The sequence below is a fragment of the Egicoccus sp. AB-alg2 genome, assembly GCF_041821065.1.
Lineage (GTDB): Bacteria > Actinomycetota > Nitriliruptoria > Nitriliruptorales > Nitriliruptoraceae > Egicoccus.
In genome coordinates this window covers 57,672-169,312 of record NZ_JBGUAX010000009.1, presented here as the reverse complement: position 1 = coordinate 169,312, position 111,641 = coordinate 57,672, and the positions used below count along the sequence as shown (strand labels likewise).

The 111,641-nt window shown below is 73.0% G+C and carries 112 protein-coding genes and 2 tRNA genes (2 of these 114 cut by a window edge); 67 read left to right on the top strand and 47 right to left on the bottom strand.

Going from position 1 to position 111,641, the window contains the following annotated elements:
- A protein-coding gene (locus ACERM0_RS18535) for a fused MFS/spermidine synthase (protein ID WP_373680112.1) crosses the window boundary here: on the bottom strand, positions 1–1,203 show its 5' portion. It extends 285 nt beyond the left edge of the window; the window shows 1,203 of its 1,488 coding nt (coding positions 1–1,203); it begins with the start codon at positions 1,201–1,203; the stop codon falls past the left edge of the window.
- Positions 1,204–1,406: 203 nt separating this feature from the next.
- Here ACERM0_RS18535 and ehuB point away from each other — a divergent pair, with 203 nt between their 5' ends.
- The 6 genes from ehuB (at position 1,407) to ettA (ending at position 7,783) form a co-directional block, all read left to right on the top strand.
- Positions 1,407–2,351, top strand: coding sequence for an ectoine/hydroxyectoine ABC transporter substrate-binding protein EhuB (ehuB, locus tag ACERM0_RS18530; protein ID WP_373680111.1), 945 nt, complete (start codon positions 1,407–1,409; stop codon positions 2,349–2,351).
- 86 nt (positions 2,352–2,437) lie between these two features.
- The gene (locus ACERM0_RS18525; RefSeq protein ID WP_373680110.1) at positions 2,438–3,160 is read left to right on the top strand and encodes an amino acid ABC transporter permease; all 723 of its coding nucleotides are present in this window, start codon (positions 2,438–2,440) and stop codon (positions 3,158–3,160) included.
- Complete coding sequence (ehuD, locus tag ACERM0_RS18520; protein ID WP_373680109.1) at positions 3,157–4,035, top strand: ectoine/hydroxyectoine ABC transporter permease subunit EhuD; 879 nt, start codon at positions 3,157–3,159, stop codon at positions 4,033–4,035. The genes ACERM0_RS18525 and ehuD overlap by 4 nt, the downstream gene beginning before the upstream one ends.
- The gene (gene ehuA / locus ACERM0_RS18515) at positions 4,022–4,831 is read left to right on the top strand and encodes an ectoine/hydroxyectoine ABC transporter ATP-binding protein EhuA (RefSeq protein WP_373680108.1); all 810 of its coding nucleotides are present in this window, start codon (positions 4,022–4,024) and stop codon (positions 4,829–4,831) included. The genes ehuD and ehuA overlap by 14 nt, the downstream gene beginning before the upstream one ends.
- Before the next feature lie 98 nt (positions 4,832–4,929).
- Positions 4,930–6,018: an NAD(P)/FAD-dependent oxidoreductase gene (locus tag ACERM0_RS18510; protein ID WP_373680107.1), complete on the top strand. Its 1,089-nt coding sequence runs from the start codon at positions 4,930–4,932 to the stop codon at positions 6,016–6,018.
- 88 nt (positions 6,019–6,106) lie between these two features.
- Positions 6,107–7,783 (top strand): energy-dependent translational throttle protein EttA, encoded by a 1,677-nt coding sequence (gene ettA / locus ACERM0_RS18505; protein WP_373680106.1) that lies wholly within the window; start codon positions 6,107–6,109, stop codon positions 7,781–7,783.
- Positions 7,784–7,891: 108 nt separating this feature from the next.
- On the opposite strand, the gene ACERM0_RS18500 is transcribed toward ettA, so the two are convergent.
- The 4 genes from ACERM0_RS18500 to ACERM0_RS18485 all read right to left on the bottom strand — a co-directional run bounded on the left by ACERM0_RS18500 (position 7,892) and on the right by ACERM0_RS18485 (position 12,495).
- The gene (locus ACERM0_RS18500; RefSeq protein WP_373680105.1) at positions 7,892–8,560 is read right to left on the bottom strand and encodes a hypothetical protein; all 669 of its coding nucleotides are present in this window, start codon (positions 8,558–8,560) and stop codon (positions 7,892–7,894) included.
- A gap of 19 nt (positions 8,561–8,579) precedes the next feature.
- Entirely contained in the window at positions 8,580–9,254 is a 675-nt protein-coding gene (locus ACERM0_RS18495) for a LiaI-LiaF-like domain-containing protein (protein ID WP_373680104.1), read from the bottom strand.
- The gene (locus ACERM0_RS18490) at positions 9,251–9,463 is read right to left on the bottom strand and encodes a transcriptional regulator (RefSeq protein WP_373680103.1); all 213 of its coding nucleotides are present in this window, start codon (positions 9,461–9,463) and stop codon (positions 9,251–9,253) included. Before ACERM0_RS18490 ends, ACERM0_RS18495 begins: the two co-directional genes overlap by 4 nt.
- Positions 9,464–9,756: 293 nt before the next feature.
- Positions 9,757–12,495, bottom strand: coding sequence for a S8 family serine peptidase (locus ACERM0_RS18485; protein WP_373680102.1), 2,739 nt, complete (start codon positions 12,493–12,495; stop codon positions 9,757–9,759).
- 275 nt (positions 12,496–12,770) lie between these two features.
- On the opposite strand from ACERM0_RS18485, the gene ACERM0_RS18480 reads away from it, so the two are divergent.
- A complete protein-coding gene (locus ACERM0_RS18480; protein ID WP_373680101.1) occupies positions 12,771–13,151 on the top strand; it encodes a cupin domain-containing protein in 381 nt (126 codons plus the stop codon).
- A 36-nt stretch (positions 13,152–13,187) separates the two neighbouring features.
- Here ACERM0_RS18480 and fdhD read toward each other — a convergent pair whose 3' ends face one another.
- On the bottom strand, positions 13,188–14,684 hold the full coding sequence (gene fdhD, locus ACERM0_RS18475) for a formate dehydrogenase accessory sulfurtransferase FdhD (RefSeq protein ID WP_373680100.1): 1,497 nt from the start codon (positions 14,682–14,684) through the stop codon (positions 13,188–13,190).
- Positions 14,685–14,751: 67 nt separating this feature from the next.
- Between fdhD and ACERM0_RS18470 the strand changes: the two genes are divergently transcribed.
- Complete coding sequence (locus tag ACERM0_RS18470) at positions 14,752–15,018, top strand: DUF6457 domain-containing protein (protein ID WP_373680099.1); 267 nt, start codon at positions 14,752–14,754, stop codon at positions 15,016–15,018.
- A gap of 18 nt (positions 15,019–15,036) precedes the next feature.
- Here ACERM0_RS18470 and ACERM0_RS18465 read toward each other — a convergent pair whose 3' ends face one another.
- Positions 15,037–15,582 (bottom strand): transglycosylase family protein, encoded by a 546-nt coding sequence (locus ACERM0_RS18465; RefSeq protein ID WP_373680098.1) that lies wholly within the window; start codon positions 15,580–15,582, stop codon positions 15,037–15,039.
- A gap of 188 nt (positions 15,583–15,770) precedes the next feature.
- Here ACERM0_RS18465 and ACERM0_RS18460 point away from each other — a divergent pair, with 188 nt between their 5' ends.
- The gene (locus ACERM0_RS18460) at positions 15,771–17,660 is read left to right on the top strand and encodes an alpha/beta fold hydrolase (RefSeq protein WP_373680097.1); all 1,890 of its coding nucleotides are present in this window, start codon (positions 15,771–15,773) and stop codon (positions 17,658–17,660) included.
- A gap of 42 nt (positions 17,661–17,702) precedes the next feature.
- Here ACERM0_RS18460 and ACERM0_RS18455 read toward each other — a convergent pair whose 3' ends face one another.
- Positions 17,703–18,590: an undecaprenyl-diphosphate phosphatase gene (locus ACERM0_RS18455; RefSeq protein ID WP_373680096.1), complete on the bottom strand. Its 888-nt coding sequence runs from the start codon at positions 18,588–18,590 to the stop codon at positions 17,703–17,705.
- Positions 18,591–18,817: 227 nt separating this feature from the next.
- Here ACERM0_RS18455 and ACERM0_RS18450 point away from each other — a divergent pair, with 227 nt between their 5' ends.
- Positions 18,818–20,356: an SDR family oxidoreductase gene (locus ACERM0_RS18450; protein ID WP_373680095.1), complete on the top strand. Its 1,539-nt coding sequence runs from the start codon at positions 18,818–18,820 to the stop codon at positions 20,354–20,356.
- A 74-nt stretch (positions 20,357–20,430) separates the two neighbouring features.
- Here ACERM0_RS18450 and ACERM0_RS18445 read toward each other — a convergent pair whose 3' ends face one another.
- The 3 genes from ACERM0_RS18445 to ACERM0_RS18435 form a co-directional block, all read right to left on the bottom strand.
- Positions 20,431–21,087: an SAF domain-containing protein gene (locus tag ACERM0_RS18445; RefSeq protein ID WP_373680094.1), complete on the bottom strand. Its 657-nt coding sequence runs from the start codon at positions 21,085–21,087 to the stop codon at positions 20,431–20,433.
- 79 nt (positions 21,088–21,166) lie between these two features.
- On the bottom strand, positions 21,167–21,508 hold the full coding sequence (locus ACERM0_RS18440; RefSeq protein WP_373680093.1) for an FmdB family zinc ribbon protein: 342 nt from the start codon (positions 21,506–21,508) through the stop codon (positions 21,167–21,169).
- Positions 21,509–21,622: 114 nt separating this feature from the next.
- Complete coding sequence (locus ACERM0_RS18435) at positions 21,623–22,195, bottom strand: 5-formyltetrahydrofolate cyclo-ligase (RefSeq protein ID WP_373680092.1); 573 nt, start codon at positions 22,193–22,195, stop codon at positions 21,623–21,625.
- 118 nt (positions 22,196–22,313) lie between these two features.
- Between ACERM0_RS18435 and galU the strand changes: the two genes are divergently transcribed.
- From galU to sigJ, 12 genes are all read left to right on the top strand, one after another.
- On the top strand, positions 22,314–23,192 hold the full coding sequence (gene galU / locus ACERM0_RS18430) for a UTP--glucose-1-phosphate uridylyltransferase GalU (RefSeq protein ID WP_373680091.1): 879 nt from the start codon (positions 22,314–22,316) through the stop codon (positions 23,190–23,192).
- Complete coding sequence (glp, locus tag ACERM0_RS18425; RefSeq protein WP_373680090.1) at positions 23,189–24,451, top strand: gephyrin-like molybdotransferase Glp; 1,263 nt, start codon at positions 23,189–23,191, stop codon at positions 24,449–24,451. Before galU ends, glp begins: the two co-directional genes overlap by 4 nt.
- Positions 24,448–24,954 (top strand): cyclic pyranopterin monophosphate synthase MoaC, encoded by a 507-nt coding sequence (gene moaC / locus ACERM0_RS18420; RefSeq protein ID WP_373680089.1) that lies wholly within the window; start codon positions 24,448–24,450, stop codon positions 24,952–24,954. Before glp ends, moaC begins: the two co-directional genes overlap by 4 nt.
- Positions 24,955–25,110: 156 nt before the next feature.
- Positions 25,111–25,650, top strand: a complete 540-nt coding sequence (locus ACERM0_RS18415; RefSeq protein ID WP_373680088.1) for a hypothetical protein — start codon at positions 25,111–25,113, stop codon at positions 25,648–25,650.
- A complete protein-coding gene (locus tag ACERM0_RS18410) occupies positions 25,647–26,309 on the top strand; it encodes a haloacid dehalogenase (protein ID WP_373680087.1) in 663 nt (220 codons plus the stop codon). Before ACERM0_RS18415 ends, ACERM0_RS18410 begins: the two co-directional genes overlap by 4 nt.
- Positions 26,310–26,403: 94 nt before the next feature.
- Positions 26,404–26,480, top strand: a tRNA-Ala gene (locus ACERM0_RS18405).
- A 530-nt stretch (positions 26,481–27,010) separates the two neighbouring features.
- Complete coding sequence (locus tag ACERM0_RS18400; protein WP_373680086.1) at positions 27,011–27,391, top strand: VOC family protein; 381 nt, start codon at positions 27,011–27,013, stop codon at positions 27,389–27,391.
- 152 nt (positions 27,392–27,543) lie between these two features.
- Complete coding sequence (locus ACERM0_RS18395) at positions 27,544–28,362, top strand: sulfotransferase (RefSeq protein WP_373680085.1); 819 nt, start codon at positions 27,544–27,546, stop codon at positions 28,360–28,362.
- Positions 28,363–28,506: 144 nt separating this feature from the next.
- Positions 28,507–29,676, top strand: a complete 1,170-nt coding sequence (locus ACERM0_RS18390; RefSeq protein WP_373680084.1) for an NAD(P)/FAD-dependent oxidoreductase — start codon at positions 28,507–28,509, stop codon at positions 29,674–29,676.
- 11 nt (positions 29,677–29,687) lie between these two features.
- A complete protein-coding gene (locus tag ACERM0_RS18385) occupies positions 29,688–30,083 on the top strand; it encodes a hypothetical protein (protein ID WP_373680083.1) in 396 nt (131 codons plus the stop codon).
- A 113-nt stretch (positions 30,084–30,196) separates the two neighbouring features.
- Positions 30,197–31,141, top strand: a complete 945-nt coding sequence (locus ACERM0_RS18380) for an NAD-dependent epimerase/dehydratase family protein (RefSeq protein WP_373680082.1) — start codon at positions 30,197–30,199, stop codon at positions 31,139–31,141.
- Positions 31,138–32,007, top strand: a complete 870-nt coding sequence (sigJ, locus tag ACERM0_RS18375) for an RNA polymerase sigma factor SigJ (protein ID WP_373680081.1) — start codon at positions 31,138–31,140, stop codon at positions 32,005–32,007. The genes ACERM0_RS18380 and sigJ overlap by 4 nt, the downstream gene beginning before the upstream one ends.
- 37 nt (positions 32,008–32,044) lie before the next feature.
- On the opposite strand, the gene ACERM0_RS18370 is transcribed toward sigJ, so the two are convergent.
- Genes ACERM0_RS18370 through ACERM0_RS18360 form a run of 3 tightly spaced genes read right to left on the bottom strand, consistent with a single transcriptional unit; the run spans position 32,045 to position 34,424 of the window.
- Positions 32,045–32,833 carry a hypothetical protein gene (locus tag ACERM0_RS18370; RefSeq protein WP_373680080.1) on the bottom strand — a complete coding sequence of 263 codons (789 nt, stop codon included), beginning with the start codon at positions 32,831–32,833 and terminating at the stop codon, positions 32,045–32,047.
- Positions 32,830–33,636 (bottom strand): hypothetical protein, encoded by an 807-nt coding sequence (locus ACERM0_RS18365; RefSeq protein ID WP_373680079.1) that lies wholly within the window; start codon positions 33,634–33,636, stop codon positions 32,830–32,832. Before ACERM0_RS18365 ends, ACERM0_RS18370 begins: the two co-directional genes overlap by 4 nt.
- Positions 33,637–33,644: 8 nt before the next feature.
- Positions 33,645–34,424 (bottom strand): hypothetical protein, encoded by a 780-nt coding sequence (locus tag ACERM0_RS18360; protein ID WP_373680078.1) that lies wholly within the window; start codon positions 34,422–34,424, stop codon positions 33,645–33,647.
- Positions 34,425–34,710: 286 nt separating this feature from the next.
- Here ACERM0_RS18360 and ACERM0_RS18355 point away from each other — a divergent pair, with 286 nt between their 5' ends.
- Both ACERM0_RS18355 and ACERM0_RS18350 read left to right on the top strand, forming a co-directional pair.
- A complete protein-coding gene (locus ACERM0_RS18355) occupies positions 34,711–35,319 on the top strand; it encodes a hypothetical protein (protein ID WP_373680077.1) in 609 nt (202 codons plus the stop codon).
- Positions 35,320–35,387: 68 nt separating this feature from the next.
- Entirely contained in the window at positions 35,388–36,260 is an 873-nt protein-coding gene (locus tag ACERM0_RS18350; RefSeq protein WP_373680076.1) for a L,D-transpeptidase, read from the top strand.
- Between the two features lie 16 nt (positions 36,261–36,276).
- Here ACERM0_RS18350 and ACERM0_RS18345 read toward each other — a convergent pair whose 3' ends face one another.
- From ACERM0_RS18345 to ACERM0_RS18330, 4 genes are all read right to left on the bottom strand, one after another.
- Positions 36,277–37,002, bottom strand: a complete 726-nt coding sequence (locus ACERM0_RS18345) for an esterase family protein (RefSeq protein WP_373680075.1) — start codon at positions 37,000–37,002, stop codon at positions 36,277–36,279.
- 83 nt (positions 37,003–37,085) lie between these two features.
- The gene (locus ACERM0_RS18340) at positions 37,086–38,240 is read right to left on the bottom strand and encodes an alpha/beta hydrolase-fold protein (RefSeq protein WP_373680074.1); all 1,155 of its coding nucleotides are present in this window, start codon (positions 38,238–38,240) and stop codon (positions 37,086–37,088) included.
- Positions 38,240–39,163 (bottom strand): Type 1 glutamine amidotransferase-like domain-containing protein, encoded by a 924-nt coding sequence (locus tag ACERM0_RS18335; RefSeq protein ID WP_373680073.1) that lies wholly within the window; start codon positions 39,161–39,163, stop codon positions 38,240–38,242. The genes ACERM0_RS18340 and ACERM0_RS18335 overlap by 1 nt, the downstream gene beginning before the upstream one ends.
- Complete coding sequence (locus ACERM0_RS18330) at positions 39,160–40,383, bottom strand: ATP-grasp domain-containing protein (RefSeq protein ID WP_373680072.1); 1,224 nt, start codon at positions 40,381–40,383, stop codon at positions 39,160–39,162. The genes ACERM0_RS18335 and ACERM0_RS18330 overlap by 4 nt, the downstream gene beginning before the upstream one ends.
- 63 nt (positions 40,384–40,446) lie before the next feature.
- Here ACERM0_RS18330 and ACERM0_RS18325 point away from each other — a divergent pair, with 63 nt between their 5' ends.
- From ACERM0_RS18325 to ACERM0_RS18305, 5 genes are all read left to right on the top strand, one after another.
- Entirely contained in the window at positions 40,447–41,688 is a 1,242-nt protein-coding gene (locus tag ACERM0_RS18325; RefSeq protein ID WP_373680071.1) for an acetyl-CoA carboxylase biotin carboxylase subunit family protein, read from the top strand.
- Positions 41,689–41,701: 13 nt separating this feature from the next.
- A complete protein-coding gene (locus ACERM0_RS18320; RefSeq protein WP_373680070.1) occupies positions 41,702–42,919 on the top strand; it encodes an acetyl-CoA carboxylase biotin carboxylase subunit family protein in 1,218 nt (405 codons plus the stop codon).
- 62 nt (positions 42,920–42,981) lie between these two features.
- Positions 42,982–44,253: a RimK family alpha-L-glutamate ligase gene (locus ACERM0_RS18315; RefSeq protein WP_373680069.1), complete on the top strand. Its 1,272-nt coding sequence runs from the start codon at positions 42,982–42,984 to the stop codon at positions 44,251–44,253.
- Positions 44,254–44,379: 126 nt separating this feature from the next.
- Complete coding sequence (locus tag ACERM0_RS18310; protein WP_373680068.1) at positions 44,380–45,129, top strand: ABC transporter ATP-binding protein; 750 nt, start codon at positions 44,380–44,382, stop codon at positions 45,127–45,129.
- Positions 45,126–45,908, top strand: a complete 783-nt coding sequence (locus tag ACERM0_RS18305) for an ABC transporter permease (RefSeq protein ID WP_373680067.1) — start codon at positions 45,126–45,128, stop codon at positions 45,906–45,908. The genes ACERM0_RS18310 and ACERM0_RS18305 overlap by 4 nt, the downstream gene beginning before the upstream one ends.
- Before the next feature lie 360 nt (positions 45,909–46,268).
- Here ACERM0_RS18305 and ACERM0_RS18300 read toward each other — a convergent pair whose 3' ends face one another.
- From ACERM0_RS18300 to ACERM0_RS18290, 3 genes are all read right to left on the bottom strand, one after another.
- Complete coding sequence (locus ACERM0_RS18300; protein WP_373680066.1) at positions 46,269–47,003, bottom strand: class I SAM-dependent methyltransferase; 735 nt, start codon at positions 47,001–47,003, stop codon at positions 46,269–46,271.
- 234 nt (positions 47,004–47,237) lie between these two features.
- Positions 47,238–47,927, bottom strand: a complete 690-nt coding sequence (locus tag ACERM0_RS18295) for a response regulator (protein WP_373680065.1) — start codon at positions 47,925–47,927, stop codon at positions 47,238–47,240.
- The gene (locus ACERM0_RS18290; protein WP_373680064.1) at positions 47,924–49,048 is read right to left on the bottom strand and encodes a sensor histidine kinase; all 1,125 of its coding nucleotides are present in this window, start codon (positions 49,046–49,048) and stop codon (positions 47,924–47,926) included. Before ACERM0_RS18290 ends, ACERM0_RS18295 begins: the two co-directional genes overlap by 4 nt.
- Positions 49,049–49,396: 348 nt before the next feature.
- Here ACERM0_RS18290 and ACERM0_RS18285 point away from each other — a divergent pair, with 348 nt between their 5' ends.
- Positions 49,397–51,037: an RNA polymerase sigma factor gene (locus tag ACERM0_RS18285; protein ID WP_373680063.1), complete on the top strand. Its 1,641-nt coding sequence runs from the start codon at positions 49,397–49,399 to the stop codon at positions 51,035–51,037.
- A gap of 36 nt (positions 51,038–51,073) precedes the next feature.
- Here ACERM0_RS18285 and ACERM0_RS18280 read toward each other — a convergent pair whose 3' ends face one another.
- From ACERM0_RS18280 to ACERM0_RS18270, 3 genes are all read right to left on the bottom strand, one after another.
- Complete coding sequence (locus ACERM0_RS18280) at positions 51,074–51,928, bottom strand: PhzF family phenazine biosynthesis protein (protein ID WP_373680062.1); 855 nt, start codon at positions 51,926–51,928, stop codon at positions 51,074–51,076.
- A 93-nt stretch (positions 51,929–52,021) separates the two neighbouring features.
- On the bottom strand, positions 52,022–52,216 hold the full coding sequence (locus ACERM0_RS18275) for a hypothetical protein (protein WP_373680061.1): 195 nt from the start codon (positions 52,214–52,216) through the stop codon (positions 52,022–52,024).
- A gap of 27 nt (positions 52,217–52,243) precedes the next feature.
- Positions 52,244–52,513, bottom strand: coding sequence for a hypothetical protein (locus ACERM0_RS18270; protein WP_373680060.1), 270 nt, complete (start codon positions 52,511–52,513; stop codon positions 52,244–52,246).
- An 18-nt stretch (positions 52,514–52,531) separates the two neighbouring features.
- Between ACERM0_RS18270 and ACERM0_RS18265 the strand changes: the two genes are divergently transcribed.
- A complete protein-coding gene (locus tag ACERM0_RS18265; RefSeq protein ID WP_373680059.1) occupies positions 52,532–53,017 on the top strand; it encodes a MarR family winged helix-turn-helix transcriptional regulator in 486 nt (161 codons plus the stop codon).
- Positions 53,018–53,031: 14 nt separating this feature from the next.
- Here ACERM0_RS18265 and ACERM0_RS18260 read toward each other — a convergent pair whose 3' ends face one another.
- Entirely contained in the window at positions 53,032–53,592 is a 561-nt protein-coding gene (locus ACERM0_RS18260) for a CGNR zinc finger domain-containing protein (RefSeq protein ID WP_373680058.1), read from the bottom strand.
- Positions 53,593–53,708: 116 nt separating this feature from the next.
- Here ACERM0_RS18260 and ACERM0_RS18255 point away from each other — a divergent pair, with 116 nt between their 5' ends.
- Positions 53,709–54,338 (top strand): LysE family translocator, encoded by a 630-nt coding sequence (locus ACERM0_RS18255; RefSeq protein WP_373680057.1) that lies wholly within the window; start codon positions 53,709–53,711, stop codon positions 54,336–54,338.
- A gap of 20 nt (positions 54,339–54,358) precedes the next feature.
- Here the strand turns inward: ACERM0_RS18255 and ACERM0_RS18250 are convergent, their stop codons facing one another.
- Positions 54,359–54,712, bottom strand: a complete 354-nt coding sequence (locus ACERM0_RS18250) for a cupin domain-containing protein (protein WP_373680056.1) — start codon at positions 54,710–54,712, stop codon at positions 54,359–54,361.
- A gap of 215 nt (positions 54,713–54,927) precedes the next feature.
- Here ACERM0_RS18250 and ACERM0_RS18245 point away from each other — a divergent pair, with 215 nt between their 5' ends.
- From ACERM0_RS18245 to ACERM0_RS18220, 6 genes are all read left to right on the top strand, one after another.
- Positions 54,928–55,785, top strand: a complete 858-nt coding sequence (locus ACERM0_RS18245) for a (2Fe-2S)-binding protein (protein ID WP_373680055.1) — start codon at positions 54,928–54,930, stop codon at positions 55,783–55,785.
- Positions 55,786–55,899: 114 nt separating this feature from the next.
- Positions 55,900–57,033, top strand: coding sequence for a site-2 protease family protein (locus tag ACERM0_RS18240; protein WP_373680054.1), 1,134 nt, complete (start codon positions 55,900–55,902; stop codon positions 57,031–57,033).
- Between the two features lie 112 nt (positions 57,034–57,145).
- On the top strand, positions 57,146–57,553 hold the full coding sequence (locus ACERM0_RS18235; RefSeq protein ID WP_373680053.1) for a hypothetical protein: 408 nt from the start codon (positions 57,146–57,148) through the stop codon (positions 57,551–57,553).
- Between the two features lie 253 nt (positions 57,554–57,806).
- Entirely contained in the window at positions 57,807–60,722 is a 2,916-nt protein-coding gene (locus ACERM0_RS18230; protein WP_373680052.1) for a M14 family zinc carboxypeptidase, read from the top strand.
- A gap of 138 nt (positions 60,723–60,860) precedes the next feature.
- Positions 60,861–61,805 carry a permease gene (locus tag ACERM0_RS18225; protein ID WP_373680051.1) on the top strand — a complete coding sequence of 315 codons (945 nt, stop codon included), beginning with the start codon at positions 60,861–60,863 and terminating at the stop codon, positions 61,803–61,805.
- On the top strand, positions 61,802–62,638 hold the full coding sequence (locus ACERM0_RS18220) for a TIGR03943 family protein (protein ID WP_373680050.1): 837 nt from the start codon (positions 61,802–61,804) through the stop codon (positions 62,636–62,638). Before ACERM0_RS18225 ends, ACERM0_RS18220 begins: the two co-directional genes overlap by 4 nt.
- A gap of 21 nt (positions 62,639–62,659) precedes the next feature.
- Here ACERM0_RS18220 and ACERM0_RS18215 read toward each other — a convergent pair whose 3' ends face one another.
- From ACERM0_RS18215 to ACERM0_RS18195, 5 genes are all read right to left on the bottom strand, one after another.
- The gene (locus ACERM0_RS18215) at positions 62,660–62,893 is read right to left on the bottom strand and encodes a DUF3006 domain-containing protein (protein ID WP_373680049.1); all 234 of its coding nucleotides are present in this window, start codon (positions 62,891–62,893) and stop codon (positions 62,660–62,662) included.
- Between the two features lies 1 nt (position 62,894).
- A complete protein-coding gene (locus ACERM0_RS18210; RefSeq protein ID WP_373680048.1) occupies positions 62,895–63,080 on the bottom strand; it encodes a hypothetical protein in 186 nt (61 codons plus the stop codon).
- Positions 63,081–63,193: 113 nt separating this feature from the next.
- A complete protein-coding gene (locus ACERM0_RS18205; protein ID WP_373680047.1) occupies positions 63,194–64,858 on the bottom strand; it encodes an EAL domain-containing protein in 1,665 nt (554 codons plus the stop codon).
- A 160-nt stretch (positions 64,859–65,018) separates the two neighbouring features.
- Positions 65,019–65,309 (bottom strand): PGPGW domain-containing protein, encoded by a 291-nt coding sequence (locus tag ACERM0_RS18200; protein WP_373680157.1) that lies wholly within the window; start codon positions 65,307–65,309, stop codon positions 65,019–65,021.
- A gap of 55 nt (positions 65,310–65,364) precedes the next feature.
- Positions 65,365–66,936: a phospholipid carrier-dependent glycosyltransferase gene (locus ACERM0_RS18195; RefSeq protein ID WP_373680046.1), complete on the bottom strand. Its 1,572-nt coding sequence runs from the start codon at positions 66,934–66,936 to the stop codon at positions 65,365–65,367.
- Between the two features lie 78 nt (positions 66,937–67,014).
- Between ACERM0_RS18195 and rsmI the strand changes: the two genes are divergently transcribed.
- Positions 67,015–67,851 carry a 16S rRNA (cytidine(1402)-2'-O)-methyltransferase gene (gene rsmI, locus ACERM0_RS18190; protein ID WP_373680045.1) on the top strand — a complete coding sequence of 279 codons (837 nt, stop codon included), beginning with the start codon at positions 67,015–67,017 and terminating at the stop codon, positions 67,849–67,851.
- Here rsmI and ACERM0_RS18185 read toward each other — a convergent pair.
- On the bottom strand, positions 67,821–68,357 hold the full coding sequence (locus ACERM0_RS18185; protein WP_373680044.1) for an AbrB/MazE/SpoVT family DNA-binding domain-containing protein: 537 nt from the start codon (positions 68,355–68,357) through the stop codon (positions 67,821–67,823). The genes rsmI and ACERM0_RS18185 overlap by 31 nt on opposite strands.
- 286 nt (positions 68,358–68,643) lie before the next feature.
- Between ACERM0_RS18185 and ACERM0_RS18180 the strand changes: the two genes are divergently transcribed.
- The 7 genes from ACERM0_RS18180 to ACERM0_RS18150 all read left to right on the top strand — a co-directional run bounded on the left by ACERM0_RS18180 (position 68,644) and on the right by ACERM0_RS18150 (position 75,920).
- Positions 68,644–69,174 (top strand): SigE family RNA polymerase sigma factor, encoded by a 531-nt coding sequence (locus ACERM0_RS18180; protein WP_373680156.1) that lies wholly within the window; start codon positions 68,644–68,646, stop codon positions 69,172–69,174.
- Positions 69,174–71,354 carry a hypothetical protein gene (locus tag ACERM0_RS18175; RefSeq protein WP_373680043.1) on the top strand — a complete coding sequence of 727 codons (2,181 nt, stop codon included), beginning with the start codon at positions 69,174–69,176 and terminating at the stop codon, positions 71,352–71,354. The genes ACERM0_RS18180 and ACERM0_RS18175 overlap by 1 nt, the downstream gene beginning before the upstream one ends.
- A gap of 172 nt (positions 71,355–71,526) precedes the next feature.
- Positions 71,527–72,315, top strand: coding sequence for a TatD family hydrolase (locus tag ACERM0_RS18170; RefSeq protein ID WP_373680042.1), 789 nt, complete (start codon positions 71,527–71,529; stop codon positions 72,313–72,315).
- A 129-nt stretch (positions 72,316–72,444) separates the two neighbouring features.
- Positions 72,445–73,656 (top strand): transglycosylase family protein, encoded by a 1,212-nt coding sequence (locus ACERM0_RS18165; protein ID WP_373680041.1) that lies wholly within the window; start codon positions 72,445–72,447, stop codon positions 73,654–73,656.
- 99 nt (positions 73,657–73,755) lie between these two features.
- A complete protein-coding gene (gene rsmA, locus ACERM0_RS18160) occupies positions 73,756–74,601 on the top strand; it encodes a 16S rRNA (adenine(1518)-N(6)/adenine(1519)-N(6))-dimethyltransferase RsmA (protein ID WP_373680155.1) in 846 nt (281 codons plus the stop codon).
- Positions 74,602–74,739: 138 nt separating this feature from the next.
- Positions 74,740–75,711 carry a 4-(cytidine 5'-diphospho)-2-C-methyl-D-erythritol kinase gene (locus ACERM0_RS18155; protein ID WP_373680040.1) on the top strand — a complete coding sequence of 324 codons (972 nt, stop codon included), beginning with the start codon at positions 74,740–74,742 and terminating at the stop codon, positions 75,709–75,711.
- A 134-nt stretch (positions 75,712–75,845) separates the two neighbouring features.
- A tRNA-Gln gene (locus tag ACERM0_RS18150) sits at positions 75,846–75,920 on the top strand.
- Positions 75,921–76,014: 94 nt separating this feature from the next.
- Here ACERM0_RS18150 and ACERM0_RS18145 read toward each other — a convergent pair.
- Genes ACERM0_RS18145 through ACERM0_RS18135 form a run of 3 tightly spaced genes read right to left on the bottom strand, consistent with a single transcriptional unit; the run spans position 76,015 to position 78,720 of the window.
- The gene (locus ACERM0_RS18145) at positions 76,015–76,875 is read right to left on the bottom strand and encodes an ABC transporter permease (protein WP_373680039.1); all 861 of its coding nucleotides are present in this window, start codon (positions 76,873–76,875) and stop codon (positions 76,015–76,017) included.
- A complete protein-coding gene (locus ACERM0_RS18140) occupies positions 76,862–77,644 on the bottom strand; it encodes an ABC transporter ATP-binding protein (RefSeq protein ID WP_373680038.1) in 783 nt (260 codons plus the stop codon). Before ACERM0_RS18140 ends, ACERM0_RS18145 begins: the two co-directional genes overlap by 14 nt.
- Entirely contained in the window at positions 77,641–78,720 is a 1,080-nt protein-coding gene (locus ACERM0_RS18135; protein WP_373680037.1) for an ABC transporter substrate-binding protein, read from the bottom strand. The genes ACERM0_RS18140 and ACERM0_RS18135 overlap by 4 nt, the downstream gene beginning before the upstream one ends.
- 127 nt (positions 78,721–78,847) lie before the next feature.
- On the opposite strand from ACERM0_RS18135, the gene ACERM0_RS18130 reads away from it, so the two are divergent.
- The 7 genes from ACERM0_RS18130 to ACERM0_RS18100 all read left to right on the top strand — a co-directional run bounded on the left by ACERM0_RS18130 (position 78,848) and on the right by ACERM0_RS18100 (position 85,090).
- Positions 78,848–79,300 (top strand): Rrf2 family transcriptional regulator, encoded by a 453-nt coding sequence (locus ACERM0_RS18130; protein ID WP_373680036.1) that lies wholly within the window; start codon positions 78,848–78,850, stop codon positions 79,298–79,300.
- 203 nt (positions 79,301–79,503) lie between these two features.
- Positions 79,504–80,898, top strand: a complete 1,395-nt coding sequence (gene glmU / locus ACERM0_RS18125) for a bifunctional UDP-N-acetylglucosamine diphosphorylase/glucosamine-1-phosphate N-acetyltransferase GlmU (protein ID WP_373680035.1) — start codon at positions 79,504–79,506, stop codon at positions 80,896–80,898.
- Positions 80,895–81,557, top strand: a complete 663-nt coding sequence (locus ACERM0_RS18120; protein WP_373680034.1) for an HAD hydrolase-like protein — start codon at positions 80,895–80,897, stop codon at positions 81,555–81,557. Before glmU ends, ACERM0_RS18120 begins: the two co-directional genes overlap by 4 nt.
- A 155-nt stretch (positions 81,558–81,712) precedes the next feature.
- Positions 81,713–82,699, top strand: a complete 987-nt coding sequence (locus ACERM0_RS18115) for a ribose-phosphate diphosphokinase (protein WP_373680033.1) — start codon at positions 81,713–81,715, stop codon at positions 82,697–82,699.
- Between the two features lie 410 nt (positions 82,700–83,109).
- Positions 83,110–83,799, top strand: coding sequence for a 50S ribosomal protein L25 (locus ACERM0_RS18110; protein ID WP_373680032.1), 690 nt, complete (start codon positions 83,110–83,112; stop codon positions 83,797–83,799).
- Between the two features lie 29 nt (positions 83,800–83,828).
- A complete protein-coding gene (gene pth / locus ACERM0_RS18105) occupies positions 83,829–84,437 on the top strand; it encodes an aminoacyl-tRNA hydrolase (protein WP_373680031.1) in 609 nt (202 codons plus the stop codon).
- The gene (locus ACERM0_RS18100) at positions 84,434–85,090 is read left to right on the top strand and encodes a DUF4191 domain-containing protein (RefSeq protein ID WP_373680030.1); all 657 of its coding nucleotides are present in this window, start codon (positions 84,434–84,436) and stop codon (positions 85,088–85,090) included. Before pth ends, ACERM0_RS18100 begins: the two co-directional genes overlap by 4 nt.
- Here the strand turns inward: ACERM0_RS18100 and ACERM0_RS18095 are convergent.
- Positions 85,087–85,425 (bottom strand): hypothetical protein, encoded by a 339-nt coding sequence (locus ACERM0_RS18095; RefSeq protein WP_373680029.1) that lies wholly within the window; start codon positions 85,423–85,425, stop codon positions 85,087–85,089. The genes ACERM0_RS18100 and ACERM0_RS18095 overlap by 4 nt on opposite strands.
- Positions 85,406–86,248, bottom strand: a complete 843-nt coding sequence (locus tag ACERM0_RS18090) for a hypothetical protein (RefSeq protein ID WP_373680028.1) — start codon at positions 86,246–86,248, stop codon at positions 85,406–85,408. The genes ACERM0_RS18095 and ACERM0_RS18090 overlap by 20 nt, the downstream gene beginning before the upstream one ends.
- Before the next feature lie 379 nt (positions 86,249–86,627).
- Here ACERM0_RS18090 and mfd point away from each other — a divergent pair, with 379 nt between their 5' ends.
- Positions 86,628–90,146, top strand: coding sequence for a transcription-repair coupling factor (gene mfd / locus ACERM0_RS18085; RefSeq protein ID WP_373680027.1), 3,519 nt, complete (start codon positions 86,628–86,630; stop codon positions 90,144–90,146).
- Between the two features lie 29 nt (positions 90,147–90,175).
- Here the strand turns inward: mfd and ACERM0_RS18080 are convergent, their stop codons facing one another.
- Positions 90,176–91,474, bottom strand: a complete 1,299-nt coding sequence (locus ACERM0_RS18080) for an MFS transporter (protein ID WP_373680026.1) — start codon at positions 91,472–91,474, stop codon at positions 90,176–90,178.
- Between the two features lie 202 nt (positions 91,475–91,676).
- Here ACERM0_RS18080 and ACERM0_RS18075 point away from each other — a divergent pair, with 202 nt between their 5' ends.
- Positions 91,677–92,468, top strand: coding sequence for an exodeoxyribonuclease III (locus tag ACERM0_RS18075; protein ID WP_373680025.1), 792 nt, complete (start codon positions 91,677–91,679; stop codon positions 92,466–92,468).
- A gap of 23 nt (positions 92,469–92,491) precedes the next feature.
- On the opposite strand, the gene rpsN is transcribed toward ACERM0_RS18075, so the two are convergent.
- Genes rpsN through ACERM0_RS18050 form a run of 5 tightly spaced genes read right to left on the bottom strand, consistent with a single transcriptional unit; the run spans position 92,492 to position 97,096 of the window.
- A complete protein-coding gene (gene rpsN, locus ACERM0_RS18070; protein WP_373680024.1) occupies positions 92,492–92,797 on the bottom strand; it encodes a 30S ribosomal protein S14 in 306 nt (101 codons plus the stop codon).
- A 12-nt stretch (positions 92,798–92,809) separates the two neighbouring features.
- Positions 92,810–93,085: a hypothetical protein gene (locus ACERM0_RS18065; RefSeq protein ID WP_373680023.1), complete on the bottom strand. Its 276-nt coding sequence runs from the start codon at positions 93,083–93,085 to the stop codon at positions 92,810–92,812.
- Positions 93,082–94,332 carry an FAD-dependent oxidoreductase gene (locus ACERM0_RS18060; protein ID WP_373680022.1) on the bottom strand — a complete coding sequence of 417 codons (1,251 nt, stop codon included), beginning with the start codon at positions 94,330–94,332 and terminating at the stop codon, positions 93,082–93,084. Before ACERM0_RS18060 ends, ACERM0_RS18065 begins: the two co-directional genes overlap by 4 nt.
- Complete coding sequence (locus ACERM0_RS18055; protein WP_373680021.1) at positions 94,329–95,999, bottom strand: nucleoside recognition domain-containing protein; 1,671 nt, start codon at positions 95,997–95,999, stop codon at positions 94,329–94,331. Before ACERM0_RS18055 ends, ACERM0_RS18060 begins: the two co-directional genes overlap by 4 nt.
- A complete protein-coding gene (locus ACERM0_RS18050; protein ID WP_373680020.1) occupies positions 95,975–97,096 on the bottom strand; it encodes an NAD(P)/FAD-dependent oxidoreductase in 1,122 nt (373 codons plus the stop codon). Before ACERM0_RS18050 ends, ACERM0_RS18055 begins: the two co-directional genes overlap by 25 nt.
- Before the next feature lie 158 nt (positions 97,097–97,254).
- Between ACERM0_RS18050 and ACERM0_RS18045 the strand changes: the two genes are divergently transcribed.
- Complete coding sequence (locus ACERM0_RS18045; protein ID WP_373680019.1) at positions 97,255–97,620, top strand: histidine triad nucleotide-binding protein; 366 nt, start codon at positions 97,255–97,257, stop codon at positions 97,618–97,620.
- Positions 97,621–97,669: 49 nt separating this feature from the next.
- On the opposite strand, the gene ACERM0_RS18040 is transcribed toward ACERM0_RS18045, so the two are convergent.
- From ACERM0_RS18040 to ACERM0_RS18030, 3 genes are all read right to left on the bottom strand, one after another.
- A complete protein-coding gene (locus ACERM0_RS18040) occupies positions 97,670–97,969 on the bottom strand; it encodes a hypothetical protein (protein ID WP_373680018.1) in 300 nt (99 codons plus the stop codon).
- 113 nt (positions 97,970–98,082) lie between these two features.
- Positions 98,083–98,403: an ArsR/SmtB family transcription factor gene (locus ACERM0_RS18035; RefSeq protein WP_373680017.1), complete on the bottom strand. Its 321-nt coding sequence runs from the start codon at positions 98,401–98,403 to the stop codon at positions 98,083–98,085.
- A gap of 46 nt (positions 98,404–98,449) precedes the next feature.
- The gene (locus ACERM0_RS18030; RefSeq protein WP_373680016.1) at positions 98,450–99,262 is read right to left on the bottom strand and encodes a metal ABC transporter ATP-binding protein; all 813 of its coding nucleotides are present in this window, start codon (positions 99,260–99,262) and stop codon (positions 98,450–98,452) included.
- A 184-nt stretch (positions 99,263–99,446) separates the two neighbouring features.
- On the opposite strand from ACERM0_RS18030, the gene ACERM0_RS18025 reads away from it, so the two are divergent.
- Positions 99,447–100,685, top strand: a complete 1,239-nt coding sequence (locus tag ACERM0_RS18025) for a metal ABC transporter solute-binding protein, Zn/Mn family (RefSeq protein ID WP_373680015.1) — start codon at positions 99,447–99,449, stop codon at positions 100,683–100,685.
- 89 nt (positions 100,686–100,774) lie between these two features.
- On the top strand, positions 100,775–101,638 hold the full coding sequence (locus tag ACERM0_RS18020; RefSeq protein WP_373680014.1) for a metal ABC transporter permease: 864 nt from the start codon (positions 100,775–100,777) through the stop codon (positions 101,636–101,638).
- Here ACERM0_RS18020 and ACERM0_RS18015 read toward each other — a convergent pair.
- Positions 101,635–102,069 carry a Fur family transcriptional regulator gene (locus tag ACERM0_RS18015; RefSeq protein WP_373680013.1) on the bottom strand — a complete coding sequence of 145 codons (435 nt, stop codon included), beginning with the start codon at positions 102,067–102,069 and terminating at the stop codon, positions 101,635–101,637. The two genes, ACERM0_RS18020 and ACERM0_RS18015, sit on opposite strands and share 4 nt — an antisense overlap.
- A gap of 71 nt (positions 102,070–102,140) precedes the next feature.
- On the opposite strand from ACERM0_RS18015, the gene ACERM0_RS18010 reads away from it, so the two are divergent.
- From ACERM0_RS18010 to ACERM0_RS17970, 9 genes are all read left to right on the top strand, one after another.
- Positions 102,141–104,765 (top strand): fused MFS/spermidine synthase, encoded by a 2,625-nt coding sequence (locus ACERM0_RS18010; RefSeq protein ID WP_373680012.1) that lies wholly within the window; start codon positions 102,141–102,143, stop codon positions 104,763–104,765.
- 100 nt (positions 104,766–104,865) lie between these two features.
- Positions 104,866–105,639 carry a hypothetical protein gene (locus ACERM0_RS18005; RefSeq protein ID WP_373680011.1) on the top strand — a complete coding sequence of 258 codons (774 nt, stop codon included), beginning with the start codon at positions 104,866–104,868 and terminating at the stop codon, positions 105,637–105,639.
- Between the two features lie 77 nt (positions 105,640–105,716).
- Positions 105,717–106,706, top strand: a complete 990-nt coding sequence (locus ACERM0_RS18000; protein ID WP_373680010.1) for a peptidylprolyl isomerase — start codon at positions 105,717–105,719, stop codon at positions 106,704–106,706.
- Complete coding sequence (mazG, locus tag ACERM0_RS17995) at positions 106,703–107,914, top strand: nucleoside triphosphate pyrophosphohydrolase (protein ID WP_373680009.1); 1,212 nt, start codon at positions 106,703–106,705, stop codon at positions 107,912–107,914. The genes ACERM0_RS18000 and mazG overlap by 4 nt, the downstream gene beginning before the upstream one ends.
- A gap of 58 nt (positions 107,915–107,972) precedes the next feature.
- Complete coding sequence (locus tag ACERM0_RS17990) at positions 107,973–108,299, top strand: hypothetical protein (protein ID WP_373680008.1); 327 nt, start codon at positions 107,973–107,975, stop codon at positions 108,297–108,299.
- Between the two features lie 160 nt (positions 108,300–108,459).
- Entirely contained in the window at positions 108,460–109,749 is a 1,290-nt protein-coding gene (eno, locus tag ACERM0_RS17985) for a phosphopyruvate hydratase (protein ID WP_373680007.1), read from the top strand.
- Positions 109,746–110,282: a septum formation initiator family protein gene (locus tag ACERM0_RS17980; protein WP_373680006.1), complete on the top strand. Its 537-nt coding sequence runs from the start codon at positions 109,746–109,748 to the stop codon at positions 110,280–110,282. The genes eno and ACERM0_RS17980 overlap by 4 nt, the downstream gene beginning before the upstream one ends.
- Positions 110,283–110,566: 284 nt before the next feature.
- Entirely contained in the window at positions 110,567–110,977 is a 411-nt protein-coding gene (locus tag ACERM0_RS17975; protein WP_373680005.1) for a S1 RNA-binding domain-containing protein, read from the top strand.
- 104 nt (positions 110,978–111,081) lie between these two features.
- Positions 111,082–111,641: the 5' portion of a DUF501 domain-containing protein gene (locus ACERM0_RS17970; protein ID WP_373680004.1), read on the top strand. 37 nt of this gene lie beyond the right edge of the window; 560 of the gene's 597 nt are visible here — the first part of the coding sequence; its start codon is at positions 111,082–111,084; its stop codon lies beyond the right edge, outside the window.

Sequence of the window (111,641 nt, the reverse complement as noted above, 5' to 3'; positions counted from 1 at the left end):
GCGCAGGAAGTCGCGCGGGCCGTAGTCGATGACGTTGGCGACCATGACCCCGTCGTCGGTGAGGGCACGGTCGAGCTGCGACAGGAAGTCCCGGGTCGCGAGGTGCCAGGGGACCGACACCCCACCGAAGGCGTCGTTGACGACCAGGTCGTAGCGGTCCGCGTCGAGCTGCGTGGCGGTCAGCCGCGCGTCGCCCGTGACCGCCTCGATGTCGTCGCCGAGCTCCAGTCCGAGCTCGTCCTCCGAGAGCTCCACCAGCAGCGGGTCCACCTCCAGCACCGTCGACTGCGACCCGGGGTGCAGCTCGCGCAGGTACTGCGGCATCGTGAAGCCGCCGCCGCCGATGTGGAGCGTGTCGAGCGGCTCACCGTCGGGTGCCAGCGCCGTGATCACGTCGCCGAACCACTGCGTGTAGGTGAACTCGAGGTAGGTCGGGTCCTCGAGGTCCACGTAGCTGTGCCGCAACGTGTCCAGCCACAGCGCGCGTCCGGTGGGCCGCTCCGGGTCCACCTCGATCCGCGCGCAGTAGTACGCCGACTCGTGGTCGCACGGATGGCGCGCGGCGAACGACAGCGTCCCGGTGACCGCGATCGCGACGAGCGTGCCGAGGCTGACCGCCTGGCGGCCGCCGCGCAGGTACACGATGGTCGCGATGCCGAGTGCGACGAGGAACACCCCGAGCACGCGGATGGTCGGGCGCGTGGGCGCCGCGGCGACCAGCAGGAAGCCGGTCGCGAACGTGCCGATGATGGCGCCGGCGGTGCCGATGGCCGACAGGCGGCCGACGACCCGGCCGGTCTCGTCGAGGTCGGCCAGCTGGATCTTGATGACCGCGGGCGTGACGGCCGTCAGGACCGCGGCCGGCGCGAAGAACGCCATGAAGGTGAGCACGACGGTCGTGAACGGCGACGCGCCACGCAGGCCCGTGCCCAGCGCGTCGACGACCGGGATCGTGAGGAACGACAGGATGCCGCCCACGATCAGGAACGGGCCGATCAGCGTGTGCGGGTCCTTGCGGTCGGCGTAGCGCCCGCCCCACCACGACCCGAACGCGATCCCGGCCAGGATCGTGCCGATGATGGCCGTGTAGACCTCCAGCGTCACGCCGACGTAGGGCGCGAGCAGGCGCGCCGCCAGGATCTCGAGGACCAGGACGGCGGCGGAGGAGAGGAAGACGAGCGCGGCGGCGATGATGGCAGGCATGGCCGCGGAGGGTATGCCGTGGACGAGGGGGCCGATGACACGGCGCGGCGCCGCCGCCGCCGACGATTTTCCTGTCCGATCGGCCAGGCGACCAGGTGACCGCGCGGCCACCCCTCCCTAGGGTCGGGACGACGGCCGGACGGCCCGAGCGGGACGGGGGACACGGGGGCACGGTTCCGCTCCGGGGGCGCGGCCGTGGACGCGTGTTACCCACCAGGAGAGACGCCATTTCTGGCCTGACCCGAACCTTCCGACGGCGAGCGCTGGCTTCGGCCGCCGCACTGGCCCTCGCCCTGACCGCCTGCGGTGGCGACGACACGGCCGACCCCACGGCCGACGGCGGCGGTCAGGACGACGGCGAGACCGCCGACGGCCGGCTCGGCGAACTACAGCAGCAGGGCACGGTGACGGTGGGCGTCGCCAACGAGGTGCCCTTCGGCTACGTCGGCGACGACGGCGAGGTCACCGGCATCGGCCCGGACGTGGCCCGCGAGGTGCTCGCCGAGCTCGGCATCGAGGAGATGCAGGCCCAGGTGGTCGAGTTCGGCGAACTCATCGGCGGCCTGCAGGCCGGCCAGTTCGACCTCGTGACCGCCGGCATGTACATCACCCCCGAGCGGGCCGCCCAGGTGCACTTCACGGATCCCGACTACTGCGTGCCGGAGTCGCTCGCGGTCGCCGAGGGCAATCCGATGGACATCACCGACTACCAGTCGATCCTCGACAACACCGACGTGACGGTCGCCGTCGCCACCGGCACCGTCGAGGTGGACTACCTCGCGGACGCGGGGGTCCCCGACGACCAGATCCAGGTGTTCGGCGACATCGACGGCATGTACCGGGCGCTGGAGGCCGGTGAGGTCGACGCGGTGACCGGCACGCTGGCCACCGTGCAGACCCAGGTCGCCGCCCGCAGCGGGATGGAGGCCGTCGACGGCTTCTTCCCGATCGACGCCGACGGTGAGGAGGTCCTGCCCTGCGGCGGTCACGCGTTCGCGGACGAGGACTTCCGCGACGCCTTCAACGAGGTGCTCAACCAGTTCCGCGAGGACGGCACCACGATGGAGATCATCACGCAGTACGAAGACTTCACCGAGGAGGACGTCGAGCTCGCGAACTCGCTGACCCTCGAGGACTTCGTCGAGTGACGCTCGTGCCGGGCGAGCCCGGCGCCGGGCGTCGGTGCCGGGCCATCGTCTGACACGTCGGGCGACCTCGGTGCGAGGAGGCGCACGTGGAGGACTGGCTCCTGCAGCCGAACCACTACCTGCGGTTGTGGAACGGGACGCAGGCGACGTTGCAACTGCTCGGTCAGGCATTCGTGCTGGGCGTGGCGCTGTCGCTGCTGGTAGGCGTGGCACGGCTGTCGAAACAGCGCTGGATCCGTGGCGCGGCGCTGGTGTACGTGGAGTTCGCGCGCGGGATCTCGTCGGTGATCCTGCTGTTCATCATGGTGATCGCGCTGCCGATCCTGTTCGGCATCCGCGGCGCCTCCGTGATGTTCTGGGGCTCGATCGCCCTGGGGATCAACATGGGCGGCTACGGCGCGGAGATCGTGCGCGGCGCCATCCAGGCCATCCCGCGCGGGCAGAACGAGGCCTCGATCGCGCTCAACCTCAGCGGCACACAGCGGCTGCGGCACGTCGTGCTGCCGCAGGCGATGCGGATCATCCTGCCTCCGATGGGCAACCTCACCATCGAGATCCTCAAGGGCACGGCGCTGGTCTCGGTCGTCGGCGGCATCGACCTGATGCGCGAGACCCAGAACCTCGTCTCCACCCAGTTGGCCGCCGGCGTTGCCGGGGTCACCACGCTGTTCGTCAACGTGCTGCTCATCTACTTCGTGATCGCCCAGGTCATCAACGGCCTGTTCCGTCTGGCCGAGCGGGCGCTCGCCCGCCGCTACGAACAGCGCACCGGCCGCCGTGCGGTGCCGGTCCCGGAGGTGGCGGCATGAGCGACATCACCCACGAACGCCCCTCGGAGACCTCGACCTCGTCGGGGACGGAACCGATGCGGCACCTGGAGTTCCAGCCCCACCGTCGCTGGTACCGCCGGCCCGACGTCGTCGTGCCGGTGGCGCTGATGGCCCTCGGCCTGTCGATCCTCGCGATGACGGGTCGTGCAGGGCGGTCGTACCGGTCGCGTATGACCGCCGACGGGGACACGAACTTCGACCTCGACTACTTCTTCCACCTCATGCCCCAGATGCTGCAGGGGCTGTACGTCACCGCCCGCGCCACCGTGCTGGCGTTCCTCATCTCGATCGTGCTGGGGCTGCTCTTCGCGCTCGCACGCCGCAGCCACGTCCGGGCCGTGAGCTGGCCGGCCGTGGCGGTCATCGAGTTCATCCGCTCGACCCCGATCCTGGTCCAGTTCTTCTTCCTGCAGGCGCTCGTGCGCGCGACGCCGGTCCTCGACCTCAACGCGGTGGAGGTCCTGCTGATCGGGCTGGGCGTGCACTACGCCACCTACGCCTCCGAGGCCTACCGAGCCGGCATCGACAGCGTCCCCGTCGGCCAGTGGGAGGCCGCCACGGCGCTCAATCTCGGGCCGTGGCAGACCTGGACCAAGGTGATCATCCCGCAGGCCGTGCCCAACGTGTTGCCCACGCTGGGCAACTACCTCGTGGCCGCCTTCAAGGACGCCCCGATCGCCGACGCGGTCCTGAGCGTGCCGGGAATCCTGTTCTTCGCCAACACCATCCGCAGCAACGACTTCCGACCCGTCGAGCCGTACCTGCTCATCGGTGTCGGGTTCCTGCTGGTCAGCCTGCCGGCCGCCTGGCTGGTCCGCCGACTCGAGAGGCGAATCGCGTATGAGCGCACCTGAGATCTCGGCCGACATCTCCGCCAAGGGCGCCGCCGGCGTCCGCATGCGCGGCGTCGACAAGGCCTTCGGGCCGAACGTCGTGCTGCGCGAGCTCGACCTCGACGTCGAACCGGGCGAGCGCGTCGTCATCATCGGCCCCAGCGGGTCGGGCAAGACGACCATCCTGCGGGTGATCATGACGCTCGAGCGCATCGACTCCGGCACGATCGAGGTCGGCGGCCGGCACCTCTACCACGAGGAGGCCGGAGGCCGGCTCAAGCCCGCCCGCGAGAAGCACATCCGCAGCGTGCGCTCGGACATCGGGATGGTGTTCCAGCACTTCAACCTGTTCCCGCACATGAGCGCGCTGGAGAACATCATGCTGGCGCCGGTGAAGGTGCACGGGAAGTCGCCCGATGAGGCCCGCGAACTCGGCCGCGAGCTGCTCGCCAAGGTCGGGATGGCGGACTACGCCAACCACACCCCGGGACAGCTGTCGGGTGGGCAGAAGCAACGGGTCGCCATCGCCCGCTCGCTGGCGACCGAGCCGGCGGTGATGCTCTTCGACGAGGTCACGTCCGCGCTGGACCCCGAGCTGGTCGGCGAGGTGCTGAACGTCATCCGCGACATCGCCGAAGAAGGCAAGACCACCATGATGCTGGTCACCCACGAGATGGGGTTCGCGCGCGAGGTCGCCGACCGGGTGGTGATGTTCGATCACGGTCAGATCCTGGAGTCCGGTTCACCCGAGGAGATCCTGCGCAACCCGCAGGAGCAGCGCACCAAGGACTTCCTCGGGGCCGTCTTCGAGCACTGAGCGCCGCCGCGACGGCCCGATCGGCGGTGGTGGGGCGGGGTACCGGCTCGTCACCACCGGCAGGCTCGGGGGGCCCTGACGTCGCAGAGGAGGCGCGCATGGCGGTCGCGGTGGTCGGTGCCGGCATCGTCGGGCTGTCGGCCGCACTCGCGCTGCGCGACCGCGGTGCCGAGGTGACCGTGTTCGAGCGCGGCGTGCCGGGCGACGGCCAGTCGGGTGGGCGCTCGCGGCTGTTCCGCCACGCCCACGACGACCCGCGGCTGATCCGCTGGGCGCAGCGCAGCCGGGCGATCTACGCCGACTGGGAGCGCCGCTTCGGCGTCGAGTTGGTCTCGCCGGACGGTGCGCTGGCGCTCGGGCCGGCGGTCGAGCACCGGCTGCCGCTGCTGGAGGACGCCGGCGTCGACGCCCACCGCGTCGATCGGCACGAGGTCGCGCGGCGGTTGCCGCTGCTGGCCGCGGCCGACGACCTCGGTCCGGTCATGTTCGACGCGCAGGGCGGGGCGATCCGCACCCGCGCAGCCGTCGACGTGCTGACCTCGACGCTGGGCGAGGCCCTGCGGGCGCAGGAGGTGCTGACGCTGCGCCCGACCGGCGGTGGCGTCGAGGTGCGGGCCGGCGAGACCCGTGAGGTCTTCGATCACGTGGTCGTCTGTGCCGGTGCCGGCTCGGCGCCGCTGGCGCGCCAACTCGGGCTGAGCCTGCCGGTCGACCTGCAGGTGCACGTGCGTGCCACCTTCCGTGTGCGCGGGAGCGCCCCCGAGCACCTCGCCTGCCTGCAGGACTCCAGCGGCGCGTTCGGCGAGACCGGGGTCTACGCGGCCGCCGTCCCGGGCAACGACGCGTACGCGGTCGGGCTGGGCGAGACGGCCGAGGTCCGCGAGGACGGCAGCGTCGTCGACCCTGCCGAGCTGGCCGAGCACGAGGAACGGGTCCGCGACTACGTCGGGCGGGCGCTGCCGGGGCTGGCGCCGCACCCGGTCGAGGTCAAGCACTGCTGGGTGACCGCGCTGCCGTGGAGCGACGACGGGGTGGCGGTCTGGCAGGTCGCCGGTGTCTCGGTCCTCGCCGGGCACAACCTGTTCAAGCAGGCGCCGGCGCTGGGCGAGGCGCTCGCCTCCGCGGCACTCGGTGGTGGGCTGGCCTCCGAGCTGCGCCCCGACGCCCGCTTGGGCGAGGCGCCGTAGCGACGGGTCGAGCGGTCCACGAGCGGGTGGCTAGCCTGACGGGCGCCACCTTTTCGCTCGCATCCCCACGACCTCGAGGAGCGCCGCCGTGGCCGAGTACTGCTTCGTGATGAAGGGCCTGACCAAGACCGTCCCGGGCGGCAAGGAGGTCCTGTCCAACATCTGGCTGTCGTTCCTGCCGGGCGCCAAGATCGGCGTCATCGGCCCCAACGGCGCCGGCAAGTCGACGCTGCTGAAGATCATGGCCGGCGTCGACACGTCGTTCGAGGGCGAGGCATGGGCCGCCCGGGGCTACTCGGTCGGCTACCTGCCGCAGGAGCCGGAGCTCGACCCGTCGAAGAACGTCCGCGAGAACGTGCTGGAGGGCCTGGGCGAGACCGCGCAACTCGTCAACCGGTTCAACGAGCTGACCGCCAGGCTGGCGGAGCCGATGGACGACGACGAGATGCAGCGCGTCTACGAGGAGATGGGCGAGGTCCAGGACAAGATCGACGCGGCCGACGCCTGGGACCTCGACCGCAAGATCGAGATCGCCATGGACGCGCTGCGCGTCCCGGACGCGGACGACGTGACCGTGCTCTCCGGCGGCGAGAAGCGCCGTGCCGCCCTGTGCCAGCTGCTGCTGTCGCGGCCGGACATCCTGCTGCTCGACGAACCGACCAACCACCTCGACGCGGACACGGTCGCCTGGCTGCAGCGCCACCTCGCCGACTATCCCGGCATGGTCGTGGCGATCACCCACGACCGCTACTTCCTCGACCAGGTCGCGGAATGGATCCTGGAGCTCGACCGCGGCAAGGGCCACCCGTTCCAGGGCAACTACTCCGGCTGGCTGGAGCAGAAGCAGGAACGGCTGCGCCAGGAGGAGAAGGAGGAGTCGGCCCGCCAGCGCCAGCTCGCGGAGGAGGCCGAGTGGGTCAAGGCGTCGCCGCAGGGCCGGCGGACCAAGGCCCGCGCCCGCATCCAGGCCTACGAGTCGCTGCTCAACCAGGACCGTCCGAAGCAGGTCACCAAGCCGGTCATCATGATCCCGGAGGGACCGCGTCTGGGCGACGTCGTGGTCGACGCCAAGGGCGTGTTGAAGGGCTTCGGCGACAAGCTGCTGTACGAGGACCTGACCTTCAGCCTGCCGCCCGGCGGCATCGTCGGGATCATCGGCCCCAACGGTGCCGGCAAGACCACGCTGTTCCGCATGATCGTCGGTGAGGAGTCGCCCGACGAAGGCGAGCTGCGGGTCGGCGAGACGGTGCAACTCAGCTACGTCGACCAGTCGCGGCAGGACCTCGACGCGTCCAAGACGGTGTTCGAGGCGATCACCGGCGGTGGTGACTGGGTGCAGCTCGGCAAGACCGAGATGGCGTCGCGCGCCTACGTGGCCGCGTTCGGGTTCAAGGGTGGCGAGCAGCAGAAGAACGTCGGTTCGTGCTCCGGCGGTGAGCGCAACCGCATCCACCTCGCCAAGCTGCTGCAGAACGAGGCGAACCTGCTGCTGCTCGACGAGCCGACCAACGACCTCGACGTGGACACGCTGCGTTCGCTGGAGGAAGCGCTGCTGGAGTTCCCCGGCTGCGCCGTGATCACCAGCCACGACCGCTGGTTCCTCGACCGCGTCGCCACCCACATCCTCGCCTTCGAGGGCGACTCCGAAGTGACCTGGTTCCCGGGCGGCTACTCGGAGTACGAGGAGGACCTGCGCAAGCGCAAGGGCGACGAGGCCCTCAACCCGACGCGCATCAAGTACAAGCCGCTCACCCGCCGCAGCTGACCCGCGTCCGGCGGTTTCCGTCGCCCGTGACGGAAACCATGTGTCAGCGCGTAGGGCGCGGGTGCGCGGCGCAGCGGTTTCCGTCGCCCGTGACGGAAACTGCGCGGGTCAGGCGCGCTGGATCCTGACGTCGCCGAACACCGAGGTGGCGCGCACCTGCACCGTGCCGTTGGTCGGCCCTTCGGGCGGTGCGGGTGAGCGCACGTCGCCGAACACCGCCGTGGGGCGCACCTCGACGACCACGTCACGGGGCACCGTCAGGGTGGTGCTGCCGAAGACGGCGAGGCAGCTCACGAAGTCCTGGCTCGGCCCGTGCAGGTGTGCCGCCGCCTCGCCGAAGACCGCGACCAGCGGCTGGGCCGGGTCGCCGGGGGCCACGTGCACGTCGCGGTCGGAGAAGAGCGCCACGCCGGCCGCGCCGGGGAAGTCGTCCACGAACCGGCGGCCGGAGACGGCACCCAGGATCGCGAGCGCGCCGAACACGATCAGCAGCGACGGCCAGAAGAACTCGCCCGGCACATTGAGGACGACGAGGAGGCCGACGCCGATCGCGACGAGCGTGGTGGCCGGGCCCCGCCGCCCCCGGCTGGCCAGCCACAGGCCGGCGAGCACGATGACGAGCGGCCACCACGTGCCGGCCTGCGCCGGCAGCACGGCGGTCACGATCAGGGCGCGCCACAGCCCGGCGAGGACCAGGATCGCGCCCAGCGCGCTCAGGCCGTCGCCGGCGGCGTCGAGTGCCTCGGCGCCGGAGCGGCCGATGGGGAGGTCGGTCATGGGGCGGTCTCCGGTCATGTCAGACACTCCGGGGGTCGTCGAGGTAGCGGACCTTGGCGTCGCCGAAGATGGCCAGGCCGTGCAACTCCACGACCGGGGCCTCGGCATAGGTCGGCTGGGCCTGCGGGATGCGGACGGTGCCCAGCAGCGCCGTGGTGCGGTCGACGACCCGCCAGCCGGCGGGCACCGCCACCTCGACGTCCCCGAAGACGGAGATCGCCGTCACGGCGGCATGGTCGGTGCCGTCGTCCGCGACGCTCAGCCGGGCGTCGCCGAACACGGCCATCGCGGTGGGCGCCTGCGTCCAGCTGCCGTCCGGTGCCGGCAGTCCCCGCATGGCCCGTCGCATGCGCGCACCGGCCGTCAGCGCGCCGGCGCCGATCAGCACGAGCACGGCCGGGAAGATCAGGTTGCCGACGTTGCCCTCCACGACGTCGTGCACGACGCCGAGCAGTACGACACCGACGGCGATCGCGGCCAGTCCGGCCAGTCGGCTGTCGGCGAACAGCCACCACACGCCGATGCCGACGATCACCAGCGGCCACCAGTCCGCCGCCAGGCGTCCGGCGTCGAGGACCTCGAGTCGATCGAGCAGCAGCAACAGCCCGGCGACGATGAGGGCGAGGCCGAACAGGACGGTCGGGTCGAGGAGGCGGGAGCGCGCCTGTTGGCGGCCTTCGTGGACGGTGCTCATGTCGTCTCCTCCGCGTGGAGCAGGGCCTGGGCGGCAGAACCGTCGAGGTAGTGCGTCACCGCGTCGACGTAGGCGGCGTGGGCCACCCGCCCCGCGGCCGTCAGTGACACGGTCGTGACGGGCGTCCGGTCGTTGAACGCCTTGGCGACGGCGACGTAGCCGACCTCCTCCAGCTTGCGCAGATGGGTCGAGAGGTTTCCAGGGGACAAGGACAGCAGTTCCTGCAGTTGGGGGAAGGTCAGGTCACGGCCGGGCGGCAGCGCCTGCAGCAGACAGACCAGCCGGAGGCGGGCCGGCGCGTGGATGATCGGGTCGAGTGAGGGCAGCGTGAGCGGACCTTTCGAGGCGGCGCGGAGGCGATCCGTTCCGGTGAGTGCTTTGTTTCACAGAGTGCTCTGCGTGTCAAGCTCGGTGTTGGTTCCGGCGTCGGCGGTGCCGGCCCCGTGCATGCGAGAGGGGCGGGCCCGTGTGGGCCCGCCCCTCGTTCGTGCTGCGGCTCGGGTCAGCGAGGACCGCGATCCGGGTTGCCCGGTCCGCCGACCGGCGGGCCACCGCGCGGGTTCACCAGCGAGAACGCCGGCGACTCCCAGGTGTCCCAGTGCTCCGGGTTGTCGGCGTCACCAGTGGCGCGCAGCACCCGCAGCTCGAGGGTGTACTCGCCGCTGGGGGCGACCCGCGTGCCGCCGGTGCTGCCCACGGGCAGACGACCGTTCCAGGCGAACAGCTGGCGCACGACCGGCGCCTGGCTGCGCGGCAGGTTCGACTGCTCGCCGACCAGGAAGCGGTCGTCGTCGCCGACCTTGCTCGCCCACAGCTCCATGCGCTCCGGGAAGTGCCCGAAGAACGGCGCCACGTACGGGTAGTCACCCTCCGCGGGACGGAACACGTGGCCCGGCTCGGCCACGACCGGCGAGCCGTCCTGGTAGCGCGCCATGACCGGGTCGACCTCCACGAACGAAGGCGCGGCGGCGTCGGCCGGCCAGTCCCAGAAGCCGAGCAGCCCCATCTCGTCGACGTAGTCACCCGCGAAGCCGGCGTACGGCACGCGCAGCGTGCTGGACGCGTCGTCCTCGGGCGTCATGACGACGTAGCCGCCGTACTGGTGGTTCGGCATCGCAGCGGGCGCACCGATGGTCACGGTGACGTCCGCCGAGCCGCCGGCCGGGACGGTGACCGACGACGGGCCCTGGAAGCTCGCCGGGGACAACCAGAAGTCCGGCGTGAACGTGCTCGCAACCACCTGGAGCGCATCGACGTGGCTGATCGCGTAGGTGACGTCCTCCGAGCCGCGGTTGGTCACGGTGACCGTCGCCGTGGTCTCGTTCGCGTCATACAGCGACAGCTGCCCGGGCGTGACGTGCTGGTCGGCCAGGATCGCCTGGTCGACCTGCAGCATGCCGGCGCCCTGGCGGAACGTGTGCTCGAGCAGACCGGAACCCGCGTTCAGCGACCACACGGCCGGCTCGGCGGTGTTCTGCAGTCGGTCACGTACCTGGAACGGGTCGAGATCCGGCTCCGCTTCCAGCAGGAGCGCGACGGCGCCTGCGACGTGCGGGGCGGCCATCGAGGTGCCGGACAGCATCGCGTAGCCACCCGAACCCAGCGGGTAGGTGGACACGATCAGCCCGCCCGGCGCCATGATGCTGGGACCGAACTCCAGGTCGACGTTGAGACCGTAGGCGGTGAAGGACGAGGCCAGACCACCGGTCGGGTTGGGCGTCGCGACCTGCTCGTCGCTGAAGCCCAGGGTGACGGTCTCTCCGTCCGCCAGCAGCTCCCGCAGCGCCAGGCCGGCGTCGCGGCTGATGCCCGCCGCCCAGGCGTCGTCGATCCGGTCGATGCCACCGCCGGCGAACAGCCCGGCGACGTTGTTGTGGATCACGACGCTGGTCGCGCCGGCCTGCACGGCGCCGCGGTACTTCTGCGCGAAGGTGCAGTCGCCACGGGTGAGCAGGGCGGTGCGGCCCTCGGCCTGCGCGGTGTCGTGCGGCGGGTCGAGCACGTCGTCGGCGTTGTTGCCCGTGTCCACGCACCCGCGTCCGAGCCACACGAGCTCGTCCGACTGCCCTTCGGTCGGCGGCGCCGGCGCGTCGCTCATGGGCAGGTACGGCACCGGGTTCTCGAGCTGGTCGACCTCGAACACGAAGGTCTGCTGCTCGGTGTTGTCGGCGCTGGCGACGCTGATGATGTCGTGCGCGTTGGCCGGGGCCGAGAGCGTGTACATGCCCAGGCCACCGTCGTTGCCGGCGGAGTTGACGACCACGACGCCGTTGTTCGCCAGCTCGTTGCTGGCGCGGCTGGTCGGGTAGTCCTGCCCCCATGCCAGCGTCGCACCCAGCGACATGTTGACGATGTCGAAGCCGTCCGCGTAGGCGTCCTCGAGCGCGTCGACGATCACGTCGGAGGTGGTCGAACCGGGGCCGAACACCTTGTAGGCGCCGAAGGTGACGCCCGGCGCCACGCCGGTGATGCCGTCCTCGTCGGCCGCCTCGGCGCCGACGATGCCGGCGACGTGCGAGCCGTGGCCCTCGGTGTCACGCGGGTCCGGGTCGGGCTGCGGCGTCTGCGGCGCGTCCGGGTCGGCCGGGTTGAATTCCTCGCCGACGTAGTCCCAGCCGTGGGTCACGCGCGGGTGGTCCATCTCGCGCGTGTTGGCGTCGGCCTCGATGCGGTTGTCGTTGTCGCCGTCACCGCCGAGGTCGGGGTGGTTGTAGTCGATGCCCGTGTCGATGACCGCGACGCTCAGGCCCTCACCGGTGTAGCCGAGCTCGGACTGGGCGATGTCGGCGCCCGTCATCGCCAGCGCGCTGGCCAGCGCCGGCGTCGCCTCCGACGGCTCCGGACGCTCCACGACGGCGACGGGGTACACGGCCTTGACGCTCTTCAGCGTGGAGATCGTCCCGATCTCGCCCCGGTCGGCGCGGACCGTCACACCGTTCCACAGGGTGCGGAAGTCCTTCTCCTCGTCGATGGCCAGACCCTCGGCGCGGGCCTCGGTCCGGAAGGCGGCACGCTCGGCGTTCTGGGCGGCCCGCGGCCCGCCGCGCGTGGCCGGCGGCGTGCCGAACTCGACGAACCACAGGTCGTCGACGAACTCCGCGTCGCTCGCCTCGGCGAGTTCCCACGGTGCGGGCTGGGTCGGCTCCACACGTTCCCCGGTGGCACTGGCGGGCGCGGCCATGGCCGCGACGAGCGCACCGACGAGGAACGTGGGGCCGAGCAGCTTGCGGCTCCCTCTCATGTCATCCCCTCGGGTTGTGCCCGGCTGGTCCTCGGACCATCCGGGCGCGAATGGCCGATGAGGCTAGGGCGAAAGAAGGGGACCGCTAGGGGGTGTGCGTGGCTTGCACGATGGCCCGCCATGACTAGAAGCGGCGGGCCATCCGAGGTAGTGCCCAGACGTCGGACACCGTTTCGGCCCGGTCGAGAGTCGGTAGAGACGTGGTCCAACTGGCGGCCCGGATGGCGGGAAGCGACGGCAGACTGGTCGCCGACAACCACCAGCGGAGGTCCTTCGTGAGCGACCAGCCCAGCGCCAACCCCAACGTGTCGGAGCGCACGCCACGCCCGCCCGTCGACCTGCAGGAGGTCGGCGGCAACCTCATGGAAGAGGCCCGGAAGCACGACGCCGGCCGGTCCGCACTGACCCTGACCCCCTCCGAGGGCGGGCCGCTGAAGCAGACGCTGCTGGCACTGTGTGCCGGTCAGGAGCTGACCGAGCACCCCTCGCCCGGCCCGGCGGCCATCCAGGTGCTCAGCGGCGCCGGACGACTGCGGTTGGGCGACGAGGAGGTGCGTCTCACGGCCGGCACGTGGGCGCCGATCCCGCTCGAGAAGCACGGCCTGCACGCCGACGAGGACCTGCTGGCCCTGCTCACCGTCGTACCCAACCCCTGACGGTCGGCCGCGGACGGCGCCTCGCGGGCGGACGCGTCAGGTGACGACCCGGTGCGGATGGGTGTAGAGGTTGCCGCCGCCGGCGCGGACGAACCCGACCAGCGTGATGCCCAGGCGCTGAGCGGTGCGCACGGCCAGGTCGGTGGGCGCGCCGACCGCGACGACGACGGGGATGCCGGCAGCGGCGGCCTTGGCGACCAGTTCGAACCCGATCCGGCCGGACAGCACGGCGACGAGGTCGGAGAAGTCGAGGTGACCGTCCCGTAGCCGGGTCCCGATCGCCGCATCCAGCGCGTTGTGGCGCCCGACGTCCTCGCGCACGCACACGGCCGCGCCGTCGCCGTCGAACAGGCCCGTGGCGTGCACGCCGCCGGTGCCCGCGAACAGCGACTGCGAGCGTCGCAGCCGCTGCGGGAGCTCCAGCAGCAGGGCAGCAGCGAGCGGGCGGGCGGGGACGTCGGCCGGCAGCGGTGCGCACCGAGCGGCGAGTTCGTCGATCGAGGCGCGTCCGCACACCCCGCACGAGGCGGTCGCCGCGGTGTGACGGTGGGCGGCGGCGGCGAGGTCGAGGGGGTGAGGGAGGCGCACCTCGACCGTGTCCTCGGGGCGCGCCAGCTCCCGCGGATCGCCGTACGTGACGGTGGCCGCGCCCCGTCGCGGGTCGTAGAGGCCTTCCGTGAACAGCCAGCCGAGAGCCAGTTCGTGCTCCGCGCCGGGGCTGCGCATGGTCGTCACGACGTCGACCGGGTCCTGGCCCGGGCCGGCGGCCCGGATCCGCAGCGGCTCCTCAGGAGCGAGCCGGTCGCCACGAGCGGTGCGGTCCACACCCTCGCCACTCGACTGCAGCCGGACCACCTCGATGCCGGTGCCGTCCTGGCCGGGCCACCGGGCACGGGCGTAGGCGGACACGTCGGCGGGCGTGTCCAGGTCGCGCAACGTGTCGCCGGCGGGGTCGAGTGGCCGCCACGCGGCGGGAGGCACCACCTCGACGTCGAGGTGGTCGCACACCGCCCGCGCCCGCCGCTCGCCGGCCGCGAAGGCCTGACGCAGCGGACCGGCCGCGCGCCGCCGGTAGGCGCCAACCAGCGGCTGTGCCTCGCCGGCGTCGTCGCCCAGCAGGACGGCGTCGAGGTGGTCCGCAGGCGCCAGTCGCTCGAGCAGCATGCTCAGCACCGCCGGCGCGAGGGCGGGATGGTCGCCGGCGACGACCAGGACCAACTCCTCGGCGTCGTCGTCGAGTGCGGTCACGAGCGCCCCGAGCGGGCCGGCGCCCGGATGCGTGTCGCGGACGGTCCGTGGGTGACCGGGCAGGGCCGGCAACGGGCCCGGTTCCGCGACCACGACGACGACGTCGTCGGTCACCTCGGCGACCGCGGCGACGGCGCGGGCCAGCAGCGGCTGGCCGGCGACCGGGACGAATCGCTTGTCGCGCCCCATGCGCCGGGATGCGCCACCGGCGAGCACGGCCGCCGTGCACGCCACCCGGCCACGCGACGGCGACGGGTCGAGGTCGTCGGGGCGCACGGACGACACGGCCCTGCTCCTTTGCCTCGGGCGCGTGTCGGCAACGTAACGTCCCGGACGAGCGAGAGGAGCGGCGATGGGACCCGAGGAGTGGCTCGAACGGCTGTGCGCGGCCCTGCCCGGCGACGTGCCCGCGCCGACGCCTGCCGAGCGCGAGGCGTTGCTGGATCTGGCCCGGGTGGCGGCCCACACCAGCGAACGGTGGACGGCGCCGTTGTCGACCTTCCTCGTGGGCGTCGCCTGTGCCGCGCATGATCCGGACACGCGGGTCGACGCGATTCGGGGGCTGGTCCGGCAGTTGGCACACGACGACGGCCGGCCCCAGGGGGACCGGCCGTCGTGACGGGCGTGGCGCTGTTGCTCAGCGCAGGCCCAGCTGGCTGGAGCAGGCCGGCCAGGCGCCCCAACCCTGGCGCTCGAGCAGCCGCTCGGCGCGGTGGATCTGTTCGGCCTTGGAGGCCTGGTGTGGGTAGCCCTCGCCACCGACCCACTCCCACGAGCTGAGCGAGAACTGCAGCCCGCCGTAGTAGCCGTTGCCGGTGTTGATGGACCAGTCACCGCTGGACTCGCACTGGGCGAGGCGGTCCCACACGCCAGCGTCGGCGCTGGCGGAGGTCGTCGTGGTGGTCTCGGCGCTGTCGGAGCCGGAGCCCTCGGACGAGGTGCTCACCTGCACCTCACCGCCGGACGAGGTCAACTCGAGGACCTGCCCGGGAAAGATCAGGTTCGGGTCGTCGAGCTTCGGGTTGGCCGCGTGCAGCTCCTGCCACGTGTCGACGGTGTCGACGCTGCGGGCGATGTTCGAGAGCGTGTCGCCGGCCTGGACCTCATAGGTCTCGGCGGCGGCAGCGGCGCTGCCGAGGCCGATGAGACCGACGGTCGCCGCACCAGCGGTGATGACGCGCATGCCAAAAGAACGCACAGGACTCCTGTGGTCGGGGGAGAAGGGGGGAACGCGCCGGGGGCATGCGGACTCGCTGGCCCGAGCCGACGCGGCGAGCGAAGGTAGGAAGTGCCTGCCGTCCCTGCACACGGCCGTTGCACGAGTGATCATGTCCGTGCGGACAGGCTGGTCGGGTGGTCTAGCCTCGGGGTATGACTTCTGAGACGCCCGACATCCGCGCCTACCTGGAGATCCGGACGGCCGCGCCCAGCGGCTGGTCCCCGGACGCTCGGAGCCTGCTGGTCTCCTCGGACCTGCCCGGCAGCGCGCAGGTGCACCGGCTGGACGTCGACGGGACGGCCCTGCCGGTCGAGGCGGCATCGCTCATCCCGATCACGCGCTTCGAGGAGCCGATCGGCGCCGGGTACCTGCCGGCCGACCCCACGGGCCGTGACGAGCACCGCCTGCTGCTGGCCACGGACCGTGGCGGCAACGAGCGCCATCAGTTGTTCACCGCCTCGCACGCGCCGACGGTCCCGTTCTGGGGCCCCGACGAGCTCGAGCCGCTGGTCGTCGACGACGAGTACATCCACCGGCCCGGCGGTGTGACGCGCGACGGGCGCCTGCTCGCCTATGCCACCAACCGTGGGGACGGCGTCGCGTTCGACACCTGGGTGCGTGACCTCGTGGACGGCGGCGAACGGCGTGTGTTCGCGACCGGCGGCTGGACCGGCCCGGGCGGCTTCTCACCGGACGGGCGTTACCTCGCGGTCAGCGAGATGACGACCCGCCCCGGCGACAACGTCGTCCACCTCGTCGACCTGCGGCAGGCGCAGGACGGCGCGCTGGGAGCCGGTGCCGACGGCGTCGTCGAGCTGGCCCCGCACCCCGAGCGCGAGTCCAGCGTCGGGACCCCCTCCTGGCTGCCGGACTCGTCGGCGTTCTTCTTCACGACCGACGTCGGCCGCGACCACGGCGCGATCGCGCGCGGGACGCCCGACGGCCACTACGAGGTGGTCGTGGAGAAGGGCTGGGACGCCGGCTGCGGCGTCGACTGGTCCGGTCGCCACCTGCTGGTGGTCTGGAACGACGACGGGCGCACCCGTGCGGAGTTGCGCGACCCGTACACCCTCGAGGTCACCGACGAGGTGGCGCTGCCTGGCGACGGCGTGGCGGGCGGCTTCCGGTTCACCCGTGACGGGCGCTGGCTGGCGTTCTCGTTCTCCTCGGCGACGGTGCCCGGCGACGTCTGGCGCTACGACACGCAGGAGCGTCGCCTGGAGCGGGTGACCGTGTCGCCGTGCGCGGTCGACCCGGCCTCGTTCGTTGCCCCCGAACTCGTCCGGTTCCCGTCGTTCGACGGGCTGGAGGTCCCCGCGTTCGTGTACCGGCCGCGTCGGGCGGCCGAGCGCGGCCCGGCGCCGGTCGTGGTCGTCGTCCACGGCGGCCCGGAGAGCCAGTACCGGCCCAGCTTCACCCCGCTGACGCAGTACCTCGTCGCCCAGGGCTTCGCCGTCGTGGCGCCGAACGTGCGGGGCTCGACCGGGTACGGACGCCGCTACCAGCACCTCGACGACGTGGAGAAGCGGCTGGACTCCGTTCGCGACCTGGCGGCGCTGCACGACTGGCTCGGCACGCAGCCGGACCTGGACGCCGACCGCGCGGCGCTCTACGGCGGTTCCTACGGCGGCTACATGACGCTGATGGGGCTGGTGCTGCAGCCCGAGCGTTGGGCCGCCGGCGTGGACATCGTCGGGATGTCCAACCTGGTGACGTTCCTGGAGAACACCTCGGCCTGGCGGCGGGCGTTCCGCGAGCGCGAGTACGGCAGCCTGGAGCACCACCGTGACGTGCTGCTCGAGGCGTCACCGATCACGTACGTGGACGAGTTGCGGGCGCCGCTGTTCATCGTCCACGGCGCCAACGATCCGCGTGTGCCGCTGTCGGAGGCCGAGCAGTTGCACGCGGTGCTGCGCGAGCGGGGCGTACGCAGCGAACTGCTGGTCTACGCGGACGAGGGGCACGGGCTGAGCAAGCTCGCCAACCGCATCGACTGCTACCCGCAGGTGGCGGCGTTCCTGCACGACGTGCTCGGCGACTGAACGGTGGCCCGCGGGCCGACCGGCGCCGAGGTCCGGGGCCGGTCAGCCGATCCAGAAGGTCGCGGCGAACAGCACGATCGAGAACGCCACCACGTAGCGGGCGAAGCCGAGCAGGTTCTGGCGCTGGACGAGCTTCAGCAGGAACGTGATGGCGAGGTAGCCGCTGATCGCTGCGGTCAGCACGCCGCCGGCGATCTGCAGCGGTGTGAACGGCAGGGTGCCGGGCTCGACCGTGCCGAGGTCGGGGAGCTTGAACACCGTCGCGCCGATGATCACGGGGATCGACAGCAGGAACGAGAACCGGGCCGCGGCGGCCCGCGACAGCCCGAGGGTCATGCCGGCCGCGATCGTGGCGCCCGAGCGGCTGATGCCCGGGAAGATCGCCAGCGCCTGGGCCACGCCGATCAGCGCGGCGTCCTTCATGGTCGTCGTGTCCTCGCGACGGCCCGGATCGCGGTGCCGTTCGTGCGACTGGAGATCGCCGACGGTCTTGCCCAGTTCGGCGGCGGCACGGCGCATGCGCAGGTGCTCGCCGAACCACAGCAGGGCGGCGGTCACGAGCAGGAAGGCGGACACCGCCCGGATGGAGCCGAACGCGGCCTCGAAGACGTCCTCGAACAGCAACCCCGCCAGTGCGGCCGGGATCGAACCGAGGGCGAGCAGGCCGATCACCTTCCAGGCCTGCTGGCGTTCCGCGGGCACGTAGTCGCCGCCCAGGCCGGTGGCGCGCGTGAGCAGGAACGCGAGGTCCCCGCGGAAGTACACCAGCACCGCGATCAGCGTGCCGGCGTGCACCATGACGTCGAACGTGAGGCTGCCCGAGGGCCAGCCGAGCAGGTACGGGACCCCCTGCAGGTGGCCGGAGGAGGACACGGGCAGGAACTCGGTCAGGCCCTGGAGCAGACCGAGGACGATCGCCTGGAAGAACATCACGGGGACCGGCAGATCGGCGGAGGTCGGGCCGCACGACGAGCCGGCGAAGGATACTCGCGGCCGGACCAGGACCGGACCGCGGCCGGAGCGACGCGGCCGCGGGGCGAAGGCCCCGGACCGACGGCGGTGTGCGGCCCGGTCCGCGGTGGACGGCGGCGGCGAAGCTCGGAAGGGCCGCGGTCACCCGTCGGGGGCCGGGAGGGTGACGACGAAGGACGAGCCGCGTGCGGGTACTGGTCATCGGAGCGACGGGATACATCGGCGGGCGGCTGGTGCCGGAACTGCTCGCCCGCGGCCACCAGGTCCGTTGCGGGGCGCGCACGCCGCAGAAGCTCGACCACCGGCTGTGGCGCGACGAGATCGAGGTGGCCCGCGTCGACGTGGCGGACCGCGACCAGGTACGCGCCGCGGCCGACGGGTGCGAGGTCGTGTACTACCTCGTGCACTCGATGGACGGCGCGGGCGGCTTCGAGGAACGCGACCGCCAGGCCGCCCGCAACGTCCGTGACGCGGTGGCCGAAGCCGGCGTCCGGCGTCTGGTCTACCTGGGCGGCCTCGGGCACGGACCGGACCTCTCGCCGCACCTGCGCTCGCGCCAGGAGGTCGGCAGGTTGCTCGCCGAGGGGCCGGTGCCGGTCACCGAACTCCGCGCCGCCATCATCATCGGCTCCGGCAGCGCGTCGTTCGAGATGCTGCGCCACCTCGTCGAGGTGCTACCGGTCATGGTGACGCCGCGGTGGGTGGAGACCCGCTGCCAGCCGATCGCGGTCCGTGACGTGCTGGGTTACCTCGCCGACGTGGCCGAGAACCCCCACGCGGCCGGCGTCCTGGAGATCGCCGGGCCGGACGTGCTCACCTACCGGCAGTTGATGCAGGTCTACGCCGAGGTGGCCGGCCTGCGGCACCGCGTGATCGTCCCGGTCCCGGTCCTGACCCCGTCGCTGTCGTCGCTGTGGATCGGCCTCGTTACGCCGCTGCCGACCGGCCTCGCGCGCCCGCTGGTGGAGAGCCTCGTCAACGAGGTGGTCGTGCAGGACGACACCGCCGAGCGGCTGCTGCCCCGCGAGCGGCTCCCGATCCGTGCGGCGCTGCTGCTGGCCCTGGAGCGGGTGCAGGACCTGGAGGTCGCGACCACGTGGGCGGGGGCGGGCGGCACCCCGTCGCAGACGCCCAAGCGCCACGGGCCCGAGGCGCCGCGCCCGGAGGATCCGGACTGGTCCGGGGGCACGGTGTTGGCCGACGAGCGCCGCGTCCGTGCCGACGCCCCGCCCGCGGCGGTCTTCGAGGCGGTCAGCGGCATCGGCGGACATCGCGGCTACCACGGCTTCCGTTGGATGTGGGAGACCCGTGGCATCCTCGACAAGGTCGTCGGCGGTGTGGGGCTGCGCCGCGGCCGGCGGCACCCCGTCGAGCTGGCGGTCGGGGAACCGGTCGACTTCTGGCGCGTCGAGGCACTCGAGCCCGACCGGCTCCTGCGGCTGCGCGCCGAGATGAAGGTGCCCGGCGCGGCGTGGCTGGAGTTCCGGATAGAGCCCGACGGCGACGGCTCGCGCCTCGAGCAGCGCGCCCGCTTCCATCCCCGGGGCCTGTTCGGCCGCCTCTACTGGCGGGTGCTCACGCCCTTCCACGCCCTGATCTTCCCGCGCATGGCGCGACAGCTGGCCCGCGAGGCGGAGCGGCTGGCGGCCGAGGACCGAGCGCGGGCCGGACCGGCGCCGGACCGGCCCGACGAGGCCCCGCTGCAGCAGCGCCCGGGAGCCTGAGTGCGAGCCTGGGCGCGGCAGGTCCGGGGCGGCGGGCGAGAGAGGACGCGCGGCATGCCCCCTCCTGCGAGGCGTCAGGGCGGGAGCAGCACCGCGGTCAGCGCGCCGACGGCGGCCGCACCCGCGACGGCGGCGGCGTCGGCGCGCGGGACGGCGACCCAGGCGTCGTCGGTGTCCACGCGCAACACGGGGACGTCGCCGGCCAGGACGTTGGCCGTGCCGTCGCTGGCGGCGCCGACGAGGTCCACGCGCGACCCGGCCGGAATCCTCGGCAGCAGCTCACGGGGAACGGCGACGGCGGCCTGGTCGTCGGCGAGCGCACCGGCGACGCCCCCGGAGGCGAGGTGCCGGGCCGTCAGCACGGTGCCGGCCGGCACGGCGGTCGCCAGGCGGGCGTCGCTGACGTCGAGCACCGCGTCCGACGGCACGAGGTCGGCCGGCCAGCGCGCGCGCTGCACGTCCTGGGCCCGCAGGTCCTGCCCCTGCGCGAGGTCGGCTCCCGCCACGAGCACCGGCGTGGGGGCGCCCCACGGTGAGGTGGTGATGCGGGCCACGTAGCCGGTCGCGGCCAGCACCAGCAGGGCGACGACGAGGGCCAGCCGTAGGCGGGGGCCGGCCCGGAACCAACGCTCGCTGAGGGCGTCGAGCGAGCGGGGCAGCGCCGCTGGCGTGCCGTCGAGGCTCGGCACGAAACGGGGCGGGCGGACGCGGGAGGCTTCGGGAGGTCGCATGTACCCAGCTGAGCAAGCGAACGCGCCTGCGTCCGGATGGATCGCAGGCGCGTTGTGGACAGCCGTTCGCGGGGGCGCGTCAGGCGCTCTTGGCCTCACCGGACGAACTCGACGACGACGAGCCGGACGAGCTCGAGGACGACGAGCCGGACGACGAGGAGCCGGACGACTCCGACGAGCCCTTCGACGACCCGCCGTCGGACGACTCCGACGACGAACCGCGGCTGCTCGAACTCTTCGAGGACCCGGCGTAGTCCTTCACGTGCCAGCCCGAGCCCTTGAAGATGAGGCCGGCGGCACTGAAGACCTTGCGCAGGGAGCCGTGGCAGGCCGGGCACTCGGTCAGCGCGTCGTCCTTGAACGACTGCACGACCTCGAGGTGCTCGCCACAGTCACGGCAGGCGTACTCGTAGGTGGGCATGGCGGCTGCTCCGACACTCGCGCACGAGTGACGACTTAGCACTCGGCAGGGGCGAGTGCTGATTTTGCCGCAGGGCGGACGCAACCGCAAGCGGTCCCGCAGGTCCGGACGTACTCAGCGCCGGGCATCGACGCGGTGGGTGACGCGCTCGGTGACGACCACGTCGACCGCCACGTCGTGGGCCTCGCGCGGCACCCGGGGGACGACCTGGCACGAGAAGCACACGCCGATCCGCGTCGCGTGCCGCGGCAGCCGGCCCAGGAGCCGGTCGTAGTGGCCGCCGCCCTGCCCCAGCCGACCACCGGCTGGGTCGAAGGCCACCCCTGGGACCAGCACGACGTCGACGACCTCTGGATCGACCGCCGGCCCCACGGGCTCGGTGATGCCCCGGTAGCCGAGTTGCAGGGCAGCCAGATCGGACGCGGCCACCAGCTCCAGGTGCTCGCCACGAACACGGGGGAAGAGGGTGCGCACCCCGCGCCGCAGCAGGTGGGGCAGGAGTCCCCCGGGATCCGCCTCGTCGCGCGTCGCCGCGTAGAGGACCACCGTCCGGGCCCGGCGCAGCTCCGGCATGCGCTCGAGGCGGGCGACCACCTGCGCCGATGCCTCGTTGCGTTCGACAGGCGACAGGGCGGCACGGGCGGCGCGCGCGGACGCCCGCAGGGCCGTCTTCGTGGTGGCCGACACGGAGGTCCTCGGACGGGGCCGGATGCGCCAACGGTGTGGTCGCCATCGTACGTCCGGTTTTCGGTCGGCCGTCCCGTTAGGCTCGCCGCGCTTCGCGCCACCACTTCGAGGAGCCCGCATGGTCCGCAAGGCCGTCCTCCCCGTCGCCGGTCTCGGCACCCGCTTCCTGCCGGCGACCAAGGCCGTGCCGAAGGAGATGATGCCGCTGGTGGACCGGCCCGCGATCCAGTACATCGTGGAAGAGTGCGTGCGCGCAGGACTCGACGACGTGTTGCTCGTGACGGGCTCGGGCAAAGGCGAGATCGAGGACCACTTCGACCGGCGACTGGACCTGGAGGCGGCGCTGGCGGACAAGGGCAAGCAGGACGAGCTGACCGCCGTCCGCGACCTCGCCCACCTCGCACAGATCCACAGCATCCGGCAGGGCGAACCGCTCGGACTGGGGCACGCCGTGCTGATGGCGGCCGGCCACGTGGCGGCCGAGGAGAGCTTCGCCGTCCTGCTCGGCGACGACATCATCGACCCGCACGAGCCGTTCCTGGAACGGATGCTGGAGGCGCACGACCGCACGGGTCGCCCGGTGGTCGCGCTGATGGAGGTGCCGTCCGACCAGGTGCACCTCTACGGCGTGGCGGACGTCGAGCCGGGCGAGCGGGACGGCGAGTTCCTCGTGCACCGGCTCGTGGAGAAGCCGCCGGTCGACGAGGCGCCCTCCAACCTGATCGTGGTGGGCCGCTACGTGCTGCCCGGCGCCATCTTCGACGTCCTGCACGAGACGCCACCCGGCCGCGGCGACGAGATCCAACTCACGGACGCGCTGCAGACGATGGCGGCGGACGAGCCGATCATCGGCATCCGTCTGGACGCCGAGCGCTACGACACCGGGGACAAGCTGGGCTTCCTGAAGGCGACGGTCCAGATCGCGGCGCAGCGTGAGGATCTCGGCAAGGAGTTCCTGGAGTGGCTGCGCGCCTGGATCGAGGAGCGTGAGGCGTGACGCGGTTCGTCGGCCACGGCCGTGACGAGGTCACACCGGCCCAGGAACTGACCCCGGTCGAGGAGCACCTGCAGGCGATCCTCGACTCGCTGCCCCAGCCCGACCCGATCGAGCTGACGATCCTCGACGCCCTGGGGCTCGTGCTGGCCGCCGACGTGACCAGCGACGCGACCCTGCCGCCCTTCGCCAACGCGGCGATGGACGGCTACGCCGTCGTGGCAGCCGACCTGGTCGATGCCCGCGTCGACGAACCGGTGCACCTGCCCGTGGTGGGCGAGGTCGTCGCCGGTGCGGCGGAGGCTCCCGAGGTCGCGCCGGGGCGCGTCGTCCGCATCATGACGGGGGCGCCGCTGCCGCCGGGCGCGGATGCGGTCGTGCCGGTGGAGACCACGTCCGGCGACGACGGGCAGATCGGGTTCCACCGCACGGTCGCACCCGGTGAGCACGTGCGCCGGCCCGGCGAGGACCTCGAGCCGGGCCAGGTGCTGCTGAAGTCCGGTCGCCGGGTGCAGCCGGCCGACATCGCCCTGCTCTCGGCCGTCGGCATCCCGCGGGTGCTGTGCGTCCCGCCCCCGCGCGTGGTCGTGCTGTCCAGCGGCGACGAGCTCGTCCAGGCGACGCGGGAGCCGGGTCCGGGCCAGATCCGCGATTCCAACGGCCCGATGCTCGCCGCGATGGTCCGGGCGGCCGGTGGCATCCCCTTCACGACCGGGATCGTGCCCGACGACCGCAAGGCGTTGATGTACGCCTTCGACACCAACCTCGGACACGCCGACCTCTTCGTGTGCACCGGCGGGGCCAGTGCCGGCACCCGTGACCTGCTGCCCGACGTCATCGGCGCGATGGGCGAGGTCCGCACCGCCAAGGTGGCGATGAAGCCCGGGATGCCGCAGATCCGTGGCCGCATCGGCCAGACCCCGGTGATCGGCCTGCCCGGCAACCCGGTGTCGGCGTTCGTGTCGTTCGAGGTGTTCGTGCGTCCGGCCATCCGTCGCATGCAGGGCCGGCGGGACCTCACGCGGCCGACGGTCACCGCCCGCGCCACCGAGGAGCTGCGCGGCGCCCCGAACAAGCGCCACTTCGTGCGGGTACGGCTCGCGCGCGGCGCGGAGGGCTGGGCCGCCACGCCGACCGGCGCCCAGGGCTCGCACGTCATCACCTCGATCTCGTCCGCGGACGGGCTCGCGGTGGTGCCCGAGGACCGCGACGCGATCGCGGCCGGCGAGCAGGTCCGTGTCCAGCTGCTGGTCGACGGATGACCGCCCCCGGCGGGTCCGGTGGTGATCCGGAGGGCCTCACCCACCTCGACGCCCGTGGGCAGGCCCGCATGGTCGACGTCGGGGACAAGGCCGTCACCCAGCGCACCGCCGTCGCCGAGGCCCGGGTCCACATGCGACCCGACGTGGCGGCACGCCTGCTGGCCGGCGACCTGCCGAAGGGGGACGCGCTGCCGGTGGTGCGCATCGCGGGCATCCAGGCGGCCAAGCGCACGCCCGAGCTGATCCCGCTGTGCCACGGCATCGCCCTCACGTCCGTCGAGGTCGAGGTGGACGTCGACGCGTCGGCGGGCGTCGCGGTGGTGACTGCCACGGCACGGGCTGCTGACCGCACCGGCGTGGAGATGGAGGCGATGACCGCGGTGAGCGTGGCGTCGCTGACGCTCTACGACCTGGTCAAGGCGGTGCAACGCGACGTGGTCATCACCGACGTCCGTCTCCGCCGCAAGACGGGCGGGCGCTCCGGCGACGTCGACCTGCCCTGATCGCCGCGGGGTACCCCGTTGCATCTCCTGCACGTCGCTGGAGCGACGTGTCGACCTGTCGCGGTTGCTTCGTGGCGCCGGAAACGTCGGTTACCGTCCGGCGACGCCGCGAACCGCGGCGATCGATCGACGACAGGCGAGGCGCGTGGAGTCGCGGTGACGGAGTCGTTCGTGGTGCTGGTCCTGCTGTGGACCGTGCTGCTACTCCCGGGAGCCGTTCGCCGCTCCCGAAACTCCCAACCCCACGCCACGGTCGGAGGGTTCGAACGGGCCATGGACGTCCTTCGCGACAACCGCAGCGGCACCTCGCGACAGTTGCTGGTCCCCGGCGACGCCGGCCGGATCGTGCAGCGCGACGTCGACCCGACCGTGCGCAGCGTCGGCCTGCGCCGGCCCGAGGACCCCGTCGTGGTCCAGCGACGGGCCTGGTTCCTGCGCTCGCTCGCCGGCTCCGTCGCGGCGCTGGTCCTGGCCGTGGCCTTCGGGGGCTGGATGTGGTTCCCGGCGACGCTGCTGCTGCTGGGTACGGCCGGCTACACCGCACTGCTGCGCCAGTTGAAGCTGCAGCGCGACGAAGCCCGGCGCGTCGTCGCCGAACTCGACCTGCACCGTGCGGCCAGCCGACCTGTGACGATCGACGCGGGCGAACTGTGGGGTGCCAGCGGCGGCGTGCGGCTGCGACGCTGGGAGGCATGAGCGCCGGCGAGGGCGAACTCGCCGCCCTGACCGACCCGGTCCGGGCGCGTCTGGTGGCGCGCCACGAGGCTCGTGAGGTCGGCCTCGCGGCGGGCCGCAACGCGATCCGGTCCGCCGCCAACGCCATCCGCGCGACCCACCGCGGCGAGACCGACCGTGCGGGCCGCCTGATCGAGGAGGCTCGGACCTCACTCCGCGAGGCCTACGACGCCTGCGGGGCCTTCCCCGACGTGCTGCACGCTGGCTTCGTCCAGGACGCCGCCAAGGAGGTCGCCGAGGCGGTCCTGACCCGTGCGGCCGTGGCCAGCGAGCGACTGCCCGGCCCGGAGGAGGTCGGCGTCGACGACGTGTCGTGGCTCCACGGCCTGGCGGAGACGGTCGGCGAGCTGCGCCGTGCCAGCCTCGACCACGTCCGCGGCGGGCGGATCGACGACGCCGAGGCCGCCCTGGCGCTGATGCAGGAGATCCTGGCGGCGCTCGTGACGATCGACGTACCCGACGGGCTCAGCCGCGGGCTGCGCCGAGCCACCGACGCCGCTCGCGCGATCACCGAACGCACACGCGGCGACCTCACGACGGCCGCCGGCCAGCGCGAGCTCCGACGCGCCCTGGATGCTCACCGCGAAGCGCTGGAGCGGGTCCTGGACGAGTCGTCGTGACCACACCGGTCGAGCTGCCCGCCGATCTGACGACACGACCGACCCGCGCTACCCTTCCGCGCGCTGCGCTCCCACGGGAGCGCCGTCCCGTCCCGGGGGTGTAGCTCAGCCTGGCAGAGCACTTCGTTCGCAACGAAGGGGCCGTCGGTTCAAATCCGATCACCTCCACCACCGAACGCCTCGTAGCCGCCGCTACGGGGCGTTCTTTCTTGCGATCCAGGCAGGGTGGGCGGGCGCGCGGTCCGGTGCGGCGACACGACGCGTCGCTCGTCACGGGTGACCTCGACGGACGGCGCGGTTGGCACGGAAGGCCGGTCCAGACCACCCGAGCGTCGAGCGCGTCGGGTCCGGGAACACCACCGCCCCGGAGTCGACAGGCGCAGCCAAGTCAGCCAGCACCTGCTCCTCGGGCGCGGGCAGGAGGCCGTGCCACCAGACCGTCGGTGTCGTGGAGTTCGGTCCCGGGTCGGCGTCGGTCGCCGGACCGCATGCCCGATCCCGCCCGGGATTCCCGACGGGGTTCCCCGTGATGCCTGCCGCGAGGCACATCGCGCCGGCCGCAACGGGCCGGCTCCGCCCGCATCGTCCAGCCGGCATCCCCCGCCGGGGCGCACCGGCTCGGTCGCTCGACGGCGAGACCAGCGCATGGGCACACTGCGGGGGGCGGTGGCCCTGATGGGTCGCCGCTCGCCGAGGTCATCATGACGGTCGAGCTCAACCACACGATCGTGGCGGCGCGTGATCCCGAGGCGTCGGCACGATTCCTGGCCGACGTGCTCGGACTGCCCGAGCCCGCGCTGTTCGGTCCGTTCGTGGTGGTGGAGACCGGCAACCGCGTCAGCCTCGACTATCTCGAGACCGACGGCGAGATCGTGTCACAGCATTACGCCTTCCTCGTCACCGAAGAGGAGTTCAGCCAGATCTTCGGTCGGATCGAGGAGCGGGGCCTGCCCTACTGGGCAGATCCAGGTCGCCGCCGGTTCGGCGAGATCAACCGCAACGACGGCGGCCGGGGGGTGTACTTCCCGGATCCCGATGGGCACCTGCTGGAGATCATCACCCGGCCCTATGGCAGCGGCTGAGCCGCGGCGCATGGACACCTATCCGGCGATCGACGTCACCGCGCCTTCGGCTCACCCGGGGGACGCCGCCCCCGACGGGCGACCGGGGCCGCCTCCGACGCCGTCACCCCGGGACCGGCACCGTCGGCGTCGAGGGCGGCAGGGAGGCGGCGGTGCGCGACGCGGCGGCGGCGTGGGGTGCCGAGGTCTCGGCCGGCGCGGGTGGCGCCCTGCCGAACGTGCTGGTGATCGGCGCGATGAAGGCGGGCACCAGCGCCCTGCACCGCTACCTCGACGCCCATCCCGACGCCGCGATGTCCCACCCGAAGGAGCTCGGGTTCTTCTTCGACGTGGTCTCGCCGGGCGACGGGCTCGTGCCACCGCCGACCCGTGACGAGCACCGGCACGGCTGGTCGCTGGGGGGCAACTGGTTCCGCGGGCTGGACTGGTACCGGCAGCACTTCGCGCCCGACGCACGGGTCCGCGGGGAGACCTCGCCGGGCTACACCTCGCCCGACCATCCCGAGGTGGCCGCCCGGATCGCGGCCACGCTGGGCACCGACCTGACGCTGGTGATGCTGGTGCGGGACCCGGTCGCCCGGGCCCTGTCGCAGTACGCCCACCACCGCCGCGACGGGCACGAGTCCCGACCGGTCGAGGTCGCGGTGCTCGACCCGGCCAGCCAGTACCTGGCACGCAGCCGCTACGCCGAGCGTCTGGACCCGTTCCTCACCCATTTCCCGCGCGAGCGCATCGAGGTGGTCGTCCAGGAGGAACTGCGTGCGGCGCGACGCTGCACGCTGCAACGGCTCTACGCCGCCCTCGGGCTGGACCCCGACCACTGGGACGCCGAGCTGGACCGCGAGTGGCACGTGGGCGACGACGTGCCCGACCCCGGACGGGGCGTGCGTGACGCGTTGTGCGAGCGCCTGCGCGACGACGTCGACCGTCTGCGCGCGTTCCTCGACCGGGACCTGCCCTGGTCGTGCTGACCGGCCGCCCGGTCCGCCGCGGGGTCGCGACCCGGACGACTCGACGTCTAGGTAGGGCGGTGGCCCGAGATGGGTGGGTGTCCCCGTGGGTGGACTCGTCGCCGGCGCGCACCGTGGGCGAAACCACCGGGAACGGATCGCCCCATGGACGAGCACTTCGACGCCATCGTGGTCGGCGCGCGGGTCGCCGGCGCGGCCACCGCCATGCTCCTGGCCCGCGCCGGCCAGCGGGTGCTCGTGCTCGACCGTGCCCGGCCCGGTAGCGACACCCTGTCGACGCACGCCTTCATGCGTGGCGGCGTGGTGCAGCTGAGCCGCTGGGGGCTGCTCGACGACGTGGTCGCCGCCGGCACGCCACCGGTCCGGCGCACCGTCATCCGCTACGGGCGCGACGAGGAGGTCGTGGCGATCCGCCCGGCACCGCACACCGACGCGCTCTACGCCCCCCGTCGCACCGTGCTGGACCCGATCCTGGTCGACGCGGCCGCCCGGGCCGGTGCCGAGGTGCGTTTCGAGTCGACGGTCGACCGGCTGCTCCGCGACGCCGACGGGGCCGTCACGGGTGTCGAGGCCCGTGACGCCCGCGGCCGGCGCATCGCCGCGCGGGCCCCGATCACGATCGGCGCCGACGGCCTGCGCTCGCGCGTGGCGCGGGAGGTCGGCGCGCTCACCTACCACCAAGGCACCAACGCGAGCGCGATGGTCGTCGGCTACTGGGCCGGGCTGGACGTCGACGGCTACCAGTGGCTCTACGGACCGGGCCACAGTGCCGGGCTGATCCCGACCAACGACGGGCTGGTCTGCGGCTGGGTCGGCAGCCCCGCCGCGCGCTTCCTCGCCGAGCAGCGCCGGCGCCGCGACCTGGGCTTCCACGAGGTGTTCCACCGCGTCGCTCCTGACTGGGCCGAAGCGCTGCGCGACGCCCGATCCGTCGGGCACGTGCGCGGGTTCCCCGGCGTGCCGGGCTTCCTGCGCCAGCCCTGGGGGCGCGGGTGGGCACTGGTGGGCGACGCCGCGCACTTCAAGGACCCCCTCACCACGCACGGCATGACCGACGCCCTGCGTGACGCCGAGCTGCTCGCCCGCGCCGTGCTCGCGGCCGCCTCCGGCCGCTGCAGCCACGATCGCGCCATGGCCGGCTACCAGGACACCCGCGACGCGCTGTCCCGCCCGCTGCATGCCCTCGCCGACCGGGTCGCCGCCTACGACTGGGACCTCGCGACGGTCCGGCCGCTGCTGCTCGCGATGAGTGCCGCCATGCGGCCCGAGGTCGGGCACCTGCTGGATCTCGACGCCGACGCCGTCGCGTCCTGAGGAGGATCCGGATGTCCACCGCGACCCTGACCACCGAGACGCGCACGGTCTGCCGCCAGTTCGTCGACGCGCTCGTGGCGTGGGACGGCACGGCCGTCCGTGAATTGCTGAGTGACGAGGTCTGGCTGCGCGCCCTGCTGGTGCGGGAGTTCGTCGAGCACCACGACGCGGCCGCGGCCCTGTCCGTCCTCCACGGTTGGTACGGCAGCGCACACGAGACGCAGCTGCTGCACGCCGACGTCGCCACCGTCGGCACGCGCCAGCGGCTCACCTACCGGGTGCGGCTGCGCCCGGCCTGGGCGCCTCAGACGTGGCACGTCATCGAACAGACCGGTTACGTCCGGGTCGTCGACGGCCTCATCGGCCGGCTCGACCTCGCCTGCACCGGCTTCCAGCCCGAGGCCTGAGCGACTCACGCCCGGCCACGGGAGGCGGTCGCGGCATGTCACGTCCGGTCCGTCTCGCTCGTCTCCTGCGTACCGGGCCACACGGTGTGGCCCCGAGACCAGGAGTGGCTCCGATGCGTGTGCTGGTGACGGGTGCGACGGGGGCGCTGGGACGGCCGATGGTGGGGTTGCTGGCGGCCAGCGGGCACGAGGTACTGGCCGTCGCCCGACGGTTCCGCGACCTGCCGGTCCCGTCGAACGTGATCGAAGCGGCCGTGGACGTGCTGGACGCCGACGCCGTGTCACGGTTCGTGCGCCAGCAGCGTCCCGAGGCCATCGTGCACTTCGCGACGGCGATCCCGCCGCAGATCGACCCGAAGAGGATCGGTCGACAGTTCGAGACGACCAACCGCCTGCGGACGGACGGAACCCGCAACCTGCTGCGAGCGGCCGAGCAGGCCGGTATCGAGACCTTCCTCGCCCAGGGACTGGCGTACGCCTACGAACCCGGCGACACGATCCGCACGGAGGCCGATCCGCTGTGGCCGGCCCCGCCGGCGCCGTACGCCCCGGTGGCCGACGCCCTGAAGGAGATGGAACGGCTGGTCGCCGACGCCGGGGGAGTGGTGTTGCGCCTGGGGCACCTCTACGGTCCGGGGACGATCTACGCGGCGGACGGGTCGATGACGCGGATGGTGTCGGCCGGCAAGGTCCCGATCGTCGGGGCCGGGGCGGCGCGCTACTCGTTCGTGCACGTCGACGACGTGGCGTCGGCCGTGCTTGCCGCCCTGGACCTGCCGGCCGGCGGCGGGACGTTCAACGTGGTCGACGACCACCCGCTGTACCTGCATGATTGGCTGCCGTGGTTCGCGAAGCAGCTCGGGGCCAAGCCGCCGAAGCGCTTCCCGGTGGCGCTGGCCCGGCTGGCCGTCGGCCCGTTCGGGGTCGCGTTCATGAACCAGCTGGCCGGTGCGTCCAACGCCCGGGCCCGGGAGGTACTCGACTGGCGGCCGCAGTTCCCGTCGTTCCGCGAGGGCGTCGTCGCCGAGCGTCGCGGGATCACGTCGGACGCCGCATGACCACAGGCCCGCTGGAGGAGCACTTCCGCGCCCACCGCCGCTACCTGCTGGGCGTCGCCTACCGGCTGCTGGGCAGCGTCACCGAGGCCGACGACGCGCTGCAGGAAGCCTGGCTGCGAACCCGGGACGCCGACCTGGACGGCGTCCGGGACGTCCGGAGCTGGCTGACGGTGATCGTCACGCGGATCTGCCTCGACGTGCTGAAGTCGTCGCGGGTGCAGCGTGAGCGCTACATCGGCGAGTGGCTGCCCGAGCCGATCGTGGACGGGGCCGACCCGGCCGATCCGGCTGACCGCGTCAGCCTCGACGACTCCGTGAGCCTGGCGCTGCTGGTGGTCCTGGAGCGCTTGTCGCCGGCGGAGCGGACGGCGTTCGTGCTCCACGAGGTGTTCGGGCTGCCCTTCGACACGATCGCCGAGGCCGTCGGGCGCAGCCCGGCGGCCTGCCGGCAACTCGCGTCGCGCGCGCGACGGCACGTGGAGGCGGACGCGCCCCGCTTCGACGCCGACCGCGACGAACACCGCCGCGTGGTCGATGCCTTCGCGAACGCCGCCGCCCGCGGCCACCTGCAGGATCTGCTGGAGGTGCTCGACCCGGACGTCGTGCTGCGCTCCGACGGCGGCGGGAAGGTGCCGGCACGCAGGGAGCCGCTGGTCTCCGCTCCCGCCGTCGCCGCGCTCGTGCTCGGCATCATGCGGCTGCGGCCCGGCACCCGGTTCCGGGTCGCGACCGTCAACGGCGCGCCCGGGCTGCTGACCTACGAGAACGGTCGACTCACGGGCGTGGTCGCCTTCGCGGTCGCCGCCGGCCGCATCACCGAACTCCAGCTGCTCATGAACCCCGACAAGCTGCAGCACGTCGGCTGACCCGACGGTCCCTCGCTCCGGCCGCGGACGCCCGCCGTCAGTGTTTCTCGACGCGGGTGGCCGCCCGGACGTCACCGAGCGTGACGGACGCCATCGCCGCACGGTCCAGGGCCGTCCCCCAGGCGGCGAACAGGTCGAAGAGCTGGCTGGCCTGCGACGCCGACAGCACGTCGCGGCCGACGAGCGACCGCAGCGAGGCCGGTGAGCGGCCCGCCAGCGCCGACAGCCGAAACGCATCGGCGCGTGAGGCCACGAGTCGCGGCACGGGCATGCGGAGCAACCCCGCCTGCACCCAGTAGTCGAGGTAGCGGTGCGATCCCTGGCGGGCGACGATGCCCGCGATCGCCGTCTCGTCGAGCTCGAGCAGCTGACCGATGGTGCGGACCCCCTCCCCGGCCAACCGGCGGGAGCGCTCGACGTCGATGCCCTTGAGCTGCGTCAGGTCCCGCGAACGCCACACGTCCACGGCCATCGGCAACGCGACGGATTCGACCGGCTGGTCCGCACCGAGGAAGAGCGACTGGCCCTGGCCGAGTACGAGCTCCACCTCCCACCCACCGCCTTCCAGTTCGGGGCGCGCCGTGATCGGCGACGGGCGTGGCGGCGTCACCACGGCGCCGGGCCCCCGGGCGGACTCGGCCTCCTCGCCGGCGAGGTCGTCGTCGGATGCGGTGTCCTCCGGTTCGCGTCCCACCCGGATGGTGGCGCCGACGACCTCGAGGTCGTGGTCGCGTAGTTCGTGGCTGGCCAGCACGCCCGACCGGACCTCGCCGACCAGCGAGGCGACGAACTCGGCGAGGTCGAGTCGATCCGGCGTGACGTTCACGGGACCGTCTTGAAGGTGAGCTCCACCTCGCCGTAGACGTTGGCGCGCGTGGACCCGGTGCCGGGGTCCCGCTCGTCGGCCGAGTGGACGCGCAGGCGCACGTCGCGGAGCACCTGCGGCACCACCGAGGTCTGATGCAGCCCCGGCAGCCGCCCGGCCAGCAGCACCTGCCGCTTGAGCAGGGACGAGGCCGAGGTCGACGCCATGGCCGGCTCGGTCGCGTCGTCGACCGGGCCACCGCCCTCGTCCGCTTCTTCCGCCTCCTCGACGGTGTCGGCGTCCCGGTACTGCAGGGCCTCGAACGTCAGCTTCGCCCGGATGCGTCCCGCGTCGACCAGCACGCGCGGCACGCCGCGTTCGGTGAGGTGCCGGGCGACGGCGAGCTCCTGCTCGGCCAGCCGCCGTCGCGCCGCGGCCCGGATCTTGCGCACCCCGCGCAGCAGCAGATGCCCGAGCTCCGGGTTGAAGTCCCCGCCGCCGAGGGCGACGTCCAGCGTGTCCTGGTACGGCGGCGACTCGGGGCCGTCCTCACCCGCCGGTGCATACGGTGCGCCGCGGACGGCATCGTGCGGTCGGTCGTCGGCCGTCGGCGGGAAGAGCCGCGTCAGGAAGGCGTCGACGGCCGCGTCGTCGAGCCGGTGGTCGGCGTAGTCGTCCGGGTCGGACGCCGCGACCGCGGCGAGTTCGGCGAGCTTCTCCTCCTGCTCGCTCTGCGCGACCACGATCGAGTTCATGACCTCCGACAGCAGGGACGTGACGAACTCGGTGAACCCGAGGTCGACGGGGATCTGGATCTCCGGCATCGGACGCGCTACTGGTTGAGCGGCAGGTAGTCGGTCTTGAAGTTGATCGTGACCCCGCCGTAGATCTGCACCCGGCTCCCGCTGGTGTCGCGATCCTGCTCACTCGTGGTGCGGACCGCCACCGAGGTGCGGCTCGCGGACCCGGAGGCACTCACCCACTTCGACAGCACGGACCCCGTCCGCGCCTGCGCACGGAAGGCCGTGGCACGGCGCGTGTAGTCACGGCTGTTGCGGGCCGAGAAGGTCGAGCCGTAGGTCGTGAACGTCAGCCGCGTCTCGATCGTCCCGGTCTCCACGACCAGGCGCAGCAGGCCCTGGCGAACCATCTCCGAGAGCAGGTCGTACTTGTTCGCGGCCAGACGCCGGGCCGCTGCTTCCACGATGGCGTCGAAAGCTGCCTGATCGACGGCGCCGCTGGAGGCGACGTCGGGGATCTCCTCGCCCGGAACGGCGAGTGCGGTGTTCAGTGCGTCGGCGTCGTCGCCGTCCAGGGTGCCGCCGACACGGACTTTGCTGGGCTCGGACCCGTCGTCCGTGTCCGGCGGCGCGACCGCGGCGAGGAACTGCAGGATCTCCTCGCCGCCGATGTCGTCCTTGGTGTCGTCGATGTACTCGCTGAGTTCCTTGCCGACGGCCCCCAGCAGCTCCGCGAAGGACTCCGTCTGACGCAGGTTCGACGCCACCAAGGCGTCGAACACGTCGGTCACCAGCTTCGTGGTGAACTCCGGGAATCCGATCTCGTCGAGCCGCGCAGCCTGATCGACGGCAGCACTCGTCCCGTTCGCCATGCGCTCCCCTTCCCCAAAGGACCGTCGCGCGGCGTGACGCGACAGCCACGTATCGATGCGATCGAACCTAGGAGTCGTGCGGGGCGCGTCAACCGGGTGGGCCACCAGCAGCACGTCCGTGCGCGCCCACACGGACGCGTGTATCAGCGTCGCCTCGCCGAAGAGTGCGTGGCCTGGGTTGGTCGTGCCGAGTTTCCTTCGGACGTGTAAGGCGTCGCGCGCTGCCCCGTCAGGTCCCTCGACGGTGCCGGAAGTCACCGGCCCGCGAACCCGGAAAGGGACCTCGATGCACACCACCCCTGACACCCAGTCCGCCGACCTCGGCACGTACGCCGGCCGCTCGCTCGCCGCGACCGCCGGCCGCTCCTTCGCCGCGAACCCCGGCCGGCGCTCCCGCGGCGTCGTGGCGACGACCGCGGCCCTGCTGCTGCTCGCCGGCCCCGCGGCCGCGCAGCCCGCCGCCGGCGCCGACGAGTTCGCACCGCAGCCGAACCCCCACCCCGACCCCGAGGTGGCCCTGCACGTCGACCCGGGCTGTGACCCGGCGCGGGTGGACTTCACCGTCGCGGTGCTCGGCGGGCCCGACGACCGGCCGTACACGGTCCGCGTCGACTGGGAGGAGGCCGGCGTCGGCGGGGGCGGCAGCGCCCACGGTGCCGACGGCACGATCGGCACGGGGGAGGGCACGTTCGAGCTGGTCGCCGTGGCGCACTACCCGCAGGTCATGACGGAGGACCAGGTCTTCGCGCCGCTCAGCATCAGCTCGGCCCCGCAGTCGACCGACGTCACGTGCGAGCCGGACGACGGCGGCGGGACCGAGCCGGACCCCGACCCCGACGACGGCCCCGACCGCGATCCCGACATCCGCACCGCGACCCCGACCTTCACCGGTTGAGACCGCGACGACGGCCCGTCCGGCCGCGTGCCGGACGGGCTGCCGCTCGCCGGAAGGAGGCGATCCCGATGACCGTTCCGATCCCCCTCGCTCCCGCCGCCCTGCGCCGGTCCGGGCAGGCACGGCACCGATGCCGCGACGGCCGCGACGGCCGCGACGGCCGCGACCTGCGCGGCCGCCTCCGGCGCGCGGTGGCTGCCGCGCTGCTCGGGGCGGTCCTGGTCGGCTGCGGCACGCGCGCGACCGACCCGTCCGCGACGGACACGGTCGACGACCGGTCGAGCGCTTCCGCGGCGCCGTCCCCGACGGTCGAGGAGGTGCCAGCCGACCCCGAGGACGCCGCACCGGAGCCCGCGCGCGTGGCCCGGCCCGGCGGGCACCTCGAGGTCTTCGAAGCACCCGGATCGGGAACGGCCAGCCAGGTGCTCGCCCCCGTGACCGGTTTCGACTCGCCGACCGTGTTGCTGGTCACCGGGCAGCGCGGGGAGTGGCTGGAGGTGCTGCTGCCGGTCCGGCCCAACGGCACGACCGGGTGGATCCGCGCCGACGCCGTCGAGGTGACGAGCGTCGACCTGGCGGTGGTGGTCGATCTCGCGACGCGCGAGCTGCGTGTCCTGGACGCCGGCGAGGAGGTGCTCACGACGCCGGTCGCGATCGGCGACGCGCAGCATCCCACACCCCCGGGGACCTTCTTCGTGACCGACAAGCTCGACACCGGCGACCCGGACGGTCCGTACGGGCCCTTCGCGCTGGGGCTCTCCGCACGGTCGGACGTGCTGACCGAGTTCGCGGGTGGTGACGGCCAGGTCGGCATCCACGGGACGGACGCGCCGTCGAGCATCGGGCGGGCGGCCTCTCACGGCTGCATCCGCGTCCCCAACGACGTGATCGCCGAGTTGGCGCACCTGCTGCCGCTCGGGACACCGGTGACGGTGTGGTGAGTGCGACGGCGAGGGATCAGGCGAGCTCGTCGAGGTAGGTCGGCAGCATCCGGTGCCAGGTGCCCCACCCGTGTTCCCACTCCGGACCCCAGGCGTCGACCCGGTTGGGGACCCCCTTCGACCCGAGCACGTCGGCGACCCGCCAGGACTCGTCGATGTCCTCCCACGCACCCTGCCCGGACGCGAGCAGGACGAAGCGCTGGCGGAGCTGGTCGAGCTGCTCGCCTCCCAGGCCGGGAAGGAAGTGCAGGGGCGAGGCGAAGAACAGCTCGTCGTCCCAGGCGCCGTCGTAGAAGCGCTGGACGTCGTAGGTGCCGCTCATGCAGATCGCGGTCGAGAACCACCTCGGTTCCCGGCACACCATGGCGAGCGCATTGAAGGCGCCGATGGAGGCGCCGGCCGCCACGATGGGCAGCGCAGGTCCGCCGCTGTCGGCGTGGATCGCCGGGATCACCTCGGCCCGGACGTAGGCGTGGAACGCACCCAGCAGGCGCAGCCGCTGCTCGGGAGCCCCCCAGGCCTCGAGCATCGCCTTCCCGGCCACGCTGTCGCAGGAGTACAGCTTCACCCGGCCTGCCTCGATCAGCTCGCCGCAGGCGGTCACCAACCCCTCGCGCTCGATCTCCAGGGCGTCGCCGCCGGCGGTCGGGAAGACCAGCACCGGTGTGCCCCAGTGCCCCCACCGGGCCATCGTCATGTCGAACCCGATGCGGTCCGAGTGCCAGCGCTCGACCTGCCTCACGCGTCCACCTCGCCCACCGCCGTCCTCCCGGTTGCCGTATCGACTCGTACCCGGCTGCCACCGCTGCCAGCCGGGACCTCATGTCACTCGTAGACGAACTTCTGTGGGCCGGGGAACACCCAGGCGAGCCCGTCGCGCAGGCGATCGCGCCAGTTCTCCCAGTTGTGGCCGTCGCGCGCCTCGACGTAGCGCACCTCCGCACCCGTGCCGCGGAACACCGGCACCATCGCGCGACTGCCCCGGATCATCGGCTCGTACGTCCCGCAGGTGACGTACAGCCGGTCCGCGACCCGGGTCGGCTCGGCCCGGTAGGCGTTCACGAACGCGACGACCGGGTCGAAGACCGGCCCGCCGCCGTGATCCGAGCCGATATCGGTGAACGCGAAGGACCCCGACTGCAGCAGCAGCGAACCGAACCGGTCCGGATAGCGCACCGCGGTCGAGAACGCGGCGATCGCCCCGAAGCTCGAGCCCATCAGGCAGCGACCCCCGCGGTGGTCGATCAGTGGCAGCGCCCGTTCGAGCTCGGGCACGAGCTCGTCCGCGACGAAGCGTGCATGGCCCTCGTGGTTCGCGTACTCGACCAGACGGTCGCCGGGATCGAGGAACACGGCGACGAGTTCGGCGACGTCGAGCCGGTGGATCAGGTTGTCGAGCACCGTCTGCGCGGCGGCGAAGGTGAGATAGTCGGTACCGTCGTGGACCACCAGCAGGGGGTAGCGCGCGGTCGGCCGGTAGCGCGCCGGCAGGTACACCTTGGCGTGCACGCTGCGGCCGAGCGCGGCGCTGTGCAGCACGAGGTCGCGTAGCTCGCCACGGCGCGCGTCCTCGTCGAGCTCGATCCAGTCGGGGACCTCGTAGCCGGTGCCGTGGACGACCGAGTTCGAGCCGTACGGGTTGTGGGCGTGGTTCGGGTTGCGCGGGTCCTCGACGTTGTCGACGTGGTCGCCGTGCACCACCTCCAGGCGGTACTCGACCCGGGAACCTTCTGGCAGGTCGGTCACGGCGAACCACAGGTCGGTCCCGTCGAGGCGCTCCATCGGCAGCGGGTTCGGCAGGCCGACGACCCAGTGCTGGACGCGGACCGCGTCCGCCTCGCCGCGCCACAGGAAGGTGCCCGTCGCACCCTCGACGAGGGGGACGTCGTGCGCGTCGAGGAAGCGGTCCACGGCCGCGGCGTCGGCGCCGCCGTGGCGGAGCTGGTCGATCGCGAGCGGCTGGGCGCCGACGTGCAACATCAGCTGGCCTCCGCGTGCAGGTGCCCGTCGAGCCCCACGGTCGGCAGGTCGGTGGCGCCCGTCGCTCCGTCGGGACACGACAACCGGGCACCGTCGTCGAGCACGACGCAGCGGGCGGGCGCGAACCGCCGTGCCAGCAGGGCCATGCGTTCGTGGTCGTCGATCCGCAGCCGACGTCGGGCGTGCGGGAGCGGCACGACGCCCCGGCACAGGCCGAGTCCACGTGCGTGGACCTCCGCGTGCCCGGGACTGTGCACGGCCAGGTCGTGGTAGAGCACGACCCGTTCGGAGATCGCCATCGCCCCCGCGGACCACGCGATCACCGGACGCTCGCCGAGCACCCCGGTCAGTCCGAACAGGCGCAGGCAGTGCAACAGGACGGCGACGTGGCCGCCGGCGATCGCGACGGCCTCGGTCCCACCGACGAGGCGCGCGACCGCCGCCCGGTGCTCCGCCACGACGGGGCGCTCGGACAGCCGGAGTTGCTGGGCGAAGTCCGCCTCGACCTCGTCGATCCGGTCGAGGTGGCGGGCGTCGAGACGACGGATCTCCTCGACCGCGTCCGCCATCTCGGCGTCGCGCAGCCCGGGGTCGCGCGCGGCGTGGTGCCGGAGGGCACTGATGCCCTCCATCGCGTGGTGCAGGCGCCGCAGGTACAGCGCCTGCAGCTCGTCGATCCGGTCGCGTCGGGCGCGGTCGGCCTGCGCCAGCTCGTCGTCGTCGCGCAGCGCATCGGCCCAGCGTGCGTACAGGCGCAGGTTGACGCTGCGTTCCCCGAGCAGTTCGTCGAGCTCGCGATCGTCCGGCTCGCGCTCCTGCCACCCGGCGTTGACGGTCGCGATCGGCCCGTCGAGACCGAGGTCGGCCACCGCGTCGGCGAGCGTGGGTCGGCGCTGCGGACCGAGGAGCAGCACGTCGTTCACGAGGCGTGGACCTGCACCGTCCGTCCGACGTCGTCGAGCATGCGACGCAGCTCGTCGTAGTCGGGATGCCGCATCCGCACGTACGCGTTGGCCATGTACCCGGCCTCGATCGGCTGCGTCGCCGTGCCGGGCTCGGGCAGGTGGGCGTCGATCACCCAGGACCCGTACCGCTGCTGGGCCTCGTCCAGTCCCGAGTAGCCGGTGATCCGCCCGTCGGCGTCGGGGCGCAGCGCGATGATGCCGGCCGCGTAGCGTCGCGACGCATGCTGCGAGGGGCCGCCGTGCACGATCGCGTGGGCCCACTCCCGGTACAGGTCCATCTCGTTGCCGGCCGAGTACAGGTCCCACGCCCCGACGCCCGGTGGCCGGCACCCGATCTCCGAGAAGCGCAGACCCTTCGGTCCGAAGAACCATTCCATGTGCGTGGCGGAGGTGCCGATCCCGAGCCCGGCGATCACCCGCCGGCCCATCTCGCGGACCTCCTCGTAGTCGGGGGCCTCGTCGAGGCGGTTGGTCGCCACGAACTGCGGCGAGATCCAGCGGGTGCGCATCGCCTCGAGCACGTTCGGGTAGTAGTGCGAGACGAAGTCGTGGACGACGTGCCCGTCGACGGTCAGCGTGTCGTAGAAGCCCTCGTGGCCCTCGACGAACTCCTCGACCGCGATCGAGTCGGTCCCCTCCGAGCCGAACACGCCAAGCGCATGGTCGAGCTGGTCGCGGTCGTCGACCCGCACGGTGCCGGCCGCTCCGGCCGCCGCCCGGGGCTTCAGGATCAGCGGGAACCCGACGTCGGCGGCGAAGGCGTGGGCCTGGGCCGCGCTGTCGACCGCGGCCGACGCGGCCGTCGGGACGCCCGCGTCGCGCAGCACCTGCTTCATCGACGGCTTGTCGCGGCACAGCCAGGCGGTCCGCGAGGAGGTACCAGGGATCCCGCAGGCCTCCCGGACGTGGGCCGCGGGCAGCGTGTGCGCCTCGATCGTGGCCTCGAGTCGGTCGACCCACAGCTTGCTCTGGACCCACCGCACGACCTCGGTCATGCGGCCGACGTCGGTGACCGAGGGGACCTGCTCGTAGTGGTGCAGCCAGCCCTGGAGGTCGTGGTCGAGGGCGTCGAGGGGCGACTCGCCGATGCCCACCACGGTCGCCCCGACGGCGGCGAGCCCGCGCACGAACTCCCGCTGGTTGCGCGGGAAGTGCGGCTCGACGAAGACGACGTTCACGATCGCGACCCTAGCCCCATCGTCCCTGCCGGCAGCCCGTCCAGTCGGGCTAGGGTCCGCGGCATGGTCACCGCGGTCTTCGTCGCCCCGTACCTGCTCGAGGCGACCGAACGCTTCGTCACGGGAGCGACGCACCTCCCGGACGTCCGCGTGGGCATCGTGACCCACGAGCCCGCCGACCGGCTGCCACCCCACCTCCGCGAGCGCCTGGTCGCCCACTGGCGGGTCGACGACGCGCTCGATCCGTCCCAGCTGGAAGCCGCCGTGCGGGGGTTGGCCGGACAGCTCGGCGGGGTCGACCGGCTGGTCGGGATCCTCGAACAGCTGCAGGTCCCGCTCGCGCAGGTGCGCGAGTCGCTCGGGATCAGCGGCATGGACGTCGCGACCGCACGCAACTTCCGGGACAAGAGCCGGATGAAGCAGGTGCTGCGCGAGGCGGGCGTGCCCTGTGCGCGGCACCGGCTCGTGCGCTCCGCCGACGAGGCGACCCGCTTCGTCGACGACGTCGGGTTCCCGGTCGTCGTCAAACCCCCTGCGGGCGCCGGCGCACGCGACACCTTCCGCCTCGACGGTCCCGACGCGCTGCGCGGCTGGCTCGCGGTGCAGGCACCGTCGGGCGACGCGCCGGCGCTCCTCGAGGAGTTCGTGGTCGGTGACGAGCACTCCTTCGACAGCGTCACGGTCGACGGCAACGTCGTGTGGCGCTCGATCTCCCATTACCTGCCGACCCCGTTGGAGGTGCTCCGCAACCCCTGGATGCAGTGGGCCGTCCTGCTGCCCCGTGAGCTCGACGCGGACACCTACGGCGGCATCGACGCCGCCGGCCCTGCCGCGGTCCGGGCGCTCGGGCACCGGCGCGGCCTGACCCACCTGGAGTGGTTCCGGCGCGGCGACGGCAGCGTCGCCGTCTCCGAGGTCGCGGCCCGGCCACCCGGTGCGCAGCTCAGCGCGGCCATCGCCTACGCCCACGACGTCGATCTCCACCGCGCCTGGGCGGGGATCGAGATCCTCGACCGCTTCGAACCGCCCGAGCGCCGGTGGGCCGTCGGCACCGTGTACCTGCGGGGGCAGCATCCCGCCGGGTCGGCGCCCCCCGGCAGCCGCGTGGTCGCCGTGCACGGGATCGACGCGCTCCAGGCCGAGCTCGGACACCTGGTGGCCGAGGCCCGCGTGCCGACGCCGGGGCAGCCGGCCGGCGACGGCTACGAGGGCGAAGGCTGGGTCATCGTGCGTGACCACGACACCGGGGTGGTCGTCGACGCCGTGAAGCGGATCCTCGGCGGTCTGCGCGTCGAACTCGGCTGAGACGGGAGGAACCATGGACGTGCTGATGATCTCGCCGGGCTACCCGGCGGAGATGGCCCAGTTCACCCGCGGGCTCGCCCAGGTCGGCGCCCGGGTGATCGGGCTCGGCGACCAGCACGTCGACGCGCTGCCGCCGACGGCCCGCGACGCGCTCACCCACCACCTGCACGTGCGGTCGCTCACCGACGAGCGCGCCGCCCTGGACGCGGTCGCCTCGGTGCTCGGTCACGTCCGGTTCGAGCGCGTCGAGTGCCTGTGGGAGCCCTACATGGGGCTCGCCGCCCGGCTGCGGGAGGCACTCGGTGTCCGCGGGCTCACGGGCGAGCAGACCGAGCGGTTCCGCGACAAGGAGCTGATGAAGCAGCGGCTGGACCAGGCCGGGATCCGGACGCCGTGGCATCAGACCGCGACGACCGCCGACGGGGTCCGGGCGATCGCCGAACGCATCGGCTACCCGCTGATCGTCAAGCCGATCGCCGGCTACGGCTCCGCCGACACGTACCGGGTCGACGACGCCGGGCAGCTCGAGCAGGTGCTGCCGCTGCTCCGCCCGGTGCCGGTGGTCAGCGTCGAGGAGTTCGTGGACGGCGAGGAGTTCACCTACGACACGATCTGCGCAGACGGGCGTGTGCTGTTCGAGAACATCGGCTGGTACCGGCCCCGCCCGCTCGTCATGCGGCAGAACGAGTGGATCAGCCCCGTGTACGTCGCGCTGCGCGACCTCGAGGTCCCCGACCTGCAGGGCGGGCGCGAGATGGGTCGGGCGGTGCTCGACGCGCTCGGATTCCGCGACGGGTTCACCCACATGGAGTGGTACCGCAAGCCCGACGGCGAGGTGGTCTTCGGCGAGATCGGTGCCCGGTCGCCGGGGGCCCGGACCGTCGAGGTCATGAACCACGCCACGGAGAGCGACCTGTTCGTGGCCTGGGCGGAGGCGGTCGTCCACGGTCGGGTGTCGCGGCCGATCGAGCGGCGTCACAACGCCGCGGCGGTCTTCAAGCGTGCCCGCGGGCAGGGGCGCATCACCCACGTGGAGGGGCTCACGCGGCTGCTGAGCGAGTACGGCGACCACGTCGTCACCCTCGACCTCGCCCCCATCGGCGCGCCCCGCAAGGACTGGCGGGCCTCGGTGACCGCCGACGGCGTGCTGATCGTGCGCCACCCGAACCTCGGGGCGACCCTGGAGATGGCCGACCGCTTCGCCGCGGAACTACACCTGCACGCGGCGTGACCCACCGCGGCCCGCCGGAGGGGCGGGTCGACCAACGGCAACGACCGCACGGGAGACGGAACGTGAGCGAGCACCTGATCGGCCTGCTGCTGGGCATGGAGGAGGACTGGTCGTCGACCTTCGAGGAGCTCGTCCGGCGGCTCGACCTCAAGATCGAGCACGGCGGGGAGACCCACACGTTCCGCACCGAACGGGTCACGATCGAACCGTTCCGGCTGCGCGCCGTTCCGCGCTACGACCTCGTGATCGACCGGCTCGCGCACTGGTACTACGTCCCGCGCGAGTGGCTGAAGAAGGTCGCCATGATGGACGGGGTCTACCTGCTCAACAACCCGTTCACGTTCCAGGCGATGGAGAAGCACGCCGCCTACTGCGCCATGATGCGACTCGGGCTGCACGTCCCCGAGACGTGGCTGTTGCCGCACAAGCACCCGCCGCAGGACTCGCGGTTCGCCTACACCGCGGCCCGCTACAACCAGGCCTTCGACCTCGAGGAGATCGCCCAGCAGGTCGGGTTCCCGCTGTACATGAAGCCCTACGACGGCGGGGCCTGGGTGGGAGTGACCCGGATCGACGACGCCGACGAGTTGCTGGAGGCGTACGACGACTCGGGCCAGCGGCTGATGCACCTGCAGGCCGCGGTCGACTTCGACGTGTTCGTGCGCACCCTGTCGATCGGTGCGGAGACCATGACGATGCACTTCGACCCGTCGCAGCCGAACCATGCCCGCTACCTCGTCGATCACGACTTCCTGTCCCCGGGGGTGGGGCAGGAGGTGCGCACGATCGGGCGGATCGTCAACGCGTTCTTCCGGTGGGAGTTCAACTCCTGCGAGACGCTCGTGACCGACGGGCTGGTCCAGCCGATCGACTACGCCAACGCCTGCCCGGACGTGTCGATCACGAGCCTGCACTACTACTTCCCGTGGGCGATGAAGACGTTGCTGAAGTGGAGCGTGTTCTGTGCCGCCACCAGTCGGAACATGCGGATCAACCTCGACCCCGATCGCTGGTTCCAGATCGCCGACGACCAGGACCTCGACGAGGGCGACAAGCTCGCTGCCTACCACCGGCTGACCGACGAGTACTTCGAACAGGACGCCTACGACGCGTTCTGCGCCGAGCATCTCGGGCACGTCGACGAAGCGATGGTGGATCTCGTCCGCTCCGACTGGTTCGACGGGCTGGTCGTCGACACCGTCAAGGGGACCTTCCCCGCGCACGAGCACGACCACTTCGTCGAGCACTACCGGGGGTTGCTGCGGGCCTGGGCCGACGACCAGCACCGACCGCGGCCGGTTCCCGGGGCCGCATCCGGTCACGGGCGTGCGTGACCACACCCTCCGCCAGCGGGGCCGGGGGTGTCGATCGTCATGGGTCGAGGTCATGACGCGCGACACGCGAGGCCAGCCGCACCCGTCCCTACCGTCCATGTCGATCGGACGACGAAGGGAACGGCCGTGCCCGCAGCCATCGAGGTCGAGGGACTGCACCGTCGCTACGGCGACACCGTGGCGGTCGACGACGTCAGCTTCGAGGTACGCCACGGCGAGATCTTCGGCGTCCTCGGCCCCAACGGCGCCGGCAAGACGACCACGGTCGAGATCGTCGCGGGCCTGCGACGGGCGGACCGGGGCCGCGTGCGCGTGCTCGGCCTGGACCCGGAGCGTGACCGCTCCGCCCTGCGCCGCGTGCTGGGTGTGCAGCTGCAGCGTGCCGCTCTGCACGGGGCCCTGAAGGTCCACGAGCTGGTCACGCTGTTCCGTTCCTTCTACCCGCGGGGGCGTGACCCGGACGAGCTCATGCGCTCACTGGGCCTGGACGAGCAGCGCGACACCCGCTTCGACGACCTCTCGGGCGGACAGCAGCAGCGGCTGTCCATCGCCCTGGCCCTGGTCGGTGACCCGCGCGTCACGCTCCTGGACGAGCTGAGCACCGGGCTGGACCCCGAGGCGCGCCGCGGCATCTGGCGCCTGGTGGAGGACCTGCGGGACCAGGGCGTGACGATCGTGCTGGTCAGCCACCAACTGGAGGAGGTGGAGCGCCTCTGCGACCGCGTCGCGGTGCTCGACCGCGGACGGGTGGTGGCCCTCGACCGGCCCGACGGGCTGGCGGCGGCCGCCGGGCTGCCGCCTTCGGCCAGCCTCGAGGACGCCTATCTGGCGCTCACCTCCCGCACGACCACCGACGCCGACGGAGGTCGCCGATGAGCACGCACGCCCTCCCCGGTCGCGGGCTCCGGCCCGGCCCCGACGCGTGGCTGCAGCTGGGCCTGGCCGAGTCACGCATGGTCGCCCGCGACACCTCCGGACTCCTGGTCCCGATCGGGATGCCGGTGCTGATCATGGTGCTGGCCGGCCTGGACGCGCAGGAGGTGGTCCCGGGATGGGGCGGAATGACGGTGTTCGACGTCTACGTCGTCCCGCTCGTGCTCGTGATGGTGGTCGCCCTGGTCGGCGTGGTGAACATGCCGAGCTTCCTCGCCACCTATCGCAAGACGGGCGTGCTGCGGCGTCTCGCGGTGACCCCGGTGCATCCCGCCATGGTGCTGGTCGCCCAGTTGCTCACGAGCCTGGTCCAGACGATCCTCGGTGTGGCGATCGCGCTGGGCGTCGCCGCCACCATGTTCGGTCTGGCCGCCCCCCGCGACCTGGCGGCGGTGGTCGGTGTCATGACGCTGGCGACGGCGGCGATGTACGCCCTCGGCATGCTGGTCGCCGCCGTCGCGCCCACCCCGAACGCGTCGGTCGCACTCGGGCTGACGATCTTCTTCGCCATCGGCGCCACCGGCGGCCTGTTCACCTCGATGGAGGCGTTGCCCGACGCCATGGCGTCCGTGGGACGGGTCCTGCCGTTCGGCGCGGCCCACGAATCCCTGCAGGCCGCATGGCTGGGTCAGGCCCTGCCGCTCACCCCACTGCTGGCACTCGCCGCCACCGCCGTGGTGGCCGGCGCGCTCGCGGCGGTCTGGTTCCGGTGGGACCGCTGACGTCGCCGGGCGGCGCCGACTCGGCGTTCCCGACCCCTTCGGCTGGCCGTGCGACGACCGCAGCAGCGCTGGTCACCGCCTCGCTCGTCCATCAGACCTCTGCGGGGGTCCTGCAGCGCTTCCTCTACGGGGCCGGAGCCACGCTGGGGGAGACCTTGATGACGTTCCTGCCGATCCCACTGGCGATCGCTGGAACGGCCGTCGTGGCGTCGGCGGGCATCCGGCGAGATGAGCGAAACGAGCGGCGGCAGCACGGTCGTGGCACCACCGAGACCCGCAGGTAGCGACAGCGGACCCAGCTGACCGTCTCGGGCGAACGGGGGCGCTCGCGGCCACGGGGGAACAGAACGGAGGATGGCGTCAGGCGCGCTCGGCGCGGACCACGAGCACGCGGGACGAACTCGTGACGTTCTCTCCACCCCAGCCGCCACGGATCTCGACACGGTCGAAGCCGGCGTCGTGGAGCGCGGCCCGGATGGCGTCGGCGTCACGGAAGTGCAGGACGCTCGTGTACACGCGGTCGTCGCCGTCGGGGAAGACGTTGTGGGCGTCGAAGGTCACACGCCCGCCGGTGACGTCGGTGACCTCCACCCACTCCGTCAGCATCCCCAAGTGGGTGTGGCGTTCGTCGTAGGTCGCCTCACGCGTCCATTCCTCCCACTCGCGCGCGGTCGGGTTGCGCGTTTCGAAGCTCACGACGCCCCCAGGCCGGAGGCCGTCATGGATGCGTCTCGTGGCGATGGTGAGGGCGGGTCCGTCGAGGTGCATGATCGCGTTGCCGGTGCAGAGCACGAGATCCACGTCGCCCGACGGGAGGATCGACGTGGCGTCCCCTTCGAGCCAGGTGACCGCCTCGGCACCCGGCTGCCGGCGGGCCCAGTCGAGCATGGTGGGGCTCGGGTCGATGCCGGTGACCGAGCGACCTGCCTTGGCGAGTCGGCGGGTGAGTAGTCCGGTGCCGCAGCCCAGATCGACGATCCGGCGGGCGTCCAAGGTGTCGGCCAATGCGCGGTAGAAGTCGTGATCTCCGCCGCCGGGGTTGTCGAGGTCGTAGAGCGCTACCAGGTCGCGGTCGCCATACGGATCGGTCAGCATGTCCCCAGCCTAGGGAGCCGCCGATGCCCGATGCGGCAGCGCCGTGCCGAACGCTCGCCCGTCCGGGACCGACCAACGGCGATGTCGAGCCAGCGCCGCACGGTCGAGCCAGCGACGCATGGTCGGGCCGAGGGCGCACCGGTGTGACGCTGAGCCGGCCGTGCGTCAGGGGATCGACCGCGTGCTCGGCGCGCTGGCTTCTGCGGGAGCGCTTCGGCGGTGGCCGAGCCGGGCTCAGCGGCGGTGGGCGCCGTCGTCGGGCCCGTCCACGCCGACGAGACCGAGGTGCAGCGCGCGCAGCACCGCACGGGTGCGGTCGCGCACACCCAGCTTCAGCAGCACCGCGGACACGAGGTTCTTCACCGTCCCCTCCGCGAGGTGCAGCGCGGCGGCGATCTCGCGGTTGGCCAGTCCGCTGGCCATCAGCCGCACGACGTCGATCTCACGAGGCGTCAGCGGATCGACGGGACCGGACGGGTCGCCGTGGTCGTCGGTGCGTCCCGTCCCGCCCTGCAGGCCGCGCAGCAGGCGCTGGGTCACGGCCGGTTGCACGGAGGTGCCGCCGGTCGCCAGGGTGTGCACGGCCCCGACCAGTTGCTCGAGGGTGACGTCCTTCAGCAGGTAGCCGCGTGCGCCGGCGCGCAGCGCCTGCAGCACCAGTTCGTCGTCGTTGAAGGTGGTCAGCACCAGCACCGGTGTCGGGTCGCCGCGTTCGGCCAGCGCCTGCAGCGTGGCGATGCCGTCACGCCCCGGCATCCGAAGGTCGAGGAGCAGCACGTCCGGAGCCAGGGTGGCCACGGCGTCCAGCGCGCCGTCGCCGTCCTCCGCCTCGCCGACCACCTCGACGTCGTCGGCGAGTGCGAGCAGCCCGGCGATCCCTCGGCGGACCAGTGTCTGGTCGTCGGCCAGCACGACGCGGATCACGGGGCCGGCACCCGGACCGTGACGGGGAAGCCGGCACCGCCCGCGAAGGTGGCCGTCCCGCCCAGTGCCTCGACGCGCTCGCGCATGCCGCGCAGACCGTTGCCCAGGACGACCTCGTGGGTGCCGTTGCCGTCGTCGCGCGCCGTCAGCAGCAGGCCGCTCGCGTCGTCGACGGTCACGTCGATCCACAGGTGTCGGGCGTCGGTGTGCCGGATGGCGTTGGTGAGCAGTTCCTGCACGCACCGCACGACCGCGACGGTGCGGCGCTCGTCCACCGTCAGTGCCTCGTCGATCGACAGGTGCACGGCCGGACGCGGCACGTCGGCGACCACGTCCGCCACCAGCCCGGCGAGGTCCGGCCGTTCCTCCCGCAACTCGTCGACGGTGTCGCGGACGTCGCGCAGCAGCGTCCGGGCGATGGTGCGGGCACGCTCGAGGTGGGTTGCCGCCGGCGGGGTGGCGTGGTGGCTGGCGACCTCCAGTTCGAGCGTCAGCGCCGTCAACTGGTGTCCGACCACGTCGTGGAGGTCACGCGCGATCCGCAGCCGCTCGGTACCGCGACTCTGATCCTCCAGCAGCGTTGTCGCGGCCCGCAGCTGCGTGTGCGTCTCGGCCAGCTCCCGGCGGGAGCGCTCGACCCGCAACTGCGCGAGCACGGCGACCACGCTGACGGACTGCAACAGCAGGTACAGCAGGCCGCTGAGCACCGTGTCGAGCGCCCGGCCGGTCGACCACCAGGCGGCCACGGCAGCCACGACCGCATTGCCGGCGACGATCGCCACCGTGACGTTCCGCGAGACGAGATAGCAGCTGAGCGCGGCCGTGAACACCAGCAGGATCGGCGTCCAGCCGACGCGTGGCGCCAGCAGCACCACGACCGGGCCGAGCAGCACCTGGCCCGCGAAGACCCGCACGAGTGCCGGCCGCGGCAGCTGTTCGGCCAGCCACGTCGAGCCGATCAACGTCGACACGAAGCCGGCGAAGGCCAGCCACCACAGCCACGCCGGCCCGGTCGTCGGATCCTCGCCGGACAGTTGGACGAGCAGCACCGGCAGGCCCGTCGCCACGCACAACAGCGTGACGAGCGAGCCGGCGAGCAGGTCGGGATCGATGCGGCGCACGACCCGGACCCTAGGAGGCGCCCGACCGGCCGGCCCGTGCCGATCGTCATGGATGGCCCCGCACGCACCGTCCGGTCCGCGGCCCGCGGCGCGCGAGGTGCACGGTGACCGCCGAGGGCCGCGCGCCACCGGCCGTGGGTGGAGGCGGCGTGTAAGGCGACCGTCGCTGCGTCGTCAGGAGTCCCGGAGGCCGGCATCACCGACCTCGACACGGAGAGGAGCTCCCATGGGCGTCACGACCACCACCCACGCCGCGTCCGTCTCCGCCCGCCTACCGCGAGCCCGGGCCGGGACACCGGCGCCGGTGTCGTGACATGCTGGCCGACGACGAGCCGGGAAGGGGCGCCCGTGCGAACCGACGAGGAGTTGGTCGTCGCGGCGCGGTCGGGCGAGCCCGCGGCCTTCGGGGCGCTGGTGGAACGCTGGACCAGCCGATGCTGGAACATCGCCTGGCGCATCCTGCACGACCGCGACCTGGCGGCCGACGTGGCGCAGGAGACGCTGCTGACGGCGTGGCAGCAACTCGACCGCCTCCAGCAGCCGGCGGCGTTCGGCGGGTGGGTGTCGCGCATCGCCCGCAACCGTGCCCTGGACCGGCTCGAGCAGGAGCGTCGTGCCGTGGCCACCGCTGACCACGAGTCGCTCGCCGGCCGGATCGCCGAGGACGCGGGCGCCCAGGTGACCGACCCGGTCCTCGTCCACGAGCGTGGGGAGCGCCGCGATCTGGTGTGGGCCGCCGCGGCCGCGCTGGGGGAGCGGGACGCGAGCGTGCTGGACCTGCACCTTCGCCACGGCCTCGAGCCGCGCGAACTCGCGGCCGATCTCGGCATCGCGCCCAACGCGGCCCACCAGGTCCTGTTCCGGCTGCGCAAGCGCCTGGGCGTCGCCATCCGTGCCTGGCTGCTGTGGCGAGGTGGACGTCCGCGCTGCGAGCGGCTTGCGGCCGAACTGGCGGCGGCCGACGTCGAGGTGTTCGGGGCGCCCGCCGTCACGCTCATCGAGCGGCATGCCGACGGCTGCCTCACGTGCGAGCAGGAACGGGCGGCCGTCGTGGCGCCGGCGGGCCTGTTCGCCGGGGTGCCGATCGCGGCGATGCCGGCCACGCTGGCCGACCGCGTCCTGACCGGCCTGCAGCAGGCGGGGGTGCCGGTCGCGGCGGCCGGCCGCGAGCCCGCGTTCGGAGTCGAGCCGACGGCCGCCTCGGTGGGCACCCCCGACGTGGCGCCACGCGGCCCGCGGGCCGGGAGGTGGCTGGGTGCGGGCGCCGGCGTGGGCGTCGCCGTCCTGGGCCTCGCCGTCGCCGGGCTCGTGTGGTCGCTCGCCGGAGGCGGCGTCGGCCCGCAAGGCGCCGTCCCACCGCCCGCTGTGCCGGCGGCGGACGAGGACCCGGCCGCGGCGGAACCGACCGACGCTGCCGCCGACCTCGACCCACCGACCACCTTCGTACTGCCGCCCCATCCCGGCGGTGGCGAGGATCCTGCGGTCGTCCCGGTGCTCCCGGCACCCACCCCGCCGCCCCTCGGTGCCCCGGACGCTTCCGGCGACGCGCCGGCCGGGGACGATCCGGTGCTCGCGCCGCCCGGCGAGGCACCCGCCGGCGGGGGCGGAGAGTCGCCATCCCCGCCGGTGCCGTCACCCAACGGACCGGCGCCGGGCGGGCCGGCGCGCGACACCGACGCGCCCGACGCGGGCGATCCACCGGAGGAGGACGGCGAGACAACGCCGCGGGCGGTCATCGAAACCTTCGAGGTGGTGGCGGCACGTGGGCAGTTCCCGTGCGAGGACGGTGCCTTCCCGGTGCATGCCTCCTGGGTGACGGCGGATGCCCCCGACCTCCGGCTGCGCATCGGCGACACGGTGGTCGAGACCGGCCTGCCGGGCCGGGCCGATCGCCATCCCGTGTGCGCCGCCACGCCGTCCGCGACGTTCACGCTGGTCGCGACGGGCGTCAGCGGTGACACCGTCACGGCCGACGCCCGCCTCGGCTGACGACCGCCCGGCCCGTCCGGACCGAGGCATGTCGCGTCACGGCGTGGGCATGGAGACCGCATGCCCCGAGACGCGGATGCCGCCGAGGGCCGCCACCTCGACGTACAGGTGTGACGGTCGCCCGAGGTCCTCGCCCTGCAGGACCTCGAACCGCGCCGGGGCGGCCAGGTGTCCCGACGCGCGCAGGTAGGCGCCCGTCGCCGCCGCGGCGGCCCCGGTCGCCGGATCCTCGACGACCCCGCCCACCGGGAAGGCGTTGCGGGCGTGCCAACGGTCGATGCGCTCCGGCCACAGCAGCGCCACGGTCGTGAGCCCGTGCGCCAGCATGTGCGCGCGTAGGGCCTCGAAGTCGTAATCCAGGCGGGCCAACCGCTCGCGCGTGCGGAGCACCAGCAGCAAGTGGAGGGCGCCGGCGAAGGCGACGGCCGGCTCGAACACCGGATCGAGCTCCTCCCGTCGCAGCCGCAGCGCCGACAACGCCGCGTCAAGCACGTCTGGCGCGGCCGGTTCCACCGAGGGCTCGACGGACGTCAGCGTGGCCAGGGCCCGGCTGCGGTCGTCGACCGACAACTCGACGGTGACGGCGCCGGCCGGGGTGTCGAACCGGACGGTGCCAGGACCCTCGCGGCCGGCGAGCAGGACGCCTGCGGCGATCGTCGCATGGCCGCAGAACGGCACCTCGGCCATCGGGGCGAAGTAGCGCACGGTGTAGCGGTCGTCGCCCGAGGGCACGAGGAAGGCCGTCTCCGAGTAGCCGACGTCCGCGGCCATCTCCTGCATCTGCAGCGCGTCGAGTGGTGCGTCGGTGATCACGACCCCGGCCGGGTTCCCGCCATCCGGGTCCGTCGTGAACGCCGCCAGGCGGTGAATCGTCGCAGCGGCTTCGGGCATGGTCTCCCACCGGACTCGAAAGGGGCGCGCTCGCGGCGCAGCCGGGCTGGGCAGAGCTACCACCCGTGGCCCCGCCGCGCCGCCGAAAGCGCATCACGAGCACGGCGCGGGCCGCGTGGCGGGCGGTCGGGGGAGTCGGCGGGCGATGCCGAGTGGCCGGGCCACCAACCGTCGCATCGCCGCGCCGAGGCGCCGGGACCTGAGCCCCGAGGTGCTCGGTGAACGCCGGGTGTGCGGCACCGGGTCCCAGAAGGTGTCGAACAGCACCTTGCCGAACAGCGGATCCATCGCTTCTCCTCGTGTCTGGTGCGGTGTTCAGTGGCGGTCGTCGCCGCGTTCGCCATGACGGGCAGATGCGTGGCGCAGCGCCAGCAGCCGACGCACGCGTCGCGCCGCGATCGGCCGCGTCGTGTGGCGACGGGGTGCGGTGATCGGCCAATCGGTGGTCCGGTAGGTGGTGAGGTGTTCCATCGTGGGCTCCGTCCAGCGAGGTCTGTCGATATCGACAATAATTATGTCGATATCGACAGACAAGGGCGGGAGAGCATTCGCGCGCTCAACGCTCGACGACGTCAGAGTCGTCATCGACTAACCTGGCTCGGCATGGTGGATCAGGTCGCACACGTCGTCGCCCAGTGGGCCGCTCGCCGGCCGGACTGGGACCTCACGGGCATGGCCGTCTTCGGGCGTGTCTACCGGCTGGCGCGTCTCGCCGAGCTGCGGCGCAACGCGCTGCTGGAGCCCTACGGGCTGCAGGTGGGCGACATCGACGTCTTGGCGCCGCTGTGGCGGGAGGGCGGCGGCCTGCGCCCGCTCGACCTGCGCCGTACCCAACTCGTGGGGTCCGGCACGCTGACGGCGCGGCTCGACCGTATGGAGCGGGCCGGATACCTGGAGCGCCGACCCGACCCCGAGGACCGGCGCGGACGCCTGCTGTATCTCACGGCGGCCGGTGAGGAACTGCTCCCGCGGCTGGTCGAGCAGCTGCTGCAGATCGAGAACGACCTGCTCGCGGCCCTGCCCGCTGGTGCCCGCGAACGATTGGCGCGTGATCTCGGACGCATCCTCGAGGCTGCCGAGGGCAGCTGAGCCCGTCGCGTGCCTCAGTCGCTGGCGGTCGTGGCGGACGTCGGCCGCTCACGCCGGCGTCGACGGTGGGCAGCGACCTTCGTGCGGGTCTGGCAGGTGGTCGAGCAGAACCTGCGCGTCGACGTCGGCGACGTGTCCACGTACACGTCACCGCAGCGCTCGGCGTCGCAGGTGCCGAGTCGTCGCACGCCCGCCCCCTCGCCCAGGGCCTGCACCAACGTGATCGCGCAGGCGCTCAGAACGGCCGGCATCCCTGCCGCCGCCTGCCAGGCGAGCATGGGTCGTCCGCCCACGGCCTGCACCCGCGTCAGGGGGGCGAACTCCACCAGCACACCGTCGAGGTGGTCGATCGCCGCCTCGGCCGTCGACGCCGCGAAGACCGGGTCGAGCCGGTCGGCGACTTCGCGAAGGGCTGGCACGTCCAGGCGGCCGGCGAGCGCCGGAGGCTCGGGCAACGTCTCCGGTGACGGATAGGGCCGCTCACGCTCGCCGGCGGCCTCGCGGGCGCGCGTCCCGTACTCGTTGACCACCGCCACGATCCAGGCGAGCGGTACCGGGTCCGTCCACGTCGTCATCGCCCCAGTGTAACCGTCATCGGTCGTTGGAGGGTTGCACGCCGCACCGCGTCACCGTAACGTGCAGAAAGCCAAAAGGCAGTTACGACCGAAAAGGTCCAGTGGGGAGGTGGCCCGTGCCGGCGCCCGAGCTGTTGCCCACGTTCCTGCTCGCCACCGCGCTGGTCTGCGCCGCGCCCGGGCCGGACCTCGCCTTCGTCGTCGCCTCCGGCATCGCCGGCGGGCCTCGCGCCGGGGTGCTGGCCGCGCTCGGCATGTCCGGCGGGATGCTGGTCCACACCACGCTCGCCGCGCTCGGTCTGGCCGCCCTGCTCCGGACGGCGCCCGTACTGCTCGACGGCGTGCGCCTGCTGGGCGCGGGTTACCTGCTGTGGTTGGCCGCCGTGACGTTGCGCGCCGCCCGGCACGCCGGTATCCCGGAGCGTGGCCCGGACGGCGCGGGGGCCATCCTGCGTCGGGCCTTCGTGACGAACCTCGCCAACGTGAAGGTCGTGCTGTTCTTCGCGGCCTTCCTGCCGCAGTTCGTCCGGCCGGACCGCGGCAGCCCGACCCTGCAGTTCGTGGTGCTCGGTCTGCTCTTCCTGGTGGTCGGGCTGAGCATCGACGTCACCGCCGGCCTGGCCGCAGGCCGCATCCGGGCCTCACTGGCCAGGGGGTCACGCCTGCCGGTCGTGCTCGACGTCGGCGCGGCGCTCGTCTTCGCGTCGATCGCCGCGTTCCTGCTGGTGGAGGTGCTCCACGTCTGAGCCGCACGACCGCATCGGCGTCACGGGCGCGTCCGCAGGTAGAGATAGAAGACCACGCTGTCACAGGCCGGCGAGCAGTGGACCGCATGCTCGACGCTCGGCGGGACGTGCCAGTAGGCGCCCTGCGTGAGCGTGCGGTCGGCGACGTCGACCTGACCCTCGGCCAGCCAGACGTGGTGCTCGGCCGCGGCGTGCCGGTGCTCGGGGACGACGGAGCCGGCGCTCATCCACAGCACACCGGCCGTCGCTCGCTCGTTGCGCCACAACAACGTCGACTCCACGCCCGGGTACAGCGGCTCGCGGTGGCGTCCGGTGACGCCCGGCGCGTCGAGCACGAACTGCGAGGTGGCCAGCAGGGCAGCGGGATCGCTCATGACGCCCTCCGTGGAGGCGGTCACTGCGACGCTGCCGGACGCCGACGCCCACCGGCAGGGTCGATCGCCCCCGGCCGCGGTGGCGGCGCCAGAGTCGTCGGGCGCTCGTCGAGGTCCTGCGCATGCCCGGCGTTGCGTCACCCCCGGGCATGAGGTTAGGTTGGCCTAACTCCTGTTGCGTCAAGCGACGCAGGCGTGAGTGACGCGAGGTCTGGATGGCAGCGCACGTGGACACCGGAGCCGCGCCGAAGAGCGTCGGCACCTCGGCGGGTGCGTCGGTCCGACCAGGAGAGGAACCGCTCGCCCGCTTCGCCCAGGTGATGGCCGAACTCGACGCCGCCTCCGGGTACGTCGAGCTACGAGTCGGCACCCCGCCGGGCTGGCAGCCGTTGACCGCGGCCGTCGTCGCCGCACCCGCCTGGCTGGACGAGCTGACCGTGCGCATCGGCGAGCGCCGCGCTGCCGCCGCCGCGCTCGCCGCGTGGCTCGCGCAGGTACCGGCGTTGCTCGTGGGGCTGCCCGCCCTCGCCGGCGCCCCGCCACCGGTCCCACCCCTGGTCGACCTCACCGTCCGGCGTCACGCGGACGGCTGGTTCGACGGGCTCGCGATCGCCCCCCGGAACGTCGTCGACGTCGAGGACGGGCTGGAGGCCGCGGCCGCGACCATCCACGAGCTCACCGCACCCGTGGTCGCGGCACTGAGCCGGTCGTTGCCGGTCGGTGCGTCCGCGATCTGGGGTGCGGTCGCCGACGGCTTGGCCGGTCAGGCCCTGTACCTCGATCGGGAACGCGGCGCCGACACCGACCGGACGTGGTCGCGGACGCAGCGACTCCTGGACGGACTCGAACGGCGACTGGCGAGGCGGCTGGTGCGGCCGCGCCTCCTGCTCGTGCCGTGGACCGGTGGGGTCGCGCACCACGTGGTCAGAGGCAGCTGCTGTCTGTACTACCGGGCATGCGACGCGCCTGACCCTCGCGGCGAGGGCTACTGCGCCACCTGCCCGCTCCGGGACCCCGACAGCCGTCTGCGGCGACTGCGCGACCACCTCGAGGCCGAGGCAGCTCGCCACTGAGCTCGGGTCCTCCGGCCGACGACCGGTGACCTGTGGCCGGTGTCGCCGGCCGTGGCTGGCGTCACGATCGAGCCGGCAGCGTCCGCAGCGGCGAGGATCGACGCGAGGGCCGACATGAACGAGACCCTGCGCCTGGGGACGATCGCCGGCATCCGGGTCGGCGTCAACTGGAGCGTCCTCATCATCTTCTGGCTGCTGCTCGTCGGCCTCGCGGCGGGCCGCTTCCCGGCGATGTACCCGGACCACTCGGCGACGGCCTACGGCATCGCCGGGGCGGTGGCCGCGATCGTCTTCTTCGCGTCCCTGCTCGCGCACGAACTCGCGCACGCCCTCGTCGCGGAGCGCTACGGCCTCGAGGTCGAAGGCATCACGCTGTGGATGTTCGGCGGTGTCGCGCGCCTGCGCGGTGACGCGCCGAACCCGTCGGCGGACCTGCGCATCGCCGGCGTCGGCCCGCTGGTCAGCCTGGTGCTCGGCGCCGTGTTCGGTGCGATCGCCGTCCTGGCGCGTGGTCTGGGCGTGGCAGGTCTGCCGTTCGCGGTGCTGTCCTGGTTGGCCGTGATCAACGTGCTGCTGGCGGCCTTCAACCTCGTCCCGGCCGCTCCCCTCGACGGTGGCCGCATCCTGCGGGCGCTGATCTGGCGCCGCAAGGGTGACCGGCTGCAGGCCGCGCTCGTCGCCACACGCGCCGGGCGGCAGTTCGGCTTCGTGATGATCGGGCTCGGCATCGTGCTCTTCCTGATGATGCCCGGCGGCGGCGGGTTGTGGCTCGCGCTCATCGGCTGGTTCATCGCCTCATCGGCGGGTGCCGAGGAGCAGCGGGCGCGTCTGCAGCGCTCGCTGCAGGACCGCCGCGTCGCCGACGTGATGTCGCCCGACCCGGTCACGGTCCCGGACACGCTCACGGTCGGTCAGCTGCTGGACGCCTACCTGCTGCGCCACCGCTACTCCGCGTACCCCGTGGTCAGCATGGACGGGTCGCTGCAGGGGCTGACGACCCTGCAGCGCGTGAAGGAGGTGCCGCCCGAGGACCGCGAGGTGCTGCCGATCATGCGCGTGGCGTGCCCTGCCGAGGACGTGCCGCGGGCCGCACCGGACGATCGCCTCGTCGACGTGCTGCCGGCCATGGGTGCCAGCCGGGACGGGCGACTGGTGGTCGTGGATGCCGGCCGGATCGTGGGCATCGTCTCCGCCACCGACGTGGCCCGGGCGGTGGACGTCGCCGAGTTGCGGACCCGCGCCGGCTGACGGTCGGCCCTCCTTCCCGAGGTCATTCGTCCCTGCAAGCGGCGCACGTGCGTCCGTTGGCTGGGAGGTGAGCGCGGCCGCTCCCGACGGCCGCCGGTCGAACGAGGTCATCATGTCCGCTCCCACCCTGTCCACCGCCCGACACCGCGCTCCGGAACACGCCCGCCGGCTCGCAGCGGGCACGGCCGCGGCCATCGCCGCCGTCTACCTGCTCGTCTTCTCCGGGGCGTTGTCGGTGGGACGTGCCGACGAGGGCGAGCTCGGCATCCTCGGTGTCGCCGGCGTGATCTTCCTCGTCCTCGCCGCGCTGCTGTGGTACGTCCGCAGCCGCGTGCTGTGGGCCGGCGCGGCCGCCCTCAAGGTGCTCCTCGCCGTCATGTACGTCGTCATCGCCGCCGACCGCGAGCCTGCCTTCGAGGTCTGGGGCCTCACCATCCGGGGGCTGTCGGCCGTCCTGCTGGCCGCGCTGCTGTACCTGCTGGCGACCGAACCTCGGTGGGGACGGGCCGCACCGCGCTGAGTGCTCGACCAAATTCTGGGGGCGTCCGCCGACCGCCGTTGCCCGCCCCCGCGGCGATCGGTCTTGGACGTGCGCCGGTCGCCGCGTGAGCTGAGCGTTGACTGAACTTCGTTGACGTCGCGTTGAGCGCTCGACTGAAGTCGCGCCTTCTCGGTGGTATCGGCCGCGTCCCCGTTCACGTGCGGCTGGCGGGAGTCCGCCGGGAGCTCGAGCTCCGGTACTCCGCCGGAGCCTGCACCTGGGAGACCGATTGGTGGCAACCACCCGAAGGCTGCGGCGGATCTCGCCGTTGCTCGTGGCACTTCTCGCACTCGCGCTCGTCATCACCCTGCCGGGCATCGAGTCCAGCGGCTCGCCGTCAGCACACGCCGACGACGAGCCGCTGCAGTTGGAACCCGAGATCCCACAGCTGGCGCTCATCGAGGTCGACGACCCGATGAGTCTCAGCCTGCTGGCGTCGCAGGGGGTCGATCTCGACCACTACATGGAGCCGACCGAGGACGGGACCGTCATCAGCGCGGCGTTCGTCACGGAATCCGACCGCGACACGTTGGCGGCCATGGGCGTCAAGATCCTCGACCTCGAGGATTTGCCGGACCCGGCCGAGGTGGCCGCGGAGCGCATGGGCAACGTCGACGGCCGCGAGGTCGTGGAGCGCAGCCGTCAGAACCGCGGCGTCGGTCGCGGACAAGGTGCCGCCGGCCGTGAACCGGTCGTCGACCAGTCCGGCCCGATCCGGATCCTGCGTGCCGACACGTTCACCAACTACGCCGGTGACTTCCTCTCGGTCGAGGCGCGGCTCGAGGACTGGAGCAGCGCCGCGAACCGCCTGCGTGTCGACGCGCCGTCGTCGGCCGCCGGTGGCTACGACGTCACCGATGCCGCCTTCGGGCCCACCGCTCCGGCGACCGGCATCACCGCGCCGCTCGCCGTCGTCGACGCGGGCGGGGACAACCCGCGGCAGGGTTGCGGTCCGCTCAGCGGTTTCCCTGACGGCGCCATCGCGGTGGCCGAGCGGGGTGGCTGTCCGTTCGTGGAGATCGTCGGCAACGCCCAGGCCGCCGGTGCCGTCGCCGTCGTGGTCGTGAACAACGTGGCCAGCGCGCCGATCACGCTCGGTGGCAGCGACGGCTCGATCACGATCCCGTCCGGCATGGTGTCGCAGAGCGACGGTCAGGCGATCATCGACGGGTTGCCGGCGACGGCGACGTTCCGCTCGAACCCGCAGGACCCGGTCGTGCTGAGCTACGAGATCGACGGGCAGGAGTTCAGCCGGACCCTGTCGCCGTTCGTCGACGCGGGCCAGTACATCTACCACCGCACGCCGCGGTCGGTCCTGGTCGGCGGCATCGCCGAAGAGGTGACCGTCTCGCAGGGGGACGTGAGCGTCACCGTGCCGACGCGGCCCTGGGCCTCGTACGACGAGATCGGCTATCCCGACGGGTTCCAGTGGGGCTTCATCACCACCGGCTATCCCGACGCGGTGGACTCGACCAACAAGATCGAGGAGCTCGTCGCCGAGTTCTCCGACCTGGCCGAGATCATCGAGTTGCCACACCAGTCCCACGGCTACCGGCGCCCCGCGATGCTCACCTACGGCAACCTGGCGACCAACGCGGTCGTGGTGCGCTCGCAGGCGTACGGCCACGAGGGCGGCAACGACCTCACCTTCGCGGTCGTGAACCCGGGCGTGCCCGACGCACCACTGGAGGTCTCGGTCGAAGGCGACGACATCACCGTCAGCCAGTCCACCAACGCCGCCGGTGCCGCGACGGGGACGGCCGCGCAGATCGTCGCCGCGATCAATGGCGACCCGGTCGCCAGCGAACTGATCTACGCCCACACCTACCGCGGCAACGCGGGTGGCGGGGTCACGCCGACGAGCCCGCGTGCGGGTCTGTCGGACTTCCTCAACGCGCCGGAGGACAAGATCTCCCGCGAGCCGCAGACGGTGAAGGCCATCCGGATCGGCAAGCACCGTGACGGGTCCAAGGTCGGCGTCTTCGCCTACTCGCAGGAACACGCTCGCGAGTGGGTGACGCCGGTGGTGGCGCTCGAGGCCGCCGAGCGACTCCTGCGCAACTACGGCACCGACCCGGACACGACGCGGTACGTCGACGAGTTGGACATCTTCATCATCCCGACCGTGAACCCGGACGGGACCAACTACTCGCTGTACGACTTCGCCTCGCAGCGGCGGAACATGAACAACTACTGCGACGACACGGAATCGGACCCGGCCTACCGCAACCAGTGGGGGGTCGACCTCAACCGCAACTTCCGGGTCGGCACGCTGTGGGACGGGTACTCCGGCGCGAGCACGTCGTGCCGTAGCGACGTGTTCGCCGGACCGTCACCGCTGAGCGAGACCGAGGTGCAGAACGAGGTCTGGCTGATCGACAACCACCCGAACATCCGGTTCTCCATGAACATCCACACCCATGGTGGGTACTTCATGTGGGCGCCGGGGGCGTACCAGGCCCAGGGTCGCGTGCCGCTCGAGCGGCCGTCGGTCGGCGTCGAGGAGTACTTCTTCGAGGCGTCCGACGTGATCCTCGGCAAGATCGCCGAGCATCGCGGCACGGTGGTCGAGCCGGGTCGCACCGGCCCGACGATCGACGTGTTGTACTCCGCCGCCGGCAACTCGGCCGACGACGTCTGGTACAGCTCGGTCGAGCGGGGTACGCCGATCTTCGCCTGGAACTTCGAGGCGGGCGCCAACCGCTACACCGGCGCCGGCTCCACCGGCTGGCAGTCCATCAACGGGTTCTTCCCGCCGTTCGCCGAGGAGGGCTTCGACCAGGCGATGGAGTTCGCCAGCGGCATCTACGGCCTGCTGGAGGTCGCCGCAGAGTTCCAGGACGACGACGTCGCGCCGACGAGTCGCGTCAACGTCCAGAACGGCGGTTGGTACAACGGCGCCGTGGACGTCGAGTGGACGACGTCGGAGCCGGCCACCATCTACTACACGACGGACGGGTCGCGTCCGACGTTCGACTCGAACGTGGTCGAGCGCCGCGACGTCCGTGACTCCGCCGCACCGGTCCGCATCGAGGAGACCACCGTGCTGCGGTGGTTCGCCGTCGACGCGGCCGGCAACATCGAAGGCGGCTACGACCCGGACGGGAACGGCCGCAACTACCAGCGGGTGAACATCCGCATCCGCTGACCCGGCACGGCGGTGGGGACGGCGCGTCTGCCGTCCCCACCGCCGTCCACCACGTCTCTCGTCCGGCGAGTACGCGTGACCACCACACCCACTCCGACCCCTCCGCGCACCGGGCCGGCCCCGGACGTGCCTCGTACCGTGCCGGTCGCGGCCACGGCGGTCGTGCTCGTGGTCGTCGCGGCGGCGCTGCTGCAGCGGGTCGCCTCGCCGTACCTGGATCTTCCCGGGCTGCAGACCTGGTCGACGATCTTCGTCTCGCTCATGATCCAGGCCACGCCGTTCCTGCTGCTGGGCGTGGTCGTGAGCGGTGGCCTGGCTGCGCTGGTCCCACCCTCGTTCCTCGCGCGGATCATCCCGCGCAACCCCACCCTGGCCGTTGGTGCCGCCTGCAGCGCCGGCACGCTGCTACCCGGCTGCGAATGCGGCTCCGTCCCGATCTCCGGCCGCCTGGTCGCCCGCGGGGCGCCACCCGCCGCGGCGCTCGCGTTCATGCTCGCCGCGCCGGCCATCAACCCGATCGTCCTGCTGTCGACCGCCGTGGCCTTCCCCGGTCAGCCCGAGGTGGTGGTCGCGCGCTTCCTCGCCTCGTTCGCGACCGCGATGGTGGTGGGCCTGGTCTGGATGCGCATGGGCGACGACGAGGCCCTCCTGCGATCCCTGCGGCGCATCCAGGACCGTGGTGACCGGCTCAGCACCTTCGTCGCCACCACGCGGCACGACTTCCTCCATGCCGGCGGCTACCTCGTCCTGGGCGCGGCCCTGGCGGCGACGGCACAGACGCTCGTGCCGCCGTCGGTGATCGACACGCTGGCCGGCAACGTCGTCCTGGCCGTCCTGGTGCTCACGGTGCTGGCCCTCGTGCTGTCGATCTGCTCGGAGGCCGACGCGTTCGTCGTCGCCGGCCTCCCACAGTTCCCGATGGTCGCGCGGCTGGCCTTCCTCGTCGTCGGGCCGGTCGTGGACATCAAGCTGATCGCGATGCAGGCGGGTGTGTTCGGACGCCGCTTCGTCCTGCGCTTCGCCCCGCTCTCCCTGGCCGTCTCGCTGGGGTTCGCCCTGCTGGTCGGATGGTGGCTGCTGTGAACCGCGAGGTGCAGGCCGCGGTGCTGCTGGTCATCGGCGTGGTGCTGGCACGCCTGACCTTCTCCGAGGCCTACCTCGCCTTCGTGAAGAGCAACCTGCGCTGGCCGCTGATCGCCTCGGCCGTCGTGCTGGTCGTCCTCGGCGTGCTGTCGCTGGTACGCGAGCACGAGGACGAACTGGCGCCGGCGGCGGAACCGGCCGTCGGGCCCGTCGAGGCGGGCCTCGGCGGCATCGAGCGGGACCGCGACCGGCTGCAGGCCGCCCACGGCGACGGGCACGGCGGCGACGTCCACGGCGACGGGCACGGGCACGACCACGGGCACGCGCCGCGAATCGGGCTGTTGATGCTCGTGCCGGTCCTCGCCCTGCTCCTGGTCGCCCCCGAGCCGCTCGGTGCCCACGCCGCGGGCCGCGGTGGTGCCAACCGGGTCGCGGAACCGGTCGTCGAACTCGGCCCCCTGCCCGAGCCGGTCGACGGCGTCGTGCCGATGACCCTCGGCGACACCGTCGTGCGCGCGCTCTACGAGCCCGACGGTCCGTTGCCGGGCACGCCGGTGCGACTCGTCGGCTTCGTCGTCGGGGACGACACGTTCGCCGGGTACCGGTTGTCACGCTTCAGCGTGTCGTGTTGCGCCGCGGACGCCTCGGTCCGCCAGGTGCTGGTCGCCGGCGGCACCGCCGGGCTGCCCGACGACACCTGGGTGGAGGTGGTCGCCCGCTTCGAGGGCGTCGTCCACGATCCCGACGGCGACGGTGGAGCGGTCGGGATCCCGGTGCTGCAGGTCGTCGACGAGCGACAGATCGAACGGCCCACGAGTCCGTACGAGTACTGATCGCCCGGATGTCGGTCGGTGTCAGCGTGCTGGACCCTCGCGCGACAGCTCGGCGTCGACCGACAGCACCAGCGGCGGCGTGGACTGCAGGTCCAGCACCACCCAGGTGCCCGGCCCGGCCGACTGCGGCAGCTCTGCGGCGTCGACGTGTAGCGGCGTGCGCCCGGGTCCGACGAGCAGTACGGCGGTGCCGGCTTCCACCCGGTCGACCATCGCGCGGTCGGGCTTGATGCCGGTCGGTTCGGCGTCGGGCATGTCAGGCGTCCCCGCCGAAGGTGTCGTCCTCGTCGCGTGCGACGGCCTCGCGTTCCTCCGGGGTACCGGCCGCAGGCCCGTCGCCGCCGGCGTCACGGGACGTGCGCTCCAGTTCGTCCTGGTCGAGGTCCTGCTCCGGCGGGGCGGGCTCGTGTTCGCGGCCCTCGGGACGTCGGGCGTCGCTCATCGGCGGGACTCCTGCGTGGTGGGTCGTGTCGACACCATGTCGAGCCGCGCGGTCGCGCGCCCGGATCGCCTCTGACCGGATGGCCGACGCCCGCGGCTGCGTGCGCGCGCGGATCAGCGGGTGCGACGAGCCACGGGGGTGTGCAGGGCCCGCAGCGGCTCGGGAACTTCGCGGCGTGCCCACCCGACCTGCGTCAGCGGCTCGGGCCGGCCCAGCAGGTAGCCCTGTGCGGCGTGGGCGCCGAGCTCCTGCAGCGCCGCCAGCTCGTCGACGCGTTCGACGCCTTCGGCCACGAGCACCGTGTCGGTCTGTTCCGCGAAGTCGATCAGGCAGCGGGCCAACGCCCGCCGTACCGGGTCGGCGTCGATGTCCCGGGTGAGGCTCATGTCCAGCTTGATGACGTCGGGCTGCAGCCGCACGATGTGGCGAAGGCTGGAGAAGCCGGCGCCCGCGTCGTCGATCGCCACCCGGCAGCCGGTGGCCCGCAATTCGCCGAGGGCGTCGCTCAGCCGGGCGTAGTCGTCGACGACGTCGTGCTCGGTGACCTCGATGACCAGGCTGTCGGCGTCGTCCACCAGCTGCCGGAACCGCCCGTCCACCACCGTGGACGGCGAGACGTTGACCGACACCGCCACGTCCGGCGGCAGCGTCGCCCGGGCGACGTCGATGGCCGCTCGGGCGGCGGTGAGCTCGAGCTCGACCCGCAGCCCGACGAGCTGGGCGGCGGCGAACCAGCGGTCGGGGGACAGGTCGAGCCGGTCGAAACGTGCCAGGGCCTCGACCGCGATCACGTCACCGCTGCTCAGCGAGTAGATCGGTTGGAACACCGGTCGGACGCCGCCCTCCCGGATGACGTGCAGGATCTGCTGGCGGTCGACGGCCTGCGGCACGGGCCGGATCACCGGCCGGAGCTCGCGTTCGAGCCGGTCACGAAGGCTCTGTTCGTGCAACTGCAGCAGGCGCAGCAGCCGACGGTTGTCGCCGAGCAGGCCCAGGGCCGGCACGCCGAACTGGGCGACGCGCAGCGCGGCCGACGACCACCACACCGCCTCGAGGAGCCGCGCCGCGCCGCTGGCGACGACGAGGTCGAGGAGCATGAGCAGCAGCCCCACACCGACCCACAGCTCGGGCCGGCTCGGGCGCCGCTTGATCGACCACAGCCAGCCGCCCAGGGCGAGTGCCTGCATCGCCAGCAAGCCCAGCAACATCCGGTCGTAGACCGGCGTGAACGCGCCATCGGGGCCCACCAGGCGCGGCAGTCCTGCCCATGTCGGGTCCCACAGGGTCATGGCCAGCGCGCCCCCGAACGCCCCGACCAGCGACCAGCGGAGGCCGGGCCGGTCCCGCGACAGCAACGCCCCGAGCACGAAGACCGGGAGGACGGCGTGCCACAACAGGTACAGCCCCGCCGCGCCGCTGGGCGTCGGCGCCAGCCGGACCGTCGCCAGGTCCGCGATCGCGAGCCCCTGTGCGAGCGCCAGGGCCCCAGCGGTCGCGAACCCGATCGACAGCCATCGGTAGCGCTGGTCGGCGATGATCGTCGCCCTGGCCGCCAGCAGGTAGGCCAGCAGCGCGGCGCTGGCGACGGCCAGGGTGTAGACGACCGGCACGGCGAGGTAGCCCTCGCCGACCGTCTCCAGGCGGTTGCGCGCCACCACGTAGACCCCGGCGGCGGCGAGCACGGCGAGCACGACCGCCCACACGGAGACGACCTGGTCGGCCTGCTCCTCGAACGCCGACGGAGGGCGGATGGCAGGCGCCGGGGCGTGACCGGTCACGGCGCTGGTCGGTGTATCGCCGCCATGAGGACCCCCGAGATGCGTCGCGACGGAGCGAAACTAGTCCGTCACGGTCTGTCACCGCACACCCGCGTGGGCGCTCGGGACGGTGACCCGACGACGGTGACGATCCGTTCAGGGGAACGACCGCTCGTCCGACTCAGGCCGCCTCGCGCTCCGGCCGCTCCGCGGTCGTGTCCACGCGCAGCCTGGCGGCGCGGTGCGCGGTGACGCGGGCCCGGACCGCTGTGCCGGCGTCACGGATGCGGTGGAGGACGGCACCCTTCATGCGGTGCGCCCATCGGTAATGGCGGCCCAGCACGGCCAGGCCGGCGACGAGCGTCACCAGGCCGGGGCCCGGGGTCACCAGCATGACCAGCCCCGCGCCGAGCAGCACGTAGCCCAGGACCGTGTCGGCCACGAGGCGGGTGTTGAGTTTCAGGATGCGCATCACGGCCGCGAGCCTAGGCGGTGTGGCGGCCCCGCGGCGCTCGCCCGTGCGGCCGTCACACCCACCCGTCGAACCACCATCGTGCGCGGATGGCCTCGTCGGGCAGCGGCAGGCCGTACCAGACCGGTGCGAAGTACACGAACAGCGTCACGGCGATCAGCGCCAGCACGACGACGAGCGCCGAGCCGTGACGGGCACCGGGCACGGCGCCGCCGGATCGCGCTTCGGATCGCAGGTCCACGGCGGTGCCGGCCGCCGCGCCCAGCAGGCCGCCGGCCAGTGCGGCGACGGCGACGCCGGACGGATCCATCTCCACCGCGCTGGCGGCGTCGATCGCCACCGAGAGCGCGGCGGTGACGCCGGCGCCGGCGAGCGTGCCCGCGAGCAGACCGACCCGCCGCGCCGGCCGGTCGAGATGGTCGCAGCCGACCGCGACCGCGACCACCAGGAACGGCACCAGCGGCGTGGCGTAGAACGAGAAGATCGGGCGGGCGACGACCAGCCACGGCAGGAACTGGGCCGCGAGCAGCGCCAGCGGCAGACCCGCACGCCGGTCACGACGTACGGCGGCCGCCACGGTCACCGGCAACACCACCAGCGCCCCCCACCACAGTGCCAGGTTCCCGACCGCGACCACCTCGGAGGTCAGACCGTCCGGTCCCACACACGGCTCGCCCTGCCCGTCGATGCCATCGGGGCCGCAGGCCTCGTAGTGGTAGACGACCGGACGCAACTGCAGCGGCCACGTGGAGGCCGGGGCACGGTAGGGGTGGTCCGCGTCCAGCTTCAGGTGGAAGTCCGCGATCTGACGGTGGTAGCGGACCAGTCCGCCGAAGCGGTCACCGACGACGTGACCGGCGTCGGCTGCCGCGCGGCCCCGTTCGGTGCCCGTGAAGGTGTGTTCGAACGCGACCAGCCAGGGCGCCCACGACAGCGCGTAGACGGCGACGGCGACCACGCCGAGGTACGCCGCGACGGTCCCCGTGGCGCGACCGAACGCGGGCAGGGCCCGGCGACCACTGCCGCGTGCCCGTGCCGTCTCCCACACCAGCACGAGCACCCCGGCTCCCACGAGCGCCAGCGCACCCGACCACTTCACCGCCACGGCGGCGCCGAAGGCCGCGCCGGCCGCCAGCAGCCACCACCGCGGACCTGCGCTTGCCTGCTGCTGGCGATCGCGGTCGCGCAGCAGCAGCCACGCTCCCAGCACCACGAACAGCGCCAGATGGACGTCGAGCATCGCGGTGCGGGCCTGGACGAGGAAGACCCCGTCGAGCAGCAGCAGCAGCCCGGCCAGACCCGCCAGCCCGTCGCGGTGCGCCAACCGGCGCACCACCAGCGCCACGAGCATCGCCGTCACCGCGCCGGCGAGAGCGCCGCTCAGCCGCCACCCGAACGGCGCGTCGCCAGCCAGCGCGATGCCCGCCGCGATCAGCCACTTGCCCAGCGGCGGATGGACCGCGAAGCCATCCTCGACACCGGAGGCCAGCATCGCACGTGCGTCCGAGACGTAGTAGACCTCGTCGAACACGAGGTCGGCGGGCTGTCCCAGCCGTGCCACCAGCAGGACGGTGCCGGCCAGGAGGACCGCCGTCGGCACCACCCAGGTCGGCCGTGTGCGTCGCATTGCGCCGCAGCGTAGGCCAGTGGGCGGCGCCGGCCGGCCTACGCTCGCGGTGCGCCGGCCGACGACAGGAGCCCCACCGTGAGCGGGACGCTGGTGGTCGTCGCGACCCCGATCGGCAACCTGGGCGACCTCTCGCCGAGGGCCGCCGACGCCCTGCGCACTGCCGACCTGGTGCTCGCGGAGGACACCCGCCGCACCGGCCGCCTCCTGCAGCACGTCGGCAGCCAGGTCCCGCAGCGGTCCCTGCACGAGCACAACGAGCGCGAGCGCATCGCCGAGGTCCTCGACCGGCTGCACGAGGGCGCCCGCATCGCGCTGGTCAGCGACGCCGGCACCCCGGCGGTGTCGGACCCCGGTTACCGGTTGCTGGCCGCGTGCGCGGAGGCCGGCCTCGCCATCGAGGTGGTGCCGGGCCCGTCCGCCGCGCTCACGGCGCTGGTCGCCTCGGCACTACCGACCGACCGTGTGGCCTTCGAGGGCTTCCTGCCGCGCAAGGGAGCCGCGCGCCGCGAACGGCTGGAAGCGCTGCGCACCGAGCCGCGCACGATGGTGTTGTTCGTCTCACCGCACCGCGTCGACGACGACCTCGACGACCTCGCGGCGGTGCTGGGCAGCGAACGCCCCGCCGCGCTCGCCCGTGAGCTGACCAAGCTGCACGAACAGGTGGTGCGTGCCCCGCTGGGCGCGTTGGCCGAACGGGTGCGTACCGACGGCGTCCGGGGCGAGATCACCCTCGTCGTCGGCGGCGCTCCCGCGGAGGCGCCGGCAGACGTGGCGGACGAGGACCTCGTCGCGCGTGTGCGGGCGCTCGTGGCCACGGGCATGGCGAAGAAGGCGGCGATCGCCGACGTGGCGAGCGCGGCCGGGGTGCCGAAGAAGGTCGTCTACCAGGCCGTGGTCGACGCCGGGTCCTGAGGCGGCCGACGGCGGCGCGGCGCCGGCGGGTCGGTGCCACGCCGCGCATGGGCGTCGCCGTCGATCGGTCCGGACAACGCGCCTGGGCGGCGCGTCCGCTCCCAGGGGGTGCGAGCCGTCTCGTCCTCGACCTGCGTCTCGTCCTCGACCTGCGTCGAGCGTGGCGCGTCGGGACCGCCTCCGTCGGCGGGCGCAGGGCTCACCGTCGCGGAGGTGGTCGGGGCCTCGTCGTCGGCGGCTGCGGCGGCTCGCATGCGTTCGTCGAGGACGCCGAGCCCCTCGAGGCAGTTGCGACAGACGAGGCGGCCCCGGAAGCCCCGCAGGTCGTCCTGCTCGCGCCCACAGAAGACGCACGCGTCGCGGGGGCGGGCGATGACGACCCGCTCGCCCTCGACCGTCACCTCGACGGCGTCGCCCTCGCGGATGTTCAGGCTACGGCGGATGCCCGCGGGGATCACGACACGCCCGAGGTCGTCGACCTTGCGGCGGATTCCGCTGCTGGTCACGGGCAGCTGCCTCCTCGAACGACGCGAGCCGTTGCAGGCTACCGGCGCCCCCGCCGCCGTCCGGGTGAGCGGCCTGCGCCAGCCCGCCGCGGCTGAGCGTGGACCGAAGCGAAGCGGGCGTATCGTCCCGGCAGGATTCGCAACGAATCCGATGCAACCTCCCGCCCGACCGGGGCGTCGGGAGCGGGTGGAGGGGCACGGACGCCGGCATGGTGCCGGTTCGCGTGCCACACGACCGATGGTGACCGTGCGTTCGGGACCCAGGCGAGGAGTCGATGTGCTGGCGATGGTGCGGCAGGGGACCGGCAGCGATTCCTTCGCTGCGGTCTTCAACGCCCACCACAAGCAGGCCGTCCGACTCGCCTACCTGCTCACCAGTGACCCGCACCAGGCGGAGGACATTGTCGCCGATGCCTTCGCCAAGGTGTACGTGCGCTGGAAGAAGGGCGAGGTCCGCGACGTCGGGGCCTACCTGCGGCGCGCCGTGGCGAACGAGGCCAACTCGAAGCTGCGGCGGCGTTATCTCGAGCGCCGCGAGGCATCGAAGCGGTCCGGCGACGACCGGGGCGTGCGGCTGGTCGACGACCACGCCGCCGACCAGGACGTCGTCTGGCAGGCGATCCAGCGCCTGCCGGACCGGCAGCGGCAGGCGGTCGTGCTCCGCTACTACGAGGACCTCTCCGAGGCCGAGACCGCCGACATCCTCGGCTGCTCGGTCGGCACGGTGAAGTCCCAGGTCTCGCGTGGGCTGGCCCGGATGCAGGAGCTGTTGTCCGCATCCGGACTGTCCGCGGCGAGCGAGGGAGGTGGCATCTGATGGATCGCATCGAAGAGCTGATCCGCGAGAGCCTGCAGACGCGGGCACAGGACGTCGAACCGACGCCCGCACTGTGGCTCGAGGTCGACCGGCGGGTGGCGCGCCGCAAGCGGTTCCAGGTCGTGACCTGGTCGCTGGCGGGCGCCACCGCCGCCCTCGCCGGCGTGCTGGTCGTGCCCGCCATCGTCTCCCAGGTCGGTGGGTCCGACCCGCTCGAGATCGCGCCGCTGGACCGCGTGCCGGTAGGCGGTGACGTCCCGGCACACGTCATGGCCGTGGGCGACGACGGCGTGGCTCGGTTGGTGGACCTGGCCGGCGGCGAGCGCCTCCGGGACCTCGCCGAGCTGCCGTTCGAACCGGTCGACCTCGCCGTGACCCCGACCTCCACCATCGACGCGGTCGAGTTCGCTGCCGTGGCCACGTCTGGCGAGGTCGCCGTCGTCGGGGCCGACGGCACCAGCTGGTCGAGCGAGGACGGCAATGCGCCCCGCGACGCCGACTCGGTCGTGGCGTCGCCCGACGGACGTTGGTTCGCCAGCACGACCGCGACCGAGGAGAGCGACGGGGCCAGCGTGGTGGTCGCTCCACCGCTGTCGTCCTGGGAACCGGGCGTGGCCCAGGCCTGGTCCGAGGTCGGCATGGTGGTCGACCCCGCGACGCGGCTGGTCTCCTGGAGCGGGGAGGCCAGCGAGGAGGGCGACCGCAGCACCCTCTGGCTCGTGACGGGCGACGGGACGCTGGTCCGCGAGGGCCTCGAGGTGATCGACGGCGTCCCGACGAGCCTCGGGTCCGGGTCGGTCGACGAGCACGGCGAGCGGGTCCTCGACGCTGCGACCTCGTTCGCCGCATCCGGCGCCGACGGTGAGGCGAGCTACCTGCTCGTCGACGACGCCGGTGGGCCGGCACTCGTCTGGCGCGGGGCCGACGGCAGCGTGTCGACGAGCGACCTCTCCGAGGTCGTGGGTGACGTGGACCCCGCCCTTCTGTGGCTCGACGCGAAGCAGGACGGAGCCGTTGTCGGTGACGGGGTGCGTACCTGGTTCGTCGCTCACGACGGGCAGGGCGACTTCGCCGAGGCCGTCGAACTCGACGAGGGCGCGGTGCGTGCGGCCCTGCTCGATGCGCCGCGTCCCGGTCGCGCGGACGACGAGCCGGAGCCGGAGCCGACCGAGGAACCGGTCGAGGAGCCGGTCGAGGAACCCGCCGAGGAGCCGGTCGAGGAAACCGTCGAGGAACCGGCGCCGGACGGTGGCGTGGTCGACGGCGTGGCGCTGCCGGCGCCCGTCGTGACCGTCACCGAGCGCGACCTGGTCCTGCACGGCCCCGATGGTGAGCAGGTGCTCTACACGCTCCCGTACGAGGGCGAGTCCACCTTCCTCGCGGCGCGGGTGCGGCCCGGCTCGACCGTGGACGACCTGACCGTCGTCGCGCTCCACCGCGCCGAGGGCATGCAGGACTTCCGCACGTACCGGTACGTCGCCGGCGAACTGTCGGTCCAGTACTGGGACGGTCGACCGGACCTGCAGCCCGGCTTCGGCGGGCAGGCGGGCGACGCGGCCGCCGCCTACGGGCCGGTGTGGTCGCCCGCCGGCGACAAGCTGGCGTGGATCGAGCTGGGCACCGGCGGGACACCGGTCCTGCGTATCATCGGGTGGCAGGACGGCCCGGGAACGGGGGAGCCGGCGACGGACAACGCGTCGTGGTCGCTGGACGCCCTGGCCGGCGACGAGGTCGAGCCGTTCCAGTGGGTCGACCTGGGCGGCGGACGGACGGAGATCCAGGGCACCATCGTCGGCTCGAACGGCTGGTTCGCGATTCCGGTCGAGATCCAGGGTGACGGTGCACCGGCCCTCCCGGCCGGCGAGACCGGGCAGCGCCGTACGAGCGGTGGTGAGGCGCCCGTGCTGGGTCTGGCCGGCACGATGGATGGCGGGTCACCGCGTTGGATGCTGCGGGGCGAGGTCGTCGTCCTCGACCCGGCCGGGGAGGCGCGGACCGTGGCGAGCCTGCCGCCCGGGACCCTCCCGGGCGAAGGGCTGCCCGACGTGTGGATGCGTCCCGCCGGGGACGGGGTGGTGGTCGGGGTGTCGAACACGGGCTCGGCGTTCTACGTCACGCCCGACGGACAGGTCGCCAGCGTCGCCGACGACGCCGTCATGGACGGCGACGTCGTGTCGTGACGCCCGTCCGGCCGGCCCGCTGCCACGGTGTTCGGGGGGAGCGGGCTGGTAGCCTCCACGTGCGGCCCGCCAGAGACCTCGGCGGGCCGTGCGCGTGCCGCGGCCGGAGGCCCGGGAGTCCCGCCGCCGTCGGGCGCGCTTCGACCGTGACCTCGCTGGAGGCCCTGCCGCCGTGCCCTACGTCGACACCCACTGCCACCTCGACCACCACGAGGTGCTGTCGCCTGCCGAACAGGTGGAGCGAGCCCGCGCCGCGGGCGTCACGACGATGATCACCATCGGTACCGACATGGCCTCGTCCACCCAGGCCGTGCGAACCGCCGCCCGCTTCGACGGCGTCTGGGCCGCCGTCGGCGTCCACCCCAACGACGCGATGGAGGCCACCCCGCAGGTGCTGGAGGTCATCGACCGGCTCGCGCAGGACGGCAACGTCGTGGCCATCGGCGAGACCGGCCTCGACTACTACCGCGACTACACCACGCCGGCGCAGCAGGAGGCCAGCTTCCGGTCGCACATCCAGATCGCCCGGGCCCACGACCGCACGCTGGTCGTCCACTGTCGTGACGCGTGGGACGACTGCCTCGACGTCCTGCTGGACGAGGGCGCGCCCGAGCGCGTCGTCATGCACTGCTTCAGCGGCGACCTCGACGTCACGAAGCGCTGTGTGGAGCAGGGCTGGTACCTGTCGTTCGCCGGCAACGTGACCTTCGGCAACGCCGCCGACCTGCGCGAGGCGGCGGCCGCGGTCCCCCTGGACCTGTTGCTGACGGAGACCGACTCGCCGTTCCTGACGCCCCACCCGCACCGCGGCAAGCCGAACGACCCGTCCTACGTTCCGTACACCCTGCGCACGCTCGCGCAGGTCCAGGCCCGTCCATTGGACGAGGTCGAAGCGGCCGTGCACGGCAACGCCCTGCGGGCGTTCGCGCTGCCGGCGGACAGGGGCACGCACCCGGCCTGACCTGCGGGTTCCCGGCTCCGGGCGCGCCGCGCACGCCACCGCCGCCGACCTCCAGGGAAGCCAGCACGACCGCAACCCTGTCCAATCGGCCACGGCCATTCGTGGGGCGTGTTCCTACGGTCCGCGGCCATGTCTTCACGACCCCCCCGTTCCCGCTCGTCCCGTCGTGCCCGCAAAGCGGCCTCGTTGCTGCTCGTCGGCGCGCTGGCCGTGCCACTCATCGGCTGGTCCAACGCCGTGGTGGTCGAGGTCGACGGCGAGCTCCATGACCTGCGCACCTACGCCGGCACGGTCGGCGAGGTGCTCGATCAGCTCGAGGTCGAGGTCGGCCCGGCCGACGCCGTCATCCCGGCGCCCGGTACGGAGCTCACCGACGGCCTGACCATCCAGGTGGCCCGCGCCATCACGGTCGGCCTGGTCGTCGACGACGACGTCCACGAGGTCCACGCGCCCGTCGGCTCCGTCGCCGGGGTGCTGGAGGCGGCCGATCTCGGTGACGCCCGCCAGCAGGGCGCCGTCATCACACCATCGTGGACCGCGCCGGTGGAGGACGGTGACACCGTCACGGTGCTGCTGCCCAAGCCGGTGGAGGTGGTCGTCGACGGCGACACCCACCGCACCGAGACCGTGGTGTCCACCGTCGAGGGTGTGCTGCACGAACTCGACGTGGAGGTCGGTGACGAGGATCGCGTGTCACCGGCGGTTTCGACGACCATCGATGGTCCCACGGAGATCGTCGTCGAGCGGGTGCGGACCAAGGAGAAGGTCGTCGAGGTCGTCCTCGAGGCCGGCGAGCAGCGCCGCGACGACGACGACCTGCTGCGGGGTGAGACCCGCGTGGCGCGCGAGGCGGAGGACGGGCTCCGTCGCGACACCTACGCCATCACCCGGGTCGACGGCGAGGTGACCGACAAGGAACTCGTCGACCGCGAGGTGGTGCGCGAGCCCGTCGACCGCCTCGTGCTGGTCGGGACCAAGGCGCCGCCTCCACCGCCCGAACCGGAGCCCGAGCCGGAACCCGAACCCGAGCCCGAGGCCGCACCGGCCCCGCGGCCGCGTGCCACGGCCGCCGCCGCGCCCGCGCCGTCGTCGGGTCCGTCCGACGACGTGTGGGACCGACTCGCCCGCTGCGAGTCCGGCGGGAACTGGAGCTACCGCGGCACCTATCACGGCGGACTGCAGTTCCACCCCGACACGTGGGCCCGCAGCAAGCCGTCGGGCTATCCGCAGTACGCCTACGAGGCGTCGCGCGAGCAGCAGATCGAGGTCGGCAAGCGCGTCCAGCGGGCGCAGGGCTGGGGCGCCTGGCCCCACTGCTCGCGCCAGCTCGGCCTGCGCTGAACGTCGGCGACCTCACGACCCTCTATCGTTGACGCGGCGCCGGCGGGACGATCCCGGCCGGCGCCGCGTCCGTCGCCCGTCGCTCCAGGAGCCGCTCGCATCGGCGATCTGCTGACCCCGCGCGAGGTGCGTCGCCTGCTCGCCGAACGTGGGCTGGCGCCTCGCAAGGCCGCGGGCCAGAACTTCGTCGTCGACCCCAACACGGTGCGCCGGATCGTCGACGCGGCCGGGCTGCGCGGCGACGACGTCGTGCTGGAGATCGGACCCGGGCTGGGGTCGCTCACGCTCGGGCTCGCCGACACCGTCCGGCGCGTGGTCGCGGTGGAGATCGACGCCGGCTTCGTGGCGGCACTGGCCGAGGTGCTGCGCGGCCGCGACGACGTCGAGGTGGTCCACGCCGACGCGCTGCAGGCCGACCTCGGTGCGCTGGTGGGCGGCGGCCCCGCCCGGCTGGTGGCGAACCTGCCCTACAACGTGGCCACCCCGCTGATCATGCACGCGCTGGAGGACCCGGCGGTCGACGACCTGTTCGTGATGGTGCAACGCGAGGTCGGCGAACGCTGGGCGGCGGTGCCCGGCGACTCGCTGTATGCCGCGGTCAGCTGCAAGCTCGGCACCGTCGCCAACGCCGAGGTGGCGCTGACCATCCCCCGCACCGTGTTCCACCCGGTGCCCAACGTGGACAGCGTGATGGTGCGCATCACCCGCCGGGCCGATGCTCCGGCGGGGGAGGTGCGCGCGCGCCGCTTCCGGCTCATCGAGACCGCGTTCCGGCAGCGGCGCAAGACGCTGCGCAACAACCTGCGCCACCTCGCGCCGGGCCCGGCGCTGGCGGCGGCCGCGTCCGATGCCGGGATCGACCTCGGCGCCCGCGCGGAGAGGCTGTCTCCAGCGGACGTGGAACGTCTGGACGCCGCCCTGGCCGCCGCCGGTGTGTCCGTGTGACGCGCGAGCTTTCGGCGCGCGACCCGGCGTTCGCCGTGCGGTCGCGCCACGCACGCGGTCGCCGAATCGGGCCAGCCGGTCGCGGTCCCTAGGATGCCAGGCGGTCCAGGGGAGCCGGAGCAGATCGGGAGGCCGCGCGTGGACGGCGCCGGGGTCACGGCAGCGGCCCGTGTCCGCGTGCGCGTGCCGTCCAAGGTCAACCTGTTCCTGTCCGTCCGCGGCCTTCGTCCCGACGGCTACCACGAGCTCGTGACGATCCTGCAGACGGTCTCGATCCACGACACCGTGCTCGCCAAGCTCGACGGTTCGGCCAGTTCGGCCCACCCGGCCGCGCGCCGGTTCATGGATCTCGCCTTCACCCAGGAGGCCGGGCCCGAGGTCCCGCCCGGGCCGGACAACCTCGCCGTGCGGGCCGCCCGGCAGCTGATGGGGCTGGTCGGTGTCGGCACCGCCCACCGCGAGGACGAGGGCACGGTCCCGGTCACCCGACTGCACCTGACCAAACGGATCCCGGTGGCGGCCGGCATGGCCGGCGGATCGGCCGACGCGGCGGCGACGCTGCTCGCCCTGAACGAGCTGTGGGGCACCGAGCTCGACCGCGAGGAATTGCGGCAGATCGCCGCGGAACTGGGCGCCGACGTGCCGTTCTGCGTCACGGGCGGGACCGCCCTGGCGACGGGCACCGGCATCTCGACGGCGCAGGTGCTGTGCCGCGGCACCTACCACTGGGTGGTCGGCATCAGCGAGCAGCCGCTGTCGACGCCGGCCGTCTACCGGGCCTTCGACGAGGTCGGCCGGCCCTCGGAGGCGGAGCCCGACGCGGTCCTGCAGGCACTGCGCACCGGCGACACCGAGGCCCTGGGCGCCGCCCTCTACAACGACCTCGAGGAAGCCGCCTTCTCCCTGCGGCCCGAGCTCCGCGAGGCCCGGGACGCCTTCCTGGCCGAGGGCGCCCTCGGGGCGCTGGTCAGCGGCTCGGGACCCACGGTGGTCGGGCTGGCCGCGTCGGCCCAGCACGCGCTCGAGCTGTCGACCCGTGTAAAGGGCCTGTTCGACCGCGTGGAGATCGCGCTGTCACCAGCGGGCGGCCCCGAGGTCGCGGTCGACTAGGTCCGTACATCGGTGGGAGAGCCGGGCGACGGCCGTCGCCGGCCGCCGGCGCGGGCCCCGCGTCGGCGACCTCGTCCGGGCCGACTACCCTCGCACGCCCCGGCGCCCGGCCGTCGTGCACGGACGGGCGCTGTTGGGAGGTGGTGTAATCGGCAACACGCCGTCCTTTGGAGTCGGTATTCAGGGTTCGAGCCCCTGCCTCCCAGCCATCCAGCCGGCAGACACCGCAAGGTGGGGAGCGACCGAGGGTGAGAACCCCCCGGTGTCGCTCCCCGGTTCGCGCCGCGGCTGCCGGCGACGGACTCAGGTCGGCAGCAGGCCCCAGCGGCGGCGGACGGCCTGCTCGAGCCGGCCGAACACCAGCGCATCCACCGCGATCCCGATGACCAGGATCACCAGCATGGTGGCCAGCAGCCCTTCGGCGTCGGAGAACTCGCGGGCGAACTGCAGCCGCGTGCCCAGCGACGGGCGCGCCGCGATGATCACCAGCAGCTCGCCGGCCATCAGGCTGCGCCACGCGAACGCCCAGCCCTGCTTCAACCCGCCCACGAAACCGGGCAGCGCGGCCGGCAGGACCACGAACCGGTAACGGTCGAGCCCGGACGCGCCCAGCACCCGGCCCGCCCGGTGCAGGAGTGGCGGCGTGTGGTCGATGCCGTGCAACAGCCCGTTCGCGATCGCCGGTGCCGCCCCCAGGACCAGCACGAACAGGATCGCGCGCTCCGAGAGCTGGAACAGCAGGATCGCGAGTGGGAACCAGGCGATCGACGGCATGGTCTGGATGCCGGTGATCAGCGAGCCGACGGCGGTCCGCAACCACGGCACGCTCGCGACCGCGAGCCCGAGCGCCACCCCGATCACGATCGCGATGGCGAACCCGATCGTCGCCCGCGACATGGTGGTGGCGAACGCGGCCGGCAGCGACCCGTCACGCAGCCCCTCCCACACGGCCGAGAGGGCGGCCGCCGGGCCGGGCAGCACGTACGGCGGCCGCCAGCCGGACCACACCACGGCCTGCCACAGGCCGAGCAGGAGCACCGTGGCGGCGAGCTTCGGCCACGCGCCGGCCCACACGCGCGCCGCCGTCGACGCTCGCCCGGTCTCCGCCGTGTCCAGGTGGTCGATGCCGGCGAACTCCCGGCCCAGGGTGTCAGGCGACGGCATGGCGGCGCACCTCCCGGCGCAGGACGTCGGTGATCTGGCCGGACAGCTCCGCGACGGCGGCGTCGGCCAGCGTCCGGGGACGAGGCAGCTCGATCGTGAGCCGCGCCGACACCCGCCCGGGCCTGCTGGTGAGCACGACCACCTCGTCGCCGAGGCGCACGGCCTCGCGCACGTTGTGTGTGACGAACACGACGGTGAGCCCCTGCGCGGACCACAGCGCCTCCAACTCGTCGTGCATGAGGTCGCGGGTGATCGCGTCGAGCGCGCCGAACGGCTCGTCCATCAGCAGGATCTCGGCCTCTTGGGCAAGCGCACGGGCGAGCGCGACGCGTTGCCTCATCCCGCCCGACAGCTCGTGCGGGCGGCGGTGCTCGAAGCCCTCGAGGTGGACGAGGTGCAGCAACTCACGGGCGCGATCGCGGCGCCGAGCGCGGGGCACACCGCGAAGTCGCAGTGCCAGCTCGACGTTGCGCTGTGCGGTGAGCCACGGGAACAGGGCGGCGTCCTGGAACAGCAGCGCGCTCCGACCGTCGGTGGCGACCGAGCCCGAGGTCGGCTGCGACAGGCCGGCCAGCAGGTCGAGCAGGGTCGACTTGCCGCAGCCCGACGCGCCGACCAGGCACGTGAAGCCGCCGCGTGGGACCTGCAGGTCGAGGCCGTCGAGGGCGACGACGCCGCCCGGGTACGTACGCCGGACGTCGCGGACGTCGACGGCGGTGGCGTCGGTCACGACCTCTGGCGTGGTCAGCGTGGCGGGATCGGGGCTCACTCGGACACCTCCTCGTCTCCGCGCTGCGTCAGCAGGCGGTTCAGCGTCGTCAGGTCGTAGATGCCGTCGAGGTCGACGGGTTCGAGCAGCCCGACCGCGATGGCGGCGTCCGCCGAACCGCGCAGCGAGTCTGCGATCGGGTCGGGGGTGAAGGTGAGGTTCCCGAGCGCCTGCTCCACGACGCCGGTGTCGGGGGAGACGCCCGTGACGGCCGCGATGCCGTCGGCGACGACGCCGGCGGTGGCGGTCGGGTCGGCGGTCGTGCGCTCGATGGCGTCGAGGTGGCCCTGCAGCAGCGCCGCGACGATCTCGGGCTGCTCCTCGAGGAAGCTGGTCGCGACGACGAGGTGGGTGGTGACGTACTCGCCGTCGGTGTCCGGCCACAGGTCCCGTTCGTCGACCAGGACGCGCCCGCCGCCCTCCTCGATCATGCGCGTCGCCCAGGGTTCGGGCACCCAGGCACCGTCGATCTGACCGTCGAGGAACGTCTCCAGGATCTGGGCGTTCTCCTGCGGCTGGATCGCGACCTCGCCGCCACCCTCGGGAGTCGTCTCGAAGCCCTCCTCGGCCAACCACGCCCGCAGTGCCACGTCCTGGGTGTTGCCGAGCGCCGGCGTCGACAGCGTGGTGCCGGCCAGTTGCGCGGGGTCGGTGAGCTCGGGACGGGTGACGAGGTAGGCCCCGCCGGACGTCGTGCCCGCAACGATGCGCAGCGCCTCGCCGTTCGAGCGGGCGAAGCCGTTGATCGCCGGGTTCGGGCCGATGTAGGTCGCGTCGATCGCGCCCGACAGCAGCGCCTCGATCGCCTCGCCACCGGCGTTGAAGGTCCGGGTCTCCAACGTCACGCCGTCACCCAGCGCCTGCTCGAACAGCCCTTCACCGAGCCCGACGATGGCCGGCGCGTGGGTGACGTTCGGGAAGTAGCCCAGCCGCAGCGTGCCGGAGGGCTCCGCCGACGCGCCGGTATCGCTGGCGGACGTCGGCGCGTCGTCGGACGCCGCCGTCGAGGTGGCGCCGCAGCCGCCCAGCAGCAGGCCGGTCGTGAGCAGGGCGGCAGGGAGGGGGAAGCGGCGCATGCAGTCCCTCCAGGTGACCGTCGCGCAATCTCGACATTGCGCGTAGAGTTAGTCGGGATGGAGCAGGACCGCAGTTTCGGCGCCTCGCGGGTGGGAGGTGCAGGGACAACCGTCACGAGGAACCGCGATGTGGATCGGCCGACGCACCGACTACGCGGCCCGGGCCGTGCTCGCACTGGCGCTCGCGGACGGCGACGAACTGCTGACACTGGACGATCTGGCGGCCAGAACGGCCGTTCCCCGCTCGGTGCTCGAACAGGTCATGCCGACGCTGCGGACAGCCGGCCTCGTGCGTGCGACCCGCGGTCGGTACGGCGGCTACCGGCTCAACAAGCCCGCGTCCGACATCACCCTGGAGACGGTCGTGCGGCTGTTCCAGGGACCGCTCGCGCCGATCGGCTGCGCCACCCGACGCAACCCCGAGCCCTGCGAGGTCGGCGACGGGTGCTCGATGCGCGACGTCTGGGCCGACGTCCGCGACGCGACCATCCGCACGCTGCAGGCGACCACCTTCCAGAAGCTCGCCGACGACGCCGGCGGGGTGTGGCGGGCCCACGGGCAGCCGCTGCCGATGGTGTAGGCACGGGTCACGGTCGGGGCGTCACGGCGTTCGAGGTCGAGGAGGCCGGACGTGCGTCGGTGGGACCTACGAGCGCCGGAGCGCGCCGGCGGGATGGTCCCGGCCCGCGGGCGGACTCGGCCGGTGACACCACCGGTAAGGTCCCGCCCGGATCCCGGCGCCACCGGGCCGGTCTCGTGTCGTACCCACCGGAAGGTCCTGACGTGTCCGACAACGCCCGCACCGCCGCGGTCGTCCTCGCCGCCGGCAAGGGGACCCGTTTCCGTTCCGACCTCGCCAAGGTGCTGCACCGGGCAGCGGGCCGGACGCTGGTGGGCCACGTGCTGGAGGCGCTGCGGCCGCTCGGGCTCGGCCAGGTCGTGGTGGTGGTCGGCCACCAGGCCGAGGACGTGACCGCCTCCGTGCAGGCCAGCGACCTCCCCGGTCTGACCACGGTCGTGCAGGAGGAGCAGCACGGCACCGGGCACGCCGTGCAGGTCGCCATGCCGGCCCTGGCCGACGACGTCGACCGGGTACTGGTGCTGCCGGGGGACACGCCGCTGCTGACCGCACCGACGCTGGAGCGGTTGCTGGCCGCCGCCCAGGGCAGCACCGCCGCGATGCTCACCGCGCGGCTGGAGGACCCGACCGGCTACGGCCGCGTCCTGCGCGACGCCGACGGCAACGTGACCGGCATCGTCGAGCAGCGCGACGCCACCGACGCGCAACGCGCGATCGACGAGATCAACGCCGGCATGTACGTCGTCGCACGCGACCACCTCGTCGCGGCGCTCGGCCAGCTCGACACCGACAACGACCAGGGCGAGCTCTACCTCACCGACGTCGTGGGGATCCTGGCCGGCAAGGGCGAACCGGTCGCCGCCTTCGTCACCAGCGAGGACGAGGTGGCCGGTGTCAACGACCGCCGCCAGCTCGCCGACGCCGCGGCCGTGCTCCGCCGGCGCCACCTCGACCACCTCATGACCGAGGTCGGCGTCTCCGTCGCCGACCCCGCCACCACCCACCTCGACGTGGACGTGGAGGTGGGACGCGACGCGGTTCTGCTGCCCGGCACCATCCTGGAGTCGGGCACACGCATCGGCGAGCGCGCCGTCGTCGGCCCCAACAGCCACCTCACCGCCTGCCAGGTCGGCAACGACGCGACCGTCCACTCCACCCGTGCCACGGAGGCCGTGATCGGCGAACACGCGTCCGTCGGTCCGTTCACCCACCTGCGGCCCGGCACCCGGTTGGGCGTGAAGTCCAAGGCCGGCGCCTTCGTGGAGACCAAGAACGCGCAGATCGGGGACGGCTCCAAGGTGCCGCACCTCGCCTACCTCGGTGACGCGACCGTGGGGGAGCAGGTGAACATCGCCTGCGGCGTCATCACCGTGAACTACGACGGCTTCACGAAGTCGCACACCACCATCGAGGACGGTGCCTTCGTCGGCTGCGACACCATGCTCGTCGCGCCCGTGACCGTCGGCAGCGGCGCCTTCGTCGCGGCCGGTTCCACCCTGACCGACGACGTGCCGGCGGACGCGCTCGCGATCGCCCGCGCCCGCCAGGTCAACAAGGAAGGCTGGGCCGCCGAGCGCCGCCGGCAGCACGGCCGGTGACGCCACCCGTCTGCTTCGACCTCGACGGCTGCCTCGTCGACTCCCGCGCCGCCATCGCCTCGTGCATCAATCACGCGCTGGTCGACGCCGGCCTCGAGCCCCACGACGAGGCCGCGCTGCACCGCTTCATCGGTCCGCCGCTGCTGGAGACGTTCACGAGCCTGCTGACGTCGGCCGGTCACGACCCCGCCGGCGCCACCACGTGTATCGACGCGTACCGCAGCCGCTACGCCGAGGTGTCGCTGACGCACACCACGGCGGTGCCCGGCATCGCCGAGGTGCTCGCCGCGGTCGCCACGCAGCGGTCGGTACTGGTCGTCACCTCCAAACCGCGCGAGTTCGCCGCCCCGATCCTCGCGGCCGTTGGCCTCGCCGGCCACGTCGAGGAGGTGCACGCCCCCGCACTGAGCGCCCTCGAGGAGGCCAAGGCGGCCGCGTTGCGGCGGGCGCTGGCGCCGTTCGGTGACGCGCTGGACCCCGCTGCCGTGTGGATGGTCGGCGACCGTCACCACGACGTCGACGCCGGACGCGCCGTCGGCACGCGCACCCTCGGCGTCACCTGGGGCATCGGGGACCGTGCGGAGCTCGAGGCCGCGGGCGCCGACGTGGTCGTGGACACACCGGCGGACCTGCTCGGCCATCTCGGCGTCCCCGCGTGACGCGACGGCGCCGCGCGCCACGGGGTACGGACGTGGCCAGCGGCGCGCGGCGCTCGGACGGACCGGGTTGCCCACAGCGGTCCGGCTCGCCGGCCGGGCGGCCCGCCGGCTACCGTCCGAGGTACCCCCGCTCCCGCCCGCCCGTCGAGGCTGCCGTGGAAGTCGTCACCAAGAAGCGCATGCACATCTTCTCCGGGTCCTCCTACCCGGAGCTCGCCCGCGAGGTGGCCGACCACCTGGGGATGCGCGTCGGTGAGGTGAAGCTCGCGCAGTTCGCCAACGGTGAGCTCTACGCCCGCTTCGCCGAATCCGTGCGCGGCGGCGACGTCTTCGTCATCCAGTCGCACCTGTCCATCCCCGGCGGGATGAGCATCAACGACTTCGTGATCGAGCAGCTCATCATGCTCGACGCGCTCAAGCGGGCCTCCGCCAAGCGCACCGTGGCGGTCGTCCCGTACTACGGCTACTCGCGCTCGGACAAGAAGGCCCGCTCCCGCGAAGCCATCGCCGCGCGCATGATCGCCGACATGTACGAGTCCACCGGCGTGGACCGCATCATGTCCGTCGACCTGCACACCGGGCAGATCCAGGGCTTCTTCGACGACCCGTTCGACCACCTCACCGCGCTGCCCCTGCTGGTCCAGTGGATCGCCGACAACACGCAGGCCACCGACCGCGTCATCGTCTCGCCCGACGCCGGCCGCGTGCGGCTCACGGAGAAGTTCGCCGGCCACCTCGGCGCACCCATCGCGATCCTCCACAAGCGCCGCGACCCCGACCAGCAGAACGTGTCGGAGACCCTCGACGTCATCGGTGAGGTCGACGGCAAGACCTGCATCCTGATCGACGACATGATCGACACCGCCGGCACGATCTGCGGCGCCGCCGAACTGCTGAAGGAGCGCGGCGCCACCCGCGTCATCGCTTGCGCCACCCACCCCGTGTTCTCCGACCCGGCCGCCGAACGCCTCAAGAACTCGGTCATCGAGAAGGTCGTCGTCACCAACACGCTGCCGATCCCCGAGGAACGGCGGATCGACAAGCTCGTCGTCCTCTCGATCGCCCCCATCCTCGCCTCCGCGCTGCGCGCCGTCTTCGAGGACCAGTCCGTCTCCGAGATCTTCCGCGGCGAGAACGTCTGAATTCTGGGGATGGGTCCCCCTTCTCGGGCGCTTCGCGCCCTCGTTGCCCCCCATCCCTCCGCTGCGGTGTCGTTGGCGGTCGCGCGGGTCCGCGCCCTCGTTGCCCCGTCCCTACGGGTCGGAGCGCTGCGCGGGGTGGAATCGCCCCGGCCCGGTTGCCGGGGCCGCGAGCGGACGGGTACGCTCGTGTGCCACGGCCCGCGTCGTTCTCGTTCGCGGGCCGGCCGCGTGTCCGGCCGTCACCGAACTCCCGCGTTCACCGCCGCGCACACGCACACCCCACGTGACATCTCGCCGCCGCACGACACGCCCGCACGGGCACGCCGCGGTCGGCTCCCGACCGGGGGCTCGCCGCGACAGACGGTGACCGACCCACGCCGGGGACGAAGAACATCCCGAGGAGCACCACCGTGTCGAAGCAGGTCCCGCTCAGCGCCCAGAAGCGCACCCACCAGGGCAAGGGCGCCGCCGGCCGTCTGCGCAAGGAAGGCCGGGTCCCCGGCATCGTGTACGGCTACAAGGTCGACCCGACGCCGGTCAGCGTCGACGCGCTCGAGCTGTACCACGCCTTGCACACCGAGGCCGGCCGCAACGCCATGATCCGCCTGGACATCGAGGGCAGCACCCACCTCACCCTGGCCCGCGACCTGCAGATCCACCCGGTCCGCCAGGAGACCCTCCACGTCGACTTCCTCGCCGTCGACACCGACTCGCAGATCTCCGTCGAGGTGCCGATCCACCTCGTCGGCGAGGAGGACGTCGCGCCCGGCGGTGGCGTGGTCAACCAGATCCTCTACACCGCCCCGGTGCTGGTCCGTCCGCTCGACGTGCCCAACTCGCTGGAGATCTCGGTCGAGGGCATGGAGATCGGCGACGTCAAGCGCATCGAGGACCTCCAGGACCAGCTCCCCGAGGGCGCGGAGTTCGAGACCGACCCCGACACCACCGTCGTGACGATCAACGCCCCGGTCAGCGAGGCCGAGCTCGAGGCCCTCGAGGAGGCCGTCGGCGCCGGCGAGGAGACCGGTGTCGAGGTCGAGGCCGAAGCCCAACCGGCCGAGGACGTCGTCGCCGAGCCCGCCGAGGCCGAGGAGGCCTGAGGGCCCTGCGCTTCTTCAGGAGTTCACCCGTGGCCGACGACGACCGCTGGCTCGTCGTCGGCCTCGGCAACCCCGAACTCGAATACGGCGGTACCCGGCACAACGTGGGCGCGGACGCGGTCCGCGCCTTCGCCCGTCGCGAGCACGCGCAGTTGACCCGCAACAAACGGGCCCGCTGCGAGACCGCCGAGGTCAAGGTCGCCGGACGTCGCTTCGCGCTGGCCATCCCGCAGAGCTACATGAACACCTCGGGCGGGCCCGTCCAGCAGGCCGCGGCCTGGTTCAAGGTCCCGGTCGACCGCATCATCGCCCTGCACGACGACCTCGACGTGGAACCGGGCGCACTCAAGGTCAAGCGGGGCGGCAGCCCCGCAGGCCACAATGGGCTGAAGGACCTCGATCGGGCCCTCGGCAGCCGGGACTACCTGCGCGTGCGCATCGGGATCGGCCGGCCGCCGGGGCGCATGCCCGGCAAGGACTTCGTGCTGCGAAGGTTCTCGCCGGCCGAGCGCGAGATCGTCGACGTCACCCTCGAAGAGGCGGCCGACGCGGTCGTGATGCTCGCCACGGAGGGCCTCGAGCCCACACAGAACCGCTACCACGGCGCACGCGGAGACGACGCGAGGAGACGGTCGTGAAGGAGAGGCTCCAGCAGATCCGGCTGGCCTGGGGGCAGCTCAAGCAGGTCGACCCCAAGGCCCCGGCCTGGATCGCCGGCGGTGCGCTGCTCGGCCTGCTCGTGGGCGCGTTGCTCGGCTTGCTGATCACGCCGTGGCTCGCGATCCCGCTCGCCATCCTGTTCACGATGATGGGGGCGATGGTCGTCTTCAACCGGCGGCTGCAGAAGGCGCAGTTCGCCGCCCTGGAGGGTCACCCCGGGGCCGCGGCGGCGGTCCTGCAGCAGATGCGTGGCCAGTGGTTCGTGACCCCCGCCGTGGCCGTGAACGCCAAGCAGGACCTGGTGCACCGCGTCGTCGGTCGCTGCGGCATCGTGCTGGTCGCCGAGGGCTCGTCGCGTCAGCGCGTCAAGGGCCTGCTCGCCAAGGAACGCAAGCGCCTGCAGCGCGTCGCCGGTGACGCGCCGCTGCACACGCTGGTGGTCGGCGACGGGCGGGACGACACGGTCGCGCTCAACAAGCTGCAGTTCACCATGAACAAGTTGCCGCGCGAGTTGAAGAAGACCGAGGTGCCCAAGCTCGAACGCCGGCTCAAGCCGCTCGACAAGGCACCGCCGATCCCGCAGGGCATCGATCCGAACATGGCGCGCCGCCCACGCCCGAAGCCGCGCTAGGGCTCGGGCGGCGACCCGGTCGCCCACTGCCACACCGTGCCGCGGTGCAGCGCGGCGTGGATCCGGTCGCGCAGCATGTTGGCCTCGTCTGCCGTGAGTGTGCGGTCCAGGTCGCGCAGGACCACACGGACCAGGACGTTGACCTGCCCGTCCCGCGCACCGAGTCGTTCGCGTGCCACCTGCGGCAGTCGCGCGACCGGCGTGCTGGCCAGGACCTGCACCTGCTCGACTGCGGCGGCGTCGGCCCCCAGCAGGTCGCGGACGTGGTCACCGAGGAGTTCGGGGTCCGGTTCGGCGTCCATCGCCAGCGACAGGTCACGGCGCACGGGCGGCATCGACGACACCGGGACGTAGGGCGACAGGTCCAGCATCTGCCTCGCGATCCGCGGGTCGGTGGCACGCAGCAGTCGGATGTCGTCGAGGCCCTTGGCCAGCATTCACCAGCCGATCCAGCCCGAGGCCCATCGCCAGCCCCGACACGGTCGACGGGTCCAGGCCGGCGCGGCGCAGGACCTCCGGGTGCGTGCGGCCGCACTCGCCCACCTCGACCCAGCTGCCGTCGTCGGCGGCGGCGTCGATCTGGCGGCCGTCCGTCGTGTAGGGGTGGACCCGCGGCTCGGTCCGCCAGCGGCGTCCAGGCAGTACCGCGTCGATCACCGTGGTGATCTGTGCCTCGAGGTCTTCCACGGTCAGGGGCGGTCCGTCGCGGCGCACCCGCCAGAGGTCCAGTTGATGCGGTTCGCCCACGTGCTGGCGATCCACCACGTCACGGCGGTAGGCGAGTCCCGGCACGCTCAACAGCAGGTCGGTCTCGCCGGCATGGAGATCCCCGGCGGCGAGCCGCTCGTGCAGCAGCGGCATCGCCGCCGACGTGTGGGCCCGCAGCATCAGGTCGGCGGTGAGATAGCGGCTGTAGCGGGCGTCGCGAGCCGCGGCGTCCGGGGGATAGCCCAGCCGGTCGTAGTTGTCGGCGACCGCCACCACCGGGTTGGGTCGGTGGCGGTGGACGGGCACGGCCGCGGCGTTCGCCAGCGCCGCCTCGATGCGGTCGACGGCTTCCTGCAGCGCGTGCGCGCCGGCGGTCGGGTCGGTCAGGTCACGTAGGGTCAGCAGCCGGCGGACGGTCGCCGCCGGCAACGTCGTGGTCGACGTGGTCATGGCAGAGCGCTCCTCGTGTCGTCGCGTGTGCGCCTCGTCGGGCGCGGTGGTGTCGCGACGCCCCCCGGTGGATCGGGGGAGCGAGGTGCGCGTCAGCGCGAGCGGCGCTCGACCCCCCGGACGACCGGGGGGCACGGAAAGCGTCGACGCTGCGAAGCGGCCATGCGCACACGGTAACGGTTCGCTCGGGTCGTGGTCGAGCGGCACACTGTCGAGGCACGTGCCGCGCGGACGCCTTCGCGCGGGCGCGTCGCCAATCGCACACGCCACCATCATGCGCCGAGCCGGCCGACGCACCCCGTCGGCGTCCGGGTCGGCCTTTGCGGCGTCCGTCCCCGGTGGCACGCCGCCACCGCCACCGCTCCAGCCGAGGTCGACCGTGAGCGCACCAGCCAGTATCGACGACGTCCTGGATCCCGGCATCGCCGTCGGCCCGCTCGCCGCGGCGCTGCGTCCGGGCCGTGCCGAGTGGCCGGAGGAGCTCGAGGCCGAGGACGAGTTGGTCTGCGTGCCGTCGGTGCGCCCGTACGTGCTGAGCCTGCTCGCCGAGCGGGCGGCGCCCCTGCTGGTCCTCACGCCGCGCACCTCCGACGCCGAAGCGGTCGCCGACGGCATCGCGGCCTATCTCGGCGAGGACCGCGTCGCGGTCTTCCCCGCCTGGGAGACGCTGCCCCACGAGCGGCTGTCGCCGCAGCCGCGCACCGTCGGGAGGCGCCTCGCGGTGCTCGACCGGCTCTGCCACCCCGACGCGCACGAGCGCCCGTTGCAGGTCGTGGTCGCGCCGGTGCGGGCCGCCGTGCAGCCGATGGATCCGGCCCTGACCGCACAACGGCCGATCGAACTGACTTCGAGGTGGGACGGCTTCGACCGGCTGGTCGAGGGCCTGGCCGCCCTCGGCTACAGCCGGACGACGCAGGTCGAGGCGCGCGGCGAGTTCGCCGTGCGCGGCGGCATCGTGGACGTGTTCCCCACCGGTGGCGACCACGCCGTGCGCGTGGAGTTCTGGGGCGACGACGTCGAATCGCTGCGTGAGTTCTCGGTCGGCGACCAGCGTTCCACCGACGCGGTGGAGCGCGTGGTCATCGACCCGGCCCGGGAGCTGGTGCTCGACGACGCCCTGCGCGAGACGGCCCGCGCCCGTGTCGCGGACTGGCCCGAGTTGACCGAGTCGCTCGACCGGCTCGCCGACGGGCAGACCTTCGAGGGCGCCGAGGCGCTGGTGCTGCTGCTGCGCGACGAACCGGCGTTGCTGAGCGACTTCCTGCCCGACACGGCGGGGCTCGCGCTGCTCGACCCGCTGCTGCTGCAGGAGCGTGCCACGAAGCTGCGCGAGGAGGCCGAGGTCCTGGCGGAGACCGCGTGGCAGACGGCCGCGTTCGCCGGGCAGGACGGTGCCGCGCTCGACACGGTGGCCGGCGCGGAGGTCCCGCTGCAGGGCACCAACTTCGCCACCCCCGACCAGCTGCTGGCGCGCAGCCCGCAGCGGATCTGGCGGCTGACTCCGTTCGGTGCCGCCGGGGGGACGCGGCTGCCCGGCGCGCCGTGGGACTCCTTCCGCGGCGACGTCGTCACGCTCGCGGAGCGGGCCAACGGGCTGCTACGCGAGGGCAAGCGCGTCGTCGTCGCCGTCGACGCCGACGGGCCGGCGCGCCGGATCGCCGACGTGCTGGGCGAGCAGGGCGTGCCCTCCGCGATCGTGGGCGCGCTCCCCCCCGAGCCGCAGGGCCGCCGCGTCGAGGTGACCGTCAGCCGCCTGCGGACGGGCTTCCGGTCGGACGAGCTCGCGTTGGCCGTGCTCGGCACCTGGGACGTCTTCGGTCCCCGGCGACGACGGGCCAACCGGCGTCTGGGCACCCGCACCAGCGCCGCGGACGCCGTGCTGCAGCTGCGCGAGGGCGACCCGGTCGTGCACCGCACCCACGGCGTCGGCCGCTACCGCGGCATGGTGACACGTGAGTTCCCGGCCCCGGGCGGCAAGGTCGCCAAGCGCGACTACGTGCTGCTGGAGTACGCCGACGGCGACACGCTGTACGTGCCCTCCGACCAGGTCGACGCGGTCACCCGCTACCAGGGCGGCGAGACCCCCTCCGTCATGTCGCTGGGCGGGGCGCAGTGGGAGCGGGCCAAGAACCGGGTCCGCAAGGCCGTCCGCGACATCGCCGCCGACCTCATCCGCCTCTACGCCGCCCGGATGCACTCGCCGGGGACGGCGTTCTCGACCGACGGGGCCATGCAGGCCGAGCTCGAGGACGCGTTCGCGCACGTGGAGACGCCCGACCAGCTCACCACCATCGAGGAGATCAAACGCGACATGGAGACGCCGGTCCCGATGGACCGGTTGCTGGCCGGCGACGTCGGTTTCGGCAAGACCGAGGTGGCCGTGCGGGCCGCCGGCAAGGCGGTGTTCGACGGCAAGCAGGTCGCCGTGTTGGTGCCCACGACGATCCTGGCCCAGCAGCACTTCGAGACCTTCCGCGAACGCTTCTCCGGCTTCCCCGTCGAGGTCGAGTCGCTCAGCCGTTTCACCACCCCGAAGGACCGCAAGCGCATCCTCGACGGGCTGGCAGCCGGGACCGTCGACATCGTCGTGGGCACCCACGCCCTGTTGGGCAAGACCGTGCGGTGGCGGGAGCTCGGGCTGGTCGTCGCCGACGAGGAACAGCGCTTCGGCGTCGCGCAGAAGGAGCGGCTGAAGCAGCTGCGGACCTCGGTCGACGTGCTGTCGATGTCGGCGACCCCGATCCCGCGCACGCTGGAGATGGCCGTGTCCGGCCTGCGCGACCTGTCCGTGATCGAGACGCCGCCCGAGGACCGCCAGCCGGTCATGACGGTCGTCAGCGAGTACGACGAGGCCCAGATCGCCCTCGCGATTCGCCGCGAGCTGTTGCGCGACGGGCAGGTCTTCTACGTCCACAACCAGGTCGACTCGATCCATCGGGTGGCCGCCGGGATCCAGGAGATGGTCCCCGACGCCAGGGTCGAGGTCGCCCACGGGCAGATGGACGAGCGCCAGCTCGAGCGCGTCATGGTGCGCTTCTGGGAACGCGAGTTCGACGTGCTGGTGTGCACGACGATCATCGAGTCCGGCCTGGACGTGCCCAACGCGAACACGCTGATCATCGAGCGCGCCGACCTGCTGGGCCTCTCGCAGCTGCACCAGCTGCGCGGGCGTGTCGGGCGCTCGTCCGAGCGTGGCTACGCCTACTTCCTCTACCCGGAGGGGGCGTCGATCACCGAGCCCGCCTACGAGCGGCTGAAGACGATCGCCGAGCACACCCGCCTCGGCTCGGGGCTGGCGATCGCGATGCGCGACCTGGAGATCCGCGGGGCCGGCAACGTCGTCGGTGCGGAACAGTCGGGCCAGGTCGCCGCGGTGGGCTTCGAGATGTACTCGCAGCTGCTCAAGGAGGAGGTGGCCGACCTCTCCGGCGAGCCGATCGAGGAGGAGGTCGAGATCAAGGTCGAGCTGCCGCTCGACGCCCACCTGCCGCACGACTACGTCGAGGACGAACGTCAGCGCCTGGAGCTGTACAAGCGCATCTCCGCCATCCGCGACGCCGGCGGCGTCCGCGACGTCAAGGCCGAGCTCGCCGACCGGTTCGGCCCGCTGCCCGAACCGGCCGAGCGGCTGCTCACCCTGGCGGCCCTCAAGGCGGCCCTGCGACGCTGGAAGATCCAGGAGGTGACGCTGACGCCGGCCGGGCGGCTGCGGGTGGCGCCGATGGACCTGACCGAGTCGCAGCTGGTCCGTCTCGAGCGGCTGCACCGCGGGTACCGGTACCAGCGCGAGCAGCTCACCCTGCAGCTGCCGGTGCCCTCGCCGCGGCCCGACGACCTGGTCGCCTGGGTCGCCGCGACCCTGCGCGACCTGATCGCCCCACCCAAGCCGCGTCGCTGACCGCGGGCCCGCCGGCGGCGGGGGCGGCGTCAGTCGGCCGGCGCGCCGTCCGAGGGGGTCGGTGCGAGGTCCTGGTCGAGTTCGTGACCGCGCGTCTCCGGCAGGCCGGCGAACAGCGCCGCTACCACCGCCACGAGGATGCCGATCGCGATCGAGGCGTTGGCGAACCCGCCCGTCAGGTCGGCCAGGACCCCGAACGACAGCAGCCCCAGGACGGCGCCCAGCACCCCCGCCATGGTCATCCAGCCGGCGACGGTCGCGCGGAACGTGGTGGGGGCGATCTCCGCGGCCAGCGCTCCGGCCGCCGGGGCGAACCCGCTGCTGAAGGCGATCGCCAGCAGGTAGCCGACGGCCAGCGCGGGCACCTCGCCGGCGTAGGCCACGGCGATCGACACCCCGGTCGCCGCCATCATCAGCCCGCCGGTGAGGCGGCGCCCGAGCCGATCCGCCCCGGCCCGTCCGAGCAGGATGCCGACCAGCCCGGCCGGTCCCGCACCGAGCACCAGCACGGAGATGAACAGCGGCGAGGCGCCGAGCACGCCCTCGCCGTAGACGAAGAGGTAGGTGAAGCCGGGGCCGGTGGCGATCGCGATCCCGCCGGTGACGACGGCCAGCAGCGTCACCGGTTTCGCCAGCGACCGCGGCACGTGGCCCGGTAGCCCCTGCGCATGGGTGGCTCGTGCGGCGATCCGCGGCTCGCGCACCTTACGGGCCAGCAGCGGCAGCAACAGCAGCGGGAGGAGCGCGAACGCGGTGACGACGCGGAACGACGGATCGCCGGGCAGCGCCCCCCGGGCGACCGACACCACGCCGGCGCCCAGCCCGTAGGCCGCCGTCACCAGCGCGATGGCCGCGGAGCGGTCGCGGGAGGTCGCCTCCTCCGCGGCCACGACGCCCGCCAGCGCGTTCACGGTCGACAGCGCCGGGCGCGCCAGGGCGACCAGGGCCACGTACCACCAGAAGCCGGGCGACAGGGCGGCGGTGGAAGTGAGGAACAGCCCCAGGGCCGCCAGTGTCAACAGCAGGTTGCGGCGCCCGAAGCGGTCCGCGAGCGCCGCGATCGGCAGGCTCGCCAGCGACGACACCCGCACCAACGCCAGCGCGACACCGAGGGTGGTTGCCGGCAGGCCGATCTGCGCGGCCACCTCGTCGCCGGCGCCGACCTCGCCGAAGTGGGCAGCGACGTCGCCGATGACCGCCGTGACGCTGAACTGGGCCAGGCCCGCCCCGATCGACAACGCGGAGACGGTCAGGACCGGCGCGGTCAGCCACACGGGCCGGGTGCGCGCGGTCCCGGCACCCGTGTCGGGCGAGGCGTCGCGGGCCACGGTGGTCCTGGGGTCGAAGGGCCGCGAACCTATCCGCACCGCGCGTCGCGGCCGGCCCACGAACGACCGTCGGCCGCCTCGGACGGTCGGCCGGGTGGGTGGGGGCTACCGTGCGGCCCGCCGGGGTGATGCACCCCCGCAGGCGGCGTCACGAAGCGCCACGACCCCCGGCACGTCGACGATCGACGGCAAGAGGCCACACGTGCGGCTGGTGACCTGGAACGTCAACTCGCTCAACGCCCGCATGCCGCGGGTGTTCGAACTGCTGGACCAGCACGATCCGGACGTCGTGTGCCTGCAGGAGACCAAGACCGCCGCCGAGGCCTTCCCGCACCTGGAGTTCGGGATGGCCGGCTACCACGCGGTGGAGCACTCCGCCGGACGGTGGAACGGCGTGGCACTGCTGGTGCGTGAGGACCTCGAGGTGGACCGGGTCGTCCGCGGACTCGACGGCGAACCGGACGTCCAGGAGGCCCGCTGGGTCGAGGCCCGTGTCGGCGGCGTGCAGGTCGTCAGCACCTACGTCGTGAACGGCCGGACGCCGGACCATCCCATGTTCGCGGCCAAGCTCGCGTTCCTGGACGCTGCCCGGGACCGGACGCGCCAGCTCGTGGCCGCCGGGCCGACCGTGATCGCCGGTGACCTCAACGTCGCCCGCGACGACCGTGACGTGTGGGACCCGGCCGTCTTCCGCGGCTCCACGCACGTCACGCCGGAGGAGCGCGCCCACTTCGAGGCGATCCTGGCGGTCGGACTGGTCGACGCCTACCGGGAGGTCGAACCCGACGGGACCGGCTTCACCTGGTGGGACTACCGGATGGGCGCCTTCCACCGGGGGATGGGCATGCGGCTGGACTACGCGCTCGTCAGCCACCACCTCGGGATCCGCAACGTGGTCGTCGACCGCAACTTCCGCAAGAACAACCGCGCCGGCGACAAGCCGTCGGACCACGCGCCGCTGCTGGTCGATCTGGACCGCGCCCCCGACCGCTAGGTCGCGAGCTTCCGGGTCCGCGGTCACCAGCTGGCCTTGCGGATGCCGGGGAGCTCGCCATCGAGGGCCTTCTGGCGGAACGTGATGCGGTCGAGCTCGAACCGGGTCAGCACCCCGCGGGGCCGGCCGCCGATCGCCGAACGGCTGCGGACACGGGTGGGACTGGCGTCGCGCGGCAGCCTCTGCAGCGCCTGCGCGGCCGCCTGCCTGGCTTCGTGTCCGGCATCGGGATCGCGGAGCACCGCCTTGAGTGCGGCGCGCCGGTCGGCGTACCGGGCGACGGTCCGCTTGCGCTGCTCGTTCTTGGCGATCTTGCTCTTCTTCGCCACTGTTGGTTCCTGTCAGTCGTGTCGGTCGTCGCTCGTCGTGGTCTCGTCCAGCGCTGCCGTCTGCACCCCCAGCCCGAGGTCGCGCAGCAGCGCCGCCGCGTCCCCGCCGGCCTCGTCGAGTTCCTCGGCCAGCATCTGCACGGTCGTGGCGACGGCGTCGAGGAAACCGCCCGGGTTCCGGCGCAGGCCGTCCTGCGCGACGCCCATCGCCGTCCCGGTGTCCCCGTGCAGGCTGGCGGTGGCGAAGGCCAGGGCGTCGAGCAGGGCGCGCATTCCCGGGTCGCTCATCGACGCGTGCCCGGCGCCGATGCCGGCCGCGCGACGGGCCGACGTCCGGGGCACGCGCCGGCACCGGCCCGGATGCGGTCGTCGAGGTCGGGATCGGTCCCGCGCAGCGAGGCGACCAGGCGCAGTGCCGCGCGGCGGTGGCCGACCAGGTTGCCGGCGGTGGGTCCCAGTCGCAGCCCGGTGGCGAACCCGGTGAGATGTACGTTCGTGCCGGGCCAGCGCAGGTCGGGCGGCAGGTCGGGCAGGCCACCGGCCAGCGGCACGGGACAGCGCGTCAGCAGCTCCCGGCACAGGGCGTCCGCGGCGACGTCGACGCTGCCGCCCGTCGCCGACCAGATGCGGTCGGCCCGAAGCCGGTCGCCGTCCTCGAGGTGCAGCACGAGCCGGTCGCCGGTCGTCTCGGCGCGAAGCACGCCGGCGCGCTCGCGCAGGTCGATCGAGCCGGCCTCGACGCAGGCCTGCAGGTCGCGGCGGATGCGCGGCGGCACGCTGCCGCCGCCGCGGGCGTGGTCGATGATGGTCCGCCGCCGGCGAGGATCGGGCTCGGCCTCGAACGGGCGCCGTTTCTTCGGCCCCAGCCAGCTCGGGTGGGTGTCGAAGCGTCGTACCCGCAGGCGTCGACGGGCCAACAGGACGACGGTCGCGCCGCGGCGGGCCGCACCGAGCGCGAGGTGGGCGGCCGACAGCCCGCCCCCGATCACGACCAGCCGTTCGCCGGGCGTCACGGAGCGCACGTCCGCCCACTCGCCGTGCTCCACGAGGTCGCTGCCGTCCAGCGCACGCAGCGCTCCGGGCACGACCGGCCGGCGGGCGTTGGTGCACAGCACGACGTGGTCGGGACGGCGGCTGGTGCCGTCGGCCAGGTGGACCGTCGCGCGTCCGGTGGCGTCGAGGGTGAGCGCGCGGGCCGCGGTCGGGACCACGCGGTCGCGCAGCCCGGCCTCCTCGACGAGGTGGTCGACGAACCGCTCGAAGCGGTCGGTGGTTGGCAACTTGGTGCCGCCGCTCGGGACCAGCCCGTCGCCGCCCTCGTGGCCGAGCAACGCGAACGGGTCCGGATGGGGATGGTGGACGGCCGGCGAGCGCAGGTGGGGGATGTCCTGCTGCGCGAACCGTCGCCGCCACGCGGTCAGCCACGCCCCGCTCGGGTCGACCACCTCGAGGTCACCGTCGAGGTCGTGGCAGCGCAACGCGACCGCGGCCGCCAGGGCCGCCGGCCCTGCACCGACGAGCAGGATCCGGCTCATCGGACCACCACCGGGCCGATCCAGCTGATCGTCGCCGCCAGCACCAGCGCCAGCGCCGCCTGCCGGGTGACCAGGCGCGCGGCGACACGCCGACCCCGCTCGCGGGCGATGGTCAGCGCGGTCACGAGGCACGGCAGCAGGGCGCCGGCCAGCACCAGCGCCGCCAGCAGCTGTGCGCCGTCCATCGCGGCCGCGACGTCCGGCTCCGCGAGCAGCAGCAGCCCGTCCTTGCGGACCGAGGCGAGCACCACCGGTAGTGCCGCCTCACCCGGTAGCCGCAGCGCCGCCAGCAACGGTGACAGCGACCGCGCCAGTACGTCCAGCAGCCCCGTGACGGCCAGGACGGCCGCCATCACCGTGATGAGGGCGAAGACCGGCAGCGCGCGCAGGCCGACGTGGCGAAGCACGCCGCCCATCTCGCGCCGTACGTCGACCCACCGCGGACGGGTGAGGAAGGCCCGACCACTCAGTAGCGCGATGTCGAGGTGCCGGGCGGGCGATCGGCGTGCCAGCAGCCGGGCGTGGACCAGCATCCCGGTCAGCAGGAGGCCCAGGTAGGGCAGCACCAGCCCGGGACGCCCCGCCGCCGACAGCACGGCGACGGTCGCGCCCAACTGGTAGGAGCACGCGCTGCCGAACGCGATGGCACCCACGGTGGCGTCGCGGGAACACGTCGCGCAGGACCGCGTCGAGACGACTGCCGGGACGTTGCAGCCGAACCCGGCCACGACCCGCACCAGGTCGCGGCCCCCCAGCCCCACCGGTCGCAACAGCGGGTCCACGGCACTGGCGAGCCGGTCGAGCAGCCCGCTGGCCTTGAGCACGCCCAGCAGCGCGGCCAGGGCCAGCACGACCGGCGCGGCCCACACGAGCAGGAGCGGGCCCATCGTCAGCAGGCCGTAGTCCCCGGCGACCACGGCGGCCGCGACGGGGGGGAGCCGGTCCGCCGCGGCGGCCAGCGGCGTCAGGGCTTGCGTGACGACGGGGTCGAGGCGGCCGGCCAGTGCGACGGCGGCGGCGACCACGCCCGCCGCGGGCCCGAGCAGGGCCATGAGCGCCAGCGGTGGCCCCACCAGCGGCCGCTCGAGCAGGCCCGGTGCCGGCTGCACGCGCCAGCCGATCCGCGGCACGGCCGGGAGGGCCGGCAATGGCGCGGCAGCGTCTATGGCGGTCCGCAGGTCTGCCAGCGCGGGGCCGCGCCGTCGGGCGTCCAGCGCCACCACGGGGACACCGAGGTGAGCCCGCAGGGTCGACAGCGCCGCCGGGGCGTGGGCCGTGGTTGCGACGCGGTCCCAATGGGTCACGGCCACGACCGCGTGCCGTCCGGCCGCCAACGGGAGCAGCACCGCGAGGTCGCCGTCGAGGTCGGTGGCGCGCACGACGAGCAGCAGCACGTCGTCCGCTCGGTCGCGCAGCGCCTGCAGGGTCGTGGCGGTCGTCGCGGTGTCGAGGTGGCGCACCAGGCCGGGGCTGTCGACGTAGCGGACGTCACCGTCGTCGAAGGACTCCAGGGCGGTGGTCGCCCCGGCGACGTTGAGGGGCCGGCCGGTGCGTCCGGCGAGGGCGGCGGCGAGACAGGTCTTGCCGGCCGACTCGGCGCCGACGAGCACGACGGTGCGGGTGGGAGTGGAGACGGCAGCCATCAGCAGGCGCAGTCGTCGCAGCACGACAGGTCGTCGAGCAGGAAGCCACTGGGGCGGACAGCCTCCAGCGGGGTCGCGTCACGCCCCAGCCGGGTGGCGATCTCGCGGGCGACCACGCCGAAGCGCTGTCGGAACTTGTAGACGAAGCAGAAGATGGCCTCCCGGTGGGCCAGGGCCGGCCCGGCGAGGAAGAGGTTGTCCACGACGGTCGACTCGTCGGCCTGCTCGGTCAGCTCGACCCGGCCGCGCGCGTCGAAGGCGAAGCGGTCGCGGACCCGGGTGAGTGAGCCCTCGAAGCCCACGGCGAGCAGGGGTGGCCCGGCGCTGCGCAGCGTCTCGTCGCCGGCGAGGTGGACCTCGAAGCCGTGCGGTTCACGTGTCACCCCCACGACCCCGGCGTCACCGACCAGGCGCAGCCGGCCGGTCTCGTGTGCCGTACGCAGCCGGCCGTGCGTGTAGGGCGACAGCGTGCGCGAGGGGTCGGCATCGACCACCTCCCACGGCGCGGCGGGGTCGACGACGGTCACCCGGCGGCCGCGAGCCACCAGGTGCACGGCCGCGTCGACGCCGGACTCGTAGCCGCCGATGACGACGACGTCGTCGCCGGGGTGACCGTCCCAACGGCGCACCTCGATCGCCGGCGTGCACCAGGAAGCCCCCGCGAACCCGCCGAGGCGGGGGTACTGCGCCTCGCCGGCGGCCCAGACGACGTGCCGGGCGGCCAGGTCGGCGCCGCCCTCGACGTGCACGGTCAGGCTGCCGTCGGGTCGCGGGGCCACGTCGTTGACCTCGACGCCCGTCCGGACGGCCAGTTCCTCGAGGTCGGCCACGAGCTCCAGGTAGGCGGCGTACTGGGCGCCGGTGGGATGCTCCTCGAGCAGCGAGAGCGCCGGTGAGGTCTCTGGCGTGATCGCGTTGAGGTCCACCAGGCCGAACTGGTTGCCGGTGAACGAGGGGGTGATCAGCCGCATGCCCTCCGGCCAGCGACGGAACGATGCGCCGATCTCGTGGCGGTCGACCACGACGGCATCGACACCGACGCGGCCGAGCATCGCGGCCACACCCAGCCCGGCCGGGCCGGCCCCGACCACGACGACGTCCTGCACCTGCTGCGGGGGCACCACGCCTCCTCGACGACGGAGCTCCGACGATAACGCTTCTAGGAATCATTCTCAAACTTCTCCCGCGCATACCCGCACGCCGTCTGCCTCGTAGCGACGGCGACCACGAACGACGCCGCGGTGGGCAACTACGGTGGCGGCAGCGGAAGGAGGCGCGTATGGCCGAGGACTGTCTGTTCTGCCGGATCGTCGCGGGCGAGATCCCCTCGGAGCGGGTCGCCGACGCGGACGGCATCGTCGCGATCCGCGACATCTCGCCGCGGGCCCCGGTCCACGTGCTGGTGATCCCCGAGCGCCACGTCGACTCGGCCCACGACCTCGGGCCCGACGACGCAGGGCTGCTCGCGGACTGTTTCGCGATGTGCGCTCGCGTCGCCGAGCAGGAGGGCATCGCCGACGGCTACCGCATCACGACGAACGTGGGTGAGCTCGGCGGCCAGAGCATCGCGCACCTGCACTTCCACGTGCTCGGCGGCCGCCAGCTCGGCCACATCGACTCCGGTTCGCCGGAGCCGCCCGCCTGACGTGACGACGCCCGCCGTCGGGCGGCGGGCGTTCGCGGGAGCGGTGAGCTCAGTGCTCGTCGTAGTGGTCGCCGTGCGCGGCGTGGCGGTGGCCGTCGTGGAGGTAGTCGACGTGATCGTCGTGCTCGACGGTCTCGTGCCCGCACCCCTCGCCGTGCTGGTGGTCGTGCGGTGCGGCGGTCACGTGGACGTCGTCGAGGGCGCACTCGTCCCAGTGGCCGTCGTGGCCGTGGTGGGCGTGGCCGTCGTGGAGGTAGTCGACGTGGTCGCCGTGCTCGACGGCGACGTGACCGCAGTCCGGCGCGTGTGTGTGCGTGTGCTCCTCGTGGGCGGTGCAGGTCGCGGACATGCGTTGCATCCCTTTCGGTCGCGGTGGGCCACCCAACCCTAGCATCGTTATATCGCGATGTGACGATATGTCGGGGAGGTGCACACGGGCGAGCGATGCGGGCACGCCGTCGGTCAGCGGTGCTCGTCGGCGTGCACGACGGCGTCCTCGACGATGTGGGCAACGTGCTCGTCGACGAGGTGGTAGCTCACCGTGCGGCCTGCCCGGCGGGCCTCGACGAGCCGCGCCCCGCGCAGCACGGCGAGATGCTCCGACACGCGCGGCTGGGCGACGTCGAGTGCCGCGACCAGTTCGTGCACGGCACGGTCGCCGGCCGCGAGCTCGCGCACGATGCCGACCCGCACCGGGTTCGACAGCGCCTTGAAGATGTCCGTCACCCGTTCGAGGGCGGCACGGTCGGTGGCGGCGGCGGGGCCGGGCTTGGAGTGGGACATCCGCCCAGTGTAGGTGGCGGTGTCGCCGAATCGGCTCCCGCCGGCGTCAGCTGCCCAGCTGGTCGTGGTGCCGGTGGTCGTGGTGGTGGGCCTCGTCCAGGACGACCGTGCCGTCGTCGAGGACGTGCACGTGGCCGCCGTAGGCGCGTGCGAGGTTGTCCGGGGTCAGGACGTCGGCCGGCCGACCCGACGCCACCACCCGCGTCGCCATCAGCACGGTTCGGTCGGCGAGCTGCGCCGTGCCCACGTCGTGGGTGGTCAGGACCACGGTGACGCCTCGGCCGCGTTCGGCGTCGATCACCTCGGTGATCGTCTCCTGCGTGACCAGGTCGAGGCCGGTGATCGGCTCGTCGAGCAACAGCACGTCGGCGCGCTGGGCCAGTGCCTGCGCCACGTACGCGCGCTGCCGCTGGCCGCCGGACAACTCCAGCAGTTGGCGATCGAGCAGGTCGCCGATGCGCATGCGATCGATCGCCTCGTCGACCGCGGCGCGGTCGTCGGCGCCCAGCCGGCGGAACGGGCCGACGCGCCCGTAGCAACCCATCCTCACCGTCTCGCGCACCGTCAATGGGACGGCCTCGTTGGCCACGGTGGTCTGCAGGACGTGGGCGATCTGCCGGCGCGCGGCGCGCGGCGAGCGGCCCAGCACCTCGAGTCGGCCCCGGGTGGGGCGCACCAGGCCCGAGATCGTCGACAGCAGGGTCGACTTGCCGGAACCGTTCGGGCCGATGATGGCGACCGTGGTCCCGCGAGCCAGCTCCAGGTCCACGTCGGCGACCGCGTGGATGCCGCCGTAGTCCACACCCAGACGGGTCATCGTGATGGCCGCGGGCACGTCATCGGCGCCCGGTGTGCGCACCGGGGTGGTCGCTTCGCGTCGCCCGACTGGCGGATTAGGAACAGTTCCCATTACTCTCATCACTACTGACATCGCGTTCACGGTACCCGGCCGACGTTCGCGCCGTCCCCCTCCGGCGGCCGAAGGCGTCGACGCCCGGTGCCTACCGCATGGCGAGCCCCCCCCCGAGACCTGCGAGTCACCCATGACCTTTCCCGCCGTCACACCGCACCGAGGCGCCGGCCGACGCCGACACCGGCTGGTCCCGCTGCTCGCCGCCCTGGCTCTGCTGGCCGCCGCCTGTGGCGACACGGGCCAGCTCGCCGACGACGCGACTCCGGAAGCCGACGGCGCCGACGACGTCTCCGACACCTCCGAGACCGCCGAAGATGCGGAAGCCGCCGATCCCGGGGTGCAGAGCGACCTGCTGGTCGTGGCGACGACGAGCATCCTGGGCGACATCGTGCAGAACGTCGTCGGCGAGGACGGGACGGTGGAGGTCGTCATGCCTCCGGGCGCCGACCCGCACGGCTTCCAGCCGTCGGCCGCCGACGCCGCCATGCTGCGGGAGGCGGACCTGGTGGTCGCCAACGGGCTGATGCTCGAGGAGAACCTCGTCTCCGCGCTGGACGCCGCCGCGGCCGACGGCGTGCGCGTGTTCGAACTCGCGGACCAGCTCGACCCGATCGCCTTCGACTGGGACGGCCCCGACGACCACGGCCACGCGCACGGCGACGAGGACGACGGGCACGCGCACGGCGACGAGGACGACGGCCACGCCCACGACGACGACGACGGGCACGCGCACGGCGACGAGGACGACGGCCACGCCCACGACGACGACACGGCGGACGACGGCCACGCGCACGGCGACGACGACGGGCACGACCACGGACCCGAGGACCCGCACATCTGGTTCGACCCGGTCCGCATGGCCGACGGTGTCCGGCTGATCGCCGCCGAACTGGCCGAGGTCGACGACCACCTCGACGCCGAGGAGTGGGAGCGCCGTGGCGAGGACTACGCCGAGCAGGTGCTGGCCGTCCACGCCGAGCTGGAGGAGATGTTCGCCACGATCGCGCCCGAGGACCGCCAGCTGGTGACCAACCACGACGCGCTCGGCTACCTCGCGCACCGCTACGACTTCGAGGTGCTGGGGACCGTGATCCCCGGCTCGTCCACCCAGGCCGAGGCCGACGCGCGCCAGTTCTCCGAGCTGATCCGGACCGTCGAGGAGGCGCAGGTGCCGGCCGTGTTCGCGGAGAACACCGACTCGACGGTGCTCGCCGAACAACTGGCCAGCGAGGTGGTCGGACGTGGCGACCTGGAGCTCGAGGTGGTGCCGCTGTACACCGACGCGCTCGGCGAGCCCGGCAGCGGGGCGGAGACCTACCTCGACCTGCTCCGCGAGACGGCGCGACGCATCACCGACGCCCTCACCTGACCCCGCACCACCTCGGACCCGGGCCGCCCGCCGTCCCGGGTCCGATGTGGTCCACTTGCCCGTCGTTCCATCGTTCGCGAGAAACGCCCGTGCCCGACCTGCTGCTCGACCCCTTCGCGTTCGCGTTCATGCGCAACGCGTTGTACGCGGGCCTGCTCACCGTCGTGGCGAGTTCGCTGATCGGCACCTGGGTCGTCATGCGCGGCATGGCCTTCATGGGCGACGCCCTGGCGCACGGTGTGCTGCCCGGGATCGCCGTCGCCTACATCTTCGGCGGCAACCTGCTGCTGGGCGGGGCCATCAGCGCCGGCGTGATGATCGGTGGCGTGACGCTGGCCAGCGCCCGTAGCCGCCTGGGCGACGACACCGCCATCGGCCTGCTGTTCGTGGGCATGCTGGCGGCGGGTGTCGCGATCATCTCGCGCGGCGGCGCCTACGCCGGCGACCTCACGACGATCCTGTTCGGCGACCCGATCGGGGTCACCTCGGCCCACCTGCGCACGGTGGCGATCGCCACGCTGGTGACCGTGGTCGTGACCGTCGCCCTCTACCGCCCCTTCCTCGTGCTCTCCTTCAGCCGGGCGAAGGCCGAGGTGCTGGGGTTGCGCCCGGGCCTGGCCCACCTCGCCATGCTGGCGCTGATCGCGACCGTGATCATCAGCTCGTTCCGCACGGTGGGCACGATGCTGGTGTTCGCCTTCATCGTCGCGCCCCCCGCCACCGCGGCGCTGGTCTCCCGCCGCGTGCCGGTCATGATGGGCGTGGCGATGCTGCTCGGCGCCGTCGCGGTGGTCACCGGACTCCTCGTCAGCTTCCACCTCGGGACCGCCACCGCCGCGACGATCGCCGGGCTGACCGTGCTGATGTTCTTCCTCGTGCTGGCCGCGAAGGAGACGGCCGCACGGGTGCGGGCGTTGCGGGGGCGCCGCGACCGCGAGCCCGTGGCCGCCTAGCCGCACCCGGCGCAGGTGCCCACGAGCTCGAAGCGGTGCGAGTCCACGTCGAAGTCGGTCTGCCGGCGGGCCTCCTCGGCGGCCTCGGCCAGTGCCTTCTCGATCCGCGGCGGCAGCACGACGTCCTCCAGCCGGCCACACAACGAGCACAGCAGGTGGTGATGGTGCTCCGACAGCTCCTCGGTCAACTCGTAGCGCGCCACGTCGTCGGTGGACGCGAGGCGGCGCACGGCACCGCACTGCTCGAGGGTCGCGAGGTTGCGGTACAGCGAGCTCTGGGACTGCCGGGCGCCATGCTCCTGCAGCTCCGGGATGGTGACGGGACGGCCCGCGTCCATCAGCAGCTGGACGAGCTGCCGTCGGCCGCCCGTGTAACGCTGGCGGCTGCGACGCAGTTGCTCGTCGACGATGTCGTGGACGTCCGTGCTCATGGGCGCAGCATAGGGCACGTTCTCGGAATGGTCCCACCAGCAGCGGGCACCCGCGGGACGGGCGTCCACCGATGAGCCGTGACGGTCGGGCGACCGCGACCCCACCGACGTGGGGTGGCGCACCCCTGCTGTTGCTCCTGTTGTTCTGCTCCGGCTTCGCCGCGCTCGTCTACCAGGTCCTCTGGGCGCGCCAGCTCGGGCTGCTGCTGGGCAGTACCGCGCAGGCCGCGGCCCTGACCGTGGCGATCTTCTTCGCGGGGCTCGCGCTGGGTGGGCTGGTGTGGGGCCGGCGCGCCGCCCGTCAGCGCTCGCCGTTGGTCGGCTTCGGCCGCCTGGAGGTCGGCGTGGCGCTGACGGCGCTGGGCCACTTCGTGCTGCTCGACGTCTACGCGGCCCTCTACCCGCGGCTGTACGCGCTGGTCGGTGCCGATCCCACGCTGGACCTGGCCGCCAAGCTCCTGGTCGCGACTGTCGTGCTGCTGCCGCCGTCGTTCCTGATGGGCGGCACCCTGCCGCTGATGGTCCAGCACGTCGTTCGGGCACCCGACCGGCTCGGGGTGCTCGGCAGCCGGTTGTATGGGGTCAACACGGCCGGATCGGCGACTGGCGCGCTGGCCGCCGGCTTCGTGCTGCCGCTGTACCTCGGCTTCGACCGGGCCTACCTGCTGGCGGTCGGCATCGACCTCACCGTCGGCGTGGCCGCCATCGCCCTCGCGCGCACCGCCCGGGTGGCCGACGAGGTGCCGGCCGCTCCGGCGCCGGCCCCGCCCCGGCCGGTGGGAGCATCACCGGAGGTGTCGGTGCCGGAGGGCGCGCCGGTGACGGGGACCGCCGTCGGGTCCACGGCTCCGGCCCGCTTCCCGCTCGCCGTCACCGCCGTGGCGTTCGTGTCGGGCTTCGCCACGCTGGCCGTGGAGATCGTGTGGACGCGCCTGTTCGCGCAGGTGCTGCAGAACTCGGCTTACACCTATGCGCTGGTGCTGGCGACGTTCCTCGCGGCGCTCGCGCTGGGTGCGGCCGTCGCCAACGGGCTGGCGCGGCTGCGGCGGGTGTCGCCACGGACCGTCCTGGCTGCGCTGCTGGTCGCCTCCGCCGTGGTAACCGCGACCTCGCCGTGGTTGTTCCACACCGCCACCGACGGGCTCGCCTACGTCGGCGCCGACCTCGGGTGGGCGGGCTACCTCGCCGCCGTCGCCGTGCTGGCGGCCGTGGTGATGCTGGGTCCGGGCACGGTGCTGGGCGTGACGTTGCCCTACCTGCTGCGCGCCGTGGAGGGTCGCGGCGACGCACCTGGCGCGCTGGTCGGCCGCCTGGTCGCGGTCAACACGGTCGGCTCGATCGTCGGGTCACTGGCGGCCGGGTTCGTGCTGCTGCCGCTGGTCGGTGCGTGGGCGAGTCTGGTGATCGTCGCGGGCGGCTACGTGCTGCTGCTGGCGGCGCTGGCCGTGCGCCCGAGGATCGGCTGGCGGCCGGCGGCGGCCGGTCTGGCGGCGGCCGCGGTGACCGGGGCGCTGGTGGTGGCGGTGCCGCGCGACTTCGACACGTTGAGCGTGCGGCCCGCCCGCACGGAACGGGTGCTGGAGGTCCGCGAGGGGCCGCAGGCGACCGTCGCCGTGGTGGAGACCGGCAGCGGCAGCCGCGCGATCCGCGTCAACAACTACTACACGCTCGGCTCGTCGGGGGCCCGTCACGCCGAGCGCGACCAGACGCTGATCCCGCTGCTCGCGCACCCCGAGGCGGACTCGGTCTTCTACCTCGGCATGGGCACCGGCATCACCGCCGGGGCGGCGCTCGACCTGCCGGTGGAGCGGGTGGTGGTCTGCGAACTGCTCGCCGAGGTGGTCGACGCGGCCCGCGACCACTTCACACGCTGGGTCAACGGCCTCTTCGAGGACGAACGGGTCGAGGTCCACGCCGAGGACGGCCGAAACTGCCTGCGTCGCAGCCAGGAACGCTACGACCTCGTCGTGAGTGACCTGTTCACCCCGTGGAAGGCGGGCACCGGCAACCTCTACACGCGTGAGCACTACGCCACCGCCCGTGACCGCCTCACTCCCGGCGGCGCGTACGTGCAGTGGATGCCGCTCTACCAGGTGTCCGACGCCGAGCTCGGCTCCGTGGCTCGGACCATGGGGGAGGTCTTCGACCGGGTGGTCGTCTGGCGCGGCGACTTCTTCGCGCAGCGGTCCGTCATCGCCCTGGTCGGGCACACCGACGACGCACCGCTGGACCTGGACGCGTCGGTGGCGGCCGGGCGGCGGCTGGCCCCGGACGCCTCCGCGGCGGAGCTCGAGGCGCTCGTGCTGCGCCTGTACGCCGGCAACGCCACCTCGGCCGGGGTGTTCGCCGACGCGCCGGTCAACACCGACGCCCGCCCGGTCGTGGAGTACACGGCCCCTCGTACCCACCGTGAGGCGCGGGTCGGGCGGGCCGAGTTCCTGGTCGGTGACGCGAGGGAGCGTCTCTACGACGCCCTGCTCGCCGGTGCGCCGCCCGCCGCCGACCCGTACCTCGCGGGGCTGACCGACGCACAGCTCGCCGAGGTGGCCGCGGGTCGGGCCTGGTCGGCGCACGTCTGGGCGCAGGACGCTGGCCGGCGCGAGGCCGCCGCCCGAGCCGGCGAGCGCTTCCGCGGCGCCAGCGACGTCGCGGGCACGCCCACGACGCCGGCGCGACGGTTCGACCCCGACCGATGACGCCCTTGCCGCCAACGCGGACTGAGATTAGGCTTACCTAACCTGCCTCACCTCACCTCACCGCGTCGCGCCCGCGAACGCCCGCCTCGCGAGGGAGACCATGTCCCCGACGGACGGCCTGCTCGCCCGCCTGCACGCCCGCCACCTCTGCCTCGACACCAGCCTCGGCTACCCGCGGGCAGCGCTGGTGGCCACACTCACCGAACTGGCCGAGGAGTCCGAGCTGCGGGCGCTGGTCGAGGGCCGTTGGCGTGCGGCACTCGGGCTCGGCCACGGTCCCGACGAGGACGCGGCGGCCACGGTCGCCGCGGTCAGCGACGTGACCGCCGCCGTCGTCCGCCCGGTGCTGGCCGCCTCGCAGGTGGCCGGCCGTGTGCCACTGCTGGTCGCCGACCGGGTCGCCCTCGGCTGGGGTGCCGGGCCGGCCGTCCGCGGTGTCGGCTGGCTGCCGATGGAGCTGGCGGCCGGCGACCGCCGTGCGGCGACGCGCCGCGCCGCCCGCGACGGGTTGGTCGCCTGTCTCGCCCCGCTCGTGGGGCCGTGGTGCGCGGGCGTCGGCCTCGCCGAGGAGGTCGGCTGGCTGGTGGTCGCCGACACCCTCGAGGACGTCGGCATGGAGCTCGGGGCGGTGCTCGGTGACACCGTCACCGCCGCCGCGGAGCTGGTGCTGCTGCTCGACGGCCGCCCGCCGCTCACCCAGCGCGCCCGTCTGGAGGCGGTCGCCGTCGACGGGCACGTGCGCTACGAACGGGTCCGCGGCCGCTGCTGCGAGCGGCACCGCCTCGACGTGCCCTGCCCGGCCTGTCCGGCTGCGTCCGCCCCGGCCCGCCCGATGCTCGCGATCGAACCGGGCCGGGGGCGGGCGAGGCAGTAGACTCGCCCGCCGACGCGTCGTCGTCGTCGTTCGCCCGGCCGCGTCGCCGGCCGCCCCGCTTGCTGGAGTACCTCCCCGTGCGCATCCGTTCCCTGCTGTCAGCCGCCGTGCTCGCCGCCATGCTCGCCGGATGCGGTGCCGCGGCGGCCCCGGGTGCCGCCGCCACGGTCGACGGCCAGACCATCCCGCGCGAGCGGCTGGAGGACGCCGTCCGCGAGCTGACGGCCGACACCGCCGGAACCGACACGCAGCAGCGCAACCAGGCGGTCGGCGACACCCAGCGTCGCGTCCTGAGCTTCCTCATCCAGGCCCAGATCATCCGCAACCTCGCCGACGAGCGCGGGATCGAGGTCAGCGAGGCCGACGAGCAGGCCCGCTACGAGGAGGAGCTGGAGGCCTACGGCGGCGAGGAGGGGCTCGCGGAGCTGCTCGCCACGCAACAGACCGGCCTCACCGTCGATCTGTACCGCGACGTGCTGATCCCGGCCAGCCTCCGGCTCGACGTCCTGCGCGAGGAGCTCGCCGGCGGCGTCGACGTCGAGGAGGTGGAGACCCGCACCGTCCGCCACATCCTCGTGGAGACGCAGGAAGAGGCCCAGGAGATCGTCGACGAGCTCGACGACGGTGCGGACTTCGCCGAGCTGGCGCAGGAGCGCTCGGTCGACCCCGGCAGCGGCGCACAGGGTGGCGACCTCGGCGCGAACCCGCGCGGTGCCTACGTCCAGGAGTTCGAGGACGCGGTGTGGTCGGCGCAGGTCGGCGAGGTCGTCGGGCCGGTGGAGTCGCAGTTCGGCTTCCACGTCCTCGAGGTGACCGACACCGGCACCCTCGACCAGGCCGTCGGCGGCGGCGACCCGCAGCAGGCCGCCCAGGCGCAGGTCGACCAGCTGTTGGCGACCGCGTTCGCCGACGCCGACGTGAACGTCGGCGCCGGTCTCGGGCAGTGGGACCCGGCCCAGCAGATGGTCGTCGAGCCGGGCCGCGTCGGCGAGGGCGCCGACCCAGCCCAGCAGCCGGGCCAGGACGAACTGCTCGAGGAGTCGCTCGACGCGCCGGTCGAGGAATGAGCGCCGACGGCGATCCCGGACGGCCCGAGGCGGCCGGAGCGGACGCCGGCGGGCCCGGCGCCGAGCCGCCCCGGGTGGTGCTCGTGGAGACCTCGGACGCCCTCCCGGGCCTGCTGCCCTTCCAGGCCTGGGACGCGCTCGCCGCGGCCTCGGTCGTCCACCTGCGCGACCCCGACACCCATCCCAGCGCGCGGCACCTGTACTTCGCGGGGTTGGACCTCGAGGCCCTGGCACCGGCCACGCTGGGCCGGGCCGAGCTCGACCTGACCAAGCCCGGCAGTCCCGAGGACCGCCGTATCGCCAAGGCCCTGCTCGAGCACGCCGCCCGCGAGGGCGTGGCGGTCTATCTGCTCGGCCCCGGCGACGAGGGCCTCGGGCCCACGCTCGGGGGCCAGGCGCCCGCCTACGAGGCCGAGGTGGAGTTCGTCTTCCTGGTGCAGCAGCCGGCCGGCGCGGAGTTCGTGAAGCTGGTGGACGTGCTGCGCCGCCTGCGCGACCCCGAACACGGCTGCCCGTGGGACCTGGAGCAGGACCACCGCTCGCTGCAGAAGTACCTCGTCGAGGAGACCTACGAACTCATCGACGCCATCGAACGCGGGCACGACCTCGATATCCAGGAGGAGCTCGGCGACGTGCTGCTGCAGGTCGTCTTCCACGCGCAGGTGGCTCGCGACCGCGGTGCCTTCGCCATCGACGACGTCACCCGCGGCATCGTCGACAAGCTCGTGCGGCGCCACCCCCACGTCTTCGGGGACGTGGAGGCGGCCACGGCGCAGGACGTGCAGCGCAACTGGGACGAGCTCAAGGCGCAGGAGAAGGCCGGGCGCAGCAGCCCGTTCGACGGCGTGCCACCCGCGCTGCCCGGTCTGATGTTCCTGGAGACGCTGGAACGCAAGGCCGCCAAGCGGGGCTTCGACTGGGGCGAGCCCGCCGAGCCCGCCGCCCGCGTCCGAGAGGAGCTCGACGAGCTGCTCGAGGCCGACGAGGACGCCCGCCTCGAGGAGTTCGGCGACCTGCTCGGCGCCGTGGTGGGCCTGGCCCGCACCCTGGGCGTGGACCCGGAAGCGGCCGCGCGGGCCGCCGGACGCAAGTTCCGAGGCCGCTTCGAGGCGATGCTCGCCCTGGCCGCGAAGCGGGAACTGCCCATCGACGACCTCAGCCGCGACACCTGGCTCGAGCTCTGGGACGAGGTCAAGTCACCGGACTGACCCGGTCCGCGGCCGCCACTACGCTGCCCGCTCCCGCCGCCCGTTCCCGAGGATCCAGATGCCCGTCGATCCCGTCGCCGCCGCGGCCGAACCCTCCACGGCCGCGAGCGTGCGCCCGCCCGACCTGGCGCCCGAGTCCGTGCGCGGCCAGGACCGCGACGTGCTCGCCGGCTGGGACGCCGACGCCGGCGTCGCCGAGCTCACCCGGTGGCAGACGGACCGGCGCCCGTTCCCGACCGACACGGTGATCGTGGCGGGCGCGGGGCTGGCGGGCGCGCTGGTCGGTGCCACCCGCGCCCGGCGCGGCCGGGGCGCCGCACGCGGGCTGGTGGCCGGCGTGGTCGCCGCGGCCGTTGCCCGGCGGATCTGGCGCCTGCAGGCCTGAGCTCTGCGGTTCCCGGGCCCCCCGGGCGATCGTTCGTGTAGATGTTGTTTCGAATGCGCGGAAGCGTGACGTACCGTCCTGGCCCGGACGAGGGACGTCGAGATGCCCCGGACACGGGGGACCGCGCCGTCGCGCCCGACCCCTTCGAGGTAGAGAACCCATGGACCTGACCACCATCGAACTGGTCCGCGCCCGCGAGATCCTGGACAGCCGCGGCAACCCGACCGTCGAGGTCGAGGTCGGCCTCGTCGACGGGACCCTCGGCCGTGCGGCCGTTCCCTCGGGCGCGTCCACCGGCGAGGCCGAGGCCGTCGAACTGCGCGACGGTGGTGACCGCTACCTCGGCAAGGGCGTGCGCAAGGCCGTCCAGAACGTCCAGGAGACGATCGCACCGGCACTGCTGGGCCAGGATGCCACGCGCCAGCGCGAGATCGACGCGCTGCTGCTGGACCTCGACGGCACCGACAACAAGGCCGAGCTCGGCGCCAACGCGATCCTGGGCGTGTCGCTGGCGACCGCCAAGGCCGCCGCCGAGTCGTCGGGCCTGCCGCTGTACGCCTACCTCGGCGGCCCCAACGCCCACCTGCTGCCCGTGCCGATGATGAACGTGCTCAACGGCGGCAGCCACGCGGAGTCGAACGTCGACTTCCAGGAGTTCATGATCGCGCCGATCGGCGCCCCGAGCTTCTCCGAGGCGCTGCGTGTCGGTGCGGAGATCTACCACCAGCTCAAGAAGGTGCTGCACGGCCGCGGCCTGTCGACCGGCCTGGGCGACGAGGGCGGCTTCGCGCCCGACCTGGCGTCCAACAGCGCGGCGCTCGACCTGCTGATGGAGGCCATCGACGCAGCCGGCTACACCGCCGGCACGGACGTCGCCCTGGCCATGGACCCGGCCACGTCCGAGCTGTTCCGCGACGGCAGCTACCACCTCGAGGGCGAGGGACGGGTGCTGTCGTCCGAGGAGATGGTCGAGCTGTGGGCCGACCTCGTCGACCGCTACCCGATCGTGTCCATCGAGGACGGACTCGACGAGGGCGACTGGGACGGCTGGAAGCTGCTGACCGAGCGCCTCGGGGACCAGGTCCAGCTGGTCGGCGACGACCTGCTGGTCACCAACCCGACCTTCGTGCAGCGCGGCATCGACGAGCGGGCGGCGAACAGCGTGCTCGTGAAGGTCAACCAGATCGGCTCGCTGACCGAGACCCTGGACGCGGTCTCCCTCGCCCAGCGGGCCGGGTGGACCGCGATGATCAGCCACCGTTCGGGCGAGACCGAGGACGCCACCATCGCCGACATCGCCGTCGCCACCAACGCCGGTCAGATAAAGACCGGCGCACCGGCGCGCTCCGACCGCGTCGCGAAGTACAACCAGCTGCTGCGCATCGAGGAGGAGCTGGGCGACACCGCCCGCTACGCCGGCCGCGGCGCGTTCCCCCGGTTCCGTCCATGACCGGTCCGTCGACGCGCCCCGACGAACGCCGCGAGCTGCGGCGACGGCAGCGCCGCCGCCGTCGCGGGGGCGACCGTCGCGGGCCGCTGCCGGTGCAGCTGGCCGCCCACCGGGTCACGGAAGCGGTCGGCGCCGCCCGCCGCGGCGTCAAGCGCGCCGTGCGCGGGGACCGGCCGCTGATCCTCGTGCTCGTCGGCGCGGTCGTGCTGTCGGTGCTGATGCTGTCCGGCCCGGCGCAGCGCTACCTCGACACCCGTGAGCGCGTCGACGGCCTGGCCGGCAAGGCCGAGGCGCTCGAGCAGGCCAACGCCCAGCTCGAGCGGCGCCAACGCGACCTGCAGGACCCCACCAACATCGAGTTGCTGGCCCGTGAGCAGCAGGGCTTCATCCGGCCGGGCGAGGTGCCCTACACGCTCATCCCGCCGGAGGTCGAGCGGCCGCGCATCACGGCGCCGCGCGAGCAGGCGCCGCCGCCATCGGACGAGGCCTGGTACGCCCGGCTGTGGGAGGCCGTCCACGGCTGGCTCGGCTGACCGCGGGCCGTCGCGGACGTGAGTGCTCTGCGTCCAAAGTGGATGCCATCCGTGCCATCTCACGGAGGGATCGGGTCTGCGGCGCACGGCGGTGAGCGCTGCGAGACCGATCGTCCCCACCGCCGGTCTTGCTGTCCGGCGGCCGGCTCCGTACCGTTCAGGAGTGCGGGACCCGCTGTGGTCCCGCCTATCGCGCGCCCGGCTCTCGGTTCCACGAGCCGGATCCCCTCACCGAAAGCCGCCCCCGTGCGGCTACGACCGGGGCCCAACGGCGTTCTCGCGCGATGCGCCGACGCGCCCCACAGGAGTTGGTCCAACTGCAGGGACAGATCGTCAAGGGCAAGGTCGTCCGGCTCGAGGAGTACGGCGCGTTCGTCGAGGTTCCGACCGAGGACGGCGGCGTCGTCACCGGGCTGGTCCACGTTTCCGAGGTCGACGCCGACTTCGTCGAGAACATCTACGCCTACCTCGCCGAAGGCGACGAGGTGGACGTCAAGGTCCTCGACGTCAAGGACGACGGCAAGGTCGACCTCTCCATCAAGCGCGCCGACCCGGATTGGCAGGACGAGGAGTCCGTCAACCTGCGGTCGAAGCTCGACAAGGACTTCAACAAGCGTCTGCGGCGCTTCATGCACAAGTCGCAGATGATCCAGGGTGAGGCCCGCCGGCAGCGTCGCGGACGCGTCGGCTCGTGACCTCCCACGGCGGGGCCGCGCGCCCCGTCCCCCCGCCCGCCCCGGCCTCGGGGCGCCGCGACGACGTCCCTGGCGTCCCGCCCGACGGGACGCCGGACGTCGCGGTGGTGCCGCCGCTCGCCAGCGGCCCACAGCCGGACGCGGTCCGGCCCGATCCGCACGCCTCCTACGAGCGGGCGCTGGCCGCGCCGCGTGCCGACCGCCATGCGCGTGCGGTCGTGTCCGCGCAACTCGGGCGGCCCTCGCGCGGCAACCCGGCGATCGTGCACACGTGCGTGTTCGGACTGCCGACGGTGGTGCGCGTCGATCCGCGCCTGGACGACGGCACGCCGTTTCCCACCACGTTCTGGCTCACCTGCCCGGTGATGCGCTCGCGGGTGGGGCGGCTGGAGGCCGACCACGCCATGGTCGGCCTCAACGAGCGTCTGCAGACCGACGAGGACTTCGCCGCCGCCTACGCGGCGGCGCACGAGCGCTACGTCGCCACCCGCGACACGCTCGGTGAGCCGCTGCCCGGCGACCCCGGTGCCGGCGGCATGCCGGGGCACATCAAGTGCCTGCACGTCCACGCCGGCCACACCCTGGCGACCGGGGACAACGTCGTCGGGCAGTGGACCGTGCAGCACAGCACGCCGGCGCCGTGCCGCGGCCCGTGCGTGAGCGC

Bases quoted from the DNA above. Each gene is read 5' to 3' on its own strand.
- ehuD (WP_373680109.1), top strand. From the start codon at position 3,157: ATGAGCGACATCACCCACGAACGCCCCTCGGAGACCTCGACCTCGTCG.
- ehuA (WP_373680108.1), top strand. From the start codon at position 4,022: ATGAGCGCACCTGAGATCTCGGCCGACATCTCCGCCAAGGGCGCCGCC.
- ACERM0_RS18510 (WP_373680107.1), top strand. From the start codon at position 4,930: ATGGCGGTCGCGGTGGTCGGTGCCGGCATCGTCGGGCTGTCGGCCGCA.
- ACERM0_RS18500 (WP_373680105.1), bottom strand. From the start codon at position 8,560: ATGACCGACCTCCCCATCGGCCGCTCCGGCGCCGAGGCACTCGACGCC.
- ACERM0_RS18495 (WP_373680104.1), bottom strand. From the start codon at position 9,254: ATGAGCACCGTCCACGAAGGCCGCCAACAGGCGCGCTCCCGCCTCCTC.
- ACERM0_RS18485 (WP_373680102.1), bottom strand. From the start codon at position 12,495: ATGAGAGGGAGCCGCAAGCTGCTCGGCCCCACGTTCCTCGTCGGTGCG.
- ACERM0_RS18470 (WP_373680099.1), top strand. From the start codon at position 14,752: ATGGGACCCGAGGAGTGGCTCGAACGGCTGTGCGCGGCCCTGCCCGGC.
- ACERM0_RS18465 (WP_373680098.1), bottom strand. From the start codon at position 15,582: ATGCGCGTCATCACCGCTGGTGCGGCGACCGTCGGTCTCATCGGCCTC.
- ACERM0_RS18460 (WP_373680097.1), top strand. From the start codon at position 15,771: ATGACTTCTGAGACGCCCGACATCCGCGCCTACCTGGAGATCCGGACG.
- ACERM0_RS18455 (WP_373680096.1), bottom strand. From the start codon at position 18,590: ATGTTCTTCCAGGCGATCGTCCTCGGTCTGCTCCAGGGCCTGACCGAG.
- ACERM0_RS18445 (WP_373680094.1), bottom strand. From the start codon at position 21,087: ATGCGACCTCCCGAAGCCTCCCGCGTCCGCCCGCCCCGTTTCGTGCCG.
- ACERM0_RS18440 (WP_373680093.1), bottom strand. From the start codon at position 21,508: ATGCCCACCTACGAGTACGCCTGCCGTGACTGTGGCGAGCACCTCGAG.
- galU (WP_373680091.1), top strand. From the start codon at position 22,314: ATGGTCCGCAAGGCCGTCCTCCCCGTCGCCGGTCTCGGCACCCGCTTC.
- moaC (WP_373680089.1), top strand. From the start codon at position 24,448: ATGACCGCCCCCGGCGGGTCCGGTGGTGATCCGGAGGGCCTCACCCAC.
- ACERM0_RS18410 (WP_373680087.1), top strand. From the start codon at position 25,647: ATGAGCGCCGGCGAGGGCGAACTCGCCGCCCTGACCGACCCGGTCCGG.
- ACERM0_RS18400 (WP_373680086.1), top strand. From the start codon at position 27,011: ATGACGGTCGAGCTCAACCACACGATCGTGGCGGCGCGTGATCCCGAG.
- ACERM0_RS18390 (WP_373680084.1), top strand. From the start codon at position 28,507: ATGGACGAGCACTTCGACGCCATCGTGGTCGGCGCGCGGGTCGCCGGC.
- ACERM0_RS18385 (WP_373680083.1), top strand. From the start codon at position 29,688: ATGTCCACCGCGACCCTGACCACCGAGACGCGCACGGTCTGCCGCCAG.
- ACERM0_RS18380 (WP_373680082.1), top strand. From the start codon at position 30,197: ATGCGTGTGCTGGTGACGGGTGCGACGGGGGCGCTGGGACGGCCGATG.
- sigJ (WP_373680081.1), top strand. From the start codon at position 31,138: ATGACCACAGGCCCGCTGGAGGAGCACTTCCGCGCCCACCGCCGCTAC.
- ACERM0_RS18365 (WP_373680079.1), bottom strand. From the start codon at position 33,636: ATGCCGGAGATCCAGATCCCCGTCGACCTCGGGTTCACCGAGTTCGTC.
- ACERM0_RS18360 (WP_373680078.1), bottom strand. From the start codon at position 34,424: ATGGCGAACGGGACGAGTGCTGCCGTCGATCAGGCTGCGCGGCTCGAC.
- ACERM0_RS18355 (WP_373680077.1), top strand. From the start codon at position 34,711: ATGCACACCACCCCTGACACCCAGTCCGCCGACCTCGGCACGTACGCC.
- ACERM0_RS18350 (WP_373680076.1), top strand. From the start codon at position 35,388: ATGACCGTTCCGATCCCCCTCGCTCCCGCCGCCCTGCGCCGGTCCGGG.
- ACERM0_RS18340 (WP_373680074.1), bottom strand. From the start codon at position 38,240: ATGTTGCACGTCGGCGCCCAGCCGCTCGCGATCGACCAGCTCCGCCAC.
- ACERM0_RS18325 (WP_373680071.1), top strand. From the start codon at position 40,447: ATGGTCACCGCGGTCTTCGTCGCCCCGTACCTGCTCGAGGCGACCGAA.
- ACERM0_RS18320 (WP_373680070.1), top strand. From the start codon at position 41,702: ATGGACGTGCTGATGATCTCGCCGGGCTACCCGGCGGAGATGGCCCAG.
- ACERM0_RS18305 (WP_373680067.1), top strand. From the start codon at position 45,126: ATGAGCACGCACGCCCTCCCCGGTCGCGGGCTCCGGCCCGGCCCCGAC.
- ACERM0_RS18300 (WP_373680066.1), bottom strand. From the start codon at position 47,003: ATGCTGACCGATCCGTATGGCGACCGCGACCTGGTAGCGCTCTACGAC.
- ACERM0_RS18280 (WP_373680062.1), bottom strand. From the start codon at position 51,928: ATGCCCGAAGCCGCTGCGACGATTCACCGCCTGGCGGCGTTCACGACG.
- ACERM0_RS18275 (WP_373680061.1), bottom strand. From the start codon at position 52,216: ATGGATCCGCTGTTCGGCAAGGTGCTGTTCGACACCTTCTGGGACCCG.
- ACERM0_RS18270 (WP_373680060.1), bottom strand. From the start codon at position 52,513: ATGACGACTCTGACGTCGTCGAGCGTTGAGCGCGCGAATGCTCTCCCG.
- ACERM0_RS18265 (WP_373680059.1), top strand. From the start codon at position 52,532: ATGGTGGATCAGGTCGCACACGTCGTCGCCCAGTGGGCCGCTCGCCGG.
- ACERM0_RS18260 (WP_373680058.1), bottom strand. From the start codon at position 53,592: ATGACGACGTGGACGGACCCGGTACCGCTCGCCTGGATCGTGGCGGTG.
- ACERM0_RS18250 (WP_373680056.1), bottom strand. From the start codon at position 54,712: ATGAGCGATCCCGCTGCCCTGCTGGCCACCTCGCAGTTCGTGCTCGAC.
- ACERM0_RS18245 (WP_373680055.1), top strand. From the start codon at position 54,928: ATGGCAGCGCACGTGGACACCGGAGCCGCGCCGAAGAGCGTCGGCACC.
- ACERM0_RS18240 (WP_373680054.1), top strand. From the start codon at position 55,900: ATGAACGAGACCCTGCGCCTGGGGACGATCGCCGGCATCCGGGTCGGC.
- ACERM0_RS18235 (WP_373680053.1), top strand. From the start codon at position 57,146: ATGTCCGCTCCCACCCTGTCCACCGCCCGACACCGCGCTCCGGAACAC.
- ACERM0_RS18215 (WP_373680049.1), bottom strand. From the start codon at position 62,893: ATGCCCGACGCCGAACCGACCGGCATCAAGCCCGACCGCGCGATGGTC.
- ACERM0_RS18210 (WP_373680048.1), bottom strand. From the start codon at position 63,080: ATGAGCGACGCCCGACGTCCCGAGGGCCGCGAACACGAGCCCGCCCCG.
- ACERM0_RS18200 (WP_373680157.1), bottom strand. From the start codon at position 65,309: ATGCGCATCCTGAAACTCAACACCCGCCTCGTGGCCGACACGGTCCTG.
- ACERM0_RS18195 (WP_373680046.1), bottom strand. From the start codon at position 66,936: ATGCGACGCACACGGCCGACCTGGGTGGTGCCGACGGCGGTCCTCCTG.
- ACERM0_RS18180 (WP_373680156.1), top strand. From the start codon at position 68,644: ATGGTGCGGCAGGGGACCGGCAGCGATTCCTTCGCTGCGGTCTTCAAC.
- ACERM0_RS18175 (WP_373680043.1), top strand. From the start codon at position 69,174: ATGGATCGCATCGAAGAGCTGATCCGCGAGAGCCTGCAGACGCGGGCA.
- ACERM0_RS18165 (WP_373680041.1), top strand. From the start codon at position 72,445: ATGTCTTCACGACCCCCCCGTTCCCGCTCGTCCCGTCGTGCCCGCAAA.
- ACERM0_RS18145 (WP_373680039.1), bottom strand. From the start codon at position 76,875: ATGCCGTCGCCTGACACCCTGGGCCGGGAGTTCGCCGGCATCGACCAC.
- ACERM0_RS18135 (WP_373680037.1), bottom strand. From the start codon at position 78,720: ATGCGCCGCTTCCCCCTCCCTGCCGCCCTGCTCACGACCGGCCTGCTG.
- ACERM0_RS18130 (WP_373680036.1), top strand. From the start codon at position 78,848: ATGTGGATCGGCCGACGCACCGACTACGCGGCCCGGGCCGTGCTCGCA.
- ACERM0_RS18095 (WP_373680029.1), bottom strand. From the start codon at position 85,425: ATGCCGCCCGTGCGCCGTGACCTGTCGCTGGCGATGGACGCCGAACCG.
- ACERM0_RS18090 (WP_373680028.1), bottom strand. From the start codon at position 86,248: ATGACCACGTCGACCACGACGTTGCCGGCGGCGACCGTCCGCCGGCTG.
- ACERM0_RS18065 (WP_373680023.1), bottom strand. From the start codon at position 93,085: ATGAGCGACCCGGGAATGCGCGCCCTGCTCGACGCCCTGGCCTTCGCC.
- ACERM0_RS18060 (WP_373680022.1), bottom strand. From the start codon at position 94,332: ATGAGCCGGATCCTGCTCGTCGGTGCAGGGCCGGCGGCCCTGGCGGCC.
- ACERM0_RS18045 (WP_373680019.1), top strand. From the start codon at position 97,255: ATGGCCGAGGACTGTCTGTTCTGCCGGATCGTCGCGGGCGAGATCCCC.
- ACERM0_RS18040 (WP_373680018.1), bottom strand. From the start codon at position 97,969: ATGTCCGCGACCTGCACCGCCCACGAGGAGCACACGCACACACACGCG.
- ACERM0_RS18035 (WP_373680017.1), bottom strand. From the start codon at position 98,403: ATGTCCCACTCCAAGCCCGGCCCCGCCGCCGCCACCGACCGTGCCGCC.
- ACERM0_RS18025 (WP_373680015.1), top strand. From the start codon at position 99,447: ATGACCTTTCCCGCCGTCACACCGCACCGAGGCGCCGGCCGACGCCGA.
- ACERM0_RS18015 (WP_373680013.1), bottom strand. From the start codon at position 102,069: ATGAGCACGGACGTCCACGACATCGTCGACGAGCAACTGCGTCGCAGC.
- ACERM0_RS18010 (WP_373680012.1), top strand. From the start codon at position 102,141: ATGAGCCGTGACGGTCGGGCGACCGCGACCCCACCGACGTGGGGTGGC.
- ACERM0_RS18005 (WP_373680011.1), top strand. From the start codon at position 104,866: ATGTCCCCGACGGACGGCCTGCTCGCCCGCCTGCACGCCCGCCACCTC.
- mazG (WP_373680009.1), top strand. From the start codon at position 106,703: ATGAGCGCCGACGGCGATCCCGGACGGCCCGAGGCGGCCGGAGCGGAC.
- ACERM0_RS17990 (WP_373680008.1), top strand. From the start codon at position 107,973: ATGCCCGTCGATCCCGTCGCCGCCGCGGCCGAACCCTCCACGGCCGCG.
- eno (WP_373680007.1), top strand. From the start codon at position 108,460: ATGGACCTGACCACCATCGAACTGGTCCGCGCCCGCGAGATCCTGGAC.
- ACERM0_RS17980 (WP_373680006.1), top strand. From the start codon at position 109,746: ATGACCGGTCCGTCGACGCGCCCCGACGAACGCCGCGAGCTGCGGCGA.
- ACERM0_RS17975 (WP_373680005.1), top strand. From the start codon at position 110,567: ATGCGCCGACGCGCCCCACAGGAGTTGGTCCAACTGCAGGGACAGATC.